Origin of the sequence: Alcaligenes parafaecalis, from assembly GCF_026344135.1 — a bacterium.
Taxonomy (GTDB): Bacteria; Pseudomonadota; Gammaproteobacteria; order Burkholderiales; family Burkholderiaceae_B; genus Alcaligenes; species Alcaligenes parafaecalis.
In genome coordinates this window covers 288,076-403,418 of the sequence record NZ_JAPKNA010000003.1, presented here as the reverse complement: position 1 = coordinate 403,418, position 115,343 = coordinate 288,076, and the positions used below count along the sequence as shown (strand labels likewise).

The window sequence follows — 115,343 nt, the reverse complement described above, 5'->3', positions numbered from 1 at the left end:
CAGCACGCCGTAGGTGATCAAAGCCAGCACGGCATCCGGTCGGGCAATACGCTGAACCTCGGCGTAGAAAAGCTCCAGGTCCAGCCAATGAGCTGCTTGCGCGACGGTGATCAAATCCACACTACCATCGGCCAAACCGCTGTTTTCAGCCAGGGCGGTACGATAGCTCACACCCTCTTGCGGCTGCGCCTGAGCAATCTGATCGGCGCTGCCATCCGTGGCGATCACTTCCTTGAATCGCTTGGCCAGCAGCACAGAAAGCTGCCCTGTTCCGCAGGCGCAATCCAGTGCTCTATCTTCTGCGGGACTGAGTTCGGCCAATACATCAACCAGCTTTTGTGGATAGCTGGGGCGGTAGCTGGCATAGTCGGCTGCAACCGTAGAAAAGTGATCTTTGAACTTGGACTCTTCCATCACCCCACCTCTGTCGTTTGATTTCAATCCGTATAGTAGTTGGCAAGGCAAAAAAAAACGCACCCCATCAAGGAGTGCGTACTTTTGCCTTCCCCTACTGCTGATGCCGCAGGGGAAAAGCATCAGCGATTAACGCTGAGCAGGTACGTCGCGCTGGACTGGACCCACGTACAACTGACGTGGACGGCCAATCTTGTAATCTGGATCGGACAGCATTTCGTTCCACTGAGCAATCCAGCCTACGGTACGAGCCAAAGCGAAGATCGCTGTGAACAAGGACGTTGGGATGCCGATAGCACGCTGAACGATACCCGAGTAGAAGTCCACGTTGGGGTACAGTTTGCGCTCGACGAAGTATGGATCTTCCAGAGCAATGCGCTCGACTTCCATGGCCAGCTTGAACAGAGGATCGTTCTCCAGGCCCAGGGCTTCCAGAACTTCCTTGCAAGTCTCTTGCATCAGCTTGGCGCGTGGGTCGTAGTTCTTGTAGACACGGTGACCAAAGCCCATCAGGCGAACGCCCGAGTTCTTGTCCTTGACCTTCTCCATGAACTCGCCAACCTTGTCGATGCCGCCGTTGGCTTGCAACTCTTCCAGCATGTTCAGGCAAGCTTCGTTTGCACCACCGTGGGCAGGACCCCACAAGCAAGCAACACCCGCAGCAATCGCAGCGAAAGGATTGGTGCCGGACGAACCGCACAGACGCACGGTGGAGGTCGAGGCGTTTTGCTCGTGATCTGCATGCAGGATGAAGATACGGTCCAGAGCGCGCTCAACCACTTCGTTGACCTTGTAGTCTTCGCAAGGGGTAGCGAACATCATGCGCAAGAAGTTGCCGGTGTAGGACAAATCATTCTTGGGATAGATGAAAGGCTGTCCCAAAGAATACTTGTACGCCATCGCAACCAGAGTAGGTAGCTTGGCGATCAAGCGAATAGCCGACACATGACGGTGATGAGGATTCGTGATGTCCGTGGAATCATGGTAGAACGCCGACAGGGCACCGACCAGGCCAGTCAGTATTGCCATGGGGTGAGCGTCCGGACGGAAGCCACGCAGGAAGTGCTGCATTTGTTCCTGAACCATGGTGTGGTTCGTGACCAGGGAGTCAAATTCCTGCTTCTGATCTGCGTTCGGCAAGTCGCCGTTCAGGATCAGGTAGCACACATCCATGAAATCGCACTTTTGTGCCAACTGGTCGATCGGGTAGCCACGGTACATCAACTGGCCTTTGTCGCCGTCAATGTAGGTGATACCGGATTCGCAAGCCGCCGTCGCCATAAAGCCGGGGTCATAGGTAAACATACCTGTCTGACCGTAGAGCTTACGGATATCGATCACGTCCGGACCTACGGTGCCCTTGTGTACAGGGAACTCAACCGAAGGGCTTCCGTCGGAGAAGGATAGCGTGGCTTTTTTATCTGACAATTCCATCACTTTTTTCCTCAATGGTTATAGCTTTCGCATAATGTCTACTAGTCGCTGAATGTCCGGTGTGGCGTACTGCCCTTCTGGCTCGGAGCGAGCCAGAAGGACATCCAGCAAAACTGTATCGTCCATTTCGAACAAGCGGGTCAGGGCCGACACGTCCTGATCAGTCAGCTCGTTTTCGTATTGATCCAGAAAACGGGTGATCATCAAGTCGTTTTCAAGCAAGCCCCGGCGAGCACGCCAACGCAGACGCGCACGCTCCAATTCCGTCAATGTTCTCATCGGTACATACCCACCTTTTTAGATACTGCGACGCACCAGCATTTCTTTGATCTTGCCGATGGCATGCGACGGGTTCAGTCCTTTTGGACAGACGTCCGTGCAATTCATGATCGTGTGGCAGCGGAACAAGCGGTATGGATCTTCCAGATTATCCAGACGCTCGCCCGTTGCTTCGTCACGCGAGTCAGCAATGAAACGATAGGCTTGCAACAAACCAGCAGGACCGACGAACTTGTCGGGGTTCCACCAGAACGATGGGCAAGAGGTCGAGCAGCAGGCGCACAGAATGCACTCGTACAGACCATCGAGCTCCTCACGGGCTTCAGGCGTTTGCAAACGCTCTTTCTCTGGAGGAGGTGCATCGTTGATCAGGAATGGCTTGACCGAATGGTACTGATCAAAGAAGTGGGTCATGTCCACGATCAGGTCACGGATAACCGGCAGACCTGGCAGTGGGCGCAAGACCACAGGTTCTTTCAAGTCACGCATATTGGTGGTGCAGGCCAGACCGTTCTTGCCATTGATGTTCATGGCATCGGAACCGCACACACCTTCGCGGCAGGAACGACGCAGCGCCAGGCTGTCGTCCATGTCGTTTTTAATGCGCAAAATCGCATCGAGCAGCATCTTGTCGGTTGGTTCCAACTCGACTTCGATTTTCTGCATGTAGGGACGCTCGTCCTTATCAGGATCGTAGCGATAGATTTCAAATTTGACCTTACGTTTTTGGCTCATATCAGTATCCTGCTTAGAAAGTCCGGGCCTTGGGCGGAATCGTTTCGGCTGTCAGAGGCTTCATCTGGACAGGCTTGTACTCCAGACGGCTGCCTTCCGAGAACCACAGGGTGTGACGCAGCCAGTTTTCGTCGTCACGTTCCGGGTGGTCGTTCAGGGCATGAGCACCGCGACTTTCAGTACGATTGGCGGCCGACTTCGTAGTGGCACGAGCCACTTCGATCATGTTGGCCACTTCCAGGGCTTCAATACGGGCGGTATTGAACACCTTGGACTTGTCTTTGAAGTAAATATCCTTGACTTCGGGAACCAGGGAATCGATCTGGTCGACACCCTTGTGCAACAGATCCAGAGTACGGAACACGCCGCAGTGAGCCTGCATGGCGACACGAATCTTGTTGCCCACGTCCTGTGCCTTTTCGCCCGATGTACGGGATTCCAGACGGTTGACGCGGTCCAGCGAGTACTCGATAGAGGACTCGTTGATTTCCTGGTGAGCGTGAGTTTTCTCGGGGTGCGAATCCACGATGTGGTTACCCGCAGCGCGACCAAACACAATCAGGTCCAGCAGGGAGTTCGTACCCAGACGGTTGGCACCGTGCACAGAAGTAGCGGCACATTCACCGATAGCGTACAGACCGTTGACGATCTTGTTCTCGCCGGTTGGCGTTTGGGTCACAACCTGACCGTAGTAGTTCGTGGGGATACCGCCCATCTGGTAGTGGATGGTTGGAACCACGGGGATCGGGTCTTTAATCGGATCCACGTTACCGAACTTGATCGCGATTTCGCGAATCGAGGGCAGACGTTTCTTGATGACGTCAGCGCCCAGGTGATCCAGTTTCAGAACCACGTAGCTGCCATCGCCACAACCGCGACCTTCCTTGATTTCCTGGTCCATGGAACGGGACACGAAGTCACGTGGGGCCAAGTCTTTCAGGGTGGGAGCGTAACGCTCCATGAAGCGCTCGCCGTCTTTGTTCAGCAAGATACCGCCTTCACCGCGCACGCCTTCGGTAATCAGCACGCCAGCACCGGCAACGCCAGTGGGGTGGAATTGCCAGAACTCCATGTCTTGCAAAGGCAGACCAGCACGAGCAGCCATGCCCAGGCCGTCACCGGTGTTGATGAAGGCGTTGGTGGAAGCAGCCCAGATACGGCCAGCACCACCGGTAGCCAGCACCACGCGCTTGCCTTCCAGAACGTAGATTTCGCCGGTTTCCATTTCCAGAGCGGTTACGCCCAGAACGTCGCCAGCTTCGTTACGCAGCAAGTCCAGAGCCATCCATTCCACGAAGAACTGGGTACGGGCAGCCACGTTACGCTGGTACAGCGTATGCAACATGGCGTGGCCAGTACGGTCAGCAGCGGCACAGGCGCGTTGAACCGGTTTTTCGCCAAAGTTGGCGGTGTGACCACCAAATGGACGCTGGTAAATGGTGCCGTCCTGGTTACGGTCAAACGGCATACCGAAGTGCTCGAGCTCGTACACAGCGTGTGGAGCTTCACGGCACATGAATTCGATGGCGTCCTGGTCGCCCAGCCAGTCCGAACCTTTAACGGTGTCGTACATGTGCCAGTACCAGTGGTCCTCGCTCATGTTACCCAAAGAGGCACTGACGCCACCTTGAGCAGCCACGGTGTGGGAGCGGGTTGGGAACACCTTGCTGAGCACGGCCACGGACAAGCCAGCCTGAGCCAATTGCAGGGAACAACGCATACCGGCGCCACCGGCACCGACCACCACTACGTCAAACTGACGGCGGGGCAAAGAGTTTGTGATGGAAGCCACGGTTTAGAGACTCCAGATAATTTTTGCAAAAAAGACGACACTGGCAACCAGCCACAGCAAGGTCAACACCTGCAGCAACAAGCGCAAACCAGCGGGCTTGACGTAGTCCATCCAGATGTCACGCACACCAATCCAGGCGTGCCAGGACAAAGACAGGAAGAACAAGGTTGCCAGCAACTGACCCAAAGGCAGGGAGCCGACCGTGAACGAGAACAGGCCGCGCCAGGTCTCGAAATTCAATTCACTGCTGAACAGGATGCCGCCAACAATGACCAAGGTGTAGATGGCCATGATGACTGCGGTAACGCGTTGTGCCAGAAAGTCCAAGGTACCGTAGTGGGCACCCACTACCAGGCGGTTTGCGCCAATGCGCTCACGATTTGCCATTACCACACCCCAAACAGTTTCAAACCAAACACAACGGTCAGCGCCAAGCTAACCCCGAACACCATACCGGCCGATTTCTTGGCGGACTCTTTGTCGTTACCCAGGTGCAGGTCCAGTGCCAGATAGCGGATACCGGCACAGAAGTGGTGCAGGTAGCCCCAGATCAGGACCAGAAGGATCAGCTTACAGACGGGATTGTCGACGTAGCTGCGCAAGGTCTCGAAGGACTCTGGAGAGCTGACGCTCAAAGAGAACAGTGGCAATAAGACGAGCGGCAGGCAAAGAAACAGCAATGCGCCACTGACGCGATGCAAAATCGACGATTTTGCAGCCAGGGGCAAGCGGTAATTCAATATCTGCGGCACGCTGATATTGCGATACTGCGGGCGCTGCTTGGGTGCGGTATCAGACATGATGGCCTCGAAGTAGATAAAAAAAAGTCATAAAATTTTTAACCTTGGTATTTTCACCTATTTGACACTACGGTGCAGTATCAAATACCGTATGCCGCCGCACTAGCTGAGCGTGTTTCGGTAATGGAAGCGCTCAGTCAGGTACAAGCCCCGGCGCAACTCCATCGGTCGGTCACCATAGGTATAGGACACGCGTTCCACGTGCAGGAGTGGCGATCCAGCCGCCACCTGCAAGACCGCTGCGGCCTCCTCGGTAGCGCTGATTGCGCCAATCTTTTCATCGGCGCGCACCATGCTGACGCCAAACTTGCTCTCGAACCAGGCGTACATCGGACCCTTGTTCTGCTCGACGGCTTCCAGGGTCAAACCCTTGAAGACGGAGCCAGGCAGCCAGATATCGTCATAAATGGTGGGGACCTGATCAAAGGACAGAACCCGACGCAGGTTCACCACCATGTCCGAGGTGCGCAGATCCAGCAGCACGGCCACATCGGTAGGCGCTTTCATGCGGCGCACATCCAGAATGCGGCTTTGGGAGGCGACAGGTTTGCCATCGTCCGGGGCCAGACGCAAAAAACGAAAACGCACACGCGCTTCGTGATGGGTAGCCACAAAGGTGCCTTTACCCTGGCGACGAATCAGGAGATTGTCGGCAGCCAGCTCGTCGATGGCTTTACGTACCGTGCCCTGGCTGACCTGAAAACGGGCGGCCAGTTCCAGTTCGCTGGGGATGGCTTCGCCGGGTTTCCACTCGCCACGATCCAGCCCTTGCAGCAGCAAAGCCTTGATCTGTTGATACAGAGGGCTATAGGCCGCGCTAGGAGCGGATTTTTCGATTTCCTGGGTGCGTAGCGGCGGCACGTTATCAGACATGGGGCTCATAAAAAATGCGCGATCAATACAGCCTGCGGCGCGCATTTGTTCATAAAATAGACAGTGCACTAATTTTCGCATGACCGGCCCCGAATGTCTAACGCTCTTATGTCTTATATAAGATATAAGACGTTTGACGCCGCTATCGTTTTGGTCTAGTCTGCGCAGTGAAAAAAGAGGCTTTTCCTCTTGCGAAAAACCGTTTTCCACGCCAGCCGACCGGTCAGCAAAAGATTTAAACTGTGTTTTTCGTCACCGTCTTCAAACCCAAAAACGGAGTCTTACTCTCATGTCCAAACCCGCAATGCGTGTCGCCGTTACCGGCGCTGCTGGCCAGATTGGTTACGCCCTGCTGTTTCGCATCGCCTCTGGCGAAATGCTGGGCAAAGACCAGCCTGTAATCCTGCAGTTGCTGGAACTCGCCGACGAGAAAGCCCAAAAGGCCCTGAAGGGCGTCATGATGGAACTGGACGACTGCGCCTTCCCGCTGCTGCAAGGTATGTCCGCCCACAGCGACCCTGAAACCGCATTCAAGGATGTTGATATCGCCCTGCTGGTCGGTGCCCGTCCTCGCGGCCCAGGCATGGAGCGTAAAGATCTGCTGGCCTTCAACGCCCAGATCTTCACTGCACAAGGCCGTGCCCTGAACAAAGTGGCCAGCCGTGACGTGAAAGTGCTGGTGGTCGGCAACCCTGCCAACACCAACGCCTACATCGCCATGAAGTCGGCTCCTGATCTGCCAGCAAAGAACTTCACCGCCATGCTGCGTCTGGACCACAACCGCGCTCTGTCGCAGTTGGCCACCAAGTCCGGCAAGGCTGTTGCTGACATCGAGAACCTGATTGTGTGGGGCAACCACTCGCCCACCATGTACCCTGACACCCGTTTCGCTACCGTGAACGGCGAGAAGATCGACGCGATCATCAACGATCAGGCCTGGAACCGCGAAACCTTCATCCCCACCGTGGGCAAACGTGGCGCCGCCATCATCGAAGCCCGTGGCCTGTCCTCGGCTGCTTCGGCTGCCAACGCGGCCATCGACCACGTGCGTGACTGGGTCCTGGGCTCCAACGGCAAATGGGTCACCATGGGTGTTCCTTCGGACGGCTCCTACGGCATTCCTGAAGGCATCATCTACGGCGTGCCTGTGACCACCGAAAACGGTGAGTACAAGCGTGTTGAAGGCTTGGAAATCGACGCCTTCTCGCGTGAGCGCATGGACCACACCCTGAACGAGCTGCTGGAAGAGCGCGACGGTGTGAAAGACCTGCTGGGCTAATTAAGCCGTCAGTGTCTGCAATCCCCGCCTGATCGGCGGGGATTTTTTTTGCCTGATGCCTACCGTCTAATGTGTGATACCTGACGCCTGATCTCTAACGCCTGCTACTCGATGCTTAGTGCTTGATGCTGAATGCTGGAACTCAACACGTAAAACCAGGATCCTGCTATTAACATCAAAGCAGTACTAAGCACTCACCACTTGCGTTCTACAAGCTCTGCACAATACTAGCGTGGACCGCCCCCATCGCCTTGACCTTGCTGCGAAGGCTGCACGTACACCACCATACGCAAATGCCGACTCTCATCAATGATGAGCGAGGTCTGCTCAAACTCGCGCAACTCCCCATCTACCAGCAATGTGCGTAGCGCACCACAAGACGGATGCACATCATGCTGCTCCCACCACATTTTGAATTCCGGTGACACGCGCTTGAGCTCATTAGCCAGTTCATGAATGTCCGTACCGTCTGTGGCCCGAGCAAAGTCTCGACGAAAACTGGACAACATCTCCAGCGCCTGCGATTCCCAGGGCACAAAGCGCATGTGCAAAGCGGGGTTCGTAAACATCTGCCACAGAAAATTGCGCTGCCCATCCGGATACGCCCCCAAGTCCAGCAGATCATCCGCCAAGGCATTAAAGCCCAAGACATCCCAGCGTAAATTCAAGACAAAAGCCGGATGAGGCAAGTCGTGCATCAAGCGTCGCACCAACGGCGGCAAGACACACCAGGTAATTCCTGGCTCGGCAGGCAGGCGCTCATGCGCCAGCAAAAACAAATGCCGCCTCTCGGCCGCATCCAGTTTCAGAACACGCGCCAAATTATCCAGAAAGCTGGCCGACACTCCAATATCACGCCCTTGCTCCAACCAGGTGTACCAGGTCAGCCCCACTCCCGCCAAAGCGGCCACTTCCTCACGGCGCAGCCCCGGCGTACGGCGGCGCCCTCCACTGGGCAAACCCACTTCCTCCGGCAAGAGGCGTTCACGGCATGCACGCAAGAAGGCTGCCAAATCCGGGCGCGTTCGTTCCAGCGTTCTCATGACTCAAGACCCCGTTGCTTTAAGTAATAGCATAAACAGTTAAATTGTAATTGCTTAAAAAGAGTTCAAGAATACACGGGTTTCCACCTCAAACAAGCATCATGAGCTCCAAGCCGTATTCCCCAAACACACATCCAGCCACCCAAAACACCCCGCCCTGGCTGGGCCTGTCCGTGCTACTTCTGGCGGGCTTCGTCACCATTTTTGATCTATTCGTCGTCAATGTCGCTATCCCAAATATTCAGAGCCAACTGGGCGCCAGCTTTAGCCAGATCGGCTTTATCGTGGCGGGCTACGAACTGGCTTTTGGCGTGCTGCTGATTACGGGAGGACGACTGGGCGATTTATTTGGCCGTCGCAAGCTCTTTATCATCGGCATGGCAGGCTTTACGCTGGCCTCTGCCCTATGCGGCCTGGCACCCAATGCTTTTTTGCTGATCATCGCCAGGGTATTGCAGGGCCTGGCTGCCGCCCTGCTCTTTCCCCAAGTCTATGCTTCCATTCGGGTCAACTTTGACGGCGATGACAGCCGTCGCGCCTTCGGCCTGCTGGGCATGACGCTGGGTCTGGCCGCTATTGCGGGACAGATACTGGGAGGCTGGCTGATTCACGCAGATCTGTTTGAGCTGGGTTGGCGCAACATCTTTCTGATCAACATCCCGATTGGTCTACTGGCGATTGCGGAGGCGCGCTATATCCCTGAAACCCGAGGCCCTCAAAACCAGGGACTGGACGGCACGGGTGTCATGCTGATCAGCCTGAGCCTAAGCCTGTTACTGATCCCTATCATCCAAAGCTCGGAGCATGGCTGGCCCCTTTCCAGCCTGACGAGTCTGGTGGCCTCAATTGCCTTGCTGTTTGTTTTTTACCGGCACCAGGAAAGACGCCGACGCACCGGGCATTTGCCCTTGGTCGATATGCAACTGCTGACGCAGCCCCGCTTTGCTCTGGGCGCCCTATTGGTCTTGCTGGTCTACTCCACCGCCAGCTCTTTTTTCCTCTGCTTTGCCTTATTACTGCAAAGCGGCTTTGGCTTAAGTCCTTTCCACGCAGGCAGCATATTTGCACCCGCCAGCGTAGGCTTTATTGCTGCCTCTCTTTACGCGCCACGCCTTGTCACCCGCTACGGCACCCAGGCTATTACGGCGGGAGCGATAGGCTACGCCCTCTCCTTTGCCTGGCTAATCAGCCAAGTGGCTTGGGCAGGCGCACAATTGGAGCCTGCCCACCTGATTCCTGCCTTGATTTTCCTGGGGGCCAGCCAAGGCCTGATCATGACGCCCTTACTGAATCTAATACTGGGCTTTATCGACGAGACTCAAGCTGGCATGGCTTCGGGAGTGATCTCCAGCATTCAGCAAATTGGAGCCGCCCTGGGGGTTGCCGTGGTCGGCTTCCTGTTTAATGCCGGACGAAACACAGGCAGCGCTGCCCTAAGTCAGGCTGAGCACTATGTCTCTGCCTTTGGCATGGGGCTGACGTATAACCTGGTGGCCTCCTTGCTGGTCAGCTTGCTCTTGATAGCTTTAAGCAGAATCAATCGGCACTAAAACCAGTCTTAAAGGAAACGGCGGCGGATGGGCTTTGCTTGCCCCCCAAGAAGTATTGACGAGCCCATCAGCCTTTACGCAACTTCCGCCACAAAGTACTGCGACTAATCCCCAGTTGCTGGGCGGCCAGGGCGCGATTACCCCCACACTCTTCCAGCACCTTGGCCAGATGCTCCTGCTCGCTGCGCTCTTGCTGATCACGCAGCGCAGGCATGGCGGGCTCTGCCACTACCGCCCGCAGCTCCGGCGCAATATCTTCCAGCACCACGGCCTGATCACCTTGCACTGTGCCCAAGACCATCAAGCGTTCGATCAGGTTTTCCAGCTCGCGGATATTGCCGGGCCACGTGTAGTGACGGCCCAGTTCCAGCAGTTCAGCCAGCCAATCGGAATTCAGCGTAACGGCTCCACCCAAACGCTGGGCCACTTTTGCCAAGAGATGCTCCACCAGTTCCGGCAAGTCCTGGGTGCGCAGACGCAAAGGTGGCAAGCGCAGCACCAGAATATTCAGGCGATAAAACAGATCCTGACGGAACACGCCTTCTTTAACTTGCGCGGCCAGATCACGGTGAGTGGCCGCAATCACGCGCACATCGACGGGCGTTGGCTCAATCGCCCCGATGCGCAGGACTTCTTTTTCCTGCAGCACCCGCAGCAAACGGGTTTGCAGTGGCAAGGGCATTTCCCCGATCTCGTCCAGAAACAGGGTGCCGGTGTGAGCCGCTTCCACCAGCCCGACTTTGCCGCCCCGGCTGGAACCTGTAAATGCGCCTTCCACATAACCGAACAACTCGCTTTCCAGCAGGCTGTCGGGGAACGCCGCGCAGTTCACTGCCACAAAAGGTTGTGCACGTCTGGCGCTGGCACTGTGAATTCCTTGGGCCAGCAGTTCCTTGCCTGTACCACTCTCGCCAATGATCAAGGTCGTCGCTGTGCTTTGTGCACAAGCCTGAGCCTGAGCTCGCAGCTTGCGCATGGGCGAGCTCTGCCCCACCAGATCAGACAGCTCGTACCGGGCATGACGCGATGCCGCTTGCTGACTGCGCGAGCGCAAGCTGCGGTCCAGTCGTTGAATCGCTGCCGGGTCCTGACACAGCAACACCGCCCCGCTCAAGCGCCCCTGCTCCAGAATCGGCATGCGGGTAACGATCGCGGTACGGCCGCCCACTTGTTGCACGGTATCCAGTTGCACGTCCAGACTGCGCAGCGTGCCCGCCAGATCCAGCTCGGGATACAAGGAACCCAAGCGGCGGCCAATCATGGCTTGCGCCGGTTGCCCCAACCAGGCCTCCATCGCCGGGTTAACGGTTTCAATACGCTCGTCCCTGTCCACTGACACCACACCGTCACGCAACTGCGCCAGAATCGTATTCAAGCGATCCCGACGAGCCGCTTCGGCGCGAGCAACGCGGGCCAGTTCGATAGCGGATTCCAGTGCCTGCCGCACTGCTCCTTGTGAATACAGCAGCACGCCTTCCATCTGGTTCTCGCGCGCCAAATCCACCACCAAACCGGGTGCCAGCACCCACTCCACACCCAGCTCTTTCAAATCCTGAACACAGCTACGTGCATCGGCTTCACTACGATAGCTGCGTAGCTCCACAGGCAGATCAAAACGCTGCACGAACTCCATCAGTTCCAGCGGCATTTCTCCATAAGTCACTACGGCTTTGCGCTCAGCCTGTGCCGAGGCCAGACTACCCATAATGTCAAAGCCACCGGGGTGCACCAGCACCACCGGCAAGTCCAGATGTTCGCGCAAATAACTGCCGTTGGAACCGGCGGACACCAGAACGTCGATTTCACCTGTTTGTCGCAAAACCTGCACGGCTTCCACGGCCTCGCCATAGGCTTTGTCCACGATCAGGATTTCGGCCTGGGCGCGAAACTGCGGCACCAACTCTTCCAAGAGGGAACGCAGTCCATGCAGACCAAAAGCCACCAGACGCAGACGGGCAGGAGGGGAAGAAGGATAAGGCATGCGGTTTCACCCAAGCATCAACAATGCGACATTGTTTCAAATTACGTTTCAATATTGAAACACAAAACAGAAGAACGCAGTATTCACAGAAAGAAATAACAGCAGCAGACCGCGGAAGAAACCCCGCCTCGTCTGGCTTCAGGTATTTCATCGCCTCCACAACTGAACTTGGCACAGCATTTGCTTTAGTAGAAACAACCCTTCGCAGCATCACGCTGACGACATTTTCTTATCTTGTGATCTGGAGCCCCAAATGAGCCAAAACCAACTGACATCGGCAGGCGCCCGTTTCCGCCAGGCCTTGCGTGAAGAGCAGCCTTTGCAAATCATTGGCGCCATCAACGCCAACCACGCTTTGCTGGCCCAACGCGCCGGCTACCGTGCCATTTACCTGTCGGGCGGCGGTGTGGCTGCTGGCTCTCTGGGTTTGCCCGATCTGGGCATCAACACCCTGGACGACGTGCTGACTGACATTCGTCGCATTACCGATGTGTGCGACCTGCCTTTGATGGTGGACATTGATACCGGCTTTGGTGCCTCGGCCTTCAACATCGCCCGTACCATTAAAAGCCTGATCAAGTTCGGCGCAGCCGCTTGCCACATTGAAGACCAGGTCGGTGCCAAGCGTTGCGGTCACCGCCCCGGTAAAGAGATCGTCAGCACCGGCGAAATGGCCGACCGTGTGAAAGCTGCTGTCGATGCTCGTACCGACCCGGATTTTTTCATCATGGCTCGTACTGATGCGATTGCAGTTGAAGGCGTGGACGCCGCTCTGGAACGTGCCCAGGCTTGCGTGGAAGCAGGTGCAGACGGCATTTTTGCTGAAGCCTGCTACGACCTGGACACCTACCGTCGCTTTACCGAAACTCTGAATGTGCCTGTGCTGGCCAACATTACCGAGTTCGGTCAAACCCCCTTGTTCACCGTGGAAGAACTGGCTTCGGCCAATGTAGCCATGGTGCTCTACCCCCTGTCCGCCTTCCGCGCCATGAACAAGGCCGCCGAAACTGTCTACCAGGCGATCCGTCGTGACGGACATCAAAAAAATGTCATCGATTTGATGCAGACTCGTGAAGAACTGTACGATCGTATCGGCTACCATGCTTACGAGCAAAGCCTCGACAAGCTGTTCCAGAAAAACAAGAAGTCCTGAGCCGCCACAGGCTCCCGCCCGGCCCTTTGACAGGGCCTTCGTGCGGCTAAAACCCCATTCAGCAGCCAGCCTCGTGCTGGCTGCCCAGCAACCAGGAGACCTTTATGAGTAGTACTGAGAACACCCCTAGCACTGGCTTCAAACCCAAGAAATCGGTGGCCCTGTCTGGCGTTGTCGCAGGTAATACCGCCTTGTGCACGGTCGGTCGCAGTGGCAATGACTTGCACTACCGCGGCTACGACATCTTGGATCTGGCCCAGGCTTGCGAATTTGAAGAAGTGGCCCATTTGCTGATTCACGGCAAATTGCCCAACCGCGACGAACTGCGCGCGTACAAGCAAAAACTCAAGCGTCTGCGCGGCCTGCCTCTGGCCCTGCAAACCGCGCTGGAAACCCTGCCTGCCCACAGCCACCCTATGGATGTGATGCGCACTGCCGTGTCGGTTCTGGGTTGCGTGCTGCCTGAAAAAGACGACCACAACCTGCCCGACGCGCGCGACATCGCCGACCGTCTGATGGCTTGCCTGGGTTCGGCCCTGCTGTACTGGTACCACTACAGCCACAACGGCGAAATGATTGATGTGCAGACTGACGATGACAGCATCGGCGCGCACTTCCTGCACCTGCTGCATGGCGAGAAGCCATCGGCCGAGTGGGAGAAAGCCATGCACGTGTCGCTGAACCTGTACGCCGAGCACGAGTTCAACGCCTCCACCTTTACCAGCCGCGTTATCGCCGGTACGGGTTCGGACTTCTACTCCGCCATTGCCGGTGCTATCGGTGCCCTGCGCGGTCCCAAGCACGGCGGTGCCAACGAAGTAGCTTTTGAAATCCAGAAGCGCTACGAGAACCCCGACCAGGCTGAAGAAGACATTCGCAAGCGCGTGGAAAACAAGGAAGTCATTATTGGCTTCGGTCACCCCGTCTACACCATCTCCGACCCACGCAACGAAGTCATCAAATCGGTAGCCAAAGAGCTGGCCGTGGCCGATGGCAACACCCGCATGTTCGACATTGCCGAGCGTCTGGAAAGCGTGATGTGGGAAGTGAAAAAAATGTTCCCCAATCTGGACTGGTTCTCGGCCGTGTCCTACCACACCATGGGCGTGCCTACTGCCATGTTCACGCCTTTGTTCGTGATCGCGCGTACGGCTGGCTGGGCGGCTCACGTGATTGAGCAGCGCGTGGACAACAAGATTATTCGTCCTACCGCCAACTACATTGGCCCTGAAAATCAGAGCTTTGTGCCTCTGGATCAGCGCCCATAAGTCACAGATCCTGGGCTATTATTCGCCTGTGATTTGACTCACGGCCCCGCTGCATTGCGCAGGCGGGGCCGTCTTGCTGGTGACTTCCATGCTCTCTGATTTTGTACGCTATGCCCTGCCCCTGGCCGGAACCCTGATGATCGCCTGTGCCCTGACCAGTCTGGTCTCCGGTGCGTATTTGCTACTTTTTAATCTGCGCCGCAGCAATCAGGTGTTGCGTCACCCTTATCTGGACCAGTATCCCTGGGAAAAACTCAGCTTTTCCCTGAAAGCAGGCGTGCTGCTGGATTATTTTCTGCGCCTGAACTTTCCCAAACGCCAAAGCTCGCTGTTTGGCAATGCCAACCGTCTGCTCAAGCACGTACAGCCCGAAGATGTTCCCATGGGCATCAAATGGCCCCTGATGGGACTGTGGGGCGGCTGCTTTCTGGGCATGATCTGCATGCTGGCTGTTTGGATTCTGATTGCCCTGCACTCCAACCCCACTTGAAGGAGCCTGCCATGACCACCGAGATCCACCACGACCCGCAAGCGCGTCTGTTTTTTTGCGACGTTGAAAACCTGCGCAGTGTCATCGAATACGAACTGGACGATGCCATCATGAGCATCACCCACACCCGCGTGCCGCCCGAGCTGGAAGGCCGCGGCATTGCTGGGCAACTGACCCGCTTTGCGCTGGAAACGGCAAAAAACCAACAGTGGAAAGTACGCCCTGTTTGCAGCTACGCCGTGGTCTATTTCCGCCGCCACCCTGAATACGCCGACTTGCTGGCCTGAACACAGCAACATTCAGTTTCTTGTAAGTCTTATATAAGATATAAGACCATTGCTTCGCTGCCCGCTTCAAATTACAATTGGGGCAACAAGCGATTTATTGCATTTTCATATCAACCATTTACCGATAGGCACCTGCACTATGCTGGACTCTTACCGCGAACATGTTGCCGAGCGCGCCGCTCTGGGCATTCCCCCGCTGCCTTTGTCGGCTCAGCAGACCGCCGAGCTGATCGAGCTCATCAAGAACCCACCTGCCGGTGAAGAAGCCGTCCTGGTCGACCTGCTGACGCACCGCGTCCCCGCCGGTGTGGACGACGCCGCCAAGGTTAAAGCCTCTTACCTGGCCGCCATCGCGCTGGGCACAGAAACCTGTGCCTTGATCAGCCGCGAGCGTGCCACTGAGCTGCTGGGAACCATGCTGGGTGGCTACAACATCAGCCCGCTGATCGAACTGCTGGACAAGCCCGAACTGGGCCAGATCGCCGCCAACGGCCTGAAAAACACCCTGTTGATGTTTGACTCTTTCCACGACGTTCAGGAAAAAGCCGAAAAGGGCAACGTCTTTGCTAAAGAAGTACTGCAAAGCTGGGCCGACGGCGAGTGGTTCACCAGCCGCCCAGAAGTCCCCGAAAGCCTGACCGTGACGGTTTTCAAAGTCACTGGCGAGACCAACACGGACGATCTGTCCCCCGCCCCTGACGCCTGGAGCCGCCCCGACATTCCGCTGCACGCTCTGGCCATGCTGAAAAACCCGCGCCCAGGCATCGAACCTGAAGAGCCCGGCAAACAAGGCCCTGTCAGCTTCATCGAATCCCTGAAAGAAAAGGGCCACCTGGTTGCCTACGTGGGCGACGTGGTCGGTACCGGTTCTTCGCGTAAATCGGCCACCAACTCCGTGTTGTGGTTCACCGGCGAAGACATTCCTTTCGTTCCTAACAAACGCTTCGGTGGCGTGTGTCTGGGTAGCAAGATTGCTCCTATCTTCTACAACACCATGGAAGATGCTGGCGCTCTGCCTATCGAGCTGGACGTTTCCAATATGGAAATGGGCGATGTGGTTGAACTGCGTCCCTACGAAGGCAAAGCCTTCAAGAATGGCGAGCTGATCTCCGAATTCCAGGTCAAGTCCGACGTACTGTTTGACGAAGTGCGTGCCGGTGGCCGTATTCCCCTGATCATTGGCCGTGGCCTGACCACCCGTGCTCGCGAAGCACTGGGTCTGCCCCCAACCACCCTGTTCCGCCTGCCACAAAGCCCTGTTGATTCCGGTAAAGGTTTCTCCCTGGCCCAGAAGATGGTTGGCCGTGCTTGCGGTCTGCCTGAAGGCGAAGGCGTGCGTCCCGGCACCTACTGCGAACCACGCATGACCACCGTTGGCAGCCAGGACACCACTGGCCCAATGACTCGCGACGAACTGAAAGACCTGGCTTGCCTGGGCTTCTCGTCCGATCTGGTGATGCAGTCCTTCTGCCACACCGCCGCTTACCCCAAACCTGTTGACGTTAAAACTCACCACGAACTGCCTGCTTTCATCAGCACACGCGGTGGTGTTTCCCTGCGTCCAGGCGACGGTATCATCCACTCCTGGCTGAACCGCATGTTGTTGCCCGATACCGTTGGTACCGGCGGCGACTCGCACACCCGTTTCCCTATCGGCATCAGCTTCCCCGCTGGTTCCGGTCTGGTGGCCTTTGCTGCTGCTACCGGTGTGATGCCTCTGGACATGCCAGAATCCGTGCTGGTGCGCTTCAAAGGCGAAATGCAGCCCGGCGTCACTCTGCGTGACCTGGTTAACGCCATTCCTCTGTACGCCATCAAGCAAGGTTTGCTGACTGTCGAGAAAGCAGGCAAGAAGAACATCTTCTCCGGCCGCATTCTGGAAATCGAAGGTCTGCCCAACCTGAAGATCGAACAGGCTTTCGAGCTGTCCGACGCTTCCGCCGAGCGTTCCGCTGCCGCATGTACCGTGCGTCTGAGCAAAGAGCCCATCATCGAATACCTGAACAGCAACATCACGCTGCTCAAGTGGATGATTGCCAATGGCTACGAAGACGAGCGCACCATCACCCGTCGTATCAAGGGCATGGAAGCGTGGCTGGCTAATCCAGAGCTGCTGGAACCCGATGCAGACGCTGAATACGCCGCTGTTATCGATATCGATCTGGCTGAAATCCACGAGCCTATCGTCGCTTGCCCGAACGACCCTGACGACGTGAAAACCATGTCCGATGTGTCCGGCACCGTGATCGACGAAGTGTTTATCGGTAGCTGCATGACCAACATCGGTCACTTCCGTGCCGCTTCCAAGCTGCTGGAAGGCAAGCGCGACATCCCAACCCGTCTGTGGGTCGCTCCTCCGACCAAGATGGACCAGCAACAGCTTAGCGAAGAAGGCCACTACGGCGTTCTGGGCGTAGCCGGTGCTCGTATGGAAATGCCCGGTTGCTCGTTGTGCATGGGTAACCAGGCACAGGTTCGCGAAGGCGCCACCGTCATGTCCACCAGCACCCGTAACTTCCCCAACCGTCTGGGCAAGAACACCAACGTGTTCCTGGGTTCGGCTGAACTGGCTGCCATCTGCTCGCGTCTGGGTCGCATCCCAACCCGCGAAGAGTACCTGGCCGACATGGGCGTACTGCAAGCCAATAGCGAAGACATCTATCGCTACATGAACTTCGACCAGATCGAAGAGTTCAAGGAAATTGCTGACTCCGTAGGTCTGTAAGCCCTAGCGCTTGCAAATAACGCCTTCGCCGCTTCATGCGGCGAAGGCGTTTTTCTTTGCCCGTTTGAAATGGCTCTCTCCCAAGGTGCATGCACAAAGCCTCATTTCAGGGGCTACCCGCAGTTCTCAGTGCTCACATCCACGACTACTTGCCCACGGGTATACCCCTATCAACATTGTGGTTACTCCTTATGTACGGCTAGCGTTTGAATCGCCTATAAAGCTGAAAGCAAACTGAAAGAAGACTGAAATAAAGCTGAAAACACCATCAGATTGCTGCAGTTTGCTCTCGAACGCTTACAGCCACTTCGGAGACACACCCCATGAGAAACAGGATCAAAAAAAGCACCGCGCCACACGAACAAACTGGCGCTTCCCGGCGCAAGTTCCTGAGCGGTGCTGCAGCCGGCACCGCGGCTGCAGCAACGATGGGCTTTCCTGCCATCGCTCGCGCGCAGGGTCCCACCAACTTCCGCTTCCAAAGCACCTGGCCCACCGTCGACATCTTCCACGAATTCGCCCTTGATTTCGCCAAGAAAGTCAACGACATGACCGGTGGCGATCTGAAAATCGAAGTTCTGCCCGCAGGGGCCGTCGTACCGGCCTTTGGCCTGCTCGATGCCGTCTCCAAGGGAACGCTGGACGGCGGCCACGGTGTACTGGGCTACAACTACGGCAAACAAAACGCCCTGGCTTTATTTTCGTCGGGTCCGGCCTTCGGCATGGACGCCAATATGGTGCTGGCATGGCACAAATACGGCGGTGGCAAGGAACTGCTGGCCAAGCTTTACGATGCCATCGGTGGCAATGTCGTCTCCTTCCTGACCGGCCCGATGCCCACGCAGCCCTTTGGCTGGTTCAAAAAACCCATCACCAAGACCGAAGACCTCAAGGGCCTGAAGTTCCGCACCAATGGCCTGGCGATCGATCTGTTCACCGAAATGGGCGCTGCGGTCAATGCGCTGCCTGGCGGTGAAATCGTCCCGGCACTAGACCGCGGCCTGCTTGATGGTGCCGAGTTCAACAACGCCGCATCGGATCGCGCCCTGGGCTTCCCTGACGTATCCAAAGTCTGCATGCTGCAAAGCTTCCACCAGGCCTCGGAAACCTTCGAAATCATGTTCAACAAGGACAAGTACAACGCCTTGCCGACCCAATTGAAGGCCATCGTCGACAATGCCGTCGAGGCCTCATCAGCCGACATGTCCTGGAAGGCGGTGGACCGTTACTCGCAGGACTATCAGCGCCTGCAAAAGGAAGACGGCGTCAAATTCTACAAAACGCCCGACACCATCTTGCAACAACAACTGGTCGTGTGGGACCAGATCGTCGCCAAGAAAGCCGAGACCAACCCTCTCTTCAAAGAAATCGACGCTTCTCAACGTGCATTCGCGGCACGCGCCATGGCCTGGGACATGGACACCAACAACAACCGCCGTATGGCCTACAACCACTATTTCGGTCGCAAGGCTGCGCCAGCCAAGAGCTAAGCCTCCATCGGCAATCGCACCGCGTCATCCCATCCACCCGGCTGTGGATGACGCCTCCTTCCCCTTCCCAGGCCGGCCGCGCCCAAAACCGTAGCCGACACACATCAGACCCTTTCCGCGCTAGCAAGGTGAACCTACCATGCAGAAAATCCTGGTCTTTATCGACCGGTTCAATACGTGGATAGGCCAGTTGTTCGGCTGGCTAGTCCTGGCATTGACCCTGTTCGTTTCCTTCGAGGTCTTCTCGCGATACGTGCTGTCCAACCCACACGCCTGGGCCTTTGACATGATGAACATGCTGTACGGCGGCCTGTTCATGATGGCAGGTGCCTACACACTCTCCAAGAACGGCCATGTCCGCGGGGATGTACTGTACGGTTTTTTCCCGCCCCGCCTGCAGGCAGGCCTGGACCTGATCCTTTACATCCTGTTCTTCATTCCCGGTGTGGTCGCCATGTTCTGGGCTGGCTACCACTTCGCCGCCGAGTCCTGGGCCATCACGGAGCACTCGAATATTACGGCCAACGGGCCGCCCATCTACCCGTTCAAGGCCATCATCCCGCTGGCGGGCTTGTGCCTGCTGCTGCAAAGCTTTGTGGAAATGGTGTACTGCGTACGCTGCCTGCGGGACGGGAAATGGCCTTCACGCGACAAGGACGTTGAAGAGGTCGATGTAGACAAGCTCATGGATATGGTGGACGTCAAGAGCGACGACATTGAAAAGCTGGATGCCTTTGTCACCGGTCACGGCAAGAAAGGGAGCCCAACATGAGAAAAGAAATCTGGTTCGGGCTCACCATACTGATCGGCATTGTCCTGAGCATCGCCATCTTCATGCCCGCCCCGGCCGAGATGAGCAACGGCCACCTGGGTCTGCTCATGCTGGCCCTGATCGTCGTCACCATCATGCTGGGCTTTCCCACTGCCTTCACGCTGATGGGGATGGGGGTGATCTTCACCTGGCTTGCCTATAGAGACATGGGCACACAACAAGCCATCCAGCAAACCCTGGACCTGATGGTTCTGCGCACCTACGCCGTCATGACCAACGACGTGCTGATTGCCGTGCCCCTGTTCATTTTCATGGGTTACCTGGTTGAACGCGCCAACCTGATCCAGAGCCTGTTCCAGGGCATGCACCTGGCCATGGCACGAATCCCGGGTTCGCTGGCTGTGGCCACTATTGTCACCTGCGCTATCTTCGCTACGGCCACGGGTATCGTGGGTGCCGTGGTGACACTGATGGGGCTGCTAGCGATGCCCGCCATGCTGCGGGCGGGCTACAGCGTACAACTGACGGCCGGTTCCATCACCGCCGGGGGGTGCCTGGGTATTCTGCTGCCTCCGTCCGTGCTCCTGATCCTGTACGGTGCCGTGGCCGGTGTCTCGGTCGTGAAGCTGTATGCCGGTGCCTTCTTCCCTGGCCTGATGCTGGCTGTGATGTACGTGCTGTATGTGATCATCCTGGCCAAGCTCAGGCCCAGCGTTGCGCCCCCTCTCTCTCCGGAAGACCGGATCGTGCCGCTGCCGGACTTCGCAAAAGTCATCAAGGACACCATCACGGACCGTGCCGTGCCCGGCCTGATCAGCGCGATGAAGGGACCTCGCAACGTCGACGTACCCATGAACCTGCTGCTCAAGAACCTGGCGATAGCCCTGCTGCCTGCCGTGATCTTCTTTAGCGTCATGGGCTTTAGTTATCAATCAGTCACCGCGCCCAAGGCTGTCGAACACTACGAGCTGCAGGAAATGGGTGGCGGTTTCAATAGTTTTGACAAGGACTACAGTGGCGGTGGGCTGGCAGAACCTCCAGGCTCTGGCGGTTTGTCCGAACCTGAAGGCAGTGAACCGCTCACTGCGCTGGGTGCGACCGAACTGGGCGCAGAGGCCCCTGTCGCTGGAGCAGAGACCACCGACGAAGTCACCACGGCAGAGCGCCGAGCAGCGCCCATGACGTTCTGGGTCTTTCTGATCGTTGGCAGTCTGGCATTGCTGAGCTACTACGCCATGCTGAACTTTGCCCGGCTGGAAATCTTCAAGATGCTGCTCAGCTCCTTCTTTCCGCTGACCATCCTGATCCTCGCCGTGTTGGGCAGTATCGTCATCGGCCTGTGCACCCCCACCGAGGCGGCAGCCATGGGTGCCCTGGGCGGCATCCTGCTGGCCTTCGCCTATCGCCGCTTGAATTTCGCCATGGTGCGCGAATCGGTGTACCTCAGCGCCAAGACCAGTGCCATGGTCTGCTGGCTGTTTGTCGGTTCCAGTATTTTCTCGGCTGCCTTTGCCTTGCTGGGCGGCCAGGAGCTGATTAATAACTGGGTGCTGTCAATGGATCTGACGCCTATCGAGTTCATGATTCTGGCGCAGATTGTCATTTTCCTGCTGGGCTGGCCACTGGAATGGACCGAGATCATTATTATCTTCATGCCCATTTTCCTGCCGCTGCTGGCGCACTACCAGATCGATCCGCTGTTCTTCGGCCTGCTGGTGGCTCTGAACCTGCAAACGGCCTTCCTGTCACCGCCGGTTGCCATGTCGGCCTTCTACCTGAAGGGAGTCTCGCCCCCTCATGTCACCCTGAACCAGATTTTCCTGGGCATGATGCCATTTATGGGCATTCAGATTCTGGCGATCATCATCCTGTATCTGTTCCCTGGTATCGGCCTCTGGCTGCCCAGCGTGCTGTACTGATTGCGGCCCGGTAGGAGCAGGCCACAGCATAAGCCGCTGCATTTCCGAATGCCGCGGCTTTTTCGTTTCACGATGGCTCGTCAACAGTCTGTATTTTATTGATACGGGCGTTCTCCCCCTCACGCCTAGGGAGCTTCCCGCATTCACACACCCCGGTCGTGGCAAAGGGTAAACTAGCTTGTCCCTATACCGGTTTTGTATGTCCATGTCGCAACTCAATTCCAAACTGCTCGCCCAACAACCCAAAGAGATCCAGCGTCTGATCAATTACACAGATGCGCTGGTCCGTTCTGGCTCGCAGATCGAAGACCGCTACTGGCAAGGGCTGGCCGCTCAATTGCTGGAAAAGCTCTATAGCGGACGTCGCAATTCAGCCGTTGAACAAACGCTGGAACTGCTGGGCAGCCAACAACAAAACCAGCATTATGAAATTTTGATGGAACTGGCCGAATCCCAGGCCGAATGCCAGCAAATCGAACATGAGGGCGTCTTGTACGATGCCTTGCTGTTCTCGGCCCCGCTGACCGCCTGGACGCGCTATCAATTGCCCCAGGGCACACTCAAGCCACAGCAGCACAAAGAACTGGAAGACGCCTTACGAGCTACCGTTCTGGCCGAAGGCACGATGTGTACCTTGCTGCCCAATCTGGTCAATTACGACGAGATGCCCCAGACCTATCAGCAAGCCTATGAATGGACTCGCAGCCTGACCGCGCAAGCCCTGGGCCGCAGCCAGGAAACCATCCCCCTGAACAAACCCGAAGAGGCCAGCAGCCTGCTGGCCGATGCCCGCTTTCTGATTGGCGTGGTCATGGCCCCCGTCGGCCAGCCACTGTTTCGCTGGCAGCAATCCAGCGATACGCTGCAGGCCGATCACCTGCGTTGTGTAGAACAATGGGTGGAGCGTTACTCCGCCATCGTCACGCCTTTGTTTACTGGCTGCCAGTTGCAGTTTCTGGCTCCCAATGCCTATTACGTGAACAACCGTGAGTCGGACCGTGAAATCCGCCCGCTAGCCTTGACCGCAGGCATCACCTGGTTGCAAACGGCGGTGAAACTGTCGCCCGACCATTTGCGAGCCGTTATTGTGGCCTGCGGCGAAGAGCAGATCGAAGAGTACCGCGTGGGTTTCAGCACCCTTTCCTCGCCCACCGTGATTTACGGCTGTATCTGGCCGGTTCTGAGCCAGGAAGAGGCCGAGTCCTCCTTCCATAGCGATGATCATATCGACATCCCGGACGTGATTGCGGCCCTGCTCAGCACCCTGGGCCTGGTCCAGATTCAACGCCTGCCCGGCCTGCACTCCACCGAGACCTGCGACGATTGCAACGCGCCCTTCTTCCCGGACATTAACGGCGAGATGCAGCATCCGGAACTGCCGGACGAAATCGATCTGGACCCAGTACAACTGCACTAAATTGAATACCGCTTCTATTTCCCAGCCTGTATCCATAGACCTGTTTTGCCGAGTTATCGACAATTTGGGGGATATAGGCGTGTGCTGGCGGCTGGCCCGTCAACTGGCCGCCCGGCCTGAGGTCGCACAACTACGCCTGTGGGTGGATGACCTTCACAGCTTCTCCCGCATCCAGGCAGAGGTGCAAAGTGGACTGCAAAGCCAGCAGTTACAAGGCGTGGATATCGAACATTGGTCTGAAACACGCCAAGACTACCCCACTCCACACCCTTTCGTGATCGAAGCCTTTGCCTGCGAGCCACCCGCAGCCATGACAGGGCAATTGAAAGCCGACAGCCATGTGTGGATCAATCTGGATTACCTGAGCGCCGAACCCTGGGTGCAAGGCTGCCACGGCTTGCCATCCCCGCAAGCAAACGGGGCCAACAAGTATTTCTTTTTCCCCGGCTTTGTCCCACAAACAGGCGGCCTGCTGCGCGAAACGGATCTGCTGGCCCGCCGAGATGCCTTTCAGCAAGACAATGCCGCCTACCAGACCATGCTGAGCCGTCTAGGCGTATCGCAGGAACACATCCAAGCCCTGCTCCAGGGCGAGATGCAGCAAATGTTTCTGTTCTGCTATCCCGATGCGCCCGTGCTGGCTCTGCCTGAGGTCCTGTCCACGCTGGCGCAAAAAACCCTGCTGCTGGTGCCCGAGTCGGTTGCCCAGCGCATCCCGGAATTAGCCAAAGGCCACCTGCTGATCCAACGCATCCCCACTGTGAACCAGGCCGATTTTGACGCTCTGCTCTGGCGCAGCGCACTGAATATAGTGCGTGGCGAAGATTCTCTGGTGCGCGCCATCTGGGCAGGTCAGCCCATGCTGTGGCAGCCTTACGTGCAGGAAGAACAGGCCCATCTGGACAAGCTGCAAGCCTGGCTAGATACCGGCAAATTACCTGAACCCGTTCAAGCCCTGCATCTGGCCTGGAGCAGCAGCGACCAAGCCGGTGCGACCACTGCCTTGCGCCGCTGCCTGGAACCCCAGGTGTTGCGTCTATGGCAACAAGAAGCCCGTGCATATAGTGCAAAACTGGCTGAACAAGCCGATTTGGCCAGCAGTTTGCTGAGTTTTTACACCCAAGTCGCCCGAAAACGCTAAAATAGCGGATTACCTCTTAAAAGCTCCCTGACACTGCGTTTGGCGGAGCCTGTCCCATTCGGAGTTTTTTTAATGAAAACCGCACAAGAACTGCGCGTTGGTAACGTCGCGATGGTCAATGGCGACCCTCTGGTCGTTCAGAAAACGGAATACAACAAATCCGGTCGCAACTCCGCCGTTGTCAAACTGAAGTTCAAGAACCTGCTGACCGGCTCGAACAGCGAAGCCGTGCACAAAGCTGACGAAAAATTTGAAGTTGTCCAGCTTGAAAAGCGCGAATGTACTTACTCCTACTTTGCTGACCCCATGTATGTTTTCATGGACGAAGAGTACAACCAGTACGAAATCGAAGCCGAAAGCATGGGCGACGCCCTGGACTACCTGGAAGAAAACATGACCGTTGAGGCCGTTTTCTACGAAGGTCGTGCTATCTCGGTTGAGCTGCCCACTATCATCGTGCGCGAAATCATCTACACAGAACCTGCTGTGAAAGGCGATACCTCCGGTAAAGTGCTCAAGCCCGCCAAGATCAACACAGGCACCGAAATCAGCGTGCCTCTGTTCTGCAACATCGGCGACAAGATCGAAATCGACACCCGCACTGGCGAATACCGCAGCCGCGTGATGTAAGAAAGACGTCGTGCCGCCCAGTGCGGTACACGCAAAAAAAAGGGGCTGTTTTTACAGCCCCTTTTTCCTGCCTGTCAGATTCACCGCAGTATCCTCAGGCCAGCAAGCCAGTGTTCACAAAGCCACCGTCCACGCTGATGATCTGCCCGGTCATATACGCTGTTTTTTCGCTATCCAGCAAAAAGCAGATTGCCTGCGCCACTTCGCGCGGCGTGCCGTAGCGATGCATGGGCACGGCAGACTTCCAGGTTTCCTGCACCTGCTCCGTATGCACCTGCATGGCCAATGGCGTCATGACGGGACCTGGACACACACAATTCACCCGTATGCCTTCCTGGGCCAGCTCATTGGCCATTACCTGCGTCAGGTTGATCAAACCCGCTTTGGTGATGCCATAGGCGGCACGTCCCCGGTTGCCTACCAGACCGGATACCGAGGAAATATGCACAATCGCGCCCTGCTTGTGCTCTCGCATCAGTAAAGCTGCTTCCCGACTGATACTGAAAGCCGCCAGCACGTTCACCTCGAAAGTGGCACGCAGCAAAGCCGAATCCGTATTCAAAAAAGTAACGTCCCGTCCAAACCCGGCAGAATTCACCAGACCGCCTACAGGACGTTGGGCGTGATAGCTTTGCAGCAAAGGACCAATGCGCGCTTCATCAGTAATATCCAGCAGCTCGGCGGCCAAATGATCACCATAGTGCTTGAACTGCTCAGTCAAAGCCGCCAATTTCTCGGCGTTATTATCCAGAGCCAGAACATATGCGCCTTGCTCCAGCAACAGTTCAACCGTCGCCAGCCCAATGCCCGACGCCGCCCCCGTCACTACCATCCAGGAATGTTGCATCAGGCTGCCTCCAGAACCATTTCAAAGGTGACCAATACCGAGTTCACCTCTGGCTTCAAACGACCACGATGCACGCCATGCTGGTAATCAATAATGATCACATCCAACTGCACCTGCTGCTCGGCGGGCAGGCTCAGATCAATACGGCCTTCCTCGATCAGAACTTCGGTTACGAAGGGTTCAACAACGATTTCTGGCTCCAGAATCGCCCCTACCAAACTCCCGACACCGCCACGAATGAGGGCACGCGTCAGGCCCAGCTCCTGACAAATGTCTCGCAAAACAGCCGAGATATTCTGATTCGGAGCCAAAGTCACAATCCAGCTTTTCGGGCTTTCAGACTGAGCTTGGGCTGACAACAGCTCGGGCCTGGCCACAGGCGTAAACAAACTGAAATTCGTTTCCGGGCAAGGCAGAGTCTCAAAGGCTGCGCCACGCACATACGTCATATCCAGCTCGGGCGAGCCACCCAGAATGGTTTGATCCGGCAGGATATGCCCAGCCTGCAATTGCCCTTGAGCATCACGCCAGGCAGCATGGCAATGCAGCCACAGTTCGCCCTCGCGATTACGCCCCAAGGTCACACTGGCCTGCTCAATCTGAACCGGGCCAGGATGGGTGTAATGCTGGCTGTAATACACCGAATGATCGAGCGAAGAGGACAAGGCGGGCATCACATAATGCAGATCGGCAAACTGCCCACCCTTGAAACGCCCGACAGCGCTGTACAAATCATGGGCCTCCCCCACCAGGCGGAAGGCATCCAGCAAGGAATGCCCAGCCCGCAGGGTCTGCCTATGACTTTCCGTCTGGCAAGCGGCCAGCATATACGGCTGAGCCCGCTGCACTCCGGGATGCTTGACCTCTCTTAACATGGCGCCTCCTGTGCCAATTGGGGCAGGCACTTCATCAGCTCATCTTTCACCATGCGCTTGGGCACTTTGCCGTAACCCGACTTGGGCAGCGAGTCCCAGAACAAAATGTACTTGGGCATCTTGTAGCGGGCGATGCGATCCGTCAGCCAGGTGCGCAGCTCGGTTTCTGTCAGAGCCGCCCCTTCTTTCAGCACACAAACCGCCACCCCGACCTCACCCCACTGCCGATCTGGCACACCCACTACCGCCACTTCAGTAATCGCGCCGTGCAGCAGAATGTATTCCTCGATCTCGCGTGGGTAAATATTGGAGCCGCCGGAGATGTACATGTCCGAGGCGCGCCCCGTCAGGTACACATAGCCACGTTCATCCATATGGCCAATATCGCCCGTGCGGAACCAGCCATTGCGGAAGGACTCGGCATTGGCTTTGGGATTGTTGTAATAGCCCGCGAACACGGCTGGGCCAATTACGCAGACCTCGCCAGTTTCACCGTATTCCACTTCCCGGCCTTGCTCGTCCTGAATGGACACTTGCATACCGGCCCGTTCATAGCCACAACTGGCAGGATGACTGATGCTGCCATCGGCACCCTGATGATCAAAAGGCGGCAGCACGGTGATATTGCCGGTGACTTCACCCAGGCCGTAATACTGCACCAGCACCGGGCCAAACTTTTGCAGCGCTAGGCGCAAGTCCGCCTCGTACATGGGTGCTCCGGCATAAATCACATGGCGCAGGCTGGAGTGATCGTACTGATCAACATGCGGGCATTCGGCCAGCAGCTTCAAAATCGTCGGTACTGTGAACAAGGTGCTGAGCTTGTACTTTTCGATCAAGGCAAAGGCTTGCTCGGTACTGAAACTGTCACCCGGCAAGAGCACGGTTTTTGCACCGCGCAGCACCAGATTCAACTGATGCACGCCAGCCCCGTGCGACAAGGGAGCCAAAACCAGACCGCCGTCTTCACTGCGCGTACCCGGCAAGAGATCGGCCAAGTGATTGGTCAGCACAAACGCCATCTGCCCATGCGTCAACACGGCTGCCTTGGGTTTGCCCGTCGTCCCCGATGTAAACAGCAGCCAGCAAGGGCTATTGGAAAACACATCCTGATTGGGATTGTGAACACCGCTGTGCTGCTCCAACAAATCCCGTACCAGCGGACGTGAATCCTTGGGCTCTGGCGTGCCGCGTAACCACAGCAAATCCATTTCCGGAAAGTGCTTGGTGACGGTTTCCGCATGTTCAGGAAAATCTGTCTGACACAGAAACACCGTGCTGCCGGAGACTTCCACCATATGCAGCAACTCTTCCGGTTTGACGCGGAAGTTGGTCGGCACCCAGATCGCCCCCAGACGGAAGGCGGCGAACATGGAGAGAAACATCTCATTGCTGTTTTTGGAGTGCACCAGAATCGCACTGCCAGCCCGCACGCCACGGGCTTTCAGGCCCGCTGCCAGGGCTGATACCTGAGCATCCAGCTCCTGCCAGTTCCAGCTTTCCTCGCCCCAGATCAGCGCGGGCTGATCCGGCAAGCGGCGAGCATTCTGGGTCAGCAGATGCGACAAATTCATGGCCCGATTCGACATGGGCTGTACCACTGCGTTTGTCATCATTTCAAGCGTTCCAGAATCGAGACATAGTTAGCCACAGCCGCACCACCCATATTGAAGATGCCTGCCAGCTCAGCCTGCGGCAATTGCATGTCACCGGCTTCCTGGGCCAGTTGCATGGCAGCCATGACGTGCATGGAAACACCGGTTGCACCCAGAGGGTGACCGCGTGCCTTCAAACCGCCAGACACGTTCACAGGCAATTGCCCATCTTTATGGGTGCGACCTTCCAGAATCACTTTCCAGCCCTCGCCACGCGGAGCCAGGCCCATGGCTTCGTACTCCAGCATTTCAGCGGTGGTAAAGCAGTCGTGGGTTTCCACCAGATCCAGATCCAGAATACCCACACCGGCTTTGGACAAGGCCTGCTGCCAGGCACGATGCGCCCCTTCAAACGCAATCGGGTCGCGGCGCGACAAAGGCATGAAGTCGTTTACCTGCACACGGGCACGGAAGCGAATCGCGCGGCGCAAGGCGCGGGCGGTTTCTTCATCCGCCAGAATCAGGGCAGCAGCACCATCGGACACCATGGAGCAATCAGTACGACGCAGCGGGCCAGCAACCAAAGGATTCTTTTCCGAAACCTGATCGCAGAACTCCAGACCCAGATCACGGCGCACATGAGCGTAAGGATTGGCCAAGGCATTAATGTGGTTCTTGGCGGCAATCTGCGCCAGGGAATGGCTGTGATCACCATAGCGATCAAAGTACGCCTGGGTGATCTGACCAAAGATCCCCGCAAACCCCAGCGGATTGTCCTCTTCCTTGCGATAGCAACCGGAGCTGAGAATTTCAGGGATACGAGTAGGTGGCACGCCTGTCATTTTTTCTGCCCCGACAGCAATACCAATGCGGGCACGGCCACTTTCAATCGCATCCATCACGCTATGAACAGCGGCACTACCCGTGGCGCAGGCATTTTCCACATGCACGGCAGGCGTGAAACGCAGATCCGGCTGATGCAGGGACAGCAACCCGGCCTCGAAGCCTTGAGGATTCAAACCATTGTTATAGACACCCACAGCCGCAAAATCGATATCGCTGGCTTGTATGCCTGCGTGTGCAATCGAATCCCTGACCACGGCTTGAATCAATTCTTCAATGTCGATGTTATCCAGCTTTCCAAACGGGGTATGTGCCCATCCCACAATACATGCGTGTCCAGACATAGTTTTCCTTGAACGTAAAAATTTGATCAATGAATCACTCACCCCTGAAAAGCCAAAACGGCACATCAAGGGCCAGTAACTTGCTCCCCAATCTTCATGGACTCGATGACGGCTTTCTCTTCCATCAACAGCGCCACCAACTCTTCATGTCGCTTATTGCGTAAACGGCTCTCTACACTGGCAATCGCCAGAGAAGCGGGCATGCCACTGGTGGGATGAGACACACACACCGCCACCCCCCAGGAACCTTCAAAAATAAAACCGCGATTAAAGGCATAGCCTTGCTCGCGAGTCTCGGCCACCAAGCCCCAAAAAATATCGGTGCTCAGTTGCGGGTAATGGCGCAGACGCTCTGCATTCGCCTCCAAGGCCTCGCCAATCTGCTCATCGCTCATGGCAGCCAGAAACGCGATCCCACTGGCCCCGCAGCCCAAAGGGTGACGATCCCCCGGTTGCAGCACGTGAGAGCGCAAGGGGTGATGCCCTTCCTCGCGTGCCAGGCACACGGTTTCATAGTCACGCCGCACGCTTAGCAAGGCACTGTCGCCCGACACCTTGGCAATGCGCGCCAAGCTGCGTTCAGCAATGCGCTGAATACCAAAACGATGCGCTGCCATCAGCCCCAGGGAATAAATCTCCGGGCCGGGGAAATACTTGCGCGATACCGGGTCCTGCTCGATCAAGCCATTCCCCATCAAAGCCAGTAACAGGCGACGGGTGGTGGGCTTGGTCAGCTCGACCTTTTTCACGACATCACTCAAGCCTATGCCCTGATTACGCAGGCCAACGACCACCTGCATGACCTGCACGGCCCTATCCAGGGTTTGACTGGAAGAAATCGACTCTGGGCTCTCTTTGGAATCCATTTTTCACACTCTTGATAATATAGGTCCGTATATTGGACCATTTAGTGATTCAGATTGGAATACGTGAACTGCCCTTTAGCGAAGCATTTTGGGCAGTATATTAAATATTTACGTAAATCCCGTAGGTAAAAATACTAGGTTGTCCTAATTTCAGGCCTGTCTTGTAATGCGGAAGGTCAGCTTACATAAATCTATAGGTCCATTAAATGGACCCCACGGGAGATTAAAAAATGAAGCGTCGCGCATTTCTGAAAACAGTCGCTGCCAGTAGCGCCCTGCCTTGGGCATTGAGCTTTTCCAAATCCGCCCAAGCAGCCGAGTTCGAGTATCGCATTGCCCATAGCGTGCCTACCCATCACCCCCTGCATATCCGCCTGGTTGAAGCCGCAGACCGTATTCGGGAACAAACAAACGGGCGCTTTGACCTGCGCATTTTCCCCTCGGACCAATTGGGCTCGCAGACTGATGTGATGAGCCAGATACGTTCAGGCGCGATTGATTTCCTTTGCCTGTCCGGTGTGGTGCTCTCCACCCTGGTTCCCTCCAGCGCTATCAGTGGTCTGGGTTTTGCATTCAAAGACTACGACCAGGTCTGGAAAGCCATGGACGGCGGCCTGGGCGAATTCATCCGCGCTGAAATTGCTAAAACCCGTTCACTGTTTGCCTTTGAACAAATCTGGGACAACGGCTACCGCCAGATCACCAGTTCGGGCCGCGCCGCTGCCACGCCCGCTGACATCAGCGGCATGAAGATTCGCGTTCCGCCCTCCTCCATGTGGACCTCGCTGTTCAGCTCTCTGGGTGCGGCACCGGCCACCATCAACGCCAACGAGCTGTACTCCTCCTTGCAGACCAAGATTGTCGATGCCCAGGAAAACCCGCTGGCCGTGATTTCCACCCTGAAGCTGTACGAAGTGCAGCAGTACTGCGCCATGACCAACCATATGTGGGATGGTTTCTGGCTGCTGGCTAACCGTCGCAACTTCGACGGTCTGCCCGAAGATATTCAGGAAATCGTGCGCAAGAACCTGAACCAGAGCGCCGTCCAGGAACGCGCCGACCTGTTCAGCCTGTCCGAGCAATTGCAAAGCGATCTGGAAGGCAAAGGCATGCAGTTTGTTCAGGCCGATACCGCCGCCTTCAAGCAGCGTCTGATTGATGCCGGTTTCTATGCCGAATGGAAAAAGAAATTCCCGGCAGCAGGCTGGGAGCAATTGGAATCGGTGGTCGGAAGTTTATAAGTTAGAGGCACAGCACAATGACAAATGACAGTCAGAACCTGCAGATACAGGAACGGCCACCACTGTGGCAGAAATTTGAAACTTGCTTGTTTAAAGCGACGGCCTTTATCAGTGCGATTCTGCTGGCCTTAGTCATTGTTCTTTTGCTCTCGGGCGTGGTGTCGCGCTACGTATTCCACTCCCCACTAACCTGGTCTGACGAGCTGGGCGGCATTCTGTTCCTGTGGCTGACCACCTTTGGGGCTGCCCTGGCGACGTATCGCTTTTCCCATATGCGCATGACCGCCGTGGTCTCGCGCCTGGGTAGCGAATGGGAGCCCTTCTTTACCGCCTTTGCCATCACGGCCACCACGCTGTTCTTCGCCCTGATCCTGTATCCGGCGATTGATTTTGCGATGGAAGAGGCCTTCATCACCACCTCTGCCCTGGAAATTTCCAACGCCTGGCGTGCCTCGGCCTTGCCGGTGGGCTTTGGCCTGGCGCTAATCTTTGGCCTGGGCAAGATGGCTGAAGTCATACGCCAGCCCAAGGCCATTCTGGCGGTATTGAGCGTGCTGGCCTTGACCCTGCTGGTATGGCTGATCAAGCCCTATCTGCAAGGGCTGGGCTATATCAACCTGCTGATTTTCTTTGTGCTAATTGTGGGCGTTAGCGTACTAAGCAGCGTGCCTATCGCCTTCACCTTTGCATTGGCTACATTGGGCTATCTGGCCCTGACCACCCGCGTTCCCGTGATGACCCTGGTTGGTCGCATGGACGAGGGCATGTCGCACCTGATGCTGCTGGCCATCCCCACCTTTATTTTCCTGGGCCTGCTGCTGGAAATGACCGGCATGGCACGCGCCATGGTGCAGTTTCTGGCCAGCCTGCTGGGTCACGTAAAAGGGGGCCTGTCTTATGTGCTGATTGGCGCGATGTATCTGGTGTCCGGCATCTCCGGCTCCAAGGCGGCAGATATGGCCGCCATCGCTCCGGCCCTATTCCCTGAAATGACTAAACGCGGTGCAAAAGAAGGCGAACTGGTCGCCCTGCTTTCAGCAACAGGCGCGCAAACAGAAACCATCCCGCCGTCTATTGTGCTGATCACGATTGGCTCGGTAGCCAGTGTTTCCATCGCGGCCCTGTTCACTGGCGGCATGTTGCCTGCACTGGTGCTGGGTATCGGCTTGTGTGTAGTAGTGGGCTGGCGCAACCGCCACGAGGACCTCTCCAATGTCGTGCGCGTCCCCGCTAAAGAAGCGCTGAAACTGTTCCTGATCGCCCTGCCCGCACTGGCCCTGCCCTTCGTTATCCGCGCCGCCGTCGTCAAAGGCGTGGCCACAGCCACAGAAGTTTCCACCATCGGCATCGTCTACGCCATGATTGCGGGCCTGGTGATCTACCGCCAATTCGACTGGCGCAAGCTCTACCCCATGCTGGTAGATACCGCTGTTCTATCCGGTGCCATCCTGATCATTATCGGAGCCGCTTCCGGTATGGCCTGGGCATTGACGCAATCGGGCTTCTCGCGCGAATTGGCCCAGTTCATGCAGACCCTGCCCGGAGGCCGAACCGGCTTTCTGGTGGTGTCGGTTATCGCGTTCATCATCCTGGGCAGCCTGCTCGAAGGCATCCCCGCCATCGTGCTCTTTGGCCCACTGCTCTTCCCCATAGCCCGAGTCATGGAAGTGCATGACGTGCACTACGCCATGATCGTGATCCTTTCCATGGGCCTGGGCCTGTTCGCACCACCCTTCGGCGTCGGTTACTACACCGCCTGCGCCATCGCCCGCGTCAACCCGGATGAAGGCATACGACCAATCTGGGGCTACATGCTGGCCCTGTTGATTGGCCTGATCTTTGTGGTCGCCTTCCCCTGGATTTCGATTGGTTTTCTGTAAGAGATATGGCTATGACACAGCAACACGACTCCGCCGTTTTCACGCAAAGCTTGCAAGGCAGAACAGTCTTGGTTTTTGGGGCGGGCGCGCCTTTAGAGGATTGGAATAACGGGAAAGCGGCGGCGGTGGCGTATGCCAGGGCTGGAGCACAGGTGGTTTGTTTGGATAAGGATCTGGCAGCGGCTAAACGCAGCGCGGATCATATTCTTGGGAAAGGCGGAGAAGCGCTGGCGTTGGAGGCAGATGTTTGCGATACCGAAACAGTAGAACGAACGGTAGCGTTAGCTATAGAACATTTCGGAAAAATCGACGTCCTGCATAACAACGTAGGCATAGCACCCGCTGGTGGACCATTAGATATAGACGATGCGCTCTTCCAAAAAACCATGGATATTAACGTCGGATCTATTCTGCGAACCACCCGCGCAGTATTACCCCACTTTCTTAAACAAGGCTCGGGGGTGATTACTAATATATCTTCCCTGGCTTCAATCCGTTGGAGTGGCTACTCTTACTTCGCTTATTACGCTTCTAAGGCTGCCCTGAATCAGGCTACTGTTGCTACGGCATTGGAGTTTGCTGATAAAGGAATACGGGCGAATGCCATTTTACCGGGGGTGATTGATACGCCACTGGTTTATCAGCAAATTGCGGCTCAGTACGATTCGATTGAACATATCAAGGAGCAGCGGGCTAATGCGGTGCCAATGAAGAGGACGGGAACACCGTGGGATATAGCGAATGCAGCGGTGTTTTTGGCTTCAGATGCAGCGGGGTTTATTACAGGGGTTTGTCTGCCGGTGGATGGGGGGCATTCTTGTGCTATGCCGGGGATGAGGTGAGTTATTAATCTGATTAATGCGAAAACCTTAAGATCTTCCACGATCCTCTAATAACTGATTTCCCCACTCACACCCCTAAAATGTAAGCTAATTTTATCAGAATTTAATATATATATTCGTTCTCTCTGCCATAGTTCACTTGCCACATCCACTAGAGATTGACAGAAATTAGCCATGAACGATGGCTTTTGACCCAAAGCTGAAGTTCGAAAAATTCAACAGTCGTACGGATTTTAACTACATGACCAAATATAAACCAAAACCCCAATGAGACATAAGGTTGAGAATCTGTCAGACTGCATTTTCAAAAAAACCGCCAACAGGTTTTTCCAATAATGGGACGCGCCGCCTAACAATCTGTTATGCGATAGACACCTTGGTTTTTTATTTTACAGTCTAGCTTTGATTAAATTTAAAAAAAAGGAAATGAAGTGACAATGAATCCTATTGTTAAGGCTCAATTAGGTACATTTATTAAAATGAACCCCAATGAAACCTATAGTGAGTCAGATTTCTTCGAGGTTATGTCAATTTTTTCATTGGAAAATGGCGTTCTCGGAGAAAACATTGATCCCTTTAGAGCTCATTTAAAGGGGGATGAATTTGGCATAGATGGCGTTGCCATTTCCATTCAAGGGACGCTTTGCACTGATGTAGATGAGGCTGAAGACATCCTATCTGTTGGAAAAAATCACACCTCAGAATTCCGTTTTTATCAGTCAAAAACATCGGGAAAATTAGATTATGGTGATATTTCAAAATTTTTGGATGCGGTATATGACTTCTTTACCAGCCAAAAACTTATAATTGGAACACAATTAGAAAACCTAATAGAAGTAAAAGACAAGATATATGAAGTGGCAGCTAAAAACAGCCCCTCACTGAGATGCTTCTATTGCACTACAGGATCCGGGCAAGTTTCTGACGTTATTCAAAAACTTCTTGATGATAACGAAGATCGATTTTCCGAGTTAAATATATTTGAAGAAATCCACATAGAATGCATAGGTGCAAAAATAATTCAGAATGGTTTTAGATCGGCGACCAACTCATCATCTGCAAAAATAAATTTCCCAAAAGCAATAACAATGCCAACTCACGAGAAGGTTGACGAGGCATATATAGGGTATGTTTCTGCATCTGAGATCCTAGAGATATCACTTGGTGACCCTGATCAAGAAGGGGTTCGCCATATAAATAGGTCACTATTCTACGATAACGTTAGGGATTTCAATCCAGATTCTGAAATAAACAAAAGAATTATTGCAGAACTAGAGTCAGGCGATAATGCTTCTTTTGTTTTCAAAAACAATGGGATAACCGTAGTTTCAAAAAGCATAGATCGAAAAAGTGATACCTTTACCATTGAGGATTATCAAATTGTAAATGGATGCCAAACCACAAACATATTGGCTCACATTAGAGAAAAAGCCGAGGGCATCTCAGTTCCATTACGCTTAATCGGCTGTAGTGATATTGACTTTATATCCAGCATCATAGTCGGCACTAATAGACAAAACGAAGTTAAAGAGGATCAGTTTTGGGCGATGCGACCATTTATGAAAGATTTAGAAGAATATTGCGCCTCTCAAGTTAGTGATAGTAGAATATTTATAGAAAGACGCGATAATCAATATCGAGAAATATCAATTGAACGTACGCGCATCTTTAAGCCTTCGGATCTAATGAAGGCTGCTGCAGCAATGTTTTTCCATCAACCGCATCGGGCGGCGCGAGATCACAGGGGGATTCGAAGTGAATTTTCGGATCGAATATTTGCAGAAGGTCATAATGTTGAGCTCTACCATGCGGCTGCTCTAGCTCTATATAAGTTTGACTTCCTGGTACGTACAGCAAAGATAGACAGGTCTCGAGTTATTTATAGGTTCTATGCCTTATATTCTTTATTTCGAATGAATTGGAGAACACCTGATATATTAGATGCAACACCTAAATCACAAAAAAAAGTCCGGGACGCAGTGATCGCTGTTTTGAATGATAATGAAGAGTTTTCGGTGCTAGTCGAAGAGGTTGCTGCCCACCTTGAGAAAATGATATCTGAGGCTGGCATAACTACTCGTGAAAAAATTCGAGACTACTTAAGAGCTGAGAGTGTAGTAGATGAGTTTAGCAGTAGATTTTTCCCAAAAACCTTGTAGTGATTGACTGTATATGAAGTACTGAATTTGTAGTAGCGTATAACTAGGCGCTCTGTCAGGCTACGCTGAATGTCCGCTCTTGGTCAAAATCGGTCATTACTTATCCTACTAGCCTCCTCATCCAACAACCAAAAAGGAAGAGCTTTCAACTCTTCCTCCCTAACGTTACCTCACCCCAAACGCCTCCTCAAAGATCCCCATAATCGTCTTCTTATCCGTCTGAATCGGATTAGTCGCACCGCAGACATCCTTGAGCGCGTTATCTGCCAGAACCGAAAAATCCTCCCGCTTCACACCCAACTCTTCCAGCGACTTCGGAATCCCCACAATATCCGCCAGCTTTTTAATCGCCGCGATAACATCCAGGCCTTTCAGATCGGCATTGTTATCGGATAGCAGCTTGCCGATTTCATTCAAACGTTCCCCCGCCACCTGCATATTGAAAGCTTGCACATGCGGCAGCAGCAGAGCATTACAGACGCCATGCGGCAGGTCGTAGAAACCGCCTAGCTGGTGCGCCATTGCATGCACATAACCCAGCGACGCATTATTGAACGCCATCCCTGCCAGAAACTGCGCATAGGCCATTTGTTCACGAGCTTTCTTGTTATGCGGCTCGCGCACAGCAACAGGCAGGTATTTGGCGACCAGCTCTACCACTTTCACCGCACAGGCGTCGGTGATGGGGGTGGCGATTGTGGACACGTAAGCCTCGACAGCATGGGTCAGTGCATCCATGCCGGTGGCAGCGGTTAAGGATGCGGGCATACCTTCCATCAGGTCGGAATCGTTCACTGACAGGAAGGGTGTGATGTGGCGGTCGATAATTGCCATTTTTACATGACGGGTTTCATCAGTAATGATGGTGAAGCGTGTCATTTCCGACGCGGTGCCTGCGGTGGTGTTGATAGCCAGCAGTGGCAGTTGCGGCTTGGCGGACTTATCTACGCCTTCGTAGTCTGCAATCTTGCCGCCGTTACTGGCGACCAGGGCGACGCCTTTGGCACAGTCATGCGACGAACCGCCGCCCAGGGACACGATCAGGTCTGCGCCATGTGCTTTCAAGGCGTCCAGCCCCGCATTGACGTTACCTACGGTGGGATTGGGCTGCACCTTGTCAAAAATCGCGGTATTGATGCCCTGTGCAGTCAGCTTCTCGGCTACCAATTGGGCCATGCCTAGTTTGGCCAGATCGGCATCGGTAATGATCAAGGCTTTTTTGAAGCCCATTTTCCCGACAATCGGCATGGCCTGGGCCAGTGCGCCGGGGCCAAGAATATTGTGCGAGGGGATAAAGAATTCCGAGACTGTCATGGTGCGTATTCCTTATTGATGATCGAAGAGATTCCTTGCGGCCCTCTGGGATAAACACATCGAAAGCGCGCAAGAAGGGCATCCCCCCATATTGCATGGGGGGAGGTCTGACAACACTACGAATAGATCAAGAGATCAGAAGAAGCCCAGAGCGTTCGGGCTGTAGCTGACCAGCAGGCACTTGGTTTGCTGGTAGTTATTGAGGGCCATCTTGTGGGTTTCGCGGCCGATGCCGGATTGCTTGTAGCCACCGAAAGCGGCGTGAGCGGGATACAGGTGATAGCAGTTGGTCCAGACGCGGCCAGCTTCAACGCCACGGCCTACACGGTAGGCTCGCGAGCCGTCGCGGCTCCAGACGCCAGCACCCAGACCAAACTCGGTATCGTTGGCGATGGCGATGGCTTCTTCTTCGTCCTTGAACGTGGTCACAGCAGCCACCGGTCCGAAGATTTCTTCCTGGAAGGTACGCATGCTGTTTTTACCCAGCAGCATGGTGGGGCTGATGTAGTAGCCATTATCCAGACCCTGGCCCAGACGATTGCGTTCACCACCGGTCAGGGCTTGTGCGCCCTCTTCCCGACCGATATTGATGTAGCCCAGGATGCGCTCCATCTGTTTCTCGGACACCTGCGCACCCACCATCGTCCCGGCGTTGAGCGGATTGCCGGTCTGAATACGTTTGACTCGCTCTACGGCGCGCTCGATAAAGCGTTCGTAGATGGACTCCTGAATCAAAATGCGCGATGGGCATGTGCAAACTTCTCCCTGGTTCAGGGCGAACATGCTCAAGCCTTCCAAGGCTTTGTCCAAGAAAGCATCATCGGCCTGCATAACGTCTTCAAAGAAGATGTTGGGGCTCTTGCCACCCAGCTCGACAGTCGCGGGGATCAGGCGGTCAGCCGCTGCGTGCAGGATTTCTCGGCCGACAGGTGTGGAGCCGGTGAAGGCGATTTTGGCGATACGCTTGGAGTTGGCCAAGGCATGGCCTGCTTCTTTACCGTAGCCGGTGACGACGTTCAGTACGCCAGCAGGCAGCAAGTCACCGATGATTTCCATCAGCAGCAGGATGGAAGCGGGCGTTTGCTCGGCGGGTTTCAGGACGATGGGGCAACCGGCAGCCAGGGCGGGGGCCAGTTTCCAGGCGGCCATCAGCAGTGGGAAGTTCCAGGGGATGATCTGGCCGACGACGCCGATAGGCTCGTGGAAGTGGTAAGCGACCGTGGTGCTGTCCACATCCGAAATGCTGCCTTCTTGTGCGCGCAGGCAACCGGCAAAGTAGCGGAAATGGTCGACCGCCAGGGGCAAGTCAGCCGCACGGGTTTCACGAATGGGTTTACCGTTGTCGATGGTTTCGGCAACTGCCAGGCGTTCCAGATTTTGTTCGATGCGGTCGGCAATGCGCAGCAAGACGGCAGAGCGTTCGGCAGGCGGGGTATTGGCCCACTGGTGTCGCACCTTGTGCGCAGCATCCAGAGCCAGGTCAATATCCGCTGCACCCGAGCGGGCTACCTGGCAAAACACCTGCCCGGTGACGGGCGAGACGTTATCAAAATACTCACCTTCGACCGGCGGCACCCAACGTCCACCAATGTAGTTGTCGTAACGGGACTTGAAGGGGAATTCCAGATCCAGGCCCATGGATTTGAGATCGGACAGATTCATGATGTCTCCTTATTGATTTAGTTCAGTGTCACAAGGCGTGCACCGCAGAGAAAGGTTAGGGGTGCCTTTATCCTGTTTTAACTAAAGCAAATAACGTGCCAAACTAAGTAGCGATTGTCCCGACTCGCTCCTGGGCTTGCCCGCCTCCATAATGGAACGACCTCCAGTCGCAGTCTGCGACAGCTACTGTCGCAAAACGCGAGCACTGTCGCAGAATGCGACACCCCTCCCGGAGCACACTCATGACTTCTCTACCTTCGTTTTGCCCGCAAACCAACGAAACCATGTGGCGTCAGTCCTGGGAGCGCTGTCAGACGATGGAGTCGGAGTTAAGTGCCGCACCCCGCGACATGAGCCAGGGTGCACTGCGACAGTTACTGGAACAGCAGCACCACTTGATGCACCACTCCTCTGCGGCGGTGCAGGATCTGGCGGCGCTGGTACACCCGCATCGCAGTCTGGTTTTACTATGCGACGCACAAGGCACGGTGTTGCAACAGGCGGGCGACCCGCATTTTTTACAGCGGGCTGAGCAGGTAGCCTTACGAGCTGGCGTCAGTTGGGCGGAGAATCATCGCGGTACGAATGCAATTGGTACCGCCCTTGTTTGCGCGCAGCCCATCAAGATTCACGGTAGCCAGCACTATCTGCCAGACAATCGGATTTTGAGCTGCCACGCCGCCCCCATTTATGACCCGTACGGTCAGATTATTGGGGTGCTGGATATTTCCGGGCCGTCGGAACTGGAGCACCACTACGCGCTGGACTTGGCACAGCTATACGCTCGTCAGATCAGCCGTCAGATGCTGGAATCGCTGTGCACACCTACGCGTCGTCTGCTGCATCTGCACACCGACCCCGGCCTGCTCAATAGCGCTTTTAGCGGTCGTCTTGTTCTGGAAGATGACATGATTGTGGCTGCCGATGAGCTGGCAGCCCATTTATTGCGACACGATTGGCAGGAACTACCAGGCCAGGATCTGAATGCAGTATTGGAGCAGGCCAAGAATACGAATAGACCGACAACGCTGCACCTGAGTACGGCAACTAAATCTCAAGGGCCTGCCCGCAGCGTTCAGACTCAAGCGCGAACTCAAACCGAGACTGCGGATACCCCGCAACTCTCGCCTCAACAGGAAAATGTGCTGGAGCCCGCCTTGCGAGCCATGCAAATGGGCTTGTCTATTTTGCTAAGCGGCCCCAGCGGCTCGGGAAAGGAACGTATGGCGCGGGAGCTGCATCGCCGTAACAAGGCCCAGTCCGGCCCTTTTGTGGCCATTAACTGCGCTGCCCTGCCCGAAACATTGATTGAAGCCGAACTATTTGGTTATGAGGCCGGTGCCTTTACCGGGGCCCGTCGTCAGGGCTATGCCGGCAAATTGCGTCAGGCTCATGGTGGTGTGCTATTTCTGGATGAGATTGGCGACATGCCGGTGGGCCTGCAAAGCCGCCTGCTACGAGTTCTGCAGGAGCGCGAGGTTCAAGCGCTGGGCTCGGAGCGTACGCACAGACTGGATTTCCAGCTAATCAGCGCCAGCCATCAACCCTTGGAGACTCTGGTGCGCGATGGGCGTTTCCGCGCCGACCTGTATTTCCGGCTGCAAGATTACATCTGCAAGGTGCCCAGCCTGCGAGAGCGCAGCGATTTGGGCGACTATATTTCCCAAGAGCTGGCAGTGCTGGCTCAGGGTCAGGCCGCTCCTCAATTACACCCGGAGGCTCTGCTCACACTACAGGAGTACGACTGGCCGGGTAACTACCGCCAGCTACGATCAGTGCTGCTGCAAATTATTGTGCAGGACTATCCAGGGAGACTCTGGCTGGCGCAAGACCTGCCTGCCCTGCCATGTTTGGGTGCCGAGCATCCTGCTCCACTACCTGCCCCGGCTCTAGAAGCCAGCAATATCATCGTGAAACAGGCAAGCTTTCCTGCCGCCCCCAAGCCAAAAACTCTAAAAGAACAGGAATATGCGGCCGTACAGCAGGCCCTGGAACAGCATCAAGGGAATATTTCACAAGCGGCGCGTGCCTTGGGGCTGCATCGCAGCACCTTGCATCGGCGGCTAAAAGAAATGACGCAGGCAATTACTGCAGGCGATCATCATCCAGAAAGTCAGGAATCGGCATGGCAATAATGCCGTCGTCGGCCAGTTCCTGATACTCCTGCACCGTGGCCTGACCACGTATGGCACGCGGTTCGATATCGCCTTCGTGCATGCGGCGTGCTTCCTGGGCAAATTGGGTGCCCACATTGTCCGAATTGCGAATGACCGAACGCAGTTCTTGCAATAGCTGGCCTTGAATCGCCCGCATTTGCTCTTCGGTCGGCATGGTTGAAGGCAGGGGCGCTGGCACGGGGGTGCTACTGACCGGTGCACTGATACTTTCTTGCGCACCCACATTGATACGTGGAGCCGACAGCTTGCGTTTGACCTGGTGGCTGTCGCAGACGGGGCAACACAGCAGCCCACGACTTATCTGCTCATCGTAACTTTCGCGTGAGCTAAACCAACCCTCGAACACATGGGCGTGTTCGCATTCCAGATCAAAAACCTTCAGACTCATAATGTGTGTATCAATGGGCGGACAGACAGCCGTATTGTGGCATAGAAGTGCCGGGCGAATTAACGCTACCCCGGCTTGCAGTGGGGCTTAACGAGGAACAGCGGCCAGCAGACGCTGAGTCAACTCTTCCTGGGGATGGAACAAAACCTGCTGCGCACTACCCTGCTCCACAATGCGTCCCTTGGCCATGATAGCAATACGATCGGCCAGATATTCCACCACCCCAAAATTATGAGTAATAAACAAATAAGCCAGACCCAGTTCCATCTGCAGTTCGCGCATCAAATCCAGAATCTGCGCTTGTACGGAAACGTCCAACGCTGAAGTAGGTTCATCACAAATCAGGACAGCAGGTTCTACCGCCAAGGCTCGTGCGATTGCAATGCGCTGACGCTGACCGCCGGAGAACTCGTGTGCATAGCGATCCAGGGAGTTCTTGGGTAGACCAACCTGATCCACTAAAGTTTCAATTCGCTTGCGGCGCGTCTTGGTATCCAGCTCGGGGCGCAGTGCGCTCAGGCCTTCCAGCAGAATGTCCCCCACCATCATGCGCGGGTCCAGCGATCCGTAAGGGTCCTGGAAAATAATCTGCAGTCGCGAACGCAATTGCCGCAGCGCTTTGCCTTTGACTTGCAAGACATTCTGACCCTGCATTTGCACCTGTCCGCTGATCTGCGCCTGATGATCCAGCAAACGCATCAAGGTGCGCGCGACAGTGCTTTTACCGCAGCCAGACTCACCAACCAAAGCCAGGGTTTCGCCCTTGTGCAGTTGCAGGCTCAAATCCTGGACCACAGGGATCACAGGCAAACGTCGCCACCAGGAGCCAGCCTGCTTATAGGCAACGGACAAACTCTGGATATCCAGAACCAATTCTTTGCCGCTATTGCGCGGGGCAACGGCCTCAATCGGTGCGATGGCGCGGGACAAGGGACGTCCACGCTTTTCAAAGGTGGGGATGGCGTCCAGCAACTCGCGGGCGTAGGGATGAGTAGGTCGCAGGAAAAACTGACTTGCCAAGCCCGCTTCCACAATTTGCCCGTGCCGCATCAAAGCCACATAGTCGGCGTACTGTCGCACCAGCAGCAGGTCGTGGGTAATCAGCAAAATAGCCAGGCCCATTTCTTTCTGTATATCGGCCAGCAACTGCAAAATCTGTGCCTGAACCGTTACGTCCAAAGCGGTAGTTGGCTCATCCGCGACCAGCAGATCAGGCTCGGCAGCCAGGGCAATCGCAATCATGATGCGTTGCTTTTGCCCGCCCGAAAACTGAAAGGGAAAGTCGTCGTAACGCTGAGCGGCACCGGGAATACCGACACGCTCCAGCCATTTGATCGCCGTTGCCCGCTCCTGCCCGGCGGGGACAACTTCGTGACGCCGGATCACCTCGCTAATCTGCCGCCCGATGGACATGACCGGGTTCAGACTGGTGGACGGTTCCTGAAAAATCACACTGATGCGCTTGCCGCGTACATCCTGCATTTGCTGCTCGGGTAATGGCGGTAAATCCAGCCCTCCCAAAGCAATGCTGCCGGACTGCATCCAGGCCGCTTCAGGCAGCAGGCGCAAGATTGCCATTGCCGTCATGCTTTTACCGCAGCCAGATTCGCCAACCAAGGCAAAGGTTTCACCTCGCTGGACAGCCAGAGACAAGTTACGCACCACACTCTGGATACCGGCATCGGACTGTACGCGCAGTTCCAGATTCTCGATATGCAAAACAGCAGGCGTGGCTGAAGGCTTCACGGCGGAGACACTGTCAAGCTGGCTCATACCTTGGCTCCTTCTGTACGACGCACTCGCAAAGTCTTGAAACGACGGGTGCGAGGGTCAAAGGCCGTTTGCACCGCGTCAGCAAAGATGTTTGCAGACAGAACCAATCCCAGCATCATGACAAAGGCCCCGGCCAGCCCCCACCAGATGATGGGGTCGCGAGACAGTTCGCTGCGGGCCGCATCAATCATGCGTCCGAAAGATGGCATGCTGGGGTCCACGCCTATGCCCAGATAAGACAGCACGGCCTCGTACAGCACCAGACCGGAGAACTCCAGAATCAGGGTGATCAGCACAATGTGCATCACATTGGGCAGGAGGTGACGGAACATGATGCGCAAATGGCCGACACCAAAGGCCTGAGCGGCCTGCACATAGTCCAGCTCGCGCAGTTTCAGGACCTCGGCACGCAAAAGGCGGCACAGACCAGCCCAGCCAGTCAACCCCAGAATCAGGCACAGCATGAACAGACGCAGGTCGGCACGGGCGGCCACGGTATCAAAGCTATCGGGGTGCGTGTCGATGTAGACCTGCATCATCAGCACACAAGCGGCGATCAGCAAAACACCGGGTATGGACGTCAAGGTGGTGTAGATGTACTGAATGACATCATCCACCCAGCCCCGGAAGTAGCCCGCGGCCAAACCCAGAATAATGGCGGGCGGCAACATGGCAAAGGTGGTCAAGGTGCCGATAACCAGAGCCGTGCGCACGCTTTTCAGGGCCTGCCAGATAATGTCGTTGCCGGTGCGGTCTGTACCCAGTACGTAATAATTCGCGCTCAGGCTCAGGACCAGACACAGCACGATCATCAAGGCGCAAGCGCTGAACCAGACCAGTCTCCAGCTCACCAGACCTTGCCCCTGCCACCAGTAACGCCAGGCGGCTCCCCAGCCTGGCTCCATCGCCTGTTTACGCCCCCAAAGTGTCAGCAAAAGCGCCAGCACAAGACTGGCTGCCAGCCCCCATGCCAGACCCTTGATACTTAAGTGCAGAATGTCCTGTTGATGCTCTGCCGCTGTGTCCATGCCTACCCCGGCATTCACCAAACGCGGGAAGTCCCGCACGGGCTTGCCATCTATCAGCATGCTTTCCTTGGTCAACTGAAAGCGCGCCAAAGGGGCTGAATAGGTTTTTTCAACCTCGGTCAGGCCAGCCATTTTCAACACATCATCCAGTGCCGAACGGGCGACTGGCGCATAGCTGGGCGCACTGGCTTCCTGCCCCGGCGCTGCGGGCAAAATCGGCCGATAGTGAATGGAATCGAGCAGGCCAATCAACAGGAAAAAGATCAGGAATACGGCGGCACACATGGCTGACGGTGTACGCGCCACGCTGGCCCAGGCCGAGCGCAAGGCAGGACGTTTGACGACCCGCCAGGTATAGAGCGCCATCGCCAGAAACAGTGCCAGCACAAAGGTATCGGTCCAGAGAAAGACGAACTGTGGCATGGCGGGCTCAACTGAAACGAATGCGAGGGTCAACCAGGGTGTAGGAGATATCCGCCAGAATCAAACCGGCGATATAAAGCATCGATCCTAAAAACACCATGGCACGCACAATGGAAAAGTCCTGGGCATTGATGGCATCAATGGTGAAGCTGCCCAGACCCGGAATACCAAAAAAAGACTCGGAAATCAGACTACCCATAAACAGCAAGGGCAAGGCTGACACCGTGCCTGTCAGGATGGGCAAAAGCGCATTGGGCAAGACATGACGGAACAGCACGGTAGATTCCGCCAAACCCTTGGAACGTGCGGTACGCACATAGTCGCGGCTGGCCTCTTCCAGAAACAGGCTGCGGTAAAAACGCGACTCGGCCCCGACTCGGGACAGAATCCCGACCAGTACAGGCAAGACCAGGAAGCGCCAGTTATCCATGCCTTCCACCCAACCTGAAAACGGCACCCAGCGCAGCACCCTCGCAAACATCCACTGCCCGGCAATGATGTAGAACAAACCTGAAATGGACATCAGCACCACGCAGAGCACAACGGCAGAAAAATCCAGCCGTGTTCCCCGGAAGAACACCATCAGCAAGGCAAAGCTGATACACACCCATAAGCCTAAAAAGAAAGTAGGCAGGGCTAGCGCCAGACTAGGCCCCATGCGTTGCTTGATTTGATAGGCAATGTCTTGTCCTTGATCGGACAAGCCAAAGTCCAGGCGCAGCAAGGGGACGGAGCGTTCATAGAAAATCGTATCGGTCAGCGTTTTGGAACCTTCAGCCTGAGCGTTATAAAACAGCGGCTTGTTATAACCACGCTCGGCCTTCCAGTTCTCAATCGCGGTTTGGCTGACGCGCTGTCCACCAATAGACAAACGCGCCATATCGTCGGGCGTATTGACCGCAAAGAACAGCACAAAGGTCAGCAGATTGACCCCGATCAGAATCAGCACGCCGTACAGAATGCGCCGCAGCATATAGGAAAACATCAGTCTTTCTCCTTGCGCAGGGCAACTTGTCGGCGGCGGGCCTGCGCTTGCGAGCGCAACACCCAGAACAGGATCAGCACCAGCAGCACCACCGGAATGGCAGGCCACCACACGGGGCGATTCCAGCGGTCAATCTGCTCCACGCGCTGTTCGGGCTCGATGCGGTAATACTGAATGCCATCCCGCACCATCATGGACGGCTTGGCATTGCGCACCCAGCTTTGGTAGGCACCACCCGCATTGGGCACGTAGCCAAACATCCAGGGAGCATCATGTTGCACCAGACGAATCATCTGTTGGACCACAGCTTCTTTGTCGGGACCATCATTCAGAAAGCGCATTTGCTCGTACAAACGGTCAAACTCGGCGCTTTGATAATTGGCCGCATTCTCTCCGCCAAAGTCTTTTTTGGCTTGTGGGCCGTACAGCAAGGTGAAGAAGTTTTCTGCATCCGGGTAGTCCGCCACCCAACCCCAAAGGAATATCTGTGCTGCGCCACGTTTCATCTTGTCCTGAAAGCGGTTGTAGTCGGTCGCACGCACTTCCAATTGCAAACCCACCTGGGCCAATTGACGGCGCATCCAGTCCACGGTGGCGTCCGAACCCATGCCCATCATGGAGTCGTAATACAGAATCAAAGGTTTGCCGCTGCGGCTGTCTCGCCCATCGGGATAACCGGCCTGGCGCAACAAATCGCGGGCCTCGTCCAGGCTACGGCGTTTCACCACGCCATTGTCTTTGGTGTAGACGTAAGGATTAGCCCCTTGAGGCAGGGGCTGATAACCAGGCACACCAGGCGGCAAGGGGCTATGCGCGGCCTGCCCCTGGTCATTCATAAAGATGGAAACGTACTGCTCCCAATCGAACACAATGCTGATCGCCAGACGCAGCTTGCGATTTTGCTCGGCCTGCTCTGGCGTATCGCCTTTGCCGACAACGGGGTCATGCCAGTTAAAGCCCATATAAAACAATTGCGCTTCAGGAGAGGTGCGTAATTGCAAACCTCGCTCCTGGTACAGATTGGCTTTATCCACCGAGTCCTGTGCGGCGACAGTCATGGCGACCCCATACTCACCCCGCTCCACTTGTGGAATGTCGTAATAGCCTTGCAGGAACTTGCCCATTAAAGGCACACCCTCTTTCTCCAAAGAGAACACCACTTTGTCCAGAAAGGGCATGGGTTTACCGCAGTCGGCCAGTAAACCAGCTTCCTGGTCGCCGGGAGCACCTACGCAGGGATAGGGCTCACCCCGATAGTTAGGGTTGCGACTCAAGACATGGCGGCGGTTGGTCAAGGATTCGGTCAGCATGAATGGGCCAGTGCCCACCGGCCAGCTATCCAGCGTCAGATTGTGCTGCGCCATACGGGGCTGGCTGTAAAACCGCTCTGCTTCCCAGGCCATGGGGGCCGTAAAAGTCATGGCCAACCAATACTTGAATTGCGGATATTTGCCGTTTACCTCGATACGCAACGTGTGCTTATCCAGGGCTCTCACGCCCGGCAAGGAATAAGGACGCAAATCCAGCCATTGCGGACGAGGTTCCTGCTTGTCGATCTGCGCCAGCTCTTCGCTGAACTCCTTGAAACCCCGTATATGCTCGGCCATGACGCCCAGAACGGGTGAAGCCAAACGCGGGCTGGCCAGACGTTTGAAGGCATAAACGTAGTCATGGGCCGTCAATTCCCGCGAACCGGTATAGGCAAAGTCCGTAATGCTGAAAGCATCATTCAAGTCGGGAGCCCGCATGGGGTAATAGCGATACTCCCCTTGTTCGTCCTGCGCAAAGGCCGGATGCGGTTGAAAGGCAATGCCTTGCTTGATGGGAATGTCATAACGACTGACCGCCACCTGCTCACCAGGCGCATCTGCAGGCAGTCGATTGCCGTGTTCGTCCAGATACACCGGATCGTCAACCAGCTCGGCAGCCGCTTTGGGAATCAGGCGATACGGCCGATCCAGGTAGTGGTAACCGTATAAAGGCTCGTAAATCGAATAGGTAAACGGCGTCTCGTCCCCTGAATAGGACAAGGCCGGGTCCAGGTGATTAGGCGAACGGGTCGTAAACGCGCTGTACAGCGTATTTTCCGCTGCACTTTCTTCGTGATAAGGGCTGTTAACAGGCTTGGAGCATGCGGCCAGTGCGGTACATATCAGAGCCAGCCCGATCCGCCGCAAGGGGCTTAGCATTGCCCTTGCTGCCAGCAGTCATAGCGCCATTTCCATGGCGGCACAGGATTGGGTTCGGACCAGATGCCAACGCGGTCCTCTTTGGCTTCGCGCTCCAACCCGTCAATGCGAGGATCGCGCAGGAAACGACCACGCTTTTCCCGGTTCGCCATTGCCATACCGGCACGCACCAGTTTCTGATTAGCGGTTTCGCCATCGTCCAAAGGCACATCGCACACGGCACGGCCATGGCGATCACGCTCGTAGCAAGACAAGGTCAGTTGTTTGCCTGATACCAGATCAGACAGAAAGCGCCGGGAGGCCACCGCAAAGGGTTGACCGGGGCGACGGCTGTCCTTGCTGGTTTCAGGCGCATCAATACTGGCCAGACGCACACGCTGCTGCTTGTTGTCACGGCCCAGAATCGTCAACGTATCGCCATCAGCAACCCGCACCACACGCCCTGTCAGCTCAAAGTCCTGCGCCTGAACAGGCAAGGTCCAGGCAGTTATCACCGCCGTCAGACCTGCACAAACGGCTGCGTGCCGAGTCAAAGAAGAAAAGCCGGACAAGGAAAACACAGTCATGATGCGGACAACACTCCAGGCAGGTAGCGGAAAACAGGGCTAACAAATTATAGATACTGCGCACCGCCTGTCCAGAGCAATGTCCCTAGTAGTCGGGCTCTGATCAGGAGGTTTGCAGGCGGGGCCAGGCACGGTGCAGATACCAGTCACTCTGCTCTACGCCTTCCAGCCCGAATACCGCCGACGGGCCCTGTTGCACACGCTGGGCCATAAACAGATCGGCCACGGCATCGGGGGCCAGTTGGCGCATCAAACAGGCCTGGTACAAGACGGCCAGTTTTTGTGTCCAGACCCGGCCTCCAGCCTGGGATACGGTATCCAGCAAGGCTTGAGCCGCCCGGCCCAGCTCGGCATCGTCTCCACAGCGGGCACGCAAATCAGTCTGCAGGGCCTCGAACACACCCTCCTGGCCTAGCGCACGCTGCACATCCAGACACATGACATTGCCTGAACCTTCCCAGATGGAGTTGACGGGGGCTTCCCGCAAAAGACGCGGCATGGGCCCCTCCTCGATATAGCCATTGCCACCCCAGGTTTCCATGGCCTCGGCACATAGGGCTATGGCGCGACGGCAGACCCAGAATTTGGCAGCGGGGGACAGAATACGCAGCACGGCCTGTGCGACGGGATCATCAACACGCTCCTGCAAATCCACCAGAAACAAAGCCAGATGCGTGGCAGCTTCGCTTTCCAGGCTCATATCCAGCAGGACAGCCTGCATCAAGGGCTGGTCGATCAAGGCTTTGCCAAAACAAACCCGATGCTGGCAGTAATGAAGCGACTGCACCAGGGCCTGCCGCATCAAGGCCGCACTGCCCAGCACGCAATCAATACGAGTTCGGGCGGCCATTCCGGCCAGCAAGGCGATGCCGCGACCGGGCTGCCCCACGCGCCAGGCCAGGGCACCGTCAAAATCAATCTCGGCACTGGCATTGGAGCGATTACCCAGCTTGTCTTTCAGCCTGCGTATATAGCGGCGATTCAAGCCATATTCGGTATAGCGAGGCATCAAGAAGCAGGAAAACTGTTCGTGCTCGCGAGCCAGTACCAGATGCCCGTCAGCCTGCGGCACGGAGAAAAACCATTTATGCCCATAAAGACGAAATGCAGCGCCATCAGGGTGGGCTTCGGTGGTACATCCGCGCAGATCAGAGCCACCCTGCATTTCCGTCATGCCCATGCCCAATAGCACGCTCTGTTTTTGGCTCAACACCTGACTGGACGCGTCGTACTGAGTCTGGTCCAGTTGAGCCGCCCACTCCTGAAAGGGGTCCGCCTGCAATAAAGGAGCGGCGGCGCGCGTCATGGTCAGGGGGCAGAGGGTGCCCGCCTCGATCTGACCGTGCATATAAAAACCGATTGCCCGCTCCAGATGCTGACCGGGCTGCGCCTGATGGGGCCAGATATGCAGGCCCTGCTCCATACCCAGACTCATCAAGTGGTGCCAGGAGGGATGAAAATCCACCTGATCAATATGCTGACCTTGCGCCGACCAGCCACGCCATTGCGGTGGCTGTCGATTCGCCAAGGCCCCTTGTTCGCGCCAGTATGCCGAACCCAGCTTGCGACCATAATCGGCCAGACCCGCCTGGGCCTTAGTGGACGCCAGCTTTCTGTACCAGATCTGTAAAACCGGGTCTTCGACAAACAGATCGTCGTCAATCAAATCCGGCACCTGATTCTGTAACTGCTGTTTCAGATCCATCACGCCTCCTTGATAGTGGCCCCGGCTCGGCCTATTGCTGTCCTACGTCAGAGCCATTTGGCCTTCTTGAATTTCCAGTATAAAAAGCCGCAAACGCTCCCCATCAGGCCCAGGGCCAGGGGGTAGCCCATCGTCCACTCCAACTCGGGCATGAACTTGAAGTTCATGCCGTAAATCCCCGCCACCGCTGTCGGCACAGCCAAAATAGCGGCCCAGGCAGCCAGCTTGCGGGTGGTGTCAGTTTGCTGCATCTGCCCTATCATCAAGCCACCTTCAAACGCGAAAGCCAGAGCCTGACGCAAGCTGTTGATGAATTCGGAGGTACGGGCAATGCGGTCTGACACTTCACCAAAATAGGCACGGCTTTCAGCATCCACATAGGCCAGTTCCACCCGCGACAAACGGCGGCTTAACTCTGACAACGGCGACACAGCGTTATACACACGCAGCAAATCGCGTCGCAATCGATAGATGCGCCGAACATCGTTCTCTTTGAAACCACGGATCAAGAACTGCTGCTCAATCGCTTCTACCGCTTTTTCTGTCTGCTCCAAACAAGTCTGATACTGGTCCACAATCAGATCCAGTAATTCGGAGGCTACAAAATCGCTGCCGCGCGCCAACAATTCAGGAGTACTTTCCAGACGGGCACGCAGTTGTAAATAATTACTGTTGGAGCCACGGCGCACAGTCAACAGTAAGCCGTGCGCAATCAGGATCTGGGTCGTACCAAAAACAGGGCGCAACTCTTTCAGCCCCAAGGTTATCGCCACCACGATCAGACAATTGCTGAACTCCAGCAACTTGGGACGACGATGCGGTGCAATCAATTCCTCGATCGCATTTTCCGGCAGGCCTAACTGCCCACCAATCTCGCGCAAACTTGCCTCGCCAGGATCTTTCAGGCCAATCCAGATAAAACCGTCCTGCGCAGGGTTATGACTGGGTAAATGGTGAACATCCAAAGCCTGGGCAGGCTGGCCAGCCTGATAGCGATACGCGGCCACCACTACATCCTGTGCATCTGGGGTGACCGGAGCTATTTCTTCCATGCTGTCTCCTTGCAGACAAAGCAGATTTTTTTGTTCGATAATAGCACTGGCCTCCTTCCGCGCCGCCACTGCGGAGACTTGCAAGGAAAGACATGAATTCACGATCCATCCTGTGCCTGGGCGCACTGATTCTGGCTCTGGGCGTAGGCCTGGGTGCTTTTGGTGCCCACGCGCTACGCTCCATGGTTGATGCGTCTGCACTGGCCACCTGGCATACCGCCGTGTTGTATCAGTTGCTGCATGGCCTGGGCCTGCTATTGATCGTCGCCCTGAGCTCTCAATTGAATTCCGCCTGGCAATCCCGCAGCGCCATTCTGATGCTGGCTGGCGTTCTGATTTTCAGCGGAAGTTTGTACATTCTGGTGCTAAGCGGCGTCAAATGGCTAGGTGCGATTACCCCCATCGGCGGGGTAGCCATGATTCTGGCCTGGCTCTTTCTGGCAATAGGCGCATTGCGCGGCAAGGACGCCTGACCCAAGGCGCCCGCCTCCGTATAATGGGGCGCATATGCTGGCTACCAGGAGCGCCCCGTGTCTGATTCCGCTTTTTCCTTACGCGAATTTACCCGCCAACTGCCCAAGGCCGAACTGCACCTTCATATAGAAGGCACGCTGGAACCGGACTTGATTTTCAAGCTGGCCCAGCGCAATCACATTACGCTGTCCTATCCCGACCAGGCCAGCCTGCACGCCGCCTACCAATTTACCGACCTGCAATCCTTTCTGGATCTGTACTACGCCGGGGCCGGTGTGCTGATTACCGAGCAGGATTTCTTTGACATGACCTGGGCCTACTTTCTGCGCGCCCAGGCCGATGGCATTGTCCATACTGAAATCATGTTTGACCCGCAAACCCACACGGCACGCGGGATTGCCATGGAAACCGTGTTCGCCGGGATCGCCCGTGCCGCCCGCCAGGCCAAGTCCGAGCTGGGGATCAGCAGTTATCTGATCTTGAGCTTCCTGCGCCACCTGAGCGAAGCCGACGCTTTTGCCACCCTGGAAGCCGCCCTGCCCTTACGCAATCAGTATTCCGACCTGTGGATTGCGATTGGCCTGGATTCCTCGGAAAAGGGCAATCCTCCCGCCAAGTTTGAAAAAGTCTATGCTCGCTGCCGTGAGCTGGACTTCCGACTGGTCGCCCACGCCGGTGAAGAAGGCCCGGCCAGCTATGTGCGGGACGCCCTTCAACTTTTGAAAGTAGAGCGTATCGACCACGGCGTACGCAGCCAGGACGACCCGGCCCTGATGCAATATTTGATCGACCACGCCATTTCCCTGACAGTCTGTCCTCTGTCCAATATCAAGCTCAAGGTCTTTGACAGTCTGCACCAGCATAATCTGAAGCACTTGCTGGATCGCGGCCTGAACGTGTGTGTGAACTCGGACGACCCGGCTTATTTTGGTGGTTATCTGCTGGACAACTATATGCAAACCGCCCAGGCCCTGAATTTGCAGGAAGCCGATTTGCGTACTCTGGCAGCCAATAGCCTGCGCTCCTCCTTTTTGCCCAAGGAGCAAAAACAGGCCTGGTTGAACAAGTTGGAGCGGATTCCCGGAAATGACTGAGTCTGCGCTCTACCTGCCACGGACGTTCTTTGCCCGCGATCCGCGTTACGTCGCCTTGGAGTTGCTGGGCAAAACCCTGGTTGTGAATGACGAACGCGGCCAGCGCTGCGCCACCATTGTCGAAACAGAAGCCTATCTGGGGCCGGAAGATCAGGCCGCCCACAGCCGCCGCGGCATTACCGAGCGCACCCGACTGATGTTTGGCCCGGCAGGCTATGCCTATGTCTATCTGATTTATGGCCTGCACCACTGCATGAATATGGTCAGCGGTGTGGAAGGCGACGGCACGGCGGTGCTCTTGCGTGCAGCCCAGTGGGTTTCGCCAGAAGGCGGCCCTTCTTTGTCAGGCCCAGGCCGTCTGTGCAAGGGGCTGGGAATCGACAAAAGCTATAACGGGGCCGATGCTTGCGTCCCCACCTTGCATTGGCTGGACGCACCCGCCCTGCCACTGGATCAAATCCAGATTGGTCCACGCATCGGTGTGGACTATGCAGGAGCCTGGGCCAAGGCCCCCTTGCGCTATTGCATTGCCCAACATCCGGCGGTCTCGGCCAAAACCGGCAAAGCAGCCGCAAAAAGTGCCTTGAACAAGCCTTAAACGCCCCGCCTAGAACAGGTATTATTAATCCTTCAAGCTGAATGCTTCCTAGCTGCTTTTAAGGATTTCTCATGCGACTCTCCGTACTACTCAGCGTCCTTCCCGCCGTTTTGCTGGCCGCTTGCACCGCCACAGGCAATAGCGCCCAAACTGGCTCGACATCTTCGTTCAGCAATTCCTCTGGCGGCGTGTGCAATGCGGACGCCCTGAACCCAGTCGGGCAGACCGCCAGCCAAAGCCAGGTCGAGCGTCTGGTGAAACAAGCCGGTGCCGCCCAAGCCCGCATACTGGCTCCAGATCGCATGTACACCACCGACTACGATCCCACCCGCCTGAGCATTCGGATCGATGAACAAAACCGGATTACCTCGATTTACTGCGGCTGATAGACATGACCCAAGAACAAGCTCAGCACCTGCTCGACACGCTTTTCGCCCCCTGGGTACAAGCCCTGAAGCTGCGCGTAGAGCGTATTGCCGAGGACGGTGTGGTTTTGCGACTACCCTTTTCTGAGCAGCTTACCCATGTAGCGGGTGTGGTTTGCGGCCAGGTCTATATGGCAGCGGCCGATACCGCCATGGTGCTGGCTGTCAGCCAAAGTCTGGGCGAGTTCCGCCCCATGACCACCGTATCGCTGAATACCAGCTTTGTGCGCCCGGTCAGCCAGGGCGATGTGCTGGTCCATGCCCAGGTTCTGAAACGTGGCAAAAGCATGGTGTTCGGTGATATCAAGCTATTGGACGAACAAGACCGTCTGGCGGCCCACGCCACCACGACCTACGCCCTGCTTCCCGCTTGATTCTGCCTGCCGTGGCCTTGCCCACGGCAAGACAGACTCTGACACAAAACAAATCGCCCAACGGTTTGTCATAGCGGGCTTGGCCCGACTATGATCGTTTTAGCAAGCGCGCCCAGGCCAGGTCCTGAGGCCGCTGCCCCGTTCGATTCCTTGTTGATCGCTTTTCTGGAGAAGTTCAAATGGCAAAAGTCCTGGTTCTCTATTACTCCGCCTACGGCCACGTCGAAAAAATGGCTCAAGCGGTTGCCGAAGGCGCGCAAAGCGCTGGCGCGACGGTGGACATCAAGCGTGTCCCTGAACTGGTCCCGGAAGCGGTGGCCCAGAAAGCGAACTTCAAGCTGGATCAAGCCGCCCCCGTCGCCACTATTGCCGACCTGGAAAACTACGACGCCATTATTGTGGGCACCGGCACCCGGTTTGGGCGCATCAGCTCGCAAATGGCCAGCTTCCTGGATCAGGCCGGTGGCCTGTGGGCGCGCGGCGCACTCAATGGCAAAGTGGGTGGGGCCTTTACCTCTACCGCTACCCAACACGGCGGGCAGGAGCTGACGCTGCTGTCCATTATTCATAACTTGATGCACTTTGGCCTGATCGTGGTGGGCCTGCCCTACAGCTTTGCAGGCCAGACCCTGCTCACTGAAGTCACTGGCGGCAGCCCTTACGGTGCGTCCACCATTGCCGGGGGCGACGGTTCACGTCAACCCAGCCAGAACGAGCTGGACGGTGCCCGCTTCCAGGGCCGTCATATCGCTGAAATTGCAATCAAGCTGAAAGGCTAAAACGGAGTACACAGATGGGCATGATGATAGATGGACAATGGCATAGCAAAGAGCCTGTCAGTAGCACAACGTCCGATACGTTTCAACGTGCCCAGTCTGCCTTCCGGGACTGGATTACCGCCGATGGCGGCCCCGGTCCCGATGGTCAGGCAGCCCAGCCCGCCCAGGCCAATCGCTATCACCTGTATGTCTCGCTAGCCTGCCCCTGGGCGCATCGCACCTTGATCATGCGCGAATTGAAAGGGCTGCAAAAACTGATTTCGGTATCGGTGGTCAATCCCATCATGGGCGAGCAAGGCTGGACCTTTGAACCGGCAGAGGGCGTGGTGCCTGACCCGGTGATGGACGCCCAGTTTCTGTATCAGCTCTACGCCAAGGCTGACCCGCAATTTACAGGCCGGATTACGGTTCCTGTGCTATGGGACAAGCTGCGCGGCACGATTATCAATAATGAGTCTGCCGAAATCATCCGTATTTTCAATACGGCGTTTGACAGCCTGGGAGCGCGTGAACTGGATATGGCTCCAGCCGACTTGCTGGCGCAAATTGACCAGATCAACGCCCATGTCTATGACACCGTCAATAACGGTGTGTATAAAGCCGGTTTTGCCCGCTCACAAGCGGCTTATGACACGGCAGTTCACGCTCTGTTCGACAGCCTGGATGGTTTGGAAGCACGGCTGGCCCAACAGCGTTACCTGACCGGTACACGTCTGACAGAAGCCGACTGGCGTCTGTTCACCACCCTGATTCGTTTTGATCCGGTCTATGTCGGCCATTTCAAATGCAATCTGCGCCGTCTGATGGACTACCCGAATCTGTGGAACTACATGCTGGAGCTGTACCAGATGCCCGGTGTGGCCGATACGGTCAGCCTGGATCATATCAAGACTCACTACTACAGCAGCCACCGTCATCTGAACCCGAGCGGGATTGTGCCTGCTGGCCCTGTACTGGATTTGAATGGGCCCCACGGACGCGGTCATTTGCCGGTCCAGCCAGGGCCTTTGCATACCGGTCTTCAATAACCGGGGCGGTCGAAAATATCAGGATTCAACAGGATAGAGCGATCTACCTGATTGATATCGGTACGGCCGCAAAAGGCCATCGACACGTCCAGTTCATTAGCCATCAACTTCAGCAGGCGAGCCACGCCCGCCTGCCCTGCTGTACCCAAGGCGTACAAGAAAGCACGACCAATCATGGCGCCCTGCGCACCCAAGGCACGGGCACGTAATACATCCTGACCGCTACGAACACCGCCATCTACCAGCACTTCAATTTTGTCGCCCACAGCTTTGCCGATTGCAGGCAAGCAAGAGATTGAAGAAGGTGCGCCATCCAACTGACGGCCACCGTGGTTGGACACAATCAGGGCATCCGCCCCGCTATCGACGGCGTAACGGGCATCGTCTGCATCCATAATGCCTTTCACAATCAGCTTGCCGCCCCAGGCATTCTTGATCCACTCAATGTCTTTCCAGTTCAAGGTCGGGTCGAACTGCTCGGCCGTCCAGGTCGACAAGGAGCGCAGATCCGACACACCCTTGGCGTGACCGACGATATTGCCAAAGCTGCGACGGTGCGTGCCTAACATCTTGCGGCACCAGTAGGGCTTGGTCGCCAGATTCAGCAGATTAGGAATGGTCAGACGTGGAGGCGTAGTCAGCCCGTTTTTAATATCCTTGTGACGCTGACCCAGCACTTGCAAATCCAGAGTCAGCACCAGAGCCGAGCAGTTAGCGGCTTTGGCCCGTGCAATCAGGTTTTCGATAAAGCTGCGATCCCGCATCACATAGAGCTGAAACCAGAACGGGGCGCGAGTGGCCTGGGCCACGTCTTCCAGCGAGCACACGCTCATGGTGGACAAGGTGAAAGGAATACCAAAATCCCGAGCCGCCATCGCCGCCAGCATTTCACCGTCGGCGTGCTGCATGCCGGTCAAACCGGTAGGAGCAATGGCCATAGGCATGGCAACATCCTGGCCCAGCAGCTTGGTCCTTAAGCTGCGGTGATCAATATCGACGGCTACGCGCTGTTTGAATTTCAGCTTGTGAAAATCCTGCTCGTTCGCATGGTAAGTGCCCTGCGTCCAGGAGCCGGAGTCGGCATAGTCATAAAACATCTTGGGCACGCGGCGTTTAGCCGCCAGGCGGAAATCTTCAGTGCAGGTAATTTTCGATAGATCCATTACATTGGGCTCCAAAACAATGGCGTAATAATGCGACTTTGTTCCCTGTGGGGCAAGTCATCCCGCATGGACTGTTTGAGGATTCGGCTTTGCACCCGCATTATCGGCCTATGATTCCAGCCTCTGAAAGCCGCCACAACGATAGTCGTACCATCTGCTGAGGAGCCTGGTTCCGGATGCCTGCTGCCCTTCTTGCTCCCGACAAAAGCCATAAAAAAGACTATTTGCGTAAAAATCTTGGATATTGTGGTGACAAGTAAAAATAGCCGTGCTATATTTCTACTTCTTTAGCGGCTGTAGCTCAGTTGGATAGAGTACTTGGCTACGAACCAAGGGGTCGTGGGTTCGAATCCTGCCAGCCGCGCCATATTCAGTAAAAAAGCCATTTCTTCGGAAATGGCTTTTTGCTTTCTACTCTCGGACAACAGACAGAAACAAGACCCACTACCCTGTCAGGTACCGCCCAAGCCCCACCCACAATAACAATACGAGCAGGCTTGAACAAAGAAACAGAATAAGCAGTAGTAGCCCTTTAGGTAGTCAGGAACTACTCCTGCACGGCCTTATCGCCTTTCTGACAACTCAAGACCCTCACCGTCCCCAAAGCCATCGTGCACCCATGCCGTCACGGGAACGGCATAGCTCCATCCACCCGCTTTCCACCAGCATTCTGCAAACCACGCTTTAGTGGTGTTAGCCGCGATGCTCAGGCCATCAAAGTCTTCGTCCAGAAAATAGTCTTCGTGGAAGGCATCCATCTTGTCCAAGCCCAGAGACAGCTCCATGGCTCTACCGGGAAAAATGGAAGGGTCGCTGCTATCAACTTTATTATTTTCGCCGCTGTAGTAAATCCACGCCGACGGGATTTCCAGGCCATCCTCACCAAAGAAGATTTGCACCTCGGCATCCACCACACTGTCCGGCACAGGCAAAGTGAACAAGGTACGTAGCTCGGTGATGAAATGCGTTGAAGCTCGTTCCAGGCAGCGCTTATAGCGTAACTGAAACTGTGCTGGACTTAACCCGAATGGAACCATGCCTATCACTCCTGATGCGGACAAATTGCGGCTAATCGACATATCGCAACCGCATCATAACTCTGGACTTTGGCACACTTGCCACGAAAATTCCTGCTTAGGCAAAAGCGGCGCTACTTGGTAGCGCCGCTTTTCTACCGTCCCAACTAAGCGTCCTTAGAAGCGGGCTTGTACATTCACCATGAGGTTACGCGGCTCACCATAAATCAGGCCGTTATAGAAACCGAACTGTCGATAGTATTCCTTATCAAACAGATTATTGACGCGTGCGGTCACGCTCAGGTTTTTGCTTACATCGTAACGAGCCATCACGTGGGCCAGCATATAGCCGGACTGACGGATCGGGCTGTTATCAAAACCCCCACCCGCTAATGGACGACCCGGCATAGGCGTAGACGTGGTGGAGCTGTCGTAGCTGATGCTGGTTCCCAAGGTCAGCTTGTCGGCCAGAATATCCGGGCGATAAGTCGTGCTGACACGGAAGCTGTGACGCGGGTCCTGGCGTGGGCTGCTATTGGGGCTGGAATCGACCACATTCATATAGGTATAGCCTGCATACACGTTCCAGCGGTTCGTCAGCGCCCCCGCCAACTGCAGATCCACACCTGTAGATTTGATACCCGTCGCATTCGCCACATACGCCTGATCGCCTGTATCCAATACGGTGCGATCATCATCGGCCTTGGCGACGTTAGTTTGCTTGGCATGGAACACGGCCACGGTGCTGGACAAACGATCATCCAGCCAACTGCTCTTGATACCCGCCTCGTAGCTGGCACCCGTGATTGGCTTGATGATATTACCCGCCACATCACGCTGGCTTTGCGGTTTGAACACGTCGGTGTAGCTGGTGTAGAGCGTGTGATTCGGCGTGACATCAAAGGTCAGGCCCACATAGGGTGTCCATACCTTCTTGTCCAGTTCGGAGCGACGTGCGCTTTTGACATTGTTCTGGTCGTAATCGTAGGCATAGGTTTTGTAAAAGCTATACCGCGAGCCCAGAATGACTTTCAGATTGTCAGCCAGCTCCAGACGGGTGGCGATATACGGGCCGTAGTTCGTGGTGCGAGTCACACCGCGCGCATCGGTACGGAAGGTTTGCGGTGCGCCATACTCATTGCCATTCCAGCTTTGCCAGTTGGTAGGCAGATCCAGACGGTACTGACACCCACGCGCAGGCACATGGCCATCAATATTGCAGTTTCCGAGTGCGCCGCTGAACTGATAGGAAGTCTCCTCCGAACGCTGGCCATTAAAGCCCAGAATCAGCTCATGCTCACGGCCCAGCAATTTGAATGGCCCCGTGACATTAAGTGAGAAGGCATGCTGATTGCCCTCGCTCTCTGAATGCAGGCTATTCAAGTACGCCAAGCCGGTTTCTTTATTAAAAAAGCCCCAACGCGAACCGGCACTATTGGCTTTCAGCACCCCGAAGTTATTGATGCTTTCCAGGTCGCTATAACTGTAGTTGGCATCGGCATGCCAGCCACCGCCCAGGTTCTGCTCCAGGTTTGCAAACCAGGTGTGATTCTTGCGCTGGGTATAGCTCCAGTCTGCAACCGGGTGATAGCTGCGATCAAAATCCGTACGGGTGCCGTCCGAGAACCAGATAGGTACGTTCGTGCCCCAGGATGTGCCCTTGTGCTTTTTATAGGTGTACTCGTAACCCGCCGTCACGCTGGTATCGGGCGAGAAATCGTAGGTCATGGTGGCCAGCAGGCCAAAGCTCCTGGGGTTTTCATTGTCACGGAAGGTATGGCTGTCATCCCCGCTGAGCACCAGCCGCGCCCGCAAATCCCCATCTTGAGTCAGGGGGGTATTGATATCCCCCATCAGGCGTCGTTTGCGCCAGCTACCCAGCTCGACATTGCCTTGCAAGCCAAACTCCCGGTACGCTTTTTTACGTGACAGAGAAATGCTGGCCGACGGATCACCCGTGCCACCCAGCAAGCCATTGGCCCCACGCAAGACGCTGACGTCTTCGTACAGGTCCATATTCACCGCCCCGCCTATTCCGGAAAAGCCCGACTCGCCATTGAACTCCAGGCCATCAATCTTGTAGTTATTGATGTTGAAGCCACGCGCCCTATAGGTTGTACGCGAACCAATATCCACCTCATTGACGCTAATGCCGGAAACCGAGGTCAAGGCATCATCCAGGGACTGAATGTTTTGATCCTCCATCTGCTGGCGCGTGATGTTGGTAATGGCCTGCGGCGTATCTTTTTCTTCCATGCGCAGCCCGGTCGAGCTTTTGCTGTAAATCTTCTGATAGCTGTCTTCGGGCTCTGCCTGCTCGTGACCCTTGACCGTAATGGGTTTGAGCATGGCGGGTGCGTCTTGCGCCCAGGCAGCCTGCCCGCTCAGGGCAAGAAGGATCAAGGCGGCAAGAGGCTTGAGGGGTGGACGGGATGAAGGGAACGGCAAAACATGACTCCTGTTTAATAATGAGAACAATTCTTGTTCGCCGTAAGATTAGCGTGTATGGTTTCAGGCGATGTTTCGCCTTATGTCCCCGCCCAATCGCAATGTAATGGTATGTAATGACAGGATTAAGCAGCCCCCAACGCCGTGTATTAATCGTCGAAGATGATGTAGAACTGGCCGAGCTGATTGCTCAGGAATTGAGCTTTGGCGGCTTCAAAACGCATATTGCCGAAGGTGGCCAGCAAGCCTTTGAACTACTCAAGCGCTATCCAGTTTCCCTGGTGCTGCTGGACCTGATGCTGCCCGGCGAAGATGGCCTGGAGCTCTGCAAGCAATTGCGCGCTATCGACAATCCTCCGGCCATCATCATGGTGACGGCGCGCAACGAACTGGCCGACAAGGTGGCGGGGCTGGAGTTGGGTGCAGATGACTACGTGGTCAAACCTTTTGAATCGCGGGAACTGCTGGCACGCTGCAAAGCGGTTATCCGACGCCATGCAGCCCCACCAAGCCAGCAGGACACGGTGACAGAGGACACCCCGCCCTCGCGCTATCACTTCCTGGATTGGCAACTGGACCTGAATGCACGTCAGTTGTATTCCCCTCAGGGCGTCACGATCTCCCTGCCTAACTCGGACTTTCATGTGCTGATGGCCTTGCTGGAATCGCCCAACAAGGTTCTATCGCGGGCTTTGCTCTTACGCCGTGCTTTCGGCCGCAACCTGACCTATGAAGACCGGGCCATTGATGTGTGCATCAGCCGCATTCGCCATTACATAGAAAAAGATCGCTCCAAGCCGGAGATTGTGCGCACGGTGCGTAACGAGGGCTACATCCTGTACATAGATCCCCAGTCCCTGCACGCCGAATAAACAATGGGTTTGTCTGACAACAATTCAATAATGAGCAAGCTGCGCCACGCCATCTGGTTTTTTTATCCAGAACGGCTACGCAGCAAAATTACACTAGTCGTCGTCATCGGCCTGCTGATCGCCCAGATTCTGACAGGCACGATGTGGTCACAAATGCGCAGGCAAGTACTGATAGAAACGCCTGCTCGCATTGCTGCGGTGCGCTTTTCAGACTGGTATCTCTATGCCGAGTCCCAACTGGCCCACGGGCTGGAAATAGAGCCCAGCCTCCTATCCGGCGTCACAGCAACTCCTGTTAACGATGAGCTGGCCCTGAACTACCAGTCCAATATGGGCGAAGACTTCGGGCTATTCTTTGAGAAAGTCATTCAAGAACGCACCGGGGCCTGCAAGAACTTTCATCTGATTGCTGTCAACAAGGCCAGGCCGACGGAACAGGCAGGTGGCTTTGCCTTGTTCGATGCCTTTTCCCGCGAACTGAATCTGGTGGATGTGTCTTTTGTGGCCGTCTTCAAACTCTCTGACGGGCAACAGTGGCGGCTGCATGTTGTGGAGAACCAGGGCTGGAGTTCCATCGGCAATCTGCGCTTTACCTACGACTACTTTTTACGCATCTACTTCTTTCGCCTGATTCTGGTGGTCATCGCCCTGACGCTGTGTCTGAACTTCATTTTCAGACCCCTCAAGAAGCTGGAAAAAAGCGTGCTGGAAATTGATGTGAACCGAAACCAGGAGAAAATCCAGCTAGGTGGCTCCAAGGAGTTCAAACGATTGGGTGTGGCATTTAACAATATGGTCGAGCGACTGCAAAAACATATTGAAGAGCGCTCCTACTTTTTCTCGGCCGTGTCCCACGATTTGCGCACCCCCATCACTCGCCTGAAGCTGCGTGTACAAAAAGTACAGGATGAAAATCTAAGAATGAGCCTGAACCGGGACGTAGAGCAGCTCAAGCAACTGGTCAACTCCACCATGGAGCTGATGAGTTTCCAGACCTCTGAGGAAGCCTTTGCAGAAGTGGATATTGCCGCCCTGCTGACCGCCGTCAGCATCAACCGGCAGGACCTGGGGGAAAAGATCAGTCTGGCCGAGCTGGAACCGGCTATTTTGCAAATCCAGATTCAGCGCATTCGCCGCTGTCTGGAGAATTTGATCTCCAATGGCCTGCGTTACGGGCAAGCGGTTTATATTTCCGCCCAGCACAGCGCAGACAAATACATCATCACCGTGGCTGATGATGGCCCCGGCATCCCCATCGAGGAACAGGCCAAGGTCCTGCGCCCTTACTATCGCCTGGAAACATCACGCAATCGTTCTACCGGCGGCTATGGTTTGGGCCTGAGTATCTGCGATGAAGTCACCCGCGCCCATGGTGGCCGACTGGAATTTGCCCGTCAGCAAGAGCGCTTTTGCGTGCGCATCCACTTGCCCTTGGAAGGTCTCAATAAAAACATTACAAAATGCCAGGGTAAATAGGCCATCTGAAGGGCAAGACGGCCTTGCTGGCCCTGTTTTCAGCGTTTTTTCAAAAAAATTCGCATTTATTTTAAGAAAAATGCCTTTTAGACTTGTCATGCTAATAAATAGTCTGCTATAGTTTCACTTCTTTAGCGGCTGTAGCTCAGTTGGATAGAGTACTTGGCTACGAACCAAGGGGTCGTGAGTTCGAATCTTGCCAGCCGCGCCATATTCAAGTTGGTTTCTTTACCGGAATCAGCGACCAGAGTTAGAACTCGTGGGGTCAAACCCAATGGATGAGACTCTGAAAAGATCAGCCCTGATGACATCGTCATCAGGGCTTTTTCTTTGCCTGTCATTCCCTGCTCCGCGCTCTTGCCTCAAGAGGCAAGCAGATCAAAGCCGCCTCACGTAAAGCAGCACATAATAATGCGTGCATCTTCACCCCCATCCCCCTCAACAGCGGGCGGGCAAGCGGTGTAAAGTAGCGACTTTCGCCTGACGGGAAACACACAGGCCTTCAATCACTAGATAGCCTGCACAGTCTGGACGGGCTTTTTCTTAATCGACAGGATTGACCATGTTTGAGCGCACAAAACTTCTTTTGCCTTTAGCGGCCCTTCTCCTGGCCAGCGCCAATAGCTACGCCCAGGACAGCGGCCCTGCCATCCAACTGGCTCAAATGGGTGGTGCCATGCATGCCGCTGCTGAAATTTGCGGTGACTACAGCCAAGATCAACTGCAAGAGATGAAAAAACAGCAAAAGTCGTCCATTCAAAGCATGGGTTTGAGTGACGAGGATTTTGACAAAGCCTTTGACCAAGGTCTGGATCGTGGTCGTCAGGATCTGGAAAAAGCCACTGTCGAGCAACGCAACAAGATGTGCGAACAACTGCGCTCCGGCCCCAAGTTCTAAGACTCTGCACTCAACAAGAAAGCGCTCTGGCCCGCAAGGAACCAGAGCGCTTTTTACTTTCAGCGCAATGACGCGAAGGTCTTACAGCGCTTTGACCATATCCTCGATGGTCTTTTTGGCATCGCCAAACACCATCATGGTCTTGTCCATATAGAACAGCTCGTTATCCAGACCGGCATAACCGGCGGCCATGGAACGCTTGTTCACGATCACGGTTCGGGCCTTGTAGGCTTCCAGAATCGGCATGCCTGCAATCGGCGAAGCTGGATCGTTCTTGGCGGCCGGGTTGACCACGTCATTAGCACCTAGAACCAGCACCACATCGGTCTGAGCAAACTCGCTATTGATGTCGTCCATTTCAAAGACTTGCTCGTAAGGCATTTCGGCCTCAGCCAGCAGGACGTTCATATGGCCAGGCATACGACCGGCGACCGGGTGAATGGCGTAGCGCACATTCACACCCTGGCTGGTCAGCTTGTCCGACAGCTCTTTCAAAGCATGTTGAGCGCGAGCTACGGCTAAACCGTAACCAGGCACAATCACCACGGACTCGGCATTGCTCATCATGAAAGCGGCATCTTCAGCACTACCGGATTTCACTGAACGATTGCCCTGATCCGCGCCCCCCGCAGCCGCTTCCGGATTGGCACCAAAACCGCCCAGAATCACGTTGAAGAAGGCACGGTTCATCGCCTTGCACATGATGTAGGACAGAATCGCACCGGAGGAACCCACCAGCGAACCGGCAATGATCAGCATGGAGTTGTTCAGGGAGAAACCAATCCCCGCTGCCGCCCAGCCCGAATAGCTGTTCAGCATGGACACCACCACAGGCATATCCGCACCACCAATCGGGATGATCAGCATCACGCCCAACAGGAAGGACAGAGCCAGCAGCACACCAAAGGCCCACCATGCCTGAGTCGTCACAAAGATCACACCGCAAGCCAAGGCCAGCAGCCCCAGCAGCAGGTTCAGCATGTGCTGACCCTTAAAGGTGACAGGTGCGCCCTGGAACAGTCGGAACTTGTACTTGCCCGACAGCTTGCCAAACGCGATCACCGAACCAGAGAAGGTAATGGCACCGACCAGCGCGCCCAAAGCCAGCTCCACACGGTTACCCATAGGTAGACCGACCTCGGCAGAACCAATGCCAAAGGCCACGGGCTCCAGCACGACGGCAATCGCAATGGCTACTGCAGCCAGACCAATCATGCTGTGCATGAAGGCTACCAGTTCCGGCATCTTGGTCATCTCGACACGGCGAGCCATGATGGTGCCCAGCAAGCCACCAATCACCAGACCAATCAGAACCCGCAACAGGCCGGAGAGCTCTTTGCCCTCAGGAGCCAGGCTGTAGATCAGCACGGCCGTGGTCGCAATGGCCAGGGCCATCCCCACCATGCCGAACAAGTTGCCGCGACGCGAACTGGCCGGATGAGACAAGCCTTTCAGGGCCTGAATAAAACACACCGAGGCCAGCAAATAGCACAAGGTAACGGTATTCATGGAAATCATGACTGCCCTTCCTTGGGCGTATTTTTAGCGCCCTTCTTTTTGAACATTTCCAACATGCGTCGGGTAACCAGAAAGCCACCAAACACGTTTACCGAGGCCAGCGCGGTGGCAATAATGCCCATCGCCTGTGCCCAGGGGCTTTCGGTCAGCGCCGCTGCCAGCATCCCGCCCACAATAATGATGGCCGAGATGGCATTGGTCACCGCCATCAAAGGCGTATGCAAAGCGGGCGTTACAGTCCAGACCACGTGGTAACCCACGTAGATGGCCAGCACAAAGATGATCAGATTAATGACCAGGGGAGAAATAATATCCATGACTTCAGGCTCCCTGCTGTGGAAAGAGTCGTTTGCCACCCTGTACGACACGGCTGGCATTCACAATGTCGTCGTCCGCAGGGATATGCAGCTCGTCAGACTGATCCTTGAGCATCAGGCCCAGGAACTGTTGAATATTGCGTGCATACAAAGCAGACGCATCCGCCGCCACACGGGCCGGGAAGTTGGTCTCGCCCACCAGGGTCACGCCATGTTTTTCCACAATCTGATCGGCTTCAGTCAGCGCGCAGTTACCGCCACGTGCCGCCGCCAGATCCACAATCACCGAGCCGGAACGCATGGACTGCACCACTTCCTCGGCAATCAGACGCGGAGCGGGACGCCCCGGAATCAAGGCCGTGGTAATGATGACGTCGGCCTGGGCGCAACGTGCCGCCACCACCGCCGCCTGCCGTTGCAACCAGGAAGCAGGCATGGGACGGGCATAACCGCCTACCCCTTGCGCCGCTTCGCGCTCTTCGTCGGTCTCGTAGGGCACGTCAATAAACTTGCCGCCCAGAGACTCGATCTGCTCACGCGCGGCAGGACGCACATCGGAGGCTTCTACTACCGCCCCCAGACGACGTGCCGTCGCAATCGCCTGCAAGCCCGCCACACCCGCGCCCAGCACCACGACACGGGCCGCTTTGACGGTGCCCGCCGCGGTCATCATCATGGGAAAGAATCGGGGATATAAAGTGGCCGCTTTCAGCACCGCGGCATAACCCGCGATATTGGCCTGCGAGGACAGAACGTCCATGCTTTGCGCCCGCGTGGTACGCGGGATCAGCTCCAGGGCGAATGCCTGGCAGCCAGAAGAAGCCAGCTTGTCCAGACCCTCGCTCTCGTACGGGTCCAGCATGCCGACGACCACATGCTCGGCACGCAAACGCGCCGAATCAACATCAGCCGGGCCTACGACCAGCAGCACGGTGGCTTGATAAGGATCTCCTATCGTTGCCCCTGCGGCCTCGTAATCGGCATCCGAGCTGGCAATACCTTGTCCGGCTCCCGCCTCGATAATCACATCATGGCCCGCCTTGCGGTAAGCCTTGATGGTATCGGGCGTGGCCGCTACCCTCTTTTCCCCGGTCCCCCGGGGGCTTAATACACCTAGTCGCATCTTCAATCTCCAGTTAAATAACTAACTTCTATGATCTCTGACGACATGCATTACCCGGATGTGGGTGGATCTCTCAACGAAACAGGCGCCACGCCTTTACTGATGGACTAGCCAGCGGCACCGCTCGGATCTACGCCAACAACCACTCCGGCCCGGTGTGTGTTTCATCACAACACCGGAACACCATCTACAAATTCGGATGCGCAAGTACAGGCGTGTTCCACGCCTGATTAAACAGGATGAAAACCTGCTCTTTTATGTCCCTCTCCCATTCCCGCGCCCTGCAAGAAACTATCATTCTTTTTGGAACTCACTATAAGGGCCTTTATTTGACACAAGAAACCCCGGCCCGCACTAGACCGCTTTAGCGGAAAAAGCAAGACACATTACTACCACCTGATTATCGCAATATGATGCTTGTCCAACGAATTTTTTTTTGCTTGGTCACTGGGCAAGACCGGCCAGATCAGCCTTTGGGCTGGACTTAGACGCCTGATAATTAAAACTACAAGCATTGGCCTGCTGCTAAGATAGCAACTTCCTATAAAACTTGTCATTAACTTGTAATTAATGTTCGTGTTCACGCCACAGTGATGTTTGCGTCACTAATGGCCGCTGAACCACTTCTTTTTAAAGCCTAGGCAACCGCCCCCTTGATGCGCGGTTTACCTGCACTATTCAGTCCCAGGCTGATCTATCCCCATGGCAGAAATCCACATCGATCACGTAGTTAAACGCTACGGCAGCAATACCATCATCAATGAACTGAGCCTGCAAATCCGGCATGGCGAGTTCTTCACTTTATTAGGGCCCAGCGGCTGTGGAAAAACCACCTTGCTGCGCATGATTGCCGGTTTCATCATCCCCGATGAAGGCCGCCTGTTTCTGGACAAGGAAGACATTACCTACCTGCCCGCCCACAAGCGCGAGACCGGCATGGTGTTCCAGGACTACGCCCTGTTCCCCGATAAAACCGTGTTTGACAATGTGGCTTATGGCTTGCGGATTCGCAAGGTCAGCAGCAGCGATATCAAGAAAAAAGTAGCCTACATCCTGGACCGCGTGGAACTGGGCGGCATGGGCGAGCGTTACCCGGCAGAACTGTCCGGCGGCCAGCGCCAGCGTGTGGCCCTGGCCCGCGCCCTGGTTATCGAGCCCCGCGTTCTACTGATGGATGAGCCCCTGTCCAACCTGGATGCCAAGCTGCGTATTCAGATGCGCCAGGTGATTCGTGAGTTGCAACAGGAATCCAACATCACGGCGATTTTTGTGACGCATGACCAGGAAGAAGCCCTGTCCATGTCGGACCGCATTGCTTTGCTGCGTCAGGGCCGTATCGACCAGCTCGATACCCCCGAAGCCATGTACGCCACCCCACGCACCGCCTATGCCGCCGACTTTATTGGTGCTGCCAACCTGATCGACACCCTGGGCGTGCATGTGGAAGCGGGCCACACCACCGTCAGCATTGCGGGCGGACACATTCTGGTGAACAACTTGCCTCCTGCTGGCCAAGTGCTGCTGGCGGCGCGTCCTGAAAACATCACCCTGCATACCGAAGCCCAGGCAGGCAGCATTCCTGCCCAGGTCGTCGCCCGCCAGTACCTGGGTACCAAAACGGCATACAGCCTGAAATTGAACGACGGCAAACAAATCATTGTCGACGTTGCTGCCGCCCAGGACCCGCATCTGTCTGCAGGCAGCTCGGTCAACCTGAGCTTCAGCCCTGAATGTCGTCTGGTCGAGGCGTAAGACCCATGGCTATTGCTGCAAGACCCCTGGCCCTTCGCTCCCCCTGGTTTCTGCCCGCCCTGGTTTGTCTGGTGGTGCTGTTCTTCTGGGTCGTCTGGCCACTCGCCTCTCTGTTCTATCAAAGCATTATCGACCCGGCCTCGGGCCGACCCAGCTTGCACGGCTTTGAAACTTTCTTTAGCGATCCGCGCTACGTAGAAGCCTTCTTCAACACCATCAAGCTGGGGCTGATCTCCACCATCGGGACGCTGTTGCTGGGTGCTCCGCTGGCCTATGTGGTGGCCCGCTACGACTTCCCCGGCAAGGCCATTGTGGCGATTTTGCCGCTGACCACGATTGTGCTGCCGGACATCATCGTCTCGCAGGCCTGGCTGATGTTGCTGGGTAATAACGGCGTGGTACGTCTGGCGCTGGAAAGCATCGGGATTGATCTGCCCAGCTTCTATGGCTGGTTCGGCATGTCCTACGTACTGATCCTGAACGATTACACCTACGTGTATATCGGCATGCTGGCTGCGCTGAAAGCCATTGACGGCACGCTGGAAGAAGCCGCCGTGAACCTGGGTGCCAGCAACTTCAAGCGGGCGCTGAGCGTGACCTTCCCGGTGTTGATGCCTGCCCTGCTGGTCAATGCCATGATTGTGTTCACGCTGGCCGTGGACAACTTCTCCATCCCCATGATTCTGGGCGGTCAGGTTGATGTCCTGTCCTCGCTGACCTACACCACTTTCCTGTCCGAGATGAGCGGCAACCCCACCATGCAAGGTGTGCTGGCCGTGGTGTCCGTGATTCTGGTCGGTGCGGTGCTGTTCATTCAGAAGCGGGTACTGGAGCGCAAGACCTTCCAGATGCAGCAAGGCCGTGCACCACGCCCGGTTCGTGCTCAAGGTCTGGCCGGTATCTTGCTGACCGTGGGTGCCGTTCTGTTTGTGACTTTCTCGCTGATTCCGGCCTTTATCGTGTTGATTGGTGCCTTCACCAAAGCCAGCGGCCCGGTCATGCAATACGGTACCTTCACCTTGGACAATATGGAGCGTGCCCTGCGCTACGCCCCTGAACCCATCCTGAACTCGCTGATGCTGGCCAGTGTGGCCACCATTGCAGGCACCTGCTTTGCGACCGTATGTAGCTACCTGATCGTGAAGAAACGCCTGTTCGTGGTAACAGCCCTGGACTATATGGTGATGCTGCCCCTGGCCATTTCCGGCACGGTGCTGGGTATTGCCCTGATTCAGACCTACAACAGCGGCATGCTGGTGCTGACCGGCACCTGGGTGATCATGGCCGGTGCGTACTTTGTGCGTAAAGTGCCCTTCTCCATCCGCTCGGCTTCGGCCTCGCTCTACAACATTCCCGACTCTATCGAAGAGGCCTCCATCAATCTGGGTGTCAGTCCCTTCCAGAGTTTCTTCAAAGTTGTTCTGCCCTTGATGAAGCCCGCCATTCTGGGCGCGGCCATTCTGATGTGGGTGACTTCGCTGGCTGAAATTTCCGCCACTATCGTGCTGTATTACGGTGGTATGGAGACCATGCCCATCCAGATGTTCCGTCAGATCGACGCTGGCTTTCTGGCCCGCGCGTCGGCTTACGGGGTGATCTTGATGGTCGTGATTCTGGTGCCGATTTATCTGGCTATCCGTTTTCTCAAGCTGGATCTGTTTTCCAGCCGCTAATCTAAAAAGGCTCACTATGCTGACTACACGTTTTCTGAAAACTGGTCTGGCACTCTCCCTCAGTGTCGGCGCCCTGTCTCTGTCCGGTACCGCTCTGGCCGCCAATGCAGTGATGTACACCCCGAACAATGTGCAAACCATTGATACGGCGCTGGAAATCGCTCGCAAGACGGCTTCTGACCTGTCCATTCAACAAGTGACCTCGGGCGCTGGCGCCTTGATGAAGCGTATCGAAGCCGAATCACAAAACCCGCTGGGTGATGTGGTCTGGGGCACTGGCTACGGCACCATGGCCGCTTTCCAGCAGAACTTCGAGGCTTACGAATCGCCCGAGAACAAGGCCATTCCTGAAGCCTTCCACGGCAAGGACAGCCTGTGGACCAGCTCCAATGCCCACGTCATGGTCATCATGGCCAACGACCGCCAACTGAAAGGCCTGGCCGCTCCCAAGACCTGGTCCGACCTGTTTGATCCGCAGTGGAAAGGCAAAGTCATTATTGGTGACCCAGCCTCGTCGGGCAGTGCTTACGACCAGGTTTACGGCATCTACCAACTGTACGGCGCTGAAGGCCTGCAAAAGCTGGCAGCCAACGTGATCGTGTCCAAGAGCTCGGGCCAGGTTTACAAGAGCGTGGCTAACGGTGAATACCCCTTGGGCGTGACCATGGAATACGCGGCTTACGCTTACGTGGCTGGTGGCCAGAAAGGCATTGAGCTGATCTATCCTGAAGACGGTACTTTCATCGCCCCTGAAGGCGTGGCTGTGATCAAGAACCCCAAGAACGGTCAGGAAGCGGCCCGCAAGCTGGTCGACGTTCTACTGTCCAAAGAAGTCCAGGAAGCTGAGCTGGTTGAGAACTTCCGCCGTCCTACCCGCAGCGACATCAATGTGGCCGAGCTGACCAAGTTGCCTAACCTGGATCAGATCAAAGTTGCCAATATTGATCCTTTGAAAGCCGCTGCCGAGTACGAAACCGTGATCGCAGCCTGGAAACAAGCCTTGACTGCGGCTGGCAAATAAGCAGGACAGGTTCGGAGTCGAACAGCAATGTGAGGAGGGCCTATACCGCCCTCCTGCTGATCAGCACTGAATAGAAAAACCCCTTGATGCTGGATTCTCATCCGGCCCTCAAGGGGTTTTTTATTGCCTGGAATACGCGGGCAGAACTTGCGTCTGGCTGCACCTATCAAGCGTATCTCGACCGTCTTCACGACCAAACTGCACTACGCAGACAAGCAGCCTGAAGATAAACAGAGCAGCCTTATTTATCCACCGGATAAATCTGATCTTCACGCAAACGCGGGCGGTCCGCTTCCACTTCCGTCAAAGGCTCCACGCGCTGCATCGTTGCCAGGGAACGCTGAGCCAGACGCTGGTACATGCGCGTACCGAAGAATTTGCCATCAATGGCTTTCTGATCCAGCTCTTTGACAACGGTAGCCGGGGAACCCGCCACCAGACTGCGAGGTGGCACCTGCATGCCTTTCTTCACAAAAGCCATCGCACCGATAATGCTGTCTGCACCAATATCTGCCGCATCCATCACCACGGCATTCATACCCACCAGCACATTACGGCCAATGACGCAGCCGTGCAGCACGGCACCATGTCCAACGTGCCCGTCTTCGTGCACGACGGTGTCCTGATAAGGCGTCCCGTGGATGACACAGGTGTCCTGGATATTAGAACCGGCCTTCATGATGATGCGGCCAAAGTCTCCGCGCAGACTGGCCAGGGGGCCGATATATACACCCTCGCCAATAATGACGTCACCAATCAGTACAGCGGTAGGATGAACATAGGCCGTGGGATGAACCACGGGCACCAGGCCATCAATAGAATAAATATTTTGCATACCTGCCTCGTCCAAAGCCTGCACCCAGCCGACCAACCACCCGGCCAAAAATACGATCATAGCTGCTACAGACCGATATAATGCGCCGTCCCCTTTCTTTTTGCATCCTATGAGCATGTTGTATTACTGGCTGGCTTTTTCCCTGGGCATGGTGTTTTACGCTGCCTACCTGTCCCAGTCCTTTCTGCTGTCGCAAGGCATGATCTACATGAAGGAAAAAGATCAATCGCCGTCTTTGCTCTGGCTGTTCACCCGCCTGATCGGTTTTATCCTGCGCACGATTCCCAGCCTGCTGATGCGGCCTGTGCCCCTGATCCTGTGGGTTGTTGGCCTTGGGCTGACGGTGCAATACAGTTTTTCCCTGCAGCCGGTCTGAGCAAGCAGATACCCTTTAGCAGAACACTCCCCTGAGCCTGGGCCACGTCCCTCTGGCTCCTTTTCTGGCCCCTGCGCTTGCGTCTCTCAGTCAAGCATTCTGCGCCTGCCAGTCAATTCACCAGCAACGCCCCCTCCTACACTGACGCAAACCATCAAGGCCGTGCACCTGATCTGCACGGTCTAGCGATCAGGATCGCGGATACCGCGACACGGAGGATGTATGCAGACAAGAAAAATCGTCAGGGCAGCAGCGGTACAAGCGGCCTCCCCCAACTACGATCTGGCCGTCGGCGTTGACAAGACTATTGAGCTGGCTCGCCAGGCTCGCGATGAAGGCTGCGACCTGATCGTGTTTGGTGAAACCTGGCTGCCTGGCTACCCTTTTCATGTGTGGCTGGGAGCCCCAGCCTGGTCCCTGAAGTACAGCGCACGCTACTTTGCCAACTCGCTGTCGCTAGACAGCGCCGAGTTCCGACGCATTGCAGAAGCTGCACGTAGCCTGGGCATCTTCATTGCCCTGGGCTATAGCGAGCGCAGCGGCGGCAGCCTGTATCTGGGCCAATGCCTGATCGACGACAAGGGCGAAATGCTGTGGTCGCGTCGCAAGCTAAAACCCACGCATGTAGAACGCACCGTCTTCGGTGAGGGCTATGCCCGTGACCTGATTGTGTCCGACACTGAACTAGGCCGAGTCGGCGCCCTGTGCTGCTGGGAGCATTTGTCCCCCTTGAGCAAATACGCGCTGTACTCCCAGCATGAAGCCATTCACCTGGCCGCCTGGCCCTCGTTTTCGCTGTACAGCGATCAGGCCCATGCTCTTAGCGCCAAGGTAAACATGGCTGCCTCGCAAATCTATTCGGTGGAAGGTCAGTGTTTTACCATCGCGGCCAGCAGCGTAGTCACCCAAGAGACGCTGGATATGCTGGAAGTGGGTGAGCACAATGCGGATTTGCTGAAAGTCGGTGGCGGCAGCTCCATGATTTTTGCCCCCGATGGGCGCACGCTGGCTCCCTATCTGCCACATGATGCGGAAGGCTTGATCATTGCCGACCTGAACATGGAAGAAATTGTCTACGCCAAGGCCATTAACGACCCTGTCGGGCACTACTCCAAACCCGAAGCGACTCGACTGATACTGGATTTGGGGCATCGCGAGCCCATGACTCGTATGCATTCAAAAAGCGTACTCAAAGCGGAAACCCCGGATACGCCCATACAGAATGCCAGCGTTCAAATCACAGGCAATCAGCCTCAAGGTATGGACCACATGCTGCTGCAAGAACCGTCTTAAGCTCCAGCACAGCAGGTCCAAACAGACCCACTAACGGCCCTCCTCTTCACGGCGCCTTCCCGACCAGATGCATCAGTCCGATGTCCTGGTCGGAAAATATCGTCACCTGGCGCTCGTTCTGGTCTGGCTCAACCCGCAGATCTTGCCCGATACTTAGTCGGATCGGCTGATGGCAGCCCTTGCCATCAGTCTTGGGATCCAAGACGGAGAGGTCATCAATGGAGCAATGGTCCACCACGGCAGTTCCCGCCATCCGGCGAGCGCCCTACTGGATAGAGGCGGTCAACCAGGCGTATGTGCAACTGGAATGTGCCGTCCCCCACCGCTCCTCAGACCCGTTTTTTGGTGCTATCACACGCCGGGAGCTGGCAGAGGTGAACCTGTCGCACATCACCTCGACCGCCCAAACCGTACTGCGTACCCCGCAGCAAATCTCCAAAGCATCAGAAGATGTTTTTCTGCTCAGTATTCAATTAGCCGGAGCGGGTCAACTGGTTCAGGATCAAAAAATTGCACGCCTGAAGCCCGGCGAGTTGGCCCTGTACGATTCCACACGGCCTTACGAGCTCTTGTTTGACCATCACTTTGAGCAGTACGTGCTCTCTTTGCCCGGCTCACTCTTACGCAAACGATTGCGCAATGCCGAGGACATGACAGCCTGCAAAATCACCACGGCTCAATCGGGGACGGCGCGACTGCTCTCCCGAATGATCACCGAGCTGATGGACAGCCCGCCGGCTGGCGGACCTATTGTGGACATGGCCGTGGCTGATGGTCTGCTCAGCATTCTGGTGGCGACACTAGCCGAGAATATGGGCAGCCTGTCTTTGCAGGACGAAAGTGTTTCGCTACGATGCGACAGGATCAAAGCCTACGTGCTGGAAAACCTGCGCGATCCGGAGTTGAGTATCAGCAAAATCGCCAAGCGTCTGAACCTGACGACCAGCACAGTTCATAGAGCCTGGGAAGGCGAACCGGACACATTGAGCAAGTGGATTTGGTCCATGCGCCTGAAAGGGGCGGAGCAAGATTTGCACCGTCTGGCTTGCTCTGACAAGACCATCACAGAAATTGCGTATCACTGGGGTTTCAGCAGCTCTGCCCATTTCAGCCGGGCATTTCGGCAGCACTTCGGGGTGCCACCTAAAGAGGCCCGCGCAGGACGGCGGGCCCTTTTTCAGGCGGATTCCAAGCCTAGCTAATCAGGCAATAGCCTTACCATCATTCAAGGCCAGCAGGCCTTTGATCAAGCGGTACAAAATCCACACGCCCACAATCGCGATGGTCACAAAACCGACCAGAATTGCCATCAGCAAGAAGGACACAGCAACACCTACAAAGCCCCACCAGAAGGTGCGGATCTGCCAGTCAAAGTGAGACTCCAGAAATGTCCCCCGAACTTCATCGCGCTTGATGTAGTTGATGATGATGGCCACCAAGGCGGTGATGCCGCCAAACATGGACAGAATGTACAGCGCGTAAATGATAAGCGTCAGATTACGCAGGCTGACCATTTGGTTTGTACCCTCGCCTTGTGGAACAGGGTTCATATCCTCATTCATCCGTATTACTCCTTGGAAAACAAACGGTAGCGTTACGTGTGCCATAACGCTACCGAAGAAAACCTGCTCAGGTCAGTGACTGCTTAGAGATTAACGCAGTCCAATAAATGGCATGGCGGAACCGGGAACCAGACTTTCTGGCAACTTGCCGTCCCATTTCTCCACTGCATTCAAATTGACCAGATTGGTGTTCTGGGCCAATGCCTGGGCCTTGGCAGAAATTGCCTTGGCTTCGGCGTCACCGCGCAGGCGAATACCGTCGGCTTCGGCCATGTAGCGTTCGCGCTGAGCACGGGCTTCGGCTTCAGCCTGAACCACCTTGATTTCAGCCTGAATGGAAGCAGTTTCCTTTTGCTGGCGAGTGGTTTCAATTTGAACCTGGGCCAACATACGGTTTTCAATCGACTGCTCGTAAGCCTTGGAAAAAGAGACTTCCTCAACCTGCACGCCCATCATCTGCAAAGGAGCCGACTCCAAGGTTACGCGCATGGCTTCATTGATGTCAGCCCCCAGCTTCTCGCGATTCTGAATGGACTGAGCAGCCGTGTACTTACCGAACACGTTCTTGATCACATCCAGAGCTTTACGCTCCAGCAAACGGGCTTCCAGGGCTTCCAGCGAACCGTACTCGGAGTACAACTGGGCCACATCGGTTTCAGGCACGCGGTACGTTACCGACGCCACCATAGAAGCGGACTGCTGGTCGAAACTATACGCTTCAAGCTGCATGCGAACTGTGTGATCACGTACCGAAATTGTGCGTACTGTATCAAAGAACGGCACTTTAAAGTCCAGGCCAGGTTCCGCCACGCGGACCAATTTACCGTTACGCAGCACAACACCGCGCTCGCCCTGGTCTACCTGCAAGAAAGAGCCCATGGAGGCCACAATCAGGATCAAGAAAATAACAACCGCACTCACCAGGAACGCCAGTCCCTTGGAGTAAGTGCCGCCACCTGCCGGTTTGGACCCAGCGGCCAGTTTCATTAAAGGGTTTTTATCAGTGCTCATCACGGCTTCCTTTACGTGGCTGTTGCGCCCTGTCTTTTTGTTGACGACGCTCAACCATCAGTTGCCGTATGCCTTTGGCAATTAGGTAGGCCAATACCGCAGCCCCTAACAAAATCAAGATGATACGCATGACGCTCCAGTCTTCCCACTAGATTTCAATTAGACGGCAATTATCCCCGATTCCTTCTGTCATGCTCAGAAAAGAAGCGTCAAATTATGACAAATGGACAATATTGCTGGTAACAAAATCTAAACAAGCGCTCTTGCAGCGCCTGATGCTAGTAAACAGCCTGCCTGACTGCCTTATTCAAGGGAGGCCAGAGCTGCATCCAGCTCGGCTAAATGTGCTTGTACGGGAGGCACGTCGCTACGGGTCGCAATCAAGCGCAGGATATGATTCTTGCTGGCCTGAAAGGTGCGCATCAATTGCTCCAGCTCGGCCGTGGAATATTGACGGGCGTTGTCACGCAAGGCCACTTCCAGGGCGTCCAGTTGCTCATAGACCGAGTCCAGATCTTCGCGCTCCTGAATATAGAGACGAGTCAGCCAGATCTGCTGGCCCAGGCTGTTCCATTGATCCAGGCCGGCAAAGCCATGCTTTTGCGTCAGGCTGTTCAATTGGCGGTACAGGTCCGAGCCACGCTCCATCTGAGCCACATCCAGCATGGGCGGCAAACCGTCTGGCAGGCCACCATCCCACACCGGCTCACTACGTTCTACAGTTTGCAGAACGGGCAAGATATCACGCAGGCTTTGCACATAACGAGTTACGACCTGCTCATCTAAGGCCAGCTCAGTCGAAGACGCTAAAAACGGCAGGCCCATCAAGGCGATGCCACAGATACAGAGGACTCGTTTAATCATCGCTCGCCCTAAAAAACAAGACTACAGTCTTGAACGACGCAAAACACATTGTTTGATTGTAAGCACGGGACTCGTTGCTTTTCTTTGCCTGTGCCAAAAACAACACAGCTTTTTCAATCTTCAACAGTCTTGAGTTGAAAAGCCTTGCGCTCTGGAAATTACGTGTCGTTTTAAACGACTGCCATGAAGATTGTGTCGCGCTCAGGCGAGCCTGCGTGGACAGGGATAAAAAAGTAACAAATATTTTTTTTTCTTGTACTTGAAGAGGCCACAACCCTAGCCAAATGGCGCTACATGTTCACTGATGATGCCCATAATTTCAAAACACCGACCGCATGCAAACGGTCCAAGCGACAGCTGACAAAGTAACAGGCAATAAAAAAGCCCTTGAAAACAAGGGCTTAATTATTTTCTAGCTGGCGGAGACGGAGGGATTCGAACCCTCGATACGGGTATAAGCCGTATGCTCCCTTAGCAGGGGAGTACCTTCAACCTCTCGGCCACGTCTCCAGCTCTAGGAAAGAAGCTACTATAGCATTTATAAAAAACCAATGCAAATAGCAAAAGGGATTATTTTTCCTGATCCAGCTCGAAAGTCTTGTGCAGAGCACGTACAGCCAATTCCATGTATTTGTCGGCAATGATGACCGAGGTCTTGATCTCGCTGGTGCTGATCATCTGGATGTTGATGCCCTCTTCGGACAAGGCACGGAACATGGAGCTGGCGATGCCAGCGTGGTTACGCATGCCGATACCGACGATGGACACTTTGCACACGGCTTCGTCAAACACGATTTCGCCAGCGCCCACAGCAGGACCGACCTGGTTCATCAACAATTCCTTGGTGCGCAGCGCGTCATTACGGCTGACGGTAAAGGAAAAGTCTGTAGTGCCTTGAACCGACAGGTTCTGCAAAATCATGTCGACTTCGATGTTGGCCGCTGCGATGGGGCCCAGAATGGAATAGGCCACGCCGGGGGTGTCGGGTACGGCACGCAGGGTGAACTTGGCTTCATCACGGCTGAAGGCGATGCCAGAGACAACGGCAGCTTCCATTTTTTGGTCTTCCTCGAAAGTAATCAGCGTGCCCGAAGACATTTCTTCTTCGAGCGGAATCATGGGGTCGGTCATGGAGGACAAGACGCGCACAGGCACCTTGTACTTGCCAGCAAATTCCACGGACCGGATTTGAAGAACTTTGGAGCCCAAAGAGGCCATTTCCAGCATTTCTTCAAAGGACAGCACTTTCATGCGACGGGCTTCTGGAACCACGCGCGGGTCAGTCGTGTAGACACCATCCACATCGGTATAGATCAGGCATTCGCTGGCCTTCATGGCAGCGGCAACAGCCACCGCGGAAGTGTCCGAACCACCACGACCCAGGGTCGTGATATTACCTTCATCATCCACACCCTGGAAGCCGGTCACAACGACCACACGGCCTGCGTCCAGATCCTGGCGAATGCGGGTGTCATCAATAGAACTAATGCGGGCACGTGTATAGGCATTGTCGGTCTTGACGGGAACTTGCCAACCGGCGTAGCTGCGGGCGGGAACGCCCTGGGCAGCCAAAGCCATGGCCAACAAAGCGCTACTGGCTTGTTCGCCCGTGGCAGCCAGCATATCCAGCTCACGCGGATCAGGCTGAATGCTCAGTTCTTTGGCCAGGCCTAGCAAACGGTTGGTTTCACCGGACATGGCCGAAGGAACCACCACAACTTGGTGCCCGGCGGCATGCCATTTGGCAACCCGACGCGCCACATTCTGGATGCGCTCGATCGAGCCCATCGACGTGCCGCCATATTTATGTACGATCAGGGACATCTTTTACTCTGCATCAAAGGGCTAAGGTCTGGGATAGACACAAAACCCAACTATTCTAACGACTTTCTGTGCCCCAAGCGCAGGCTCTACCACATGCCAGCGCAAAAAAACACATACTTTGTCGACTCAACACCATAGCCCACGCTCCTGCCACAGGCCACCCGAAACTACTTACTTGCTTGATCGGTCTTCAGACCGTCTTTCTGACTGATCGAATCCACCGATTCAATCTGCACCCGACCCCGCACACAGCGGATCAGGTTTTGTCCATGTTTCCAGATCAGATTTCTGTCGTGACCCTGGGCGTGTACGCTGCGCAACTGGCGTAATAATTCCGCCAAACGCGCCTGAGTAGGCAGGCCAGCGCCCTGCTCTTGCAACCAATAACGGATCACCATGCTTTGTCGGGCAGGCTCCAACTGACGCCAGGCGCTCAAGCTGAAGCTGCGTCCGGTCTCATCCGCTTGCAACGTCAGCCAGTCCTGACCAGCCACGCTATCCAATACATCCTGTGTTTCCCGGCTTAGCTGCGCCTGACGTTGCAGACGGCCCTGCCAACCCGGCCAGCGGGCATCCAGCACAGGCGTGAGCAAATCGCGCACTGCGCCACGGGTGTAGTCGGGATTGATATTGGTGGGGTCTTGTACCGCGTGCCAGCCAGTGGCAAGGGCAAAGTCATGGCTGGCTTGAAGAATGCGAGATCGCGGTTGATCCAGCCAAGGTCGCCAGTAATCAAGATGATCGCGCTGCATATGCGGTGCCATCGCACCCAGGCCGGTGATTCCCGTGCCACGCAGCAAACGCATCAAGACAGTTTCGGCCTGATCATCCTGATGATGGGCCAGCAGCACATGCTGCAAACCAGCAAACTGCGCCAGTTCTGCCAAACCTTGATAGCGGGCATCCCGCGCCGCTGATTCCATACCATCGGCACTCAAGCTGCGAGACTGCACCTGCACTCGCAAACTGTGACAGGGCCGCTGCAAGCGGGCCGCCAGGTCATGCACATGCCATTGCCACTGATCGGCAAGGGCCTGCAGGCCATGATGGATATGAAAAAAATGAAGTGTGACTTTGCGGCGGCTGGCCCAGAGATGGGCATGTACCGCCAGCATTGCCGAGTCCGCACCACCACTTAAGGCGACGGCGACGCTATCGCCGTTTTTAAAACTTAGGTGGTGATCAAGCGCCTCCAGCAGCAGGGGTGAGGGGCTAAAGCCCCCCAACTGACTGGAAGGCAGAGGATCAGGCACGAACTTCCTGATAACGACCGTAGGCCAAGAGGCGTTCCATACGCTGCGCCAGCAGTTGTTCGGTAGTCAGGCCCGAGACCTGACGCAGGGCGTCGGCCAGGGCACGGCCCAATTGACGCGCCATCATGGTGGGGTCGCGATGTGCGCCACCGATAGGCTCGTTAATCACGCGATCAACCAGACCCAGTTCTTTCAGACGAGGTGCGGTAATGGCCAGGGCTTCAGCCGCCACAGGCGCCTTGTCCGCGCTGCGCCACAGAATCGAAGCACAACCTTCGGGCGAGATCACGGCGTAGGTGGAGTATTGCAGCATGGAGACCACGTCACCCACGGCAATTGCCAAAGCACCGCCCGAACCGCCTTCACCAATAATGGTGGAGATGATAGGTACACGCAGCTTGGCCATGGCAAACAGGTTGTGGCCAATCGCTTCGGACTGGCCGCGTTCTTCCGCGCCGATACCAGGGTAGGCACCGGGGGTGTCCACAAAGGTGAAAACGGGGATACCGAATTTTTCAGCCAGAGTCATCAGGCGCAGGGCCTTGCGGTAGCCCTCCGGGCGCGGCATGCCGAAGTTGCGACGGGCGCGCTCTTTGGTATCACGGCCTTTCTGGTGACCAATGACCATGCACGGTGTGCCGTTGAAACGGGCCAGACCACCCACAATTGCCAGGTCGTCCGCATACATGCGATCGCCATGCAGCTCGTGGAAGTCCGAGAAGATCTGGTTTACATAGTCCAGTGTGTATGGACGTTGTGGATGGCGAGCAACCAGGGCCGTTTGCCAGGGCGTGAGCTTGGCGTAAATGTTCTTGGCCAACGTCTGGCTTTTCTGCTGCAGACGGCTGAGCTCCTCTGAAATATCCACAGCGGAATCAGATTGCACATAGCGGAGCTCTTCGATTTTGCCTTCGAGCTCGGCCAAAGGCTGCTCAAATTCCAGGAATGTATTTCGCATGTCGGTTCTTAAGGTTTAGGCCTAATTTAGTATCGTACCGCAACTGTGTTCAGACTGCGCCACAGATGCCAGGTAGCCACCGTGCACCACGGTGCCCACGCTTGAGCAACTTCACGCGCCTCGAACCGGGAGACCGGTTCGCCGCTGAAATAGTGCTGAGAGATTGCCTTGAGCAGGCCCGCATCATCCAAAGGGAGAACATCGGGTCTGTGCAAGTTGAAAATCAGAAACATATCTGCCGTCCAGCGACCCACGCCACGAATGGCGCACAGGTCTGCAATGACAGCCTCGTCAGACAGGGATTGCCATGCCTGGGGGTCGATTTTACGAGCATCAAAGTGTGCCGCCAAATCAACAATGTACTCGGCTTTGCGTTTGGGCAGACCAAAGCCATTTAGCGCCTCGTGCCCCAGCTCCAGAATAAGCTCGGGCGACAGGGCTTGCCCGCAGCCGTCCAGCAGCTTGCGCCAAAGCTGGTCCGCCGTACGCGAAGCCAGTTGCTGGCCCACGATGGAGCGCACCAAAGTGGTGAAGGCCGGGGCCTGATGTTGCAGCCAGTAATCGCCGTGCTGGGGAATGAGCTTGCGCAGGATACGGTCGCGCTTCATCAACTGGGCGCACGCGTCGTCCCAGTAATCAGGTTTGCCCACCAAACGAACTTGAGGGCCGGATTGAACGCCGCTTAGGCCCTGCGCCATTGTGTTGCTCCACCTGGCCGGTCTTCCAGCTCAACGCCCTGCTCTTTAAGCTGCTCGCGAATCGCGTCGGCGCGCGCGAAGTCGCGGTTCTGTTTGGCCTGTGCACGCTCGGCCAGCAATTCGTCGATCTGGGTGTCGCTCAAGGAATCAGCACCAGCCACGCTGGCCGCCTGGCCAAAACGTGTGCTGGCGCGCCAGTAGACGGCAGGGTCCACTTGCAGAAGACCAATCACGGCACCCAAGGCACGCATCAAACCGGCAGCCTGCGCATCCTTGTCGCGGTTGGCTTGACCAGCCAGCTCGAACAGAACGGCAACAGCACCAGCGGTATTGAAATCGTCGTTCATGGCTTCGGCAAAAGCCAAAGCAGGGCCTTGAGTCCAATCGATTTGGACTTCGGCGGCAGGAACGTGTTGAAGGGTCTGATATAGACGGTCCAGCGCTTGCTGAGCATCGCGCAGATTGTCTGGCGCGTAGTTCTGCATGCTGCGGTAATGGTTGCGCACAATAAAGAAGCGCAGCATTTCCGCCTCACGCGGATTGGCGGTGTAGTTGCTTTCTTCGTCGACCAGACCATCGGGAGCCACGGTATCGCGAATACGGCGGAAGTTGCCCAGAGACTTGGACATTTTTTCCGAGTCCACCATCAAGGGACCGCAGTGCATCCAGACATTGGCCAACTGACCGCCAAACGCGCCTTCCGTTTGAGCAATTTCGTTTTCGTGATGGGGGAACTTCAAGTCCGGGCCACCACCATGAATATCCAGCGGCAAACCCAGCAGGGCTTTGCTCATGGCCGAACATTCAATATGCCAGCCTGGACGACCCAGACCGTAGGAGGACTCCCATTTGGACTCGGCGGGCTCTTCTTCTTTGGCCGATTTCCACAGCACAAAATCCAGAGGATCGCGCTTGGCCGAATTCAGGGCGACACGCTCACCAGCACGCAAATCGTCCAGAGAACGACCCGACAATTTGCCGTAGCCGGGGAACTGACGCACAGCGTAGTTCACATCACCGTCTTCGGACTGATAGGCCAGGCCGTTTTCTTCCAGCTTGGCAATAATGCCCAGCATATCGGGGACGTGCTGCGTGGCACGCGGCTCTGAATCCGGGCTTTGTACACCCAATGCCTTTTCGTCGGCATGCATGGCATCAATATAGAAGTCCGTGACTTCAGACATGAGCTGCCCGCGCTCGACGGCACGGCGGATGATCTTGTCATCAATATCGGTAATGTTGCGTACATAGGAGACGCGATAGCCGCTCGCTCGCAACCAGCGCTGCACGATGTCAAAGCTGACCAGCATGCGGGCGTGTCCCAGGTGACAGAAGTCGTACACCGTCATGCCACAGACGTACATACGTACGTGGCCCGGTTCAACCGGAGAAAACACCTCTTTAGAGCGTGATAACGAGTTATAAATGCGCAACATGGCCTGTAATCGTCATAAAATCGGAACCTTGTGCCAGAACGATTGCCCTTGGCTTAGGTTCCGTATTTCCCGCCCGGCAAGAGGCAAGGTTAGAATGATGGTCAATAAGTATAGCAAGCAGACCTCGTTAAAGGCAGCAATCTACCAACCTTCCTGGTCTTCAAGCCAGATTTTATAGGCGCCCCCTCTGTGTTCAGTACACCTAGACGGACTCGGTTTCTCGCTCCTTGCACCTTGGCCCTTTTGCTGGCCTTCGGTCACTCCGTGAGTGCTCAGTCCCTGCCCGATTTACCCCCACCCAGTGCGCGGGTAAACGATCCGCTGCTGGATATTGCCCCCGAACCTGAACGTGGCTGGAAAGGTCTGGCCCGTGCGCTGGACGTTCTGGCCCCCAGTGTTGATACTTCTTTGCCGCTCAGCGCAACGGAAGTCAGCCAGCGCATCAGCACCCTGATTGCCCAGGGCCGTCATGCCGACGCCTTGCAGGCCATTGAAAAGCAACTGGATCAGCGCAAGAACCGCGGCGAGCCCGGTGCCAACGTGCAACTGCTGTTCCTGAAAGCACGTGCCCTGTCGGCCAGTGGCGACCACAACGGTGCCATCGGCATTTATCAGGACATGACCACCTATTACCCGGAGCTGCCCGAGCCCTGGAATAATCTGGCGGCTGAATATATTGCGCAAGACAAGCTGGATCTGGCTCTGGAAGCCCTGAAAATGGCCCTGACCGCCGATCCATCCTATGCGCTGGCGCGCGCCAATATGGGTGAAGTGCAACTGATGCTGGCCAATGACACCTACCGTCAGGCTGCCGCCAGTGGTGTGCCCAAAGCCGCCCAGCGTGCACAACAAACGGGCAAAATTCTGCAACAATAAGATTTTTCCTTGACTGGGTTGTCCCTATCTTATGTTTGCAAGCACATTTCAATGGTGTGATCAGGCTCGCGGCTTGCGCACCCTGCTTATTGCTGCCTGTATGGCTATGCCTATGATGAGCAGTCCGGCTATGGCAGCAGATTCTTCCACTTCTTCTGAAGGCACTTCTATGAGCACCTCTCCACGCGTCCAACTGCAGACGAATCAGGGCACTATCCTGATCGAACTGAACGCAGAAAAAGCCCCTAACACCGTAGCCAACTTTGTGGACTACGTGTCCAGCGGCTTTTACGACGGCACCGTGTTTCACCGCGTGATCAACAACTTCATGATCCAGGGCGGCGGTTTTGAGGCCGACATGAAGCAGAAAGCCACCAACGCACCTGTCAAGAACGAAGCCGACAACGGCCTGAAGAACGACAAGTACACCCTGGCCATGGCTCGCACGTCCGACCCACACTCGGCCACAGCTCAGTTCTTCATCAACGTCGCTGACAACGACTTCCTGAACTTCACCGCTCCTACTGCCAATGGCTGGGGCTACGCCGTATTTGGCCGCGTGATCGAAGGCATGGATGTCGTTGATAAGATCCGTACCGTGCGCACCGGCAACAAGGGCTTCCACCAAGACGTGCCTGTTGAAGACGTCGTTCTGGAAAAAGCCACGCTTGTCGAATAAGCTCACGCTTTCGGGCAAGATCTGGATTGCCGCGGACCTGCATTTGGGTCCGGACAATCCAGACACCGTCCAGGATTTCTTGCAGTTTCTGCACTCCGCCCAGCATCAAGCCAATGCCTTGATTCTGGGCGGTGATATTTTCAATGCCTGGATTGGTGACGATCAAATCGCCCACCCTGCTCCCTGGCTGGCTCAAGTCAGTGAGGCGCTGCGTACATTTGCGCAGCAGCACCCGCTTTATCTCATGCGCGGCAATCGCGACTTCTTGCTGGGCCAGACCTACGCCCGCCATGTCCACGCCACGCTATTGCCCGATCAAGTAATCCTGGATACCTCTGCCGGTCTGGTTTTGATGTCGCACGGCGATGAGTATTGCCTGGACGATCTGGCCTATCAACGCTTTCGCTATTGGGTACGCAAACCCTGGCTGCAAAAGCTGTATCTGGCCTGCCCCTTGAGCCTGCGCCAGCGAATTGCCGACTCGGCCCGTGCGGGCAGCCAGCGCGGCAAGCAATACAAGTCCAAAGAGATTATGGATGTGCAGCCAGCGGCTATTGTTGCGGCCTGCCAGGCACATCCTGTGCACGCCATGGTGCATGGCCATACACATAGACCGGCAGTGCATGATATTCCCGGCTTTGAGCCAGTGCGCCGTTGGGTGTTGCCGGATTGGGATGCCGAATCTGACAGTGCCAAACGTGGCGGTTTTATCAGCATCGAAGGTGCACAACTTTGCTTGCACCAATGGGGTAAAGAGGATCAGTGCCAGACGCTGAAACCTCAGCAAGTGTGACTCCGTCTCCAGCCAATTAGGTTCAAGTTCCCTTCAGAACAGCCCAATAAAAAAATCCCCGGAGGCATGTCAACCAAGCGGGGATCTCGAAACCTCTAAAGCGGCAAAGGGCTACGTCATCAGCCACACAAACAGTACTCCGCCCAGCGCAATGCGATACCAGGCAAAGGGACGATAAGTACGGCTGGACACAAAACGCAGCACCGCCTTCACCAGGAACAGCGCGCTAAAGAACGCTGCAACAAAACCCACAATAATCGCGGTGCTTTGATCAGCACTTAAAGACGCACCATTGCGATACAGGTCATACACTGTGGCGGCCAACATGGTGGGCATAGCCAGGAAGAAAGAAAACTCCGTGGCAGTCTTGCGCTGAATACCCGCCAGCATGCCGCCAATAATCGTGGCGCCAGAGCGCGACGTACCGGGCACCATCGCCACACATTGCGCAAAACCTACTACCAAAGCCTGCTTCCAGGTGATTTCTTCTAACGCAAAGGCGGTGGCCTTTTGTGAGGTCGCCGTTTCACCCTGATCCGTCTCGGACGTATTTTTCGCATACTGCGGCTTGCGCTCTACCCACAACATCAGCAGGCCACCCAACACCAGTGTGAATACAAACACAATCTGGTGATGGAACAGCGCTTTTACGTACTGGATCGTCAAAGCACCAATCACTGCCGCGGGCAAAAAGGCAATCAGCAGATTGCGCGTGAACATCATCTCGGTACGGTCACCGCGCAAGGTTCCCATAATCAGTTGAATCAGGCGGGCGCGGAAAATCCAGATCACGGCCAGAATCGAACCGAACTGAATCACGACCTCAAACACCTTGGCATCACCTGAGGAAAAATCAATCCAGGAGCCCAGAATCAGCAAGTGTGCCGTACTGGAGACCGGGATAAATTCCGTAATCCCTTCAATAATCCCCAGAAACAGGGCTTTCAGCAGATAGATAGTTTGCTCAGTCATGTTGCGTGAATCAAAGCCAATAAAAATTAAGATGCCAGGAACGGATCGATTTGTTCATCATCGTAGGGCACACGCTCCAGGCTGACCTGGGAAATACGACGCCCTTCCAGCTCTTCAACCTTGAAGCGATAAACCGCATCGCTCTGTTCAAGAACACACACATCGCCCACCTTGGGCAACTGGCCAAAACGCGTCAGCAGATAGCCCGCCAGGGTGGCATATTCTTCCTCTTCATCGACCAGACCATCTACCCCCAGCATTTGCTCCAGATGATGCAAGTCGGTAGAGCCGTCCAGCAGCCAGTGATCCTGAGACTCCTGGATGATATCGGGGGTTTCATCCTCGCTGGGGAAATCGCCCGCAATTGCCTCGAAGATATCCAGAGGCGTGACCAGCCCTTCAATTGTGCCGAACTCGTCAGTGACCATCACCAACTGCCCACGACTTTGCTTGATGGTTTCCATCAGGTCCAAAATCCCGATGGACTCATACACAAAGACCGGCTGACGTAATTGGTCCACACGGATATGACCATGAATCAGCAGGTCTGCCAGTAACTCTTTGCTTCGACCAATGCCAATAACCTCATCAAGCGAACCGCGACAGACCGGCACCATGCTATGAGGTTCCTGCGTCATTTTTTCGCGCAGGACTTCCGGAGAGTCCTGAATATTGACCCAGGTAATGGCGTTACGCGGCGTCATCACCGAATGCACGGTGCGCTCGGACAAGGTCAGCACGCCGCTGACCATATTGCGTTCTTCCTGACCAAAGACCATTTGCTCGCCACTGCCGGGCAAATCCGGCCCAGTCGTGGCCTCCCCCGAGGCCGGGCGTTTGCCCAACATACGCAAGACAGCCTCAGCCGTCCGTTCACGCATGGGACGACCCGCTTGCAGCAAACGCAACTTGCGCCGCGCCAACTGGTTGAACATTTCGATCAGGATGGAGAAGGAAATGGCCGCGTACAGGTAACCCTTGGGTACATGAACGCCAAAGCCTTCCACCAGCAGGGAAAAGCCGATCATCAACAAAAAGCCCAGGCACAGAATCACCACCGTGGGTCGGCTGTTGATATAAATCGTCAGGGGTTTGGAGGCCACCAGCATGATGCCAATCGCAATAACCACCGCGGCCATCATGATGGGCAGGTGTTCCACCATGCCGACAGCGGTAATCACCGCGTCGATGGAGAACACCGCATCAAGCACCACAATCTGCGCCACGATGACCCAGAAGCTGGCATACATGCGTGAACCGGAGGCATGTGCACTACGGTTTTCAATACGCTCGTGCAGTTCCAGCGTGCCTTTGAACAACAAGAAGAAACCGCCCACGATCATGATCAGATCGCGGCCTGAGAAATCCAGGCCCAGGACAGACACCAAAGGATCGGTCAACTGCACCAGGAAGGACATGACCGTCAGCAGGCCAAGACGCATCAGCAAGGCCAGCGAAAGACCCAGCACACGAGCCCGGTCACGCTGCGCCGGAGGCAGCTTGTCGACCAAAATTGCAATGAACACCAGGTTATCGATGCCCAACACAATTTCCAACACTACCAGTGTGAGTAACCCAACCCAGGCGGTCGGGTCCATCAACCACTCCATCTCAGCTCCTTGGCGCTGTGATTAAAAGAACACCCCGGCAGTGCCGGGGTCTAGGTTCTTAATCTTGCAGGTGCGACAGCATCTGAATAAAGATCTTCGGGCTGGCGGCAATCACGTTGCCGGTTTCTTTCCAGGTTTGCTCGCCTTCAAAGTCGCCCACCAGACCACCGGCTTCAGTCACCAGCAAGGTGCCGGCAGCCAGATCCCAAGGTTTCAGGTTGACGGCGCAAAAGCCATCCAGACGACCGGCAGCCACATAGGCCAGATCCAAAACCGTTGCACCCACGCGACGCACAGCCGCACATTCGGCCAACATATCAGCAAATGGGGAGGTCGATTTCACGCCTGCGCCCGAATCAGGCACGTGTGCACCGATCAAGGCGTCGTGGTAACGAGTCTGGCCCGACACACGAATACGGCGATCGTTCAGGAAAGCACCGCCCCCACGACTGGCAGTAAACAGCTCGTTGCGGGTAGTGTCATAAATAACGGCATGGGCAGCCTGACCACGGTGCATCAATGCAATCGAAATGGCGTAGCAAGGAAAACCGTGGATAAAGTTGGTGGTGCCATCCAGCGGATCAATCACCCACTGGTATTCAGGAGTACCTTCGCCTGCGGGTTCCAGCGGTGGGCGCTCGCCCGTTTCCTCGCCAATGAAACCGTGGTCGGGATAGGCTTCGCTCAACACTTCAATGATGGCTTCCTCTGCTGCGCGATCCACTTCCGTGACATAATCTTTAGGGCCTTTACGCGCAACCGACAGGTGCTGGAGGTCTAGACTGGCGCGAGAGATAATAGTGCCGGCACGGCGAGCCGCCTTGATGGCGGTATTGAGCATCGGGTGCATGGAAATTCCGTTTTTTTAACAATAATTGAGCCTGCCTGGCGTGCCCTGTTGCAGGGCAAAATCGCGTGAGCAGACACAGGAAGCGTAGCTTCAAAGTAGCTATTTTAAATGACTCAGACGCAAGCATCGGCATTTGATGATAATTTTCACCGGGTTCGCTTCATTATGGTGCAACCCAGCCACCCTGGAAACGTGGGCGCAGCAGCGCGAGCGATCAAAACCATGGGCTTTGGCGACTTATGTCTGGTCGACCCGCTGGACCCGGACGTTGCACAAAACCCTCAGGCAATCTCGCTAGCCAGCGGTGCCGTAGACGTTTTGGAGCGGGCAACGATTGTCCCTACCCTGGCACATGCGCTGGAACCCGTCACCCTGGCTTTTGCCCTGACGGCCCGCCCCCGCTACCTGGGGCCACCGGCGGCGGATATCCGGCAGACTGCCGAACTGAGCCGTGAGCACCTGCGCCAACATGCAGGCACGGTCGCGATTGTATTGGGCACCGAGCGTGTTGGCCTGACCAATGATCACATCAGCCAGTGCCAGTATGTGTGCCATATCCCGGCCAACCCTGAATACAGCTCCCTGAATGTCGCCCAGGCTTTGCAACTGGCTGCCTGGGAATTGCGCTATGCCCTGCTGGCCGAAAGCGGTGCCAGCTTGTTGCCTAATACCGACGGTAAAGCAGATCCCGGTAAAGAACTGGCCCCTCAGGCCAAGGTGCAAGCCTTGCTGCAACACTGGGAGCAGGCCATTGAAAGCGTCAAGTTCCTGGACCCCAAACACCCCAAGAAGCTGGTGCCCCGCATGCAGCACCTGTTGGGGCGCGCCCAGCTTAGTTTGGACGAAGTCGATATGTTGCGTGGCCTGTGCACCGCCATGATCAAAACTGCGAAAACAGCGGGCCACCCTATCCCCGAACAGCGCAAAGACGAGTCGGCAGGCCCGGAACACCGCTAAAGTCCATACTCGACGGCTCTGTCCCTCATGCCCGCTTCACCCAGCGGGCATTGTCTTGAATGCGCGATCACACAGTGGACACTTTCTCGGCTGGCGTATATTCTTACTGAGTTACTTTTCGGTAAGCATTAGCTGTTTTCAAGCATGAACACTCCCGAGACCGTAGAACCGCAGGATCAGGCTGGGCCGCGTACCTTGCAACGCGGCCTGCTGGTGCTCAAGACTTTGCAAAATCATCAAGGCAAAGGATTGAGCGTGACTGACCTGTCGCGCGCCACCCAATTGCAGCGCCCCACGATCTATAGACTGCTGGCCGCCCTGATCGATCACGGTCTGGTGCAAAACAGCAGCCATAGCCGCCGTTACAGCGCCACGCGCCAGGATCAGGGCCTGTTTGGACTGGACCCGCGTGTCACCATCATGCAGCCCATCATGCAGGAGCTGGCTCAGCTTACCGGCGATGCGGTCTTTCTGGTGGGACGCGATGGTGATGATTCCATCAGCCTGTGGCGCGAAATCGGCCCCTACCCGGTGCAGATTCTGGCGACCTATGTAGGCAAGCGTCAGCCTTTAGGGGTAGGTTCCGGTGGCATGGCCTATCTGGCGACCTTGGGCGACGAGGCCATCGAACAGATTATCGAGCGCAATGCCAATCAGCTTGACCAGTACGGCGGCATGACTCAACGCGAGATGCGTCAACTGGTCACCAACACCCGTATTCGTGGCTACTCGGTCGTAGGCAACTACGCGGTGCGTGGCGCTTTGGGTGTGGGCTGTGCCCTGTGCGACCACAAAGGCCGCCCGATTCTGGCCATGAGTGTCACCGCCATTACCGAGCGCATGCCAGCACCACGCCAAAAAGAAATTGCCGGTTTACTGCGCGATGCGCTGGATTCAGTGGCCGACAAATTTTAGGTCTGGGCGGATTTCCGTCTCTGAGCGGTGCCGGGACCGTTAAAACCCTCATCAGCACACAGCGCTCCCTGTGTGCTTTTTTACGTTTCAAACCTCGTTCCCTCTACCTGCTTTTCCAATCAACGCAGATGGCTCATCCAAGCTCAGCCTGTCAAGACGAGGGAAACTACGCCGACGATAAGCCTGGCCCCTCCCCAAGCAGCACTCATCCCAAGATGGCTCCTGAAAAAAGCCGCCCAGTTTCAAACAGCGCCCTGCCCCCATTCAAACTGATCCTCTAATCAGTTCGTTTTAGCTAAATATCTCCATCTGCAAGAAAACAGTCCGCTTTATACCCAAAGCCGCCTGTACAAACGCCTGCACACCCTTATCTCCCTAGGGTTAACGCGCCATCGTTTCGCCTCGCGTAAATAAACCGACATTTGCTTTATTGATCCCCTGCCGGGCCTGTCGCTATCTTGTGGGCACAACGATAAGCCCCCTAAGGGACACGCCATAAAAACAAGGAAGGCGAGATACAGGCAACAGTCAACACCGAGGAGTATGCGCTAGCGGGACTGTGTATCCAGCATCCGAATCCAGAAGCCGACCCACTAGCCAGGTCGGGGAGACAAAAACAAGGATAAGTTCATTATGAACACCACTGCTACCATCTCGGCCAAACCCAGGCCAAACTTGCTAACCCGTTTCACCAATATCTGCGTGCGTTACGTAGAAAAATGGATGCCCGACCCGTATTTATTTGCGGTCATCCTGAGTTTGCTGGTTGTTGGATTGATTGCCCTGTTTGTCGATGGCGCCACCCCCGGAGGAATGGTGGATGCCTGGTATCGCGGCGTATGGGGACCCAAAAGCATTTTCACTTTTGCTCTGCAAATGGTGCTGATTCTGGTGACGGGCTACACCCTGGCCGAAGCCCCTCCTTTAAAACGCGCCATCATCTGGCTGGCTTCCCGCGCCCGCACTCAAGTTGAAGGTGCCCTGCTGTGCTTTGCTGTGGGCTCGATCTTTTGCCTGTTGAACTGGGGCCTGGGTCTGGTTGCCGGTGCCCTGGTGGCCCGACAAGTCGCCCGTCGTCTGCCCAATGTGCATTTCGGGTATCTGATTGCCTCGGGCTATATGGGCTATCTGCTCTGGACTCAAGGTTTGTCCAGCTCCATTGCCCTGGCCAATACCGACCCCAGCAGTCCCATCAACGTCATCCATCAACTGACGGGCATGACGGTGCCTTTCAGCCTGACCATCTTCCAGCCCTATAGCTGGATTCCGGTTGTAGCCTTGATCATCCTGCTGTTTCTGACCATCTGGCGCATGGAGCCGGACTACGCCTTGCCGCCCGATCCAGCCGTCTTTGCCGATATTGAAAAAGACCTGCCCAAGGACAAGCCCAAGACCCCCGCTGAAAAGCTGGAAAATCTGTGGATTCTGAATGTGCTGTTCTTTGCCGCGGGTATGTACTACTTCGTGCGCAGCGGCTTTGCGCTGAACATCTCATCCATGATCATGCTGTTCACCGTGACCGGTGCCCTGCTGCACTGGACCCCTATCCGCTTTATCAAAGCGTTTGTCGAGTCCGCCAAGACCGCTGGTCCGCTGATTCTGCAATATCCGCTATACGGCGGCATCATGGGTTTGCTGGCCTACATCCCCATGGATGGCGGCCGTGCGCTGGAAGAGATTCTGTCCTCGGCCCTGGTCACCGGCGCCAATGAATACACCCTGCCCTTTTTGACCTTCATCGCCTCCATCATCATCTCGCTATTTGTCCCTTCGGGTGGCGGACACTGGGGGGTGCAAGGCCCGATTGCCGTGCAGTCCGCTCTGGCGATTGGTCAGGACAGCCCCGCCTATCTGGGCCTGATGTCCATGGCCGTAGCCTTTGGTGAAGCCGTTGCCAATATGATCCAGCCCTTCTGGCTCCTGCCCGTACTGGCCATTGCCCGCCTGAATGTGCGACAAGTGATGGGCTTTACCGTCGTAGCCTTTTTGATTGGCACCGTCATTTTGACGATTGCTATTCTTATTGCTCCTTTCACGCTCTAAGGACCCGCCATGTCTGTGACTGATTTCGCTGCCCGAAACAAGACATCCAGCCAGGAGGCGGCAGAAGCGGCTATTGCCCGCTATGAGCAAACTGAGGATCTGATTCAGGCCTTTGCCCATCTGGACAAGGAGCAGGTACGGCGTGTTGCCCAGGATCAAGCGCAGAGCACCGGCCCCCTGAAGGGGCTGGTGGTCGGCATCAAAGACCTGATCAATACCGCCGATGCTCCAGCCACCTATGGCTCGCCCATTTACCGGGACAACCGCCCCACGCAGGATGCCGCCATTGTGCAGGCATTGCGAGCTGCCGGAGCGGTGCCTTTTGGGAAAACCGTGACCACGGAATTTGCCCTGTTCAGCCCCCCTAAAACCCGCAATCCCTGGAATCTGGAGCACACGCCGGGCGGTTCATCGTCGGGCTCCGCGGCGGCGGTGGCCGCCAATGTAGTGCCCGTCGCTTTGGGCACACAAACGGCCGGCTCAGTCATACGTCCGGCCACGTTCTGCGGTATTTACGGCTTCAAACCCAGCTTTGGAGCCCTACCCAGCAGCGGGCTGAAAACCATCAGCCCCTCTTTGGATACCCTGGGGATTTTGGGCCAGCGTCTGGAGGATGTGCGCCGTGTTTTCAACGCACTGCGCAGTACGCCAGAAGTATCGCAAGTCCTGCTGCAAGCCCCTTTGCGCCTGAGCTTTTTGCACACACCCTGGTGGGAGGATATTGCCGAGGATCTGCGTGATCGACTGGAAGCAAGCGTCGGCCATCTGAAAACGGATGATGGCCAGTTTGAGGTTCAGCTTAGCGACAAGGACAAGCTGTTTGGCGAACTGACCTACGCGCAGCAAGCCGTCATGGGGGCTGAGGTACTGGCCCATTTAAGCCATGAACGCCAGCAGCACCTGGAACTGCTCTCGCCTGCCTTGCAAACCTATCTGGACAAGTGTGCACAGACCCAGCCCGCCGAACTGATCCAGGCCCAAAGCCTGATCAATCAGGTCAAGCGCCATCCCGAGCTGATCTTCGGCGACGCAGACCTGATCCTGTGTGCGGCCGCCTTGGGCGAAGCCCCCACGCGTGAAACCACCGGCGATCCGGTGCTGTGTCGTGCCTGGACGGCACTGGGCATTCCATGCATCAACTTGCCCATCGGCTTTGGCAATCACGGGCTTCCTTTGGGACTGCAAGTGGCCGCCCGCCCCGGGCAGGACGACCTGCTGCTGGAAGCGGCCACCCGCATTGCCCATCGCCTGGGCACATTAACTATCGCGCTGCCTGAACTGCGATCCTGAAGGGTCAGGCAGCTTATTTAACGGATCACATCGACAGAGGTATGACAGGGAAACCCAATGACGGACAGCAACTGGAATCTTAAGAATCAAGCCCGCCAGCAAAGACTGCAACGTGCCAGCCGCGCACTGGGAGACTCTTTGCAAGGCAAAATATGCAGCACGGATAAAGCCAGCGCCTTGCTGGAAGCCGTATTACAAGTAGGAGATCGAGTATGTCTGGAAGGCAATAACCAGAAGCAGGCCGACTTTCTGGCCGACGCACTGGTAGGAGTCGACCCAGCGCAGATTCATGACCTGCACATGGTGCAATCCGTGCTGGCTTTGCCCCAGCATCTGGATGTGTTTGAGAAAGGCATTGCCAACCGCCTGGACTTCAGCTTTTCCGGCCCGCAAGGTGCGCGCCTGGCCAGGCTGGCTTCGGCAGGACGGCTGAACATCGGTGCCATTCATACCTATCTGGAGTTGTTTGCCCGTTACTTTGTAGACTTGACCCCGAATGTCGCGCTCATCGCGGCCCAGGCCGCCGATGAGCACGGCAATCTGTACACCGGCCCCAATACCGAGGACACTCCGGCCATTGTGGAAGCCACCGCATTTTCCGGCGGCATTGTCATCGCCCAGGTCAACGAGCTGGTCGATAGCAAGACCACCCGCCTGCCGCGCGTGGACATTCCCGCCGACTGGGTGAACTTCGTGGTGCCTGCTCCACGCCCGCACTTTATTGAACCGCTGTTTACCCGCGACCCCGCTCAGATCAGCGAAATCCAGGTCTTGATGGCCATGATGGCGATCAAGGGCATCTATGCGGAATACGGCGTACAACGCCTGAACCACGGCATCGGTTTTGATACTGCCGCCATTGAATTGCTGCTACCCACTTACGGTGAATCGCTGGGCCTGAAAGGCAAGATTTGCCAGCACTGGGCCCTGAATCCTCACCCTGCCCTGATCCCGGCCATTGAAGCCGGTTGGGTGCAATCGGTGCACTCCTTCGGCTCCGAGCTGGGCATGGAAAACTATCTGCGCGCCCGTTCCGATGTGTTCTTCACCGGCCCGGATGGCAGCATGCGCAGCAACCGCGCTTTTTGTCAGGCAGCAGGCCACTATGCCTGCGATCTGTTCATCGGCTCCACCTTGCAAATCGACCTGCATGGCAATAGCTCCACCGCCACGCTGGGCCGTATTGCCGGTTTTGGTGGTGCCCCCAATATGGGTGCGGATGCACGCGGTCGTCGCCACGCCAGCCCGGCCTGGTTGAAGGCCGGTCAACAAGCCCGTGCCGGACGTCAAGGTGCAGCCGGTACGCCACGTGGTCAGAAGCTGGTCGTGCAAATTGTGGAAACCTTTCGCGAACACATGACCCCCGCTTTTGTGGACACTCTGGATGCCTGGACTCTGCAAGAACAGACCGGCATGGATCTGCCTCCCATCATGGTGTACGGAGACGATGTCACCCACATCCTGACTGAAGAAGGCATCGCCAATCTGTTGCTGTGCCGTACCGACGAAGAACGCGAGCAAGCCATACGCGGCGTTGCGGGCTACACACAAGTAGGTCTGGGACGCGATGCCCGCATGGTGGAGAACCTGCGCGATCGCGGCATCATCCGCCGCCCTCAGGATCTGGGCATAGACCCACGCCAGGCCACACGCAATCTATTGGCCGCACGCAGCATGCGGGATCTGGTTCAAGCCTCCGGCGGGCTGTATCAACCCCCGGCACGCTTCCGTAACTGGTAATGGTCCGCCACGCTATTTGCATTAGGAGATCACGATGACAAACATTCCTCACGGCCTGGAAACCCTGGCCTACAGTTTCAAGGGACAAGAGCCCATTGGCACCTTCCAGCCTGTGCTGGTTGGCGTCGTCGGTTCGGGCAATCTGGAGGTGCTGGCCGAGCCCAAGGACAGCCCCGAATGCACCATCCACATTCATACCTCGGCACGTGGCTTCTCCACGATCTGGGATGCGGTGGTGCGGGACTTTCACCAGCGCCATCCGCTGGCCGGTATCCACTTTGACATCAACGATATGGGGGCCACCCCTGCCGTCGTCAGCCTGCGCCTGGATCAGGCCGCCAGCGAAGCGCTGGCACGCAGCCAAGCACAAGGAACACAGTCATGAGCAGTTATCTGGAATGTTCTGCCCGCCAGCGCGTCCAGGCTCTGTTTGACGCGAACAGCTTTCACGAATGGCTGCCCCCTGCCCAACGCTTGAGCAGCCCTCACTTGGCGCAGTTGGGTGTGCCCTCTTCCTTTGATGATGGCGTGGCCATCGGCCATGCTTTGCTGGGTGGGCAGACCGTGTATGTGGCGGCACAAGAAGGCGAATTCATGGGCGGCGGTGTGGGTGAAGTCCACGGTGCCAAGCTGGTTGGCCTGCTGCGCCGAGCCATGATCGACCGCCCTGCTGCTGTGGTGCTGCTGCTGGAGTCCGGTGGTGTGCGCTTGCACGAAGCCAATGCCGGGTTGATTGCTGTCTCCGAAGTGATGCGTGCCTTGCTGGATACACGTAATGCGGGTGTGCCGGTGATTGCTTTGGTCGGCGGGCAAAACGGTTGCTTTGGTGGCATGGGTATTGTGGCCCGCTGCACCAACCACCTGATCATGAGTGACGTGGGCCGTCTGGCCATGTCCGGCCCGGAAGTGATTGAAGCCTCCCACGGAGTCGAAGAATACGACTCCAAAGACCGCGCTTTGGTCTGGCAAACCAGTGGCGGGAAACACCGCTGGTTAACGGCGGATTGCGACGATCTGGTGTCCGATACCGTGGCCGCTTTCCGCGCCGCTGCCATACAAGGTTTGCAAAACCCGGCCCGTGGCCCCGTTACCCTGGAAGAGCTGGAACAAGAGCATCAGTTGCTGACACAACGTGCGGCCCTGCTGCCTGTGGAGCAATGGGATCACACCGAGAATCAGGCCCAGACCTTGTGGCAAGCGCTGGGGCTGGAACAAAGCGATCAAGTCGGGCAGATGGACGCTGCAGCCGTCAAAGCATTACGCAGCCAGGAGGCGCTGTCATGAAATGGGAAACACTGGTGCAATCGCTGTTCGATACGCAGCACAGCATTACCGAACAGGATTTGTTCTTGCAGGGCAATGCCGAGTTTGATGGCCAGACCCTGGCCGTTATCGGCACCACCGAACACGCCCCCATCGGCGTCGCCCTGGCACTGACCCAGGCACAGGCCGTGCTGGACACCATCAAGAACCATCCTGGCCGCAGCCTGCTGCTTTTGGTCGATACCCAAGGCCAGCAACTGCGCCGCCGCGATGAACTGCTGGGCATCAATCGCGCCATGGCCCATTTGGGCATGTGTCTGGATCTGGCCCGACGCAAGGGTCACAAGGTTATTGGGCTGGTGTACGACCAGGCCCTGTCCGGTGGTTTCATCACCTCCGGCCTGATTGCTGATGCCTGCTATGCCCTGCCCGAAGCCGAGATTCGCGTCATGCGCATTCCAGCCATGGCCCGCGTCACCAAGCTGCCCGAAGCCATGCTGGAAGAGCTGGCGCAATCCAATCCGGTCTTTGCGCCCGGCGTAGGCAACTACGTGGCGATGGGTGGCATTCAATCTGTCTGGGACAGTACCTCCCCCGAACAGTTACGTGCCTCCTTGCGTGCGGCACTGACCCAATCCAATGATCAGGATCACCGCGCCATTGATGGTGCCGAACGCGGTGGCCGCCGTCTGGCTGCCCAGATCATTGAACAGGTCTTGCAGGCATCCTGATGACAGCCCCGCTGCCCGCTCGACGTCACCACTTGATCACCCTGCAAAGCATCGCATGGGAACAAGTGCTGGCTGATCTGGAACCTGCCAGCCATGCCTATCAGTGCTTGCGCCAATGGCAGGCCAGAGGGTGGCCGCTGGTAGTCAGCCGTCAAGCGGGTGAACTGCGCAGCGGGCAACTTCAAGCAGGGATTCCTTTGCCCACGGATTGGGGACGGCAGCGTCTATCCCTGATCGTTCCCCACGCCTTCAGTCTGGCGTGGGGAGGCTTCCCACCTGCCCATGAGGCCCAGACTTTACTGCCCGTTTCCCTGGCGCAAGACTGGCTGAGCTTATGCCAGCAATTGCAGGTACAAGGCTGCATGGCACAGGTCTATGGCAGCTACGGCTGGGAATTGATCACCGGGCAAGGCTATGTACGTGAAGGCTCGGATCTGGATTTGATGCTGCCCGTGCAAAGTGCCACGCAGGCAGATCGTCTGGTCAAGATACTGACAGAAGCCGGTGACATCACAGGTCTGCCCCGTCTGGATGGCGAACTGCTGTTTCCCAACGACGACGCTATTGCCTGGCGCGAGTGGCAACAGTGGCGCAGCGGTGCCAGCAGCAAAGTCCTGATCAAACGCACTCATGGTTTACGCATTCAGGCACACTCGGATTGGCCCGAGCACGCCCCCATTCTGGAGTCTTCCCATGCTGCTTGATGTTATTGAACAGACGGTATTGGCCAAGCGGCCTGCTATCCAAGACTCCAACGATCCATCCCGTTCCTGGAGCTGCGCAGCCATAGGTCGAGCAGCCGTTCTGGCGCTGTATGACGAGCTGATTCTTGCCCCCAAACCGGGGCTGGTTTCCTTGCTCGACAGCGGCAGCCACGACGATATGGATGCCAGCACGTTTTATCGCAGTCTGTTTGCCTTGCGCCACTACTTCACCGACATGGCGGCCCTGGGCCAACAGCGTGTTCCATTCAGCCAACTGCAAACTCGCGGGATTGCAGCGGAAGCTCGCATGCAGGCAGCCACGGGGGGCATCAATACCCACCGTGGAGCTATCTTCATGCTGGGCTTGTTGTGCGCAGCCGCAGGCGCCTGCCTTCCTTTTCGCACCCTGACTCCCGCCACGATTCGGGACCAACTTCACACATTATGGGGGGCGGCTTTACAGGCCCGCAGCCTGCAAGCTTCGTCCGCACTGCCGGGCGGACGGGCGGTACGCCGCTATGGCTTGCAAGGCGCGAACCAGGAAGCAGCCCAGGGCTTTCCCACCTTGTTTGAAACGGCCTGGCCCGCCTGGCAAGTCGCTGTCAAAACTTTGTCTCCGCACAGCACACCAGTGGCAGAACAGCAGTTGCAGACTGTGGGTTTGCATACTCTCTTTTCTGTTATGGCGATCCTGGACGATAGTAATCTGGCCCATCGTGGCGGACTGGAGGGGCTACACTACGCGCGCCGCTGCGCCGCGCAGTATCTGCAGGAAGGCAGTGTTTTTACCCCGGATGCCCTGCAGCGCGCACAAGCTGTGCATCAGGCATTCATGGAACGCCGCTTATCCCCCGGAGGCGCAGCCGATACCTTGTCGGCCTGCTGTTGGCTGGACCGTCTGCAAGCCTATGCACCCGGTTGCGCCAGCCAGCGCCGCCCTACTGGAGCCTGACTATGAAAATCGCCCTGCTGTTTTCCGGGCAAGGCATGCAGCACGCCCAGATGCTGCCCTGGATTAATCCGGCACCCCCTTTGCTGCTGCACATGCAGGAGCAACTGCATGTCCCCGATTGGCGTGCTGCCATGCGCGATGCCCAGTGGGCCAGTACCAACGCTCATGCTCAAGTCGTGCTGACGGCATGCGCACTGGCGGCCTGGCAGGAACTGCAAGAACAGCTTCCTATTCTACAAGCGTCCTCTCAATCCCTGGTGGCGGTAGCAGGCTATAGCATTGGCGAACTGGCTGCCGCTTCAGTGGCGGGCGTTCTATCCGCCAGCGACACCGTCAAACTGGCTGGCCGACGAGCCGCCCTGATGGACCAGGCTGGAGCCGGACAAGACAGTGGCATGCTGGCGATCAGCGGGGTTTCAATTCGGACCATTGAACAATGGTGCGAGACACACGGCGCGGCATTGGCGATACGCAATGGCCCCGATAGTGCCGTATGTGCAGGCCCCCGCAGTCAGCTCGCCGCGCTGGAGAAATTCGCTCAGGAACAAGGGGCTCGTTGCACACCATTGGCCGTGAACATTGCATCCCATACCCATTGGATGAGCAGCGCGGCCCAAGCCTTTCAAGAGCAGCTCAATCAAAGCCAACTGGCTTCCCCAAAGGTGCCGTGGCCGACCAATGCCGGTGTCTGGGTGCATAACGCCGCCACCGCAGCGCAGGCTTTATCGGCGCAGATCATGCAAACCATGCAATGGGATTCCTGCATGGAGCAGATTGAAGAACGACAGCCAAATGTAGTGCTGGAAATTGGACCGGGGCGCAGCCTGGCGACCATGTGGAATCAGCGCTATCCGGAGATTCCGGCGCGTAGTGTGGACGAGTTTCAAACCCTGGACGGGTTGCAGCGCTGGTTATCCAGATGGGCGGGATAGCTCAGGCCGATTTCTGCCCTTCTTTTTCTAGCTGAGTCCGCACGATTCGGCAGGCCCGCAACAGGCTCAAGACATTCGGGCTGCGCTCGCGCGACTTCATGCAAACCAGGCCAATGCGTTGCGAATGTTGATACTGCGGCTCCAGACTTAGCCACTGAATCTTGTCAGAGAAAACTTCTTTGGCACGGGCAGGTAAAAGTGAGCATCCCACCCCTCCGCTAACCAGGCTCATCAAGGAAAAGATGTCTCCGGTGCGCATCACAATATCGGCATCGAACCCGGCTTTGGCCAACATGCGCTGCATGTCCCGACCTGTCGCAAAGTCATCAGTCAACGACACAAAGCGCTCCTTGGAACAGCGCTCCAGATCCACCACGGACGAGTCCGCGCCTTGCCAATCCATAGGAGCCGCAAACATCAGCTCATCATCAAAAATGGGCAGCACTTCCAGATCATCCGGCTGCTCTTGCGGCAGCTCGATCAAGGCCGCGTCGATATGACCACCCCGCAGCTTTTGCAGCAGCTTCTCGTTAGAGTCCAGGACCAGATCAATCTGCAATAAAGGCTTGTGGACCTTCAGCTCCACCAACAGACGTGGCACCAGACGAATCGTTAGCGAATACATCGAGCCAATGCGCAACTGATCCGAGGAATAACCTCCGGCTTCACGGGCAGCATCAATGCCATGCTGCAAGGTGCGTATGGTTTCTTTAGCCGCCTCGGCCAGTTCACGGGCCGACTCCTGTGGCACCAGATTGCGCCCTTCCTGCAAGAACAAGGGGCAGCGCAAGCCTTCTTCCAGGCTTTTCAATGCCCGATGCACACTGACGGCACTGGTGCCCAGTTGCTCGGCGGCGCGCGCAATCGTACCTGCTTCCAAAAAGGCCAGCAGAACTTCCAGGCGTCGTACCGTGATTTTTTCGTCGATCAGAAACATCGTGTGGGCAGCTAGAAAAACAGCGCGAAAGCAAAGAGTACAGTATGGGTGAAACCTGAAACAAACCCAATGCTGACTAACCCGAAAAAATGCCCCAAGCCGCTAAAAGCAAGGCTTGGGGCATTTCTATTTTAGATCAGAATCGCACGGGCCTGAACCCGACAAGATCATGTTCAGGGTCTGGAAATCAGACCCTGAACCCAGGACTTAAGCGGCCTTTTTCTCGCCACTCGTTTGCACGATTTCTCGTACAGGCACTGGAGTCTGCAAACCAGCCTCATTCAATACCTGAACAGCACGGCGGTACAGATCAAAACGGGCATCCCAGAAGTCTGCTGCATTGATCCATGCGCGCAAATTAACCGTGATCACGCTGTCCTTGTACTCCATGACCATAACCAAGGGAGCAGGGTCTTTCAGCACCTTGGGATGTTCATTGAGCAAGCCTTGCAGCAGCTTGATGGCCAGGTCCAGATCATCGCCATAACGCACGCCCACACCAAAGTCCAAACGGCGGGTCGGGTTGCGGCTGTAGTTGATGATGGGATTGCCCCAGATCAGGCTATTGGGCAGGGTGAACTGAATGCCATCCACTTGCTCAAAGCGGGTCAGGAACAAACCCACTTCCAGCACGGTGCCGTCGCCTTTACCGACGACCGACACGAACTCACCGGCACGCAAAGGGCGCAGCATCAAGAGCATGATGCCAGCGGCGATATTTTGCAGCGTGTTCTGCAAAGCCAGACCTACCGCCAAACCGGCAGCACCCAGCACCGCGATAATGCTGGCGGTCTGCACACCGAAACGAGCCAGTACCGCAATCAGCACAAAGATGCGAATCGTCCAGACCGTGACGGACTGAGCCATAGGCACAATGGTCGGGTCCACACGGGGAGAGCGAGCCGCCATTCGCTTGATCGCACGACCAGCGACGGCGGATAGCCACCAGCCAATAATCAGAATCAACAAAGCGATCACGACGTTAAGCGCAATCGCGACCACGGCGGGAAACTCTGTCATCCAGGCTTGCAATTTTTCCACGTTTCAATCTCCTCAATTAAAGGGCAAAGCACCGAAGGGACTGGCCGCTAAGGGTAAACATTGCTAGTGCGCATCATAGCCTTGGGACGGGCCCGAACCCAAGTTGGACAAGCACTCCATCTTATCCCCGAAAACTGTGGATAGCTCATAGGAAAAACTGGGCAAATCAGAAAAACAGGCTGAAGTATCAACCACTTAAAAAGGGCGAATAGAAAACAGCCAAATCGGAAAATAAGCGCCAGCTTATCCCCGTAAAATGTGGACAAGTCACAGGATAAACCGTGAATCACTGCACTTAAGGCAATTGAATCAAGCACTTAAAATAGCTGATCAGAGAATCGACAATTCTTTACCATTTTTTTTCCCCAGGACTCGCCCAGGCGACCGGAAACAGGCTTATCCACAAAAGATGTGCATAAAAATAGGGAAAACCCCTGTATTAACAATAAATCCCTATATAAAACAATCGTCTAAGTACCCAGGTCAGCGATTCACCATTTTGCTCACTCGGGGACCGGTACGCGCCACAAGGAAGCCAGCCAATGTTGCTCTTGCGGCGGCTTGTCAGTCGGACGATAAAAGTGATCAATATAGTCAAAGCCCGCCTGCTCCAGGCGCTGTGACCACTGCTCCCAATTGTAGTAACAGCCATAGCGCTGACCATGCCAACCTTCTTGTCCTTCCCCACGTGGATTCGAGGCAAACAAGACTCCTCCCGGTCGCAGGCTATGCCGCAAAGCAGCCAGCACACCCGGCAGTTCTGCGCTTGGAATATGGAATAAAACAGCATTGGCAAACACGCCATCAAAGGCGGCGGCGGGCAGTTTCAAATCCAGAAAATCCTGGTGCAAAACTGTCAGGCCGGTTTGCTGACGGGCCATTTCCACAAAGGCGGCACAACCATCCAGACCAACAGGGCGATGGCCCATTGCCTGAAACGCCACCAGATCCCGACCCGGTCCACAGCCCAGATCCAGAATATCCACAGGCCCCTGTGCCGCTATGGCGCTCAACAAGGCCTGACGATTCTGGCTGACGTCATGATCCCAGGTGCCGTCCCGATAGGCCAGCGCATGGTCCTGGTAATGATTGACGGTGCGACGACTGGTTTCTTTCATCTGAACATCCTTGCCTATGCTATGGGTTTACTTGACGCTGCCTAACGATGGCTCGACTATATCCCGAGTCCAATTTGAATCTGATGCCATGACGCCAAGCTATCCGCTCTCCGTTCTAGACCTGTCCCCTATTGTTCAGGGTTCCACCCCGGCCCAGTCTTTTCGCTGTTCGGCGGACATTGCCCGTCATGCCGAGCAATGGGGCTATCACCGTTACTGGCTGGCCGAACACCACGGCATGCCCGGTATTGCCAGCGCGGCCACATCGGTGCTGATCGGGCACATTGCCAGCCAGACCAGCCGTATCCGCGTGGGCGCAGGCGGCATCATGTTGCCCAACCATTCGCCGCTAGTTATCGCCGAACAGTTTGGAACACTGGCCTCTCTCTACCCCGGCCGTATCGACCTGGGCTTAGGCCGCGCCCCCGGTTCTGACCCCGAAACCGCCCGTGCCTTGCGCCGCAATCTGAACAGCGACCCCGACCAGTTCCCGCGCGATGTGCTGGAGCTGATGGACTACATGTCCGACGAACCACGCAACCGCATCATGGCCGTGCCAGGCCGAGGCTTGAATGTGCCTGTCTGGATTCTGGGTTCCAGCTTGTTCGGGGCTCAACTGGCGGCCGCTCTGGGTCTGCCCTATGCCTTTGCTTCGCATTTTGCACCTGCTCAGTTGATGGATGCTATTGAGGTTTACCGCCGTCAGTTCCAGCCATCCGTACATCTGGAAAAGCCGTACGTCATGCTGGGCTACAACGTCTTTGCCGCCGACACGGAAGACGAAGCCAAGCTGCTGGCCTCCTCCTGGCAACAGTCCTTTGTAAACCTGCGCAGTGGTCGCCCCGGCCAATTGCCACCGCCCGTACAGGACTATTACGAGCAATGCAGTCCACCGGCGCAACATCTGCTGGATTCCTTGCTGAGCTGTACCGCCATTGGCAAGCCGGAGCAAGTGCTTGAGCAGATGAAGGGTTTCATCCAACTGACGGGCGCAAACGAGCTGATGCTGAACGCCAATATTTTTGACCACAAGAAGCGCCTGCGCTCCTACGAGATTGCCGCCGAGCTGCGCGGCAGTCTGGTATGAACCCACGTCACCTTCAAGAAACGGCACTGCGCTACTTCCAGGAAGTAGCGCGTTGTGGCTCTATTTCGCAGGCAGCCAGCAATTTGCATGTGGCCACGTCTGCCATTAGCCGCCAGATCAGCGGGCTGGAAGAAAACCTGGGCATGGCTCTGTTTGAACGCCATGCCCGTGGCATGAACCTGACCGCGGCAGGTGAACTTTTGCTGGCCCATGCGCGCCGCAGCGCCATGGATGCCGAGCGCACCTTGCACGATATTGCCGCTCTGCAAGGACTGCAAACCGGCTTGATACGTATTGCTTCCTCTGAAGGTCTGGCGGCTCAGTTGCTGCCCCAGTGCATTGCCCAGTTCCGTCAGAAGCATCAGGGCATACGTTTTCAACTGGACGTACTGCCCCCCCACCGCATCACCATGCTGTTATTAAGTGGCCAGATAGATATAGGCATCAAGTTCACCCAAACGGCTGAAAAAGACATCAAGACCTTGTTCCGCCGCGATGCCCCGGTAATGGCTCTGGCTGTTCCCGGTCACCCCGTCACCCGCACCGAACGCATCAGCCTGAAAAGCCTCCTGGCCCACCCATTGGCCTTGCCCGGTCCGGACACCACCGTGCGGCAAATGATGGATGTGGCCTGCAGTGCGCAGAACCTGAGTCTGGACCCGGTGTTCAGCAGCAACCATATGCAGTCCTTGCATCAATTTGCCTTGTCCGGCGCAGGCGTGACTGTCTCGGCCTTGCTGTCCGCCCGCCATCTGATTGAGCAAGGTTTGCTGCAAGCCAGTTTCATCCATGAACGCGGTCTGCTGAACCGCCAAATCGAAGTGCAGGCCCTGGCTGGCCGCCGCTTGCCCTCTATTGTTCGCCGCTTTCTGGACGAGTTGCTGCCACAGCTTGAAGTCGACCCGCTAGCCTTGCCAAAATAGCAACGCTGGCCTGCTTATTTGTTGCTGGTTCGGCATCATCGCCTTTCCTATCATCTCTTGATTGAGGAGATAGCCATGAGCCAAACCAGCATAGCCCTGAACACAGAGCAGCCCCCTTCGACACGCCAGCCCTGGCGTCGTCTTGCCCAAACCTTGTTAGGTGCCGTGCTGGCTGTCAGCAGCGTGGCTGCCCATGCCAGCGATTGGCCGGATCGTCCCATTCGCCTGATTGTGCCGTTCCCCACCGGCGGTGCCACCGACGTCATCAGCCGACTGATCGCCGAAAGCGCCGCCAAAGCGATGAACGCCAACATCATTGTGGACAACCGCACGGGCGCAGGCGGCACAATTGGTTCAGGTGAAGTGGCTCGCAGCAAGCCCGATGGCTACACCCTTCTGTTCACTACCAGCAGCACCCACGCCATTGCCCCGCATCTGTACAAGTCCCTGCCCTACGATGCAGAAAAAGACTTCACCCCCATCGCCCATCTGGGTGATGCCGCCAGCGTCTTGCTGGTGAACCCGAAAGTCCCCGCACAAACGCTACCCGAACTGATTGAATACGCTCGCGCCCACCCCGATGAATTGAACTACGCCAGCAGTGGCAATGGCACCATCGTGCACCTGGGCACCGAGGCCTTTTTGAATCAGGCCAATATCGTCATGTCCCATGTGCCTTACCGTGGAACCGGTCAGGCCATTAACGATATGCTGGGCGGCTCCATCCATGTTTTACTGGACGCCATCCCCACCGGGATGCCGTATGTAAACAGTGGCCAGTTGCGCGCCCTGGCGGTAACCGGCCAACAGCGCTCGCCGCTGGCTCCCGACTTGCCTACCTTTCAAGAGTCCGGCCTGCCGGGCTATGAATCAGTGACCTGGTTTGGTCTGTACGCACCCGCAGGCCTGCCCGACGAAATCCGTGACAAAGCTTATGAGGCTTTTACACATGCCATTCAGGACCCCAAAGTACGCTCGCGCCTGCAAACATTGGGCGTGGACCAACCCCGCAGCACCAGCCGAGAAGAGTTTGTCTCTCTGGTTCGCGAGGACAGCGCACGTTGGCAAGGCCTGATCCAACTGACTGGAATACAGATTCAATGAACAAGACTGACACCTGTATGGACTGGAACAACCCCTACCCGTCCGCCCGCTCTGCGGTACTTGGCCAGAACATGGTCAGCACCTCTCACCCTCTGGCCGCACAAGCGGGCCTGCGTATCTTGCAAGCCGGTGGCAATGCGGTCGATGCCGCTCTGGCGGCCGCCATCGCCCTGACGGTGGTCGAGCCCACGGGTTGCGGCATAGGCAGCGATGCCTTTGCCATCGTCTGGGACGGTAAAGAATTACATGGCTTGAACGCCTCCGGGCGCTCGCCCCGTGGCTGGTCACCGGACCGCTTCAAAGGTCACGCTGCCATCCCCGACAAGGGTTGGGAAAGTGTCTCCGTTCCCGGTGCCGTCTCCGCCTGGGCCGAGCTGTCCAGCAAGCTGGGCCGCCTGAGTCTGGAGCAAGTCGCCGCCCCCGCGATTCATTACGCCCGAGAAGGCTTCCCGGTCTCGCCCGTGATCGCGCGTTTGTGGGAACTGGGTCGCCAGCGCCTGGGCGATCAACCCGGTTTTGCCGAAGCCTTTTTGCGTGATGGCAAAGCCCCCGTAGCCGGTCAGTGGTATCAGAATCAGGATCAGGCCAATACGCTGGAACGTATCGCCGCCACACAAGGTCAGGACTTCTATACGGGCGAACTGGCCAAGCGCATTGCCGACTTTTCTCGCCTGCATGGCGGTGCCATGGACGAGCAGGATCTGGCCGAACACCGCGCGAACTGGTGCGGCACCATCAGCCATCCCTTTGCGCAATCTGTCATCCATGAAATCCCCCCCAATGGTCAGGGTCTGGCCGCCTTGATGGCCTTGGGCATCATGGAACAGGCCGGTATCGGCCAGCAGCCGCTGGATCATATCGACACGGTGCACTTGAGCATTGAAGCGATGAAACTGGCTTTTGCCGATCTGTACGAGCACCACGCAGATCTGGAGCACATGATTCATCAGCCCGAGCATTTGCTGGACCCGGCCTATCTGCGCGAACGCGCTGCCCTGATTCAAATGGACAAGGCGGGCGATCCCAAACATGGCCTGCCTGGCGCCTCCGGCACGGTCTATGTCACCGCCGCCGACTCCAGCGGCATGATGGTTTCCCTGATCCAATCCAACTACATGGGCTTTGGTTCCGGCGTGGTCGTGCCCGGCACCGGCATCAGCATGCAGAACCGTGGTCATGGCTTTACCCTGCGCCCCGGTCATGTGAATGAAGTGGCCGGTGGCAAGCGCCCCTCGCACACCATCATTCCCGCCTTTGCCATGAATGCCGATGGCACGCCTCAAATGTCGTTTGGTGTGATGGGTGGCCCCTTCCAGTCGCAAGGCCATATGCAAATGGCGCTGCGTGTTCTGCTGTACGGCCAGAACCCGCAAGCCGCCGCCGATGCCCCACGCTGGCGCGTGACAGGTGGCCGTGGCGTCGCGGTAGAACCTACTTTCGATCCCGCTCTGGTTCAAGCTTTGCGCGATCGCGGTCATGAAGTCGTCGTTGAACCCGGCAGCGGTGTGTTCGCCTTTGGTGGTGCACAACTGATTCTGCGCCAGGGCAATCATTACGTGGGCGGCTCCGACCCGCGTAAAGACGGTCAGGTGGTGGCTTACTAAGTCTGCTTACCTTCAAGAAGTCACTGCCGTTCTCTGTTTGGGGTCTGGATGTTCTTTTCCAGACCCCAAAAACGTACACCGTGGTCAATATCTGACACTTTCAAGACACAAAGACTGTGTTTTTATCAGGTTTTCTTCAGCGGATCTGGGCGTCTGCGTTACCATCAAAAATTGCTGTTTCCATACCCCAGAAGCAGTTTTCTATCTGTCTAAACGGCCTCTCATCCTTAAGGCCGTCCGCTGGAGCCCATTCGGTGCTGTCATTCTTTGAACGTCGATTAAATCCCTATCCCGAACAACAAGTAGAAACCCCTCCCAAAGGCTTTTTCGCCTTCATCTGGTCCTGCACGAAAAATTCGCGCGGCTGGATTGGCCTGATGACACTGACCTCTATTGGCCTGTCGGCCTACGAGGCCATGCTGTTCGCCCTGCTCAGCTTTATCGTGGACTGGCTGCCCTCGATTGAACCGGCCCAATTCTGGAGTCAGCAAGGCGGCACACTGTTGACCATTGCCGGGGTTCTGCTGGGCAGCGTGGTGCTGATTGGCCTGCATACGCTGGTCATGCACCAGGTGCTGGCCATCAACTTCCCCATGCGCTTGCGCTGGCTGTTTCACAAGTTGATGCTGAACCAGAGCATGTCCTTTTACGCGGACGAGTTCGCCGGTCGCATCACGACCAAGATCATGCAAACCGCTCTGGCGGTGCGTGAAACCCTGTTCATGGCCGTAGAAGTGGTCGTGGGCATGAGCGCTTACCTGATCGGTATCCTGATTCTGGCGGGCAGCTTTGACCTCCTGCTGATCCTGCCCTTCCTGTTCTGGTTGGTGGGCTACGCACTGGCCTGCGTGTACTTTGTGCCCCGTCTGGGTAAAGTCGGTGCAGCCCAGGCTGATGCCCGTGCACTGATGACAGGCCGCATTACCGACGCCTACACCAATATCAATACCGTCAAGCTGTTTGCCCACACGCGTCGTGAAGCAGATCACGCCAAGAATGCAATGCGCCGTTTCCAGGAAACGGGCCACGCCCAGATGCGTTTGATCAGCATGTTTGAAGTGGCCAACCATGTGCTGGCCACGCTCTTGCTGATCAGCTCGGCCGGTCTGGCCTTGTACCTGTGGTCGATTGATCAGTCCACCGCCGGTGTCGTGGCAGCCGTCATTGCCATGGCGCTGCGTCTGTCCGGCCATTCCCATTGGCTGATGTGGGAGCTGACTAATCTGTTCGAGAACGTGGGCACGATTCAGGATGGCATCAACACCTTGACGCAAGAACCTACCGTGGTGGATGCGCCCGATGCCAAGCCCCTGCAGATCGAGCAAGGCCGTATCGAATTCCAGGACGTCAGCTTTGCCTACCGCGACAAAAGCCGTCAGGTTATCGACAAGCTCAATCTGGTGATCAAACCGGGCGAGCGTGTTGGCCTGATCGGACGTTCGGGCGCGGGCAAATCCACGCTGGTCAACTTGCTGCTGCGTTTCCATGATGTGGATAGCGGCACCATCCGCATTGATGGCCAGGACATTGCCCACGTCACCCAAGACAGCTTGCGTGCCGCGATTGGCATGGTGACGCAGGATACCTCCCTGCTGCACCGTTCCATGCGCGACAACATCCTGTATGGTCGCCCCGACGCCAGTGACGAACTGCTGCATATGGCCGTAGATCGTGCTGCCGCTGCTGACTTCATCCCGCAACTGCACGACCGTCAGGGTCGTGAAGGTCTGGATGCCCATGTGGGCGAACGTGGCGTGAAGCTCTCTGGCGGTCAGCGTCAGCGTGTGGCGATTGCCCGCGTGATGCTGAAAGACGCCCCCATCCTGTTACTGGATGAGGCGACCAGCGCACTGGATTCCGAAGTGGAAGCCGCTATTCAGGAAAGTCTGAACACCCTGATGCACGGCAAGACAGTGATCGCCATTGCTCACCGTCTGTCTACCATTGCCGCACTGGACCGCTTGATTGTGCTGGATCAGGGCCGCATCATCGAACAGGGCAGCCACCAGGAACTGCTGGAGCAAGGTGGTCTGTACGCTCGTTTATGGGCACGTCAAAGTGGTGGTTTCCTGGGAGAGACCGGCAAACAAGATGTCTAAAAGGTGTCACTTGCTTGCAAAAAAAAACTGACGTTACGTCTTTGTCCCATTAGAATTTCGGAAGATCAAACTTCGCCGTGCTTGCGGCGAAGTTTTTTTTCAACTTAATCAGCCCATACGAAGAACAAGATTATGTTTTTAGTCTTCCCCGATTCCGCCGCCATTGCAGCCCACCTGAGCGCCCGCCTCCAGGACATTATTCGTCAAAATCCTGAAGCAACGCTGGGTCTGGCAACGGGAGGGACCATGGAACCCGTGTACGCCCGTTTCGTACAGGACGTGCGCGCCAATGGGCTGGATGTCTCCAAGATCAACAGCTTCAATCTGGATGAGTATGTAGGCTTGTCGGCAACGCACGAGCAAAGCTACGCCTGCTACATGCGCCAGCACCTGTTCGGCCTTTTACCCTTTGATACCGCGCGTCTGCACTTGCCTAATGGCCTGACCACAGAGCTGGAGCAACACTGCCAGGATTATTCGGCCGGGATTGCTGCCTGTGGTGGCGTTGCGCTGCAACTGCTGGGCGTAGGCACCAATGGCCACATCGGTTTTAACGAACCCGGTACACCCTTTGACAGCCGCACTCACGTGGTCGCCCTGTCCGAGCGCACTCGCATCGACAACAGCCGCTTTTTTGACTCCATGGATGAAGTGCCTGCATCGGCCATCACCATGGGGATTGCCGATATTCTGAGCGCCCGTGAAATTGCCCTGGTGGTGACGGGCGAGCACAAGGCTCGCACCATGCTGAACTATCAGGAAGGCGGTATCACGCCTGAACTGCCTTTCACAGCACTGAAACAGCACGCCAACACCCACATCCTGCTGGATGAGGCGGCTGCCAGCCTGCTAGACCCCAGCCTCTGCCACCGTCCCCTGATCAGCCAGGCCGCCTGAACCGGCTTGCCAGCCTCCGCCCAGCGCTCGGAAGAGCGCCGCGCGGGACTGCAAACGCGACTGCATCAAGCTGACGCGTACATCCTGAGCGGCGTACAAAGTACGCTGCGCATCCAGTAAAGACAGCAAAGTTTCCGAGCCGGAGCGATAACGTGCTTCGGCCAGTTGAAACGCCAGCCTGGCTTGCTCCCATTCCAGCTCCATCGTCTGCGCCTGGGCATCCAGACTATGCAACTGCGCCAGCACGCCTTCGACATCCATATAGGCCCGCACAATGGTCTGGCGATACTGAGCCAGCCACTCCTGCAAACGGGCGTCACTTAAATCCTTGCCCGCCTCCAGACGGCCTGCATTGAAGATAGGAGCCACCAGCCCGCTGATCAGGCTGTAGACGGGATGGCGCAAACTTTCTTCCCAATGATTACCCGATGCCCCTGCCCGCGCACCCAGAGTCAGACTGGGATACATGGCAGCACGAGCCACATGCACATCCGCATGGGCAGCGGACAACTGGGACTCAATACGCGCAATATCAGGACGCTGCGACAAGAGCTGCGACGGCAATCCCGCATCCAGCACCGGCACCTGCAAAGTGGCAATATCCTCTTGCGGTTCGGGCAGAATCTCGGTGCGACCCAGCAAGCTTGTAAGCTCCACCCGCGTGCGTATGGCCTGCTCTTCCAGCACCAATAATTTACGTTGCTGAGACGCCAGCAACTGACGCTGTTGAGCCAGCTCCAGCGGTGAGGCGGCCCCTGCTTGCAAACGTGCTTCCAGCAAACTCAACAAGCGTTGTGCAACGGCCAGGTTTTGACGGGCAATCGCCACGCGCTGCTTGTCACCCATGGTTTGCAGACTTAAATGCACCACCTGAGCCTGAACGCTGACACGCAGTACATCCAGCTCGTACTCCGCAGCCTGTGCCTGGAACAAGGCGCTATTGGCCTGAGCACTATTGCGTCCCCACAAGTCCAGCTCGTAGCTCATGAACACACCGGCCACATACTGCGAACGGCTGTCACCATGGCTGGAAGAAAACGGCGCATCTCTTTGGGCGGACAGATTTCCCTGCAACTCAGGCAACAAGCTGGCACCAGCAATCCGCGCCTGGGCTTGGGCCTGCAAGATACGGGCCTGCGCCTGACGCAGCACCGCCACGTCATCCAGCGCTTCCTGCATCAGGGTATTAAGGGCCGGACTGTTATAGGCGCGCCACCACTGCGCCTCTACTTTGGCCGTGACCGGACTGGCGGCTGTCTTGCCCTGCTGCTGATACGCCAGCGGCAAGCTGGGTGTGCTCTTTTCCAGATCAGAGGACAGCGATGTACACGCCTGCAACAAGAGGCCGCTGAAGGCTCCCAGAATCCATCGGTAATGAGCCATGCTTACTCCCCCGCCAAGGCCTGAACGGGGTCCAGAGCGGCCGCCGTCCGTGCTGGCATATAGCCAAAAATCATGCCCGTCGCAACGGCGCAGCCGAAGGCGCCCAAGGCAGCCCGCAAGGAAAACACCACATCCACCCCACCAAAAATCAAACCCAGGCCCACCAGAGCACCCACCAATACACCCAGGCAACCACCCGTAATCGTCAACAAGACAGCTTCCGTCAGGAACTGCCGCATGATGTCGCTTTGCCGCGCACCGGTTGCCATGCGTATGCCGATTTCTCGCGTACGTTCACGCACCGTCATCAGCATCACATTCATCACACCAATACCGCCCACCACCAGCGAGACAGCAGCAATCAGGCCCAGCATCATGCTCATGGCCTGACGGGTAGACGCTTCAGCCTGCAAGCGAGCCGCTGCATTACCAATAGAAAAGTCTTCCCGGCCACCGTGACGCTGCGTCAGTAACTGGCGCATGTCTTGTTCTGCCTCCAGAACAGTGGAGCTGTCCTGCGCATCAATGACGACGTAATCCGGTTGTGTCTGGGCCTGATACACACGAGCACGCGCCGCGTGATAGGGCACAAACACCATATCGTCATAGTCCTGTGCGCCCGAGTCGGCACCCCGTTCCTGCATCACCCCGATCACTTCAAAGGGAGAATTGCCGATCAGCAACTGCTGACCCAAGGGCACCTCCATATCCGGGAAGAAATGCTTGGCAGCGCGATAGCCCAAGACAACCAAAGGAGCCAGATCCCGGTCCTCGGCATCGGTGTAATAACGGCCTTGTGCCAGTTGCCAGCGGTGAATGTCCGGCATGGTTTCATTGGCGGCAAACACATAGACTTGCCGGTCCACACTGCCACGCCGCACGGTAATCGGATCCCCAATCACGGGCATGACGCGCCGTATCAGTGGCAGCTCGCCAATCGCCTCCAGATCCTCTTCCGTCAATTGCCCCTTGGCCACCCCGTTGGGCGGTGATGAGCTGCTCAAATAAATAATCGTGGTACCCATCGTGCCCATCTGATCCATGACCCGTTGGCGGGCACCTTCGCCCACCGCCAGCATCACGATGACCGAGGCCACCCCGATAATCACGCCTAACAAGGTCAAGGCCGTGCGATGACGGTTGATGAACATGCTGCGCAAGGCGCTGCGGGCGGCATCCTTGATTTCTGAAAACCAGGGCGAGCGTCGATGCTCGGGCTGCGGCAAGGGCTGCTTGGGTTGACTCTCCTGGTCCCCTTCAGGACGACTATCCGAGAGGATGCAACCGTCACGGATTTCAATGATCCGGTCTGCCATCGCAGCGACGTCATGGTCGTGCGTAATCAGAATAATGGTGTGCCCGGAGTCTGACAGCTTGCGCAGCAGGGCCATCACCTCTGCACCACTACGCGAATCCAGTGCCCCTGTCGGCTCGTCGGCCAGAATGACACGGCCACCA

103 protein-coding genes and 3 tRNA genes (2 of these 106 only partly in view) are annotated in these 115,343 nt (G+C 56.2%); 56 read left to right on the top strand and 50 right to left on the bottom strand.

The window, feature by feature from the left end; translation table 11 throughout:
• From OSH09_RS12360 to OSH09_RS12325, 8 genes are all read right to left on the bottom strand, one after another.
• Window positions 1–414, bottom strand: partial view of a class I SAM-dependent methyltransferase gene (locus tag OSH09_RS12360; protein ID WP_266121135.1) — the 5' portion only. Its footprint begins 339 nt before the window's first position; only the first 414 of its 753 coding nucleotides appear in the window; the start codon lies at window positions 412–414; its stop codon lies beyond the left edge, outside the window.
• Window positions 415–543: 129 nt separating this feature from the next.
• Entirely contained in the window at window positions 544–1,848 is a 1,305-nt protein-coding gene (gene gltA / locus OSH09_RS12355; RefSeq protein WP_207873618.1) for a citrate synthase, read from the bottom strand.
• Window positions 1,849–1,866: 18 nt separating this feature from the next.
• Window positions 1,867–2,127, bottom strand: coding sequence for an FAD assembly factor SdhE (locus tag OSH09_RS12350; RefSeq protein ID WP_003802528.1), 261 nt, complete (start codon window positions 2,125–2,127; stop codon window positions 1,867–1,869).
• Between the two features lie 18 nt (window positions 2,128–2,145).
• Window positions 2,146–2,862, bottom strand: coding sequence for a succinate dehydrogenase iron-sulfur subunit (locus OSH09_RS12345; protein WP_003802530.1), 717 nt, complete (start codon window positions 2,860–2,862; stop codon window positions 2,146–2,148).
• 13 nt (window positions 2,863–2,875) lie between these two features.
• Window positions 2,876–4,654 (bottom strand): succinate dehydrogenase flavoprotein subunit, encoded by a 1,779-nt coding sequence (gene sdhA, locus OSH09_RS12340; protein WP_266121134.1) that lies wholly within the window; start codon window positions 4,652–4,654, stop codon window positions 2,876–2,878.
• A gap of 3 nt (window positions 4,655–4,657) precedes the next feature.
• A complete protein-coding gene (gene sdhD / locus OSH09_RS12335; protein ID WP_207873616.1) occupies window positions 4,658–5,041 on the bottom strand; it encodes a succinate dehydrogenase, hydrophobic membrane anchor protein in 384 nt (127 codons plus the stop codon).
• Window positions 5,041–5,454 (bottom strand): succinate dehydrogenase, cytochrome b556 subunit, encoded by a 414-nt coding sequence (sdhC, locus tag OSH09_RS12330; protein ID WP_207873615.1) that lies wholly within the window; start codon window positions 5,452–5,454, stop codon window positions 5,041–5,043. The genes sdhD and sdhC overlap by 1 nt, the downstream gene beginning before the upstream one ends.
• A 102-nt stretch (window positions 5,455–5,556) precedes the next feature.
• Complete coding sequence (locus OSH09_RS12325) at window positions 5,557–6,327, bottom strand: GntR family transcriptional regulator (RefSeq protein ID WP_207875672.1); 771 nt, start codon at window positions 6,325–6,327, stop codon at window positions 5,557–5,559.
• Window positions 6,328–6,616: 289 nt separating this feature from the next.
• Here OSH09_RS12325 and OSH09_RS12320 point away from each other — a divergent pair, with 289 nt between their 5' ends.
• Entirely contained in the window at window positions 6,617–7,606 is a 990-nt protein-coding gene (locus tag OSH09_RS12320) for a malate dehydrogenase (RefSeq protein ID WP_042484133.1), read from the top strand.
• 227 nt (window positions 7,607–7,833) lie between these two features.
• Here OSH09_RS12320 and OSH09_RS12315 read toward each other — a convergent pair whose 3' ends face one another.
• Window positions 7,834–8,649, bottom strand: a complete 816-nt coding sequence (locus OSH09_RS12315; protein WP_266121133.1) for a helix-turn-helix transcriptional regulator — start codon at window positions 8,647–8,649, stop codon at window positions 7,834–7,836.
• A 101-nt stretch (window positions 8,650–8,750) separates the two neighbouring features.
• Between OSH09_RS12315 and OSH09_RS12310 the strand changes: the two genes are divergently transcribed.
• Window positions 8,751–10,199 (top strand): MFS transporter, encoded by a 1,449-nt coding sequence (locus tag OSH09_RS12310; RefSeq protein WP_266121132.1) that lies wholly within the window; start codon window positions 8,751–8,753, stop codon window positions 10,197–10,199.
• 67 nt (window positions 10,200–10,266) lie between these two features.
• Here the strand turns inward: OSH09_RS12310 and prpR are convergent, their stop codons facing one another.
• Window positions 10,267–12,180: a propionate catabolism operon regulatory protein PrpR gene (gene prpR, locus OSH09_RS12305; protein ID WP_266121131.1), complete on the bottom strand. Its 1,914-nt coding sequence runs from the start codon at window positions 12,178–12,180 to the stop codon at window positions 10,267–10,269.
• Window positions 12,181–12,433: 253 nt separating this feature from the next.
• Between prpR and prpB the strand changes: the two genes are divergently transcribed.
• From prpB to efp, 11 genes are all read left to right on the top strand, one after another.
• Entirely contained in the window at window positions 12,434–13,333 is a 900-nt protein-coding gene (gene prpB / locus OSH09_RS12300; protein ID WP_153229418.1) for a methylisocitrate lyase, read from the top strand.
• A gap of 104 nt (window positions 13,334–13,437) precedes the next feature.
• Window positions 13,438–14,601, top strand: coding sequence for a bifunctional 2-methylcitrate synthase/citrate synthase (prpC, locus tag OSH09_RS12295; protein ID WP_045931079.1), 1,164 nt, complete (start codon window positions 13,438–13,440; stop codon window positions 14,599–14,601).
• An 88-nt stretch (window positions 14,602–14,689) separates the two neighbouring features.
• A complete protein-coding gene (locus OSH09_RS12290) occupies window positions 14,690–15,091 on the top strand; it encodes a hypothetical protein (RefSeq protein WP_222667474.1) in 402 nt (133 codons plus the stop codon).
• Between the two features lie 11 nt (window positions 15,092–15,102).
• Window positions 15,103–15,378, top strand: coding sequence for a GNAT family N-acetyltransferase (locus OSH09_RS12285; protein WP_207873611.1), 276 nt, complete (start codon window positions 15,103–15,105; stop codon window positions 15,376–15,378).
• Between the two features lie 139 nt (window positions 15,379–15,517).
• Entirely contained in the window at window positions 15,518–18,103 is a 2,586-nt protein-coding gene (gene acnB / locus OSH09_RS12280) for a bifunctional aconitate hydratase 2/2-methylisocitrate dehydratase (RefSeq protein ID WP_266121130.1), read from the top strand.
• Between the two features lie 323 nt (window positions 18,104–18,426).
• Window positions 18,427–19,593 carry a TRAP transporter substrate-binding protein gene (locus OSH09_RS12275; RefSeq protein ID WP_207873609.1) on the top strand — a complete coding sequence of 389 codons (1,167 nt, stop codon included), beginning with the start codon at window positions 18,427–18,429 and terminating at the stop codon, window positions 19,591–19,593.
• A gap of 139 nt (window positions 19,594–19,732) precedes the next feature.
• Window positions 19,733–20,365, top strand: coding sequence for a TRAP transporter small permease subunit (locus tag OSH09_RS12270; RefSeq protein ID WP_266121129.1), 633 nt, complete (start codon window positions 19,733–19,735; stop codon window positions 20,363–20,365).
• A complete protein-coding gene (locus OSH09_RS12265; protein ID WP_266121128.1) occupies window positions 20,362–22,284 on the top strand; it encodes a TRAP transporter large permease in 1,923 nt (640 codons plus the stop codon). The genes OSH09_RS12270 and OSH09_RS12265 overlap by 4 nt, the downstream gene beginning before the upstream one ends.
• 205 nt (window positions 22,285–22,489) lie before the next feature.
• On the top strand, window positions 22,490–23,701 hold the full coding sequence (locus tag OSH09_RS12260) for a DUF2863 family protein (RefSeq protein ID WP_266121127.1): 1,212 nt from the start codon (window positions 22,490–22,492) through the stop codon (window positions 23,699–23,701).
• A gap of 1 nt (window position 23,702) precedes the next feature.
• A complete protein-coding gene (gene earP, locus OSH09_RS12255; RefSeq protein ID WP_266121126.1) occupies window positions 23,703–24,842 on the top strand; it encodes an elongation factor P maturation arginine rhamnosyltransferase EarP in 1,140 nt (379 codons plus the stop codon).
• Between the two features lie 72 nt (window positions 24,843–24,914).
• Window positions 24,915–25,472 carry an elongation factor P gene (gene efp, locus OSH09_RS12250; protein ID WP_266121125.1) on the top strand — a complete coding sequence of 186 codons (558 nt, stop codon included), beginning with the start codon at window positions 24,915–24,917 and terminating at the stop codon, window positions 25,470–25,472.
• A 94-nt stretch (window positions 25,473–25,566) separates the two neighbouring features.
• Here efp and OSH09_RS12245 read toward each other — a convergent pair whose 3' ends face one another.
• The 5 genes from OSH09_RS12245 to OSH09_RS12225 all read right to left on the bottom strand — a co-directional run bounded on the left by OSH09_RS12245 (window position 25,567) and on the right by OSH09_RS12225 (window position 30,842).
• A complete protein-coding gene (locus tag OSH09_RS12245; RefSeq protein ID WP_266121124.1) occupies window positions 25,567–26,319 on the bottom strand; it encodes an SDR family NAD(P)-dependent oxidoreductase in 753 nt (250 codons plus the stop codon).
• Entirely contained in the window at window positions 26,319–27,194 is an 876-nt protein-coding gene (locus OSH09_RS12240; RefSeq protein WP_266121123.1) for a PPC domain-containing DNA-binding protein, read from the bottom strand. The genes OSH09_RS12245 and OSH09_RS12240 overlap by 1 nt, the downstream gene beginning before the upstream one ends.
• Window positions 27,188–28,810 carry an acyl-CoA synthetase gene (locus OSH09_RS12235; RefSeq protein WP_323178759.1) on the bottom strand — a complete coding sequence of 541 codons (1,623 nt, stop codon included), beginning with the start codon at window positions 28,808–28,810 and terminating at the stop codon, window positions 27,188–27,190. The genes OSH09_RS12240 and OSH09_RS12235 overlap by 7 nt, the downstream gene beginning before the upstream one ends.
• Entirely contained in the window at window positions 28,807–29,976 is a 1,170-nt protein-coding gene (locus OSH09_RS12230; RefSeq protein WP_266121122.1) for an acetyl-CoA acetyltransferase, read from the bottom strand. Before OSH09_RS12230 ends, OSH09_RS12235 begins: the two co-directional genes overlap by 4 nt.
• 65 nt (window positions 29,977–30,041) lie before the next feature.
• Window positions 30,042–30,842 carry an IclR family transcriptional regulator gene (locus tag OSH09_RS12225; protein ID WP_266121121.1) on the bottom strand — a complete coding sequence of 267 codons (801 nt, stop codon included), beginning with the start codon at window positions 30,840–30,842 and terminating at the stop codon, window positions 30,042–30,044.
• Between the two features lie 230 nt (window positions 30,843–31,072).
• Between OSH09_RS12225 and OSH09_RS12220 the strand changes: the two genes are divergently transcribed.
• From OSH09_RS12220 to OSH09_RS12205, 4 genes are all read left to right on the top strand, one after another.
• Window positions 31,073–32,083: a TRAP transporter substrate-binding protein gene (locus tag OSH09_RS12220; protein ID WP_162089975.1), complete on the top strand. Its 1,011-nt coding sequence runs from the start codon at window positions 31,073–31,075 to the stop codon at window positions 32,081–32,083.
• 17 nt (window positions 32,084–32,100) lie between these two features.
• Window positions 32,101–33,963 carry a TRAP transporter large permease gene (locus OSH09_RS12215; protein ID WP_376912275.1) on the top strand — a complete coding sequence of 621 codons (1,863 nt, stop codon included), beginning with the start codon at window positions 32,101–32,103 and terminating at the stop codon, window positions 33,961–33,963.
• 11 nt (window positions 33,964–33,974) lie between these two features.
• Window positions 33,975–34,805 (top strand): SDR family NAD(P)-dependent oxidoreductase, encoded by an 831-nt coding sequence (locus tag OSH09_RS12210; RefSeq protein WP_266121119.1) that lies wholly within the window; start codon window positions 33,975–33,977, stop codon window positions 34,803–34,805.
• A gap of 437 nt (window positions 34,806–35,242) precedes the next feature.
• The gene (locus tag OSH09_RS12205) at window positions 35,243–36,964 is read left to right on the top strand and encodes an AIPR family protein (RefSeq protein WP_266121118.1); all 1,722 of its coding nucleotides are present in this window, start codon (window positions 35,243–35,245) and stop codon (window positions 36,962–36,964) included.
• Window positions 36,965–37,129: 165 nt separating this feature from the next.
• On the opposite strand, the gene OSH09_RS12200 is transcribed toward OSH09_RS12205, so the two are convergent.
• Together OSH09_RS12200 and exaC are read right to left on the bottom strand one after the other, a co-directional pair.
• Window positions 37,130–38,278, bottom strand: a complete 1,149-nt coding sequence (locus OSH09_RS12200; RefSeq protein WP_266121117.1) for an iron-containing alcohol dehydrogenase — start codon at window positions 38,276–38,278, stop codon at window positions 37,130–37,132.
• A 135-nt stretch (window positions 38,279–38,413) separates the two neighbouring features.
• A complete protein-coding gene (exaC, locus tag OSH09_RS12195) occupies window positions 38,414–39,940 on the bottom strand; it encodes an acetaldehyde dehydrogenase ExaC (RefSeq protein WP_026484276.1) in 1,527 nt (508 codons plus the stop codon).
• A gap of 242 nt (window positions 39,941–40,182) precedes the next feature.
• On the opposite strand from exaC, the gene OSH09_RS12190 reads away from it, so the two are divergent.
• Window positions 40,183–42,075 carry a sigma-54-dependent Fis family transcriptional regulator gene (locus OSH09_RS12190; RefSeq protein ID WP_266121116.1) on the top strand — a complete coding sequence of 631 codons (1,893 nt, stop codon included), beginning with the start codon at window positions 40,183–40,185 and terminating at the stop codon, window positions 42,073–42,075.
• On the opposite strand, the gene OSH09_RS12185 is transcribed toward OSH09_RS12190, so the two are convergent.
• The 8 genes from OSH09_RS12185 to OSH09_RS12150 form a co-directional block, all read right to left on the bottom strand.
• A complete protein-coding gene (locus tag OSH09_RS12185; RefSeq protein WP_266121115.1) occupies window positions 42,026–42,505 on the bottom strand; it encodes a DUF1178 family protein in 480 nt (159 codons plus the stop codon). The two genes, OSH09_RS12190 and OSH09_RS12185, sit on opposite strands and share 50 nt — an antisense overlap.
• Window positions 42,506–42,592: 87 nt before the next feature.
• A complete protein-coding gene (locus OSH09_RS12180) occupies window positions 42,593–44,278 on the bottom strand; it encodes an ABC transporter ATP-binding protein (protein ID WP_266121114.1) in 1,686 nt (561 codons plus the stop codon).
• Complete coding sequence (locus tag OSH09_RS12175; RefSeq protein WP_266121113.1) at window positions 44,275–45,729, bottom strand: ABC transporter permease; 1,455 nt, start codon at window positions 45,727–45,729, stop codon at window positions 44,275–44,277. Before OSH09_RS12175 ends, OSH09_RS12180 begins: the two co-directional genes overlap by 4 nt.
• A 7-nt stretch (window positions 45,730–45,736) precedes the next feature.
• Window positions 45,737–46,714 carry an ABC transporter permease gene (locus OSH09_RS12170; RefSeq protein WP_207873590.1) on the bottom strand — a complete coding sequence of 326 codons (978 nt, stop codon included), beginning with the start codon at window positions 46,712–46,714 and terminating at the stop codon, window positions 45,737–45,739.
• A complete protein-coding gene (locus OSH09_RS12165; RefSeq protein WP_266121112.1) occupies window positions 46,714–48,903 on the bottom strand; it encodes an ABC transporter substrate-binding protein in 2,190 nt (729 codons plus the stop codon). The genes OSH09_RS12170 and OSH09_RS12165 overlap by 1 nt, the downstream gene beginning before the upstream one ends.
• Entirely contained in the window at window positions 48,897–49,469 is a 573-nt protein-coding gene (locus OSH09_RS12160; RefSeq protein WP_266121111.1) for a thermonuclease family protein, read from the bottom strand. The genes OSH09_RS12165 and OSH09_RS12160 overlap by 7 nt, the downstream gene beginning before the upstream one ends.
• A 103-nt stretch (window positions 49,470–49,572) precedes the next feature.
• A complete protein-coding gene (locus OSH09_RS12155) occupies window positions 49,573–51,174 on the bottom strand; it encodes an acyl-CoA dehydrogenase family protein (RefSeq protein WP_266121110.1) in 1,602 nt (533 codons plus the stop codon).
• Between the two features lie 47 nt (window positions 51,175–51,221).
• A complete protein-coding gene (locus OSH09_RS12150) occupies window positions 51,222–52,226 on the bottom strand; it encodes a magnesium and cobalt transport protein CorA (RefSeq protein ID WP_266121109.1) in 1,005 nt (334 codons plus the stop codon).
• A 92-nt stretch (window positions 52,227–52,318) separates the two neighbouring features.
• Here OSH09_RS12150 and OSH09_RS12145 point away from each other — a divergent pair, with 92 nt between their 5' ends.
• The 7 genes from OSH09_RS12145 to OSH09_RS12115 all read left to right on the top strand — a co-directional run bounded on the left by OSH09_RS12145 (window position 52,319) and on the right by OSH09_RS12115 (window position 56,998).
• Window positions 52,319–52,699, top strand: coding sequence for a DUF423 domain-containing protein (locus OSH09_RS12145; protein ID WP_222667495.1), 381 nt, complete (start codon window positions 52,319–52,321; stop codon window positions 52,697–52,699).
• 57 nt (window positions 52,700–52,756) lie between these two features.
• Window positions 52,757–53,794 (top strand): adenosine deaminase, encoded by a 1,038-nt coding sequence (locus OSH09_RS12140; protein WP_266121108.1) that lies wholly within the window; start codon window positions 52,757–52,759, stop codon window positions 53,792–53,794.
• Window positions 53,787–54,392 carry a DNA-3-methyladenine glycosylase gene (locus tag OSH09_RS12135; protein WP_207873584.1) on the top strand — a complete coding sequence of 202 codons (606 nt, stop codon included), beginning with the start codon at window positions 53,787–53,789 and terminating at the stop codon, window positions 54,390–54,392. The genes OSH09_RS12140 and OSH09_RS12135 overlap by 8 nt, the downstream gene beginning before the upstream one ends.
• Window positions 54,393–54,463: 71 nt before the next feature.
• The gene (locus OSH09_RS12130) at window positions 54,464–54,778 is read left to right on the top strand and encodes an I78 family peptidase inhibitor (protein WP_207873583.1); all 315 of its coding nucleotides are present in this window, start codon (window positions 54,464–54,466) and stop codon (window positions 54,776–54,778) included.
• Between the two features lie 5 nt (window positions 54,779–54,783).
• Window positions 54,784–55,191, top strand: a complete 408-nt coding sequence (locus OSH09_RS12125) for a PaaI family thioesterase (RefSeq protein ID WP_207873582.1) — start codon at window positions 54,784–54,786, stop codon at window positions 55,189–55,191.
• A 179-nt stretch (window positions 55,192–55,370) separates the two neighbouring features.
• Entirely contained in the window at window positions 55,371–55,970 is a 600-nt protein-coding gene (gene wrbA, locus OSH09_RS12120; RefSeq protein WP_207873581.1) for an NAD(P)H:quinone oxidoreductase, read from the top strand.
• A gap of 14 nt (window positions 55,971–55,984) precedes the next feature.
• A complete protein-coding gene (locus OSH09_RS12115; protein ID WP_266121107.1) occupies window positions 55,985–56,998 on the top strand; it encodes a glutathione S-transferase family protein in 1,014 nt (337 codons plus the stop codon).
• Here the strand turns inward: OSH09_RS12115 and OSH09_RS12110 are convergent.
• The gene (locus OSH09_RS12110; RefSeq protein ID WP_266121106.1) at window positions 56,992–58,161 is read right to left on the bottom strand and encodes an alpha-hydroxy acid oxidase; all 1,170 of its coding nucleotides are present in this window, start codon (window positions 58,159–58,161) and stop codon (window positions 56,992–56,994) included. The genes OSH09_RS12115 and OSH09_RS12110 overlap by 7 nt on opposite strands.
• 290 nt (window positions 58,162–58,451) lie before the next feature.
• Between OSH09_RS12110 and OSH09_RS12105 the strand changes: the two genes are divergently transcribed.
• A tRNA-Arg gene (locus OSH09_RS12105) sits at window positions 58,452–58,528 on the top strand.
• A gap of 196 nt (window positions 58,529–58,724) precedes the next feature.
• Here OSH09_RS12105 and OSH09_RS12100 read toward each other — a convergent pair.
• Both OSH09_RS12100 and OSH09_RS12095 read right to left on the bottom strand, forming a co-directional pair.
• Entirely contained in the window at window positions 58,725–59,198 is a 474-nt protein-coding gene (locus OSH09_RS12100; RefSeq protein ID WP_266121105.1) for a hypothetical protein, read from the bottom strand.
• A 156-nt stretch (window positions 59,199–59,354) separates the two neighbouring features.
• Window positions 59,355–61,625, bottom strand: coding sequence for a TonB-dependent siderophore receptor (locus tag OSH09_RS12095; RefSeq protein ID WP_266121104.1), 2,271 nt, complete (start codon window positions 61,623–61,625; stop codon window positions 59,355–59,357).
• Between the two features lie 116 nt (window positions 61,626–61,741).
• Here OSH09_RS12095 and OSH09_RS12090 point away from each other — a divergent pair, with 116 nt between their 5' ends.
• The 4 genes from OSH09_RS12090 to OSH09_RS12075 all read left to right on the top strand — a co-directional run bounded on the left by OSH09_RS12090 (window position 61,742) and on the right by OSH09_RS12075 (window position 64,871).
• A complete protein-coding gene (locus OSH09_RS12090) occupies window positions 61,742–62,497 on the top strand; it encodes a response regulator (RefSeq protein ID WP_266121103.1) in 756 nt (251 codons plus the stop codon).
• A gap of 30 nt (window positions 62,498–62,527) precedes the next feature.
• Complete coding sequence (locus OSH09_RS12085) at window positions 62,528–63,973, top strand: sensor histidine kinase (RefSeq protein ID WP_266121102.1); 1,446 nt, start codon at window positions 62,528–62,530, stop codon at window positions 63,971–63,973.
• A 134-nt stretch (window positions 63,974–64,107) separates the two neighbouring features.
• Window positions 64,108–64,184: transfer RNA gene (locus OSH09_RS12080), tRNA-Arg, on the top strand.
• Between the two features lie 351 nt (window positions 64,185–64,535).
• Window positions 64,536–64,871 (top strand): hypothetical protein, encoded by a 336-nt coding sequence (locus tag OSH09_RS12075; protein WP_266121101.1) that lies wholly within the window; start codon window positions 64,536–64,538, stop codon window positions 64,869–64,871.
• 81 nt (window positions 64,872–64,952) lie between these two features.
• On the opposite strand, the gene OSH09_RS12070 is transcribed toward OSH09_RS12075, so the two are convergent.
• The 3 genes from OSH09_RS12070 to OSH09_RS12060 are packed head-to-tail and all read right to left on the bottom strand — an operon-like array spanning window position 64,953 to window position 67,829.
• On the bottom strand, window positions 64,953–66,389 hold the full coding sequence (locus tag OSH09_RS12070) for an NAD(P)(+) transhydrogenase (Re/Si-specific) subunit beta (protein WP_207873577.1): 1,437 nt from the start codon (window positions 66,387–66,389) through the stop codon (window positions 64,953–64,955).
• Window positions 66,386–66,706 carry an NAD(P) transhydrogenase subunit alpha gene (locus OSH09_RS12065; RefSeq protein WP_009457776.1) on the bottom strand — a complete coding sequence of 107 codons (321 nt, stop codon included), beginning with the start codon at window positions 66,704–66,706 and terminating at the stop codon, window positions 66,386–66,388. Before OSH09_RS12065 ends, OSH09_RS12070 begins: the two co-directional genes overlap by 4 nt.
• Window positions 66,707–66,710: 4 nt before the next feature.
• Window positions 66,711–67,829, bottom strand: a complete 1,119-nt coding sequence (locus OSH09_RS12060; protein WP_207873576.1) for an NAD(P) transhydrogenase subunit alpha — start codon at window positions 67,827–67,829, stop codon at window positions 66,711–66,713.
• Window positions 67,830–68,531: 702 nt separating this feature from the next.
• Between OSH09_RS12060 and OSH09_RS12055 the strand changes: the two genes are divergently transcribed.
• Genes OSH09_RS12055 through OSH09_RS12045 form a run of 3 tightly spaced genes read left to right on the top strand, consistent with a single transcriptional unit; the run spans window position 68,532 to window position 72,275 of the window.
• Complete coding sequence (locus tag OSH09_RS12055) at window positions 68,532–69,581, top strand: ABC transporter ATP-binding protein (protein WP_207873575.1); 1,050 nt, start codon at window positions 68,532–68,534, stop codon at window positions 69,579–69,581.
• A 5-nt stretch (window positions 69,582–69,586) separates the two neighbouring features.
• Window positions 69,587–71,254 (top strand): ABC transporter permease, encoded by a 1,668-nt coding sequence (locus tag OSH09_RS12050; protein WP_207873574.1) that lies wholly within the window; start codon window positions 69,587–69,589, stop codon window positions 71,252–71,254.
• A 16-nt stretch (window positions 71,255–71,270) separates the two neighbouring features.
• Window positions 71,271–72,275 (top strand): extracellular solute-binding protein, encoded by a 1,005-nt coding sequence (locus OSH09_RS12045; protein ID WP_207873573.1) that lies wholly within the window; start codon window positions 71,271–71,273, stop codon window positions 72,273–72,275.
• Between the two features lie 241 nt (window positions 72,276–72,516).
• Here OSH09_RS12045 and OSH09_RS12040 read toward each other — a convergent pair whose 3' ends face one another.
• Entirely contained in the window at window positions 72,517–73,110 is a 594-nt protein-coding gene (locus tag OSH09_RS12040) for a phenylacetic acid degradation protein PaaY (protein WP_035271432.1), read from the bottom strand.
• Between the two features lie 109 nt (window positions 73,111–73,219).
• Here OSH09_RS12040 and OSH09_RS12035 point away from each other — a divergent pair, with 109 nt between their 5' ends.
• The 3 genes from OSH09_RS12035 (at window position 73,220) to OSH09_RS12025 (ending at window position 75,981) form a co-directional block, all read left to right on the top strand.
• On the top strand, window positions 73,220–73,486 hold the full coding sequence (locus tag OSH09_RS12035) for a hypothetical protein (protein WP_207873572.1): 267 nt from the start codon (window positions 73,220–73,222) through the stop codon (window positions 73,484–73,486).
• A gap of 222 nt (window positions 73,487–73,708) precedes the next feature.
• The gene (locus tag OSH09_RS12030) at window positions 73,709–74,779 is read left to right on the top strand and encodes a nitrilase (RefSeq protein WP_266121100.1); all 1,071 of its coding nucleotides are present in this window, start codon (window positions 73,709–73,711) and stop codon (window positions 74,777–74,779) included.
• 218 nt (window positions 74,780–74,997) lie between these two features.
• The gene (locus OSH09_RS12025; RefSeq protein ID WP_266121099.1) at window positions 74,998–75,981 is read left to right on the top strand and encodes an AraC-like ligand-binding domain-containing protein; all 984 of its coding nucleotides are present in this window, start codon (window positions 74,998–75,000) and stop codon (window positions 75,979–75,981) included.
• Here OSH09_RS12025 and OSH09_RS12020 read toward each other — a convergent pair whose 3' ends face one another.
• From OSH09_RS12020 to cysS, 10 genes are all read right to left on the bottom strand, one after another.
• The gene (locus OSH09_RS12020; RefSeq protein ID WP_266121098.1) at window positions 75,982–76,341 is read right to left on the bottom strand and encodes a DUF4870 family protein; all 360 of its coding nucleotides are present in this window, start codon (window positions 76,339–76,341) and stop codon (window positions 75,982–75,984) included. It abuts the gene before it with no gap.
• A gap of 90 nt (window positions 76,342–76,431) precedes the next feature.
• Window positions 76,432–77,352 (bottom strand): prohibitin family protein, encoded by a 921-nt coding sequence (locus OSH09_RS12015; protein ID WP_266121097.1) that lies wholly within the window; start codon window positions 77,350–77,352, stop codon window positions 76,432–76,434.
• The gene (locus OSH09_RS12010) at window positions 77,342–77,482 is read right to left on the bottom strand and encodes a hypothetical protein (RefSeq protein ID WP_266121096.1); all 141 of its coding nucleotides are present in this window, start codon (window positions 77,480–77,482) and stop codon (window positions 77,342–77,344) included. The genes OSH09_RS12015 and OSH09_RS12010 overlap by 11 nt, the downstream gene beginning before the upstream one ends.
• Window positions 77,483–77,655: 173 nt before the next feature.
• A complete protein-coding gene (locus OSH09_RS12005) occupies window positions 77,656–78,216 on the bottom strand; it encodes a hypothetical protein (protein ID WP_266121095.1) in 561 nt (186 codons plus the stop codon).
• A 417-nt stretch (window positions 78,217–78,633) separates the two neighbouring features.
• Window positions 78,634–78,726 (bottom strand) — tRNA-Ser (locus tag OSH09_RS12000).
• Window positions 78,727–78,786: 60 nt separating this feature from the next.
• The gene (locus OSH09_RS11995) at window positions 78,787–80,040 is read right to left on the bottom strand and encodes an aspartate kinase (protein ID WP_153229374.1); all 1,254 of its coding nucleotides are present in this window, start codon (window positions 80,038–80,040) and stop codon (window positions 78,787–78,789) included.
• Between the two features lie 167 nt (window positions 80,041–80,207).
• The gene (gene tilS, locus OSH09_RS11990) at window positions 80,208–81,155 is read right to left on the bottom strand and encodes a tRNA lysidine(34) synthetase TilS (RefSeq protein WP_376912353.1); all 948 of its coding nucleotides are present in this window, start codon (window positions 81,153–81,155) and stop codon (window positions 80,208–80,210) included.
• A 130-nt stretch (window positions 81,156–81,285) separates the two neighbouring features.
• Window positions 81,286–82,251 carry an acetyl-CoA carboxylase carboxyltransferase subunit alpha gene (locus tag OSH09_RS11985; protein WP_207873567.1) on the bottom strand — a complete coding sequence of 322 codons (966 nt, stop codon included), beginning with the start codon at window positions 82,249–82,251 and terminating at the stop codon, window positions 81,286–81,288.
• Window positions 82,252–82,277: 26 nt separating this feature from the next.
• On the bottom strand, window positions 82,278–82,949 hold the full coding sequence (locus OSH09_RS11980; protein WP_207873566.1) for a DNA-3-methyladenine glycosylase family protein: 672 nt from the start codon (window positions 82,947–82,949) through the stop codon (window positions 82,278–82,280).
• Window positions 82,934–84,385 (bottom strand): cysteine--tRNA ligase, encoded by a 1,452-nt coding sequence (gene cysS / locus OSH09_RS11975; RefSeq protein ID WP_266121093.1) that lies wholly within the window; start codon window positions 84,383–84,385, stop codon window positions 82,934–82,936. Before cysS ends, OSH09_RS11980 begins: the two co-directional genes overlap by 16 nt.
• 264 nt (window positions 84,386–84,649) lie before the next feature.
• Here cysS and OSH09_RS11970 point away from each other — a divergent pair, with 264 nt between their 5' ends.
• The 3 genes from OSH09_RS11970 to OSH09_RS11960 all read left to right on the top strand — a co-directional run bounded on the left by OSH09_RS11970 (window position 84,650) and on the right by OSH09_RS11960 (window position 86,733).
• On the top strand, window positions 84,650–85,261 hold the full coding sequence (locus OSH09_RS11970) for a tetratricopeptide repeat protein (RefSeq protein WP_222667512.1): 612 nt from the start codon (window positions 84,650–84,652) through the stop codon (window positions 85,259–85,261).
• A 169-nt stretch (window positions 85,262–85,430) separates the two neighbouring features.
• The gene (locus OSH09_RS11965; RefSeq protein ID WP_207873564.1) at window positions 85,431–85,940 is read left to right on the top strand and encodes a peptidylprolyl isomerase; all 510 of its coding nucleotides are present in this window, start codon (window positions 85,431–85,433) and stop codon (window positions 85,938–85,940) included.
• Window positions 85,930–86,733, top strand: coding sequence for a UDP-2,3-diacylglucosamine diphosphatase (locus tag OSH09_RS11960; protein ID WP_266121092.1), 804 nt, complete (start codon window positions 85,930–85,932; stop codon window positions 86,731–86,733). The genes OSH09_RS11965 and OSH09_RS11960 overlap by 11 nt, the downstream gene beginning before the upstream one ends.
• 111 nt (window positions 86,734–86,844) lie before the next feature.
• Here the strand turns inward: OSH09_RS11960 and OSH09_RS11955 are convergent, their stop codons facing one another.
• From OSH09_RS11955 to OSH09_RS11945, 3 genes are read right to left on the bottom strand one after another with little or no spacing between them, the layout of a single operon-like run.
• Window positions 86,845–87,705, bottom strand: a complete 861-nt coding sequence (locus tag OSH09_RS11955) for an undecaprenyl-diphosphate phosphatase (RefSeq protein ID WP_266121091.1) — start codon at window positions 87,703–87,705, stop codon at window positions 86,845–86,847.
• A 26-nt stretch (window positions 87,706–87,731) separates the two neighbouring features.
• A complete protein-coding gene (locus tag OSH09_RS11950) occupies window positions 87,732–89,315 on the bottom strand; it encodes a TerC family protein (RefSeq protein ID WP_266121090.1) in 1,584 nt (527 codons plus the stop codon).
• Window positions 89,316–89,373: 58 nt separating this feature from the next.
• Window positions 89,374–90,165, bottom strand: a complete 792-nt coding sequence (locus OSH09_RS11945) for an inositol monophosphatase family protein (RefSeq protein ID WP_207873560.1) — start codon at window positions 90,163–90,165, stop codon at window positions 89,374–89,376.
• 108 nt (window positions 90,166–90,273) lie between these two features.
• Between OSH09_RS11945 and OSH09_RS11940 the strand changes: the two genes are divergently transcribed.
• The 11 genes from OSH09_RS11940 to OSH09_RS11890 all read left to right on the top strand — a co-directional run bounded on the left by OSH09_RS11940 (window position 90,274) and on the right by OSH09_RS11890 (window position 101,692).
• Window positions 90,274–91,122, top strand: a complete 849-nt coding sequence (locus OSH09_RS11940; RefSeq protein ID WP_266121089.1) for an RNA methyltransferase — start codon at window positions 90,274–90,276, stop codon at window positions 91,120–91,122.
• A 144-nt stretch (window positions 91,123–91,266) separates the two neighbouring features.
• Window positions 91,267–92,037 carry an IclR family transcriptional regulator gene (locus OSH09_RS11935; RefSeq protein WP_121738390.1) on the top strand — a complete coding sequence of 257 codons (771 nt, stop codon included), beginning with the start codon at window positions 91,267–91,269 and terminating at the stop codon, window positions 92,035–92,037.
• A 633-nt stretch (window positions 92,038–92,670) separates the two neighbouring features.
• Window positions 92,671–94,080 (top strand): short-chain fatty acid transporter, encoded by a 1,410-nt coding sequence (locus OSH09_RS11930; RefSeq protein ID WP_207873558.1) that lies wholly within the window; start codon window positions 92,671–92,673, stop codon window positions 94,078–94,080.
• A 9-nt stretch (window positions 94,081–94,089) separates the two neighbouring features.
• Entirely contained in the window at window positions 94,090–95,370 is a 1,281-nt protein-coding gene (locus OSH09_RS11925) for an amidase (protein ID WP_266121088.1), read from the top strand.
• A 57-nt stretch (window positions 95,371–95,427) separates the two neighbouring features.
• On the top strand, window positions 95,428–97,110 hold the full coding sequence (mdcA, locus tag OSH09_RS11920) for a malonate decarboxylase subunit alpha (protein WP_207873556.1): 1,683 nt from the start codon (window positions 95,428–95,430) through the stop codon (window positions 97,108–97,110).
• Between the two features lie 34 nt (window positions 97,111–97,144).
• The gene (gene mdcC, locus OSH09_RS11915; protein WP_026484239.1) at window positions 97,145–97,495 is read left to right on the top strand and encodes a malonate decarboxylase acyl carrier protein; all 351 of its coding nucleotides are present in this window, start codon (window positions 97,145–97,147) and stop codon (window positions 97,493–97,495) included.
• Window positions 97,492–98,394 carry a biotin-independent malonate decarboxylase subunit beta gene (locus tag OSH09_RS11910; protein ID WP_266121087.1) on the top strand — a complete coding sequence of 301 codons (903 nt, stop codon included), beginning with the start codon at window positions 97,492–97,494 and terminating at the stop codon, window positions 98,392–98,394. The genes mdcC and OSH09_RS11910 overlap by 4 nt, the downstream gene beginning before the upstream one ends.
• Window positions 98,391–99,104: a biotin-independent malonate decarboxylase subunit gamma gene (gene mdcE, locus OSH09_RS11905; protein ID WP_207873554.1), complete on the top strand. Its 714-nt coding sequence runs from the start codon at window positions 98,391–98,393 to the stop codon at window positions 99,102–99,104. The genes OSH09_RS11910 and mdcE overlap by 4 nt, the downstream gene beginning before the upstream one ends.
• Window positions 99,104–99,808 carry a malonate decarboxylase holo-[acyl-carrier-protein] synthase gene (mdcG, locus tag OSH09_RS11900; RefSeq protein WP_266121086.1) on the top strand — a complete coding sequence of 235 codons (705 nt, stop codon included), beginning with the start codon at window positions 99,104–99,106 and terminating at the stop codon, window positions 99,806–99,808. Before mdcE ends, mdcG begins: the two co-directional genes overlap by 1 nt.
• The gene (locus OSH09_RS11895; protein ID WP_266121085.1) at window positions 99,798–100,760 is read left to right on the top strand and encodes a triphosphoribosyl-dephospho-CoA synthase; all 963 of its coding nucleotides are present in this window, start codon (window positions 99,798–99,800) and stop codon (window positions 100,758–100,760) included. Before mdcG ends, OSH09_RS11895 begins: the two co-directional genes overlap by 11 nt.
• Window positions 100,761–100,762: 2 nt before the next feature.
• Complete coding sequence (locus tag OSH09_RS11890; protein WP_266121084.1) at window positions 100,763–101,692, top strand: malonate decarboxylase subunit epsilon; 930 nt, start codon at window positions 100,763–100,765, stop codon at window positions 101,690–101,692.
• Window position 101,693: 1 nt separating this feature from the next.
• On the opposite strand, the gene OSH09_RS11885 is transcribed toward OSH09_RS11890, so the two are convergent.
• From OSH09_RS11885 to OSH09_RS11875, 3 genes are all read right to left on the bottom strand, one after another.
• Window positions 101,694–102,629 (bottom strand): LysR substrate-binding domain-containing protein, encoded by a 936-nt coding sequence (locus OSH09_RS11885; protein ID WP_207873550.1) that lies wholly within the window; start codon window positions 102,627–102,629, stop codon window positions 101,694–101,696.
• A gap of 207 nt (window positions 102,630–102,836) precedes the next feature.
• The gene (locus OSH09_RS11880; RefSeq protein WP_207875943.1) at window positions 102,837–103,649 is read right to left on the bottom strand and encodes a mechanosensitive ion channel family protein; all 813 of its coding nucleotides are present in this window, start codon (window positions 103,647–103,649) and stop codon (window positions 102,837–102,839) included.
• Window positions 103,650–104,173: 524 nt separating this feature from the next.
• The gene (locus OSH09_RS11875) at window positions 104,174–104,788 is read right to left on the bottom strand and encodes a class I SAM-dependent DNA methyltransferase (RefSeq protein WP_266121083.1); all 615 of its coding nucleotides are present in this window, start codon (window positions 104,786–104,788) and stop codon (window positions 104,174–104,176) included.
• A gap of 88 nt (window positions 104,789–104,876) precedes the next feature.
• Between OSH09_RS11875 and OSH09_RS11870 the strand changes: the two genes are divergently transcribed.
• From OSH09_RS11870 to OSH09_RS11845, 6 genes are all read left to right on the top strand, one after another.
• Entirely contained in the window at window positions 104,877–105,875 is a 999-nt protein-coding gene (locus tag OSH09_RS11870; protein WP_207873548.1) for an LLM class flavin-dependent oxidoreductase, read from the top strand.
• On the top strand, window positions 105,872–106,798 hold the full coding sequence (locus tag OSH09_RS11865; protein ID WP_266121082.1) for a LysR substrate-binding domain-containing protein: 927 nt from the start codon (window positions 105,872–105,874) through the stop codon (window positions 106,796–106,798). The genes OSH09_RS11870 and OSH09_RS11865 overlap by 4 nt, the downstream gene beginning before the upstream one ends.
• 75 nt (window positions 106,799–106,873) lie before the next feature.
• Complete coding sequence (locus OSH09_RS11860) at window positions 106,874–107,902, top strand: Bug family tripartite tricarboxylate transporter substrate binding protein (RefSeq protein WP_266121081.1); 1,029 nt, start codon at window positions 106,874–106,876, stop codon at window positions 107,900–107,902.
• Window positions 107,899–109,506: a gamma-glutamyltransferase family protein gene (locus OSH09_RS11855; RefSeq protein ID WP_266121080.1), complete on the top strand. Its 1,608-nt coding sequence runs from the start codon at window positions 107,899–107,901 to the stop codon at window positions 109,504–109,506. Before OSH09_RS11860 ends, OSH09_RS11855 begins: the two co-directional genes overlap by 4 nt.
• 254 nt (window positions 109,507–109,760) lie before the next feature.
• Window positions 109,761–111,605 (top strand): ABC transporter ATP-binding protein, encoded by a 1,845-nt coding sequence (locus tag OSH09_RS11850; RefSeq protein WP_266121079.1) that lies wholly within the window; start codon window positions 109,761–109,763, stop codon window positions 111,603–111,605.
• Window positions 111,606–111,737: 132 nt separating this feature from the next.
• The gene (locus tag OSH09_RS11845; protein WP_266121078.1) at window positions 111,738–112,502 is read left to right on the top strand and encodes a glucosamine-6-phosphate deaminase; all 765 of its coding nucleotides are present in this window, start codon (window positions 111,738–111,740) and stop codon (window positions 112,500–112,502) included.
• Here the strand turns inward: OSH09_RS11845 and OSH09_RS11840 are convergent.
• Both OSH09_RS11840 and OSH09_RS11835 read right to left on the bottom strand, forming a co-directional pair.
• Entirely contained in the window at window positions 112,455–113,885 is a 1,431-nt protein-coding gene (locus tag OSH09_RS11840) for an efflux transporter outer membrane subunit (protein WP_266121077.1), read from the bottom strand. The genes OSH09_RS11845 and OSH09_RS11840 overlap by 48 nt on opposite strands.
• A 2-nt stretch (window positions 113,886–113,887) precedes the next feature.
• A protein-coding gene (locus OSH09_RS11835; RefSeq protein WP_266121076.1) for an ABC transporter permease crosses the window boundary here: on the bottom strand, window positions 113,888–115,343 show its 3' portion. It continues 503 nt past the right edge of the window; only the last 1,456 of its 1,959 coding nucleotides appear in the window; its start codon lies off the right edge, out of view; its stop codon occupies window positions 113,888–113,890.

Bases quoted from the DNA above. Each gene is read 5' to 3' on its own strand.
- gltA (WP_207873618.1), bottom strand. From the start codon at position 1,848: ATGGAATTGTCAGATAAAAAAGCCACGCTATCCTTCTCCGACGGAAGC.
- OSH09_RS12350 (WP_003802528.1), bottom strand. From the start codon at position 2,127: ATGAGAACATTGACGGAATTGGAGCGTGCGCGTCTGCGTTGGCGTGCT.
- OSH09_RS12345 (WP_003802530.1), bottom strand. From the start codon at position 2,862: ATGAGCCAAAAACGTAAGGTCAAATTTGAAATCTATCGCTACGATCCT.
- sdhD (WP_207873616.1), bottom strand. From the start codon at position 5,041: ATGGCAAATCGTGAGCGCATTGGCGCAAACCGCCTGGTAGTGGGTGCC.
- sdhC (WP_207873615.1), bottom strand. From the start codon at position 5,454: ATGTCTGATACCGCACCCAAGCAGCGCCCGCAGTATCGCAATATCAGC.
- OSH09_RS12325 (WP_207875672.1), bottom strand. From the start codon at position 6,327: ATGTCTGATAACGTGCCGCCGCTACGCACCCAGGAAATCGAAAAATCC.
- OSH09_RS12320 (WP_042484133.1), top strand. From the start codon at position 6,617: ATGTCCAAACCCGCAATGCGTGTCGCCGTTACCGGCGCTGCTGGCCAG.
- OSH09_RS12315 (WP_266121133.1), bottom strand. From the start codon at position 8,649: ATGAGAACGCTGGAACGAACGCGCCCGGATTTGGCAGCCTTCTTGCGT.
- OSH09_RS12310 (WP_266121132.1), top strand. From the start codon at position 8,751: ATGAGCTCCAAGCCGTATTCCCCAAACACACATCCAGCCACCCAAAAC.
- prpR (WP_266121131.1), bottom strand. From the start codon at position 12,180: ATGCCTTATCCTTCTTCCCCTCCTGCCCGTCTGCGTCTGGTGGCTTTT.
- prpB (WP_153229418.1), top strand. From the start codon at position 12,434: ATGAGCCAAAACCAACTGACATCGGCAGGCGCCCGTTTCCGCCAGGCC.
- prpC (WP_045931079.1), top strand. From the start codon at position 13,438: ATGAGTAGTACTGAGAACACCCCTAGCACTGGCTTCAAACCCAAGAAA.
- OSH09_RS12290 (WP_222667474.1), top strand. From the start codon at position 14,690: ATGCTCTCTGATTTTGTACGCTATGCCCTGCCCCTGGCCGGAACCCTG.
- OSH09_RS12285 (WP_207873611.1), top strand. From the start codon at position 15,103: ATGACCACCGAGATCCACCACGACCCGCAAGCGCGTCTGTTTTTTTGC.
- acnB (WP_266121130.1), top strand. From the start codon at position 15,518: ATGCTGGACTCTTACCGCGAACATGTTGCCGAGCGCGCCGCTCTGGGC.
- OSH09_RS12275 (WP_207873609.1), top strand. From the start codon at position 18,427: ATGAGAAACAGGATCAAAAAAAGCACCGCGCCACACGAACAAACTGGC.
- OSH09_RS12270 (WP_266121129.1), top strand. From the start codon at position 19,733: ATGCAGAAAATCCTGGTCTTTATCGACCGGTTCAATACGTGGATAGGC.
- OSH09_RS12265 (WP_266121128.1), top strand. From the start codon at position 20,362: ATGAGAAAAGAAATCTGGTTCGGGCTCACCATACTGATCGGCATTGTC.
- OSH09_RS12260 (WP_266121127.1), top strand. From the start codon at position 22,490: ATGTCGCAACTCAATTCCAAACTGCTCGCCCAACAACCCAAAGAGATC.
- efp (WP_266121125.1), top strand. From the start codon at position 24,915: ATGAAAACCGCACAAGAACTGCGCGTTGGTAACGTCGCGATGGTCAAT.
- OSH09_RS12245 (WP_266121124.1), bottom strand. From the start codon at position 26,319: ATGCAACATTCCTGGATGGTAGTGACGGGGGCGGCGTCGGGCATTGGG.
- OSH09_RS12240 (WP_266121123.1), bottom strand. From the start codon at position 27,194: ATGTTAAGAGAGGTCAAGCATCCCGGAGTGCAGCGGGCTCAGCCGTAT.
- OSH09_RS12235 (WP_323178759.1), bottom strand. From the start codon at position 28,810: ATGATGACAAACGCAGTGGTACAGCCCATGTCGAATCGGGCCATGAAT.
- OSH09_RS12230 (WP_266121122.1), bottom strand. From the start codon at position 29,976: ATGTCTGGACACGCATGTATTGTGGGATGGGCACATACCCCGTTTGGA.
- OSH09_RS12225 (WP_266121121.1), bottom strand. From the start codon at position 30,842: ATGGATTCCAAAGAGAGCCCAGAGTCGATTTCTTCCAGTCAAACCCTG.
- OSH09_RS12220 (WP_162089975.1), top strand. From the start codon at position 31,073: ATGAAGCGTCGCGCATTTCTGAAAACAGTCGCTGCCAGTAGCGCCCTG.
- OSH09_RS12215 (WP_376912275.1), top strand. From the start codon at position 32,101: ATGACAAATGACAGTCAGAACCTGCAGATACAGGAACGGCCACCACTG.
- OSH09_RS12210 (WP_266121119.1), top strand. From the start codon at position 33,975: ATGACACAGCAACACGACTCCGCCGTTTTCACGCAAAGCTTGCAAGGC.
- OSH09_RS12205 (WP_266121118.1), top strand. From the start codon at position 35,243: ATGAATCCTATTGTTAAGGCTCAATTAGGTACATTTATTAAAATGAAC.
- OSH09_RS12200 (WP_266121117.1), bottom strand. From the start codon at position 38,278: ATGACAGTCTCGGAATTCTTTATCCCCTCGCACAATATTCTTGGCCCC.
- exaC (WP_026484276.1), bottom strand. From the start codon at position 39,940: ATGAATCTGTCCGATCTCAAATCCATGGGCCTGGATCTGGAATTCCCC.
- OSH09_RS12190 (WP_266121116.1), top strand. From the start codon at position 40,183: ATGACTTCTCTACCTTCGTTTTGCCCGCAAACCAACGAAACCATGTGG.
- OSH09_RS12185 (WP_266121115.1), bottom strand. From the start codon at position 42,505: ATGAGTCTGAAGGTTTTTGATCTGGAATGCGAACACGCCCATGTGTTC.
- OSH09_RS12180 (WP_266121114.1), bottom strand. From the start codon at position 44,278: ATGAGCCAGCTTGACAGTGTCTCCGCCGTGAAGCCTTCAGCCACGCCT.
- OSH09_RS12175 (WP_266121113.1), bottom strand. From the start codon at position 45,729: ATGCCACAGTTCGTCTTTCTCTGGACCGATACCTTTGTGCTGGCACTG.
- OSH09_RS12170 (WP_207873590.1), bottom strand. From the start codon at position 46,714: ATGTTTTCCTATATGCTGCGGCGCATTCTGTACGGCGTGCTGATTCTG.
- OSH09_RS12165 (WP_266121112.1), bottom strand. From the start codon at position 48,903: ATGCTAAGCCCCTTGCGGCGGATCGGGCTGGCTCTGATATGTACCGCA.
- OSH09_RS12160 (WP_266121111.1), bottom strand. From the start codon at position 49,469: ATGACTGTGTTTTCCTTGTCCGGCTTTTCTTCTTTGACTCGGCACGCA.
- OSH09_RS12155 (WP_266121110.1), bottom strand. From the start codon at position 51,174: ATGGATCTGAAACAGCAGTTACAGAATCAGGTGCCGGATTTGATTGAC.
- OSH09_RS12150 (WP_266121109.1), bottom strand. From the start codon at position 52,226: ATGGAAGAAATAGCTCCGGTCACCCCAGATGCACAGGATGTAGTGGTG.
- OSH09_RS12145 (WP_222667495.1), top strand. From the start codon at position 52,319: ATGAATTCACGATCCATCCTGTGCCTGGGCGCACTGATTCTGGCTCTG.
- OSH09_RS12135 (WP_207873584.1), top strand. From the start codon at position 53,787: ATGACTGAGTCTGCGCTCTACCTGCCACGGACGTTCTTTGCCCGCGAT.
- OSH09_RS12130 (WP_207873583.1), top strand. From the start codon at position 54,464: ATGCGACTCTCCGTACTACTCAGCGTCCTTCCCGCCGTTTTGCTGGCC.
- OSH09_RS12125 (WP_207873582.1), top strand. From the start codon at position 54,784: ATGACCCAAGAACAAGCTCAGCACCTGCTCGACACGCTTTTCGCCCCC.
- wrbA (WP_207873581.1), top strand. From the start codon at position 55,371: ATGGCAAAAGTCCTGGTTCTCTATTACTCCGCCTACGGCCACGTCGAA.
- OSH09_RS12115 (WP_266121107.1), top strand. From the start codon at position 55,985: ATGGGCATGATGATAGATGGACAATGGCATAGCAAAGAGCCTGTCAGT.
- OSH09_RS12110 (WP_266121106.1), bottom strand. From the start codon at position 58,161: ATGGATCTATCGAAAATTACCTGCACTGAAGATTTCCGCCTGGCGGCT.
- OSH09_RS12100 (WP_266121105.1), bottom strand. From the start codon at position 59,198: ATGGTTCCATTCGGGTTAAGTCCAGCACAGTTTCAGTTACGCTATAAG.
- OSH09_RS12090 (WP_266121103.1), top strand. From the start codon at position 61,742: ATGACAGGATTAAGCAGCCCCCAACGCCGTGTATTAATCGTCGAAGAT.
- OSH09_RS12085 (WP_266121102.1), top strand. From the start codon at position 62,528: ATGAGCAAGCTGCGCCACGCCATCTGGTTTTTTTATCCAGAACGGCTA.
- OSH09_RS12075 (WP_266121101.1), top strand. From the start codon at position 64,536: ATGTTTGAGCGCACAAAACTTCTTTTGCCTTTAGCGGCCCTTCTCCTG.
- OSH09_RS12070 (WP_207873577.1), bottom strand. From the start codon at position 66,389: ATGATTTCCATGAATACCGTTACCTTGTGCTATTTGCTGGCCTCGGTG.
- OSH09_RS12065 (WP_009457776.1), bottom strand. From the start codon at position 66,706: ATGGATATTATTTCTCCCCTGGTCATTAATCTGATCATCTTTGTGCTG.
- OSH09_RS12060 (WP_207873576.1), bottom strand. From the start codon at position 67,829: ATGCGACTAGGTGTATTAAGCCCCCGGGGGACCGGGGAAAAGAGGGTA.
- OSH09_RS12055 (WP_207873575.1), top strand. From the start codon at position 68,532: ATGGCAGAAATCCACATCGATCACGTAGTTAAACGCTACGGCAGCAAT.
- OSH09_RS12050 (WP_207873574.1), top strand. From the start codon at position 69,587: ATGGCTATTGCTGCAAGACCCCTGGCCCTTCGCTCCCCCTGGTTTCTG.
- OSH09_RS12045 (WP_207873573.1), top strand. From the start codon at position 71,271: ATGCTGACTACACGTTTTCTGAAAACTGGTCTGGCACTCTCCCTCAGT.
- OSH09_RS12040 (WP_035271432.1), bottom strand. From the start codon at position 73,110: ATGCAAAATATTTATTCTATTGATGGCCTGGTGCCCGTGGTTCATCCC.
- OSH09_RS12035 (WP_207873572.1), top strand. From the start codon at position 73,220: ATGAGCATGTTGTATTACTGGCTGGCTTTTTCCCTGGGCATGGTGTTT.
- OSH09_RS12030 (WP_266121100.1), top strand. From the start codon at position 73,709: ATGCAGACAAGAAAAATCGTCAGGGCAGCAGCGGTACAAGCGGCCTCC.
- OSH09_RS12025 (WP_266121099.1), top strand. From the start codon at position 74,998: ATGGAGCAATGGTCCACCACGGCAGTTCCCGCCATCCGGCGAGCGCCC.
- OSH09_RS12020 (WP_266121098.1), bottom strand. From the start codon at position 76,341: ATGAATGAGGATATGAACCCTGTTCCACAAGGCGAGGGTACAAACCAA.
- OSH09_RS12015 (WP_266121097.1), bottom strand. From the start codon at position 77,352: ATGAGCACTGATAAAAACCCTTTAATGAAACTGGCCGCTGGGTCCAAA.
- OSH09_RS12010 (WP_266121096.1), bottom strand. From the start codon at position 77,482: ATGCGTATCATCTTGATTTTGTTAGGGGCTGCGGTATTGGCCTACCTA.
- OSH09_RS12005 (WP_266121095.1), bottom strand. From the start codon at position 78,216: ATGATTAAACGAGTCCTCTGTATCTGTGGCATCGCCTTGATGGGCCTG.
- OSH09_RS11995 (WP_153229374.1), bottom strand. From the start codon at position 80,040: ATGTCCCTGATCGTACATAAATATGGCGGCACGTCGATGGGCTCGATC.
- tilS (WP_376912353.1), bottom strand. From the start codon at position 81,155: ATGCTGGCGGTACATGCCCATCTCTGGGCCAGCCGCCGCAAAGTCACA.
- OSH09_RS11985 (WP_207873567.1), bottom strand. From the start codon at position 82,251: ATGCGAAATACATTCCTGGAATTTGAGCAGCCTTTGGCCGAGCTCGAA.
- OSH09_RS11980 (WP_207873566.1), bottom strand. From the start codon at position 82,949: ATGGCGCAGGGCCTAAGCGGCGTTCAATCCGGCCCTCAAGTTCGTTTG.
- cysS (WP_266121093.1), bottom strand. From the start codon at position 84,385: ATGTTGCGCATTTATAACTCGTTATCACGCTCTAAAGAGGTGTTTTCT.
- OSH09_RS11965 (WP_207873564.1), top strand. From the start codon at position 85,431: ATGAGCACCTCTCCACGCGTCCAACTGCAGACGAATCAGGGCACTATC.
- OSH09_RS11955 (WP_266121091.1), bottom strand. From the start codon at position 87,705: ATGACTGAGCAAACTATCTATCTGCTGAAAGCCCTGTTTCTGGGGATT.
- OSH09_RS11950 (WP_266121090.1), bottom strand. From the start codon at position 89,315: ATGGAGTGGTTGATGGACCCGACCGCCTGGGTTGGGTTACTCACACTG.
- OSH09_RS11945 (WP_207873560.1), bottom strand. From the start codon at position 90,165: ATGCACCCGATGCTCAATACCGCCATCAAGGCGGCTCGCCGTGCCGGC.
- OSH09_RS11940 (WP_266121089.1), top strand. From the start codon at position 90,274: ATGACTCAGACGCAAGCATCGGCATTTGATGATAATTTTCACCGGGTT.
- OSH09_RS11935 (WP_121738390.1), top strand. From the start codon at position 91,267: ATGAACACTCCCGAGACCGTAGAACCGCAGGATCAGGCTGGGCCGCGT.
- OSH09_RS11930 (WP_207873558.1), top strand. From the start codon at position 92,671: ATGAACACCACTGCTACCATCTCGGCCAAACCCAGGCCAAACTTGCTA.
- OSH09_RS11925 (WP_266121088.1), top strand. From the start codon at position 94,090: ATGTCTGTGACTGATTTCGCTGCCCGAAACAAGACATCCAGCCAGGAG.
- mdcA (WP_207873556.1), top strand. From the start codon at position 95,428: ATGACGGACAGCAACTGGAATCTTAAGAATCAAGCCCGCCAGCAAAGA.
- mdcC (WP_026484239.1), top strand. From the start codon at position 97,145: ATGACAAACATTCCTCACGGCCTGGAAACCCTGGCCTACAGTTTCAAG.
- OSH09_RS11910 (WP_266121087.1), top strand. From the start codon at position 97,492: ATGAGCAGTTATCTGGAATGTTCTGCCCGCCAGCGCGTCCAGGCTCTG.
- mdcE (WP_207873554.1), top strand. From the start codon at position 98,391: ATGAAATGGGAAACACTGGTGCAATCGCTGTTCGATACGCAGCACAGC.
- mdcG (WP_266121086.1), top strand. From the start codon at position 99,104: ATGACAGCCCCGCTGCCCGCTCGACGTCACCACTTGATCACCCTGCAA.
- OSH09_RS11895 (WP_266121085.1), top strand. From the start codon at position 99,798: ATGCTGCTTGATGTTATTGAACAGACGGTATTGGCCAAGCGGCCTGCT.
- OSH09_RS11890 (WP_266121084.1), top strand. From the start codon at position 100,763: ATGAAAATCGCCCTGCTGTTTTCCGGGCAAGGCATGCAGCACGCCCAG.
- OSH09_RS11885 (WP_207873550.1), bottom strand. From the start codon at position 102,629: ATGTTTCTGATCGACGAAAAAATCACGGTACGACGCCTGGAAGTTCTG.
- OSH09_RS11880 (WP_207875943.1), bottom strand. From the start codon at position 103,649: ATGACAGAGTTTCCCGCCGTGGTCGCGATTGCGCTTAACGTCGTGATC.
- OSH09_RS11875 (WP_266121083.1), bottom strand. From the start codon at position 104,788: ATGAAAGAAACCAGTCGTCGCACCGTCAATCATTACCAGGACCATGCG.
- OSH09_RS11870 (WP_207873548.1), top strand. From the start codon at position 104,877: ATGACGCCAAGCTATCCGCTCTCCGTTCTAGACCTGTCCCCTATTGTT.
- OSH09_RS11865 (WP_266121082.1), top strand. From the start codon at position 105,872: ATGAACCCACGTCACCTTCAAGAAACGGCACTGCGCTACTTCCAGGAA.
- OSH09_RS11860 (WP_266121081.1), top strand. From the start codon at position 106,874: ATGAGCCAAACCAGCATAGCCCTGAACACAGAGCAGCCCCCTTCGACA.
- OSH09_RS11855 (WP_266121080.1), top strand. From the start codon at position 107,899: ATGAACAAGACTGACACCTGTATGGACTGGAACAACCCCTACCCGTCC.
- OSH09_RS11845 (WP_266121078.1), top strand. From the start codon at position 111,738: ATGTTTTTAGTCTTCCCCGATTCCGCCGCCATTGCAGCCCACCTGAGC.
- OSH09_RS11840 (WP_266121077.1), bottom strand. From the start codon at position 113,885: ATGGCTCATTACCGATGGATTCTGGGAGCCTTCAGCGGCCTCTTGTTG.